Genomic DNA, 113581 nt, shown 5'->3' on the forward strand with positions numbered 1-113581 from the left:
TGTTCATGTGATGCTTCCTCCCTTGGTTGATCCTTGAAGTCATCCCCTGCGCGGGCGCGGTCGCCGCCGCGGGCCCTCCAGGGGCGCTTCCCGTCACATCGGCCGATGGTGCCCCGGAGTTGAGCGCCGCGCTACGCCAGTCGCCCTGCCCTGTGGCCCGGCCGGCCGCGGATCCTGTCGCTCATTGCGGGGTCAAGCCGCCACCGCCCATTCGGAATGGCCCTGGCCGGCGAGCCGGATCTGGCCCTTGCCGCTGCGCTTGACGGCGTACATCGCCTCGTCGGCGGCGTGCAGCAGTTCGCGGCAGCCGTCCTCGCCGCCGCCCAGCACCGCGCCGATGCTGGCGCCGACCGAGACCTTCTCGCCGCTGTCCAGCGTGATGCGGCGCTGGATGGAGAACAGGCAGCGCTGCAGCGTCTGCTCCACGTCAGAGGGCCGCGTCACGTCGGAGAGCAGGATCGCGAACTCGTCGCCGCCCAGGCGCGCCACCACGTCGTTGCTGCGCACCAGGTCCTGCAGCCGCTGGGCGACCTCGGTCAGCACCTCGTCGCCGGCCTCGTGGCCATGCTGGTCGTTGATCGGCTTGAAGCCGTCCAGGTCCAGGTAGCAGACCGCGAAGCCGCGGCCGGTGCGGCGCGCCGCGTTGATCGCGTCGCCGACCTTCTCCTCGAACAGGCGGCGGTTGGGCAGGTTGGTCAGCACGTCGCGCAGGGCCAGGTGCTGGGCCTGTTCCTCGCTGCGCTTGAGGCCGTCGATGTCGACCAGCATCCACATCGATTCCGTCTCCGACAGCACGGTGCCGTGCAGGTCGACCCAGAACTCGCCGCCATCCTTGCGGCGCATGCGCAGCTGGGTGTGGAAGCGGCCGCCCGAGCGGATCGTGGCGCTGCCGGCATCGCGGACGCGGGCGTGCTCCTGCTGGCTCAGGAAGAGCAGATGCGAGGGCCGGCCGACCAGCTCGCCCGGGCCGTAGCCGAACATGCGCTCCAGCGCCGGGTTGCCCCAGACGGCCTGTTCATCGCGGATCCGGACCATGCCGATCAGGTCGTTCTGCAGCATCGCGTCCTGCTCGCGCGCCAGCTGCTGCAGCGCGTCGCGGGCGCGGCGCTCGCCGCGGTGGATGCGGTGGATCAGCGCCGACGCGGCCGCCACGGCCAGCGCCACCAGCGCCGCCAGCAGCGCCTGCTGCACGGCCTGCCCGCGCCAGCCGGCGAGGAAGTACTCGGTGCTCATGCCGGTGAACAGCGTCATGCCGTAGCCCGGCACCTTGCGGTAGGCGGTGATGCGCTCGACGCGGTCCAGCGCCGTCGGCGTGATGTAGACGCCGCGCTCCGGGTTCTGCGCGAGCGAGCGCAGCGCCTCGTCGGACAGCGCCTTCTTGCCGAAGCCCTTGGTGGAGCTGGGCTCATGGGCGGAGTAGCGCGCCACCAGGTTCATCCCCTCGGAGCGCAGCGAGACCGCGCCCGACGGGCCCAGCGCCACGCCGCTGAAGCGGTCGACGAAGTGCTGCGCGGTGACGACGGCGTAGACGATGCCGTCGAACTTGCCGTCGTGGTCGATCAGGCGGCGCGCCAGGATCACGCACCAGTGGCCCTGGGTGCGGCTGTTCAAGGGCTCGGAGACGACCATCGCGTCGGTCACCCGGGCCTGGGCGAAGTAGGCGCGGTCACCGATGTTGAAGGGGCGCTCGCCGGGCATCAGGCCGGTGACGACGGTGCCGTTGACGTCGGCGACGCGCAGCGCCGCGACCTGCGGCAGCAGGCCGCGCTGTTCCTCGACCAGGTGGGCCACCATCGCGGTCTGGTCGGGCGACGGCCGCGCGCTGCGGTAGCGCAGCGCGATCGTGGCCAGCGCGTTGTCGGTGTTGCGCATCTCGGCGCCGACCTCGACCGCGATGTTCTGCGCCAGGTTCTCGACCACGTCGCGGGCGCGATCGGTGTCGGTCAGGCGCAGGTTCCACAGGCTCAGTGCCGACATCGCGACCAGCGCCGCGACCATCAGCAGGTTGCCCAGCAGCAGCCACCGGGCCATGCGGCCGCGAGCGGACCAGGAGAGCGCCGGCAGCGCCGGCATCGACCACCGGCGCAGCCGGGGGAATTTCGGCAGCGAGGGCAGAGGGATGGCGAGCTTCATGGCGGGTCCTCCTGAGGTCCGGTCAGCCGTGGGCGGCGGCGCAAAGGTCGGCGCGCGGGCCGGCGTTCATGGGCACCAGCGCTGCGCCACGGCGGCACAGCTCGTGCAGATCGCTGAGCAGTTGCTCGAAATCGAAGGCCTTGTCGTAGAAGGCATCCGCGCCGCGGCGGCGGCACAGGGGGGCGCAGGTGCCGGCGTCATCGGCGCTCAGCACGAAGACGCGGCCCGTGTAGCGATGGCCGCGCAGGCGGCTGAGCACCGACAGGCCGGTGCCCTGCGCCAGGCGCAGGTCCAGCAGCACGACGTCGGGCGTGGTGGCCAGCACGGCGTCCACGGCCTCGTCCTCGCCGGACGCCTGCGCCACGACGGTGATGCCGTCGAGCTGCTCGGCGCGGCGCACCAGGAGCTGGCGCACCGGAACGTTATCTTCGATGACAGCGACTTTCATGGCTGCCATGGTCCGCTTCCCGGAGCGGGCACGCCATCCAGCGGCTCCATCTCCCGATGAGCGCCGGATGCGGGACGGCGTGTAGGGGCTTGACCTACAGCGCGGCCGCGGGCGCGGCACCCGACATCGGCAGGGGCCGCGCGCGTGACAGGCTGCACGGTCCGGCGCCCCGCGCGTCCGGGGAGGCGCCCCGCGCCAGGCTGGCCAGCGTGCGGATCAGCACCAGCGTCCACAGCCCGATCAGCGCGGTCCCCAGGACCTGGCCGATCACGGCGAACGCCGCGAAGCCGGTGACCTTGGCGAGTTGCAGCGTCGCCAGCGTGTAGACGCCCAGCGGGAAGGTGAAGCCCCACCAGCCCAGGTTGAACGGCAGGCCCCCGCGCCAGCCGGCGGACAGGTAATGGCGCGTGAACAGCAGCGCGCTGGCGAGCCACCACAGTCCGGCGCCCCAGAGCAGCAGCGCGCCGATCAGGCCGAGGTCGCGCGCGGCGGCCATCGTGGCGGCCAGGCCGGTGCCGGCGAAGGCGTGCGCGGCGGCTTCGCCCAGGGTCAGCAGGCCCAGCGCGCCGGTGCCGATCGGCCCGAGCGTCAGCCAGCTGGTGACGCCGAGCTCGCGCGCCGGCAGCTTGTGCAGGATCAGGCGGATCAGCACCAGCGTCAGGATGGAGAAGGCCAGCGGCACCGAGATCCCCCACAGCACATAGCCGGCGCCGGCGACCCATTGCGCGGTCGCGGCGGGCAGGTGCGGCGCCAGCACGGCGGCGCTGGCGGCGGCCACCTCGGGCGCGACGACCGGCAGCAGCAGCGCGGCGGTCACGCGCTCCAGGCGATGGTCGTGACGCGTGATCATCCAGTACGGCACCGCCACGGCGACGAGCACCGACAGCGCGGCGTCGGCGACCCACAGGCCCAATGTCCAGGACATCACGCCGGGCGAGCGGGCGCCTTCGAAGAGCACGAGCCCGTTGATCACCGGCGCCAGGCCCATCGCCAGCGCGCCGAAGAACAGCGACTGCTGAGGATGCGCGAGCAGCGCGGCGAGCGCGCCGCGTTCCAGCGCCAGGCGTGCCAGCAGCAGGGCCAGGAAGAGCGCATAGACGAGCGCGTCCAGCAGCCAGATCGCGTGCGCGGCGGCATGGGCCGGTTCGCCGGCGGCGCCCAGCGGCAACGCGGCCAGCACCAGCGCGGTGGCGCCGGTGCCCATGGTCAACGCGAACCAGTTGGGCGTGAAACCGCGGATCGCGCGGTGAATGAGGGAGGACGAGGTATCCATGCCCTGAACTCTAGAAACCGCCCATGGATATGAAAAATACATCTTTCTGATCAAATCCATGCCTTTCAGGCATCCCATGACGAGGGTCGCCCTTTCCCGATGAATTTCACCCACCTTGCCGCCTTCCAGGCCGTTGTCGAGACCGGCAGCGTCACCGCCGCCGCCGAGCATCTGCATGTCAGCCAGCCCGCGCTGACGCGCGAGATCCGCGCGCTGGAGGAGCGCCTGGGGGTGCCGCTGTTCGACCGCCTGCCGCGCGGCATGCAGCCGACCGAGGCGGGACGCCTGCTGGCCGGCTTCGGCGCGCAGATCTTCAAGCTGGCCGACGCGGCCGAGGCCGCGGTCGAGGAACTCGCCGGCCTGCGCCGCGGCCATCTCGCGATCGCGGCCAGCCGCACGACCGGCGCCTATGTGCTGCCGGCGATCCTGGACGAATTCCGGCGCCGCCATCCGGCGGTGTCGCTGGCGCTGTCGGTCTCCAACACCGGGCAGGTGCAGGACGAGGTGCGCGCGCTCGAGGCGCAGCTCGGCCTGATCGAGGGCCCGCATGACACCGCCGCCTTCGACGCGCTGCCGCTGGGCGAGGACGTGATCGTGGCCGTCGCCGGCGCGAAGCATCCGCTGGCGGAGCGGCGCGCGCTCACCGCCGCCGAGGTCGGCGAGGCCGAGCTCGTGATGCGCGAGCCAGGATCGGGCACCCGCGAGGTCGTCGCGCGCGCTTATGCGGCGCTCGGGCTGACGCTGGCGCCCAAGCTCTCGATCGGCAGCCCGGACGCGATCAAGCGGCTGCTGCGGCTGGGCCACGCGGTGTCGTGGGTGTCACGGCGCTCGGTGACCGAGGAACTGGCGGCGGGCGTGCTCGTCGAGCTGCCGGTGCGCGACGTCCGGATCGTGCGCGAGCTCGCGATGATCTGGCATCGCGGCCACGCGCCGAGTCCCAGCGCGCAGGCCTTCCGCGCGCTGGCGGCGGAGCTGGCTCGGCAAGCCGCATACCCATCGGACTCCTGATTTCCCTCATGCCCACGGGCGCGCCGGCCCGGTATGGTCGGCCGGCCCATCCCACAGAGCCGCCCGAGCGGCCATCCCATCCTTCGGGCCACGGAGACAAGACATGACCCTGGCCTCTTCCGACGCCCGGCGCCTCGCGCCGCGATCCATCGCCCGAGCGGCCGCGGCCGCACTGCTGGCGGGCGCGATGTCGGCGCCGATGCCCGGCGCCTTCGCCCAGACCACCACGCTGGGCACGCGCGCCGCCCTGAGCGCGCCGAATCCCGCGATCACCGCCAATGCCTCCGCGGCCTGGCCCGCCACCGCCTACACCCGCGCGCCGGACTACCCACGCGCGGTCACGCTGCCGCTGCAGTTCATCCGGCTGTCGTCGGGCCGGCAACTGGCGGTGCTGGTGTCGATGCCGGCGGACTTCCTCGGCTTTCCGAAGCCGGGGCGCTTCCCCGTCGTGCTGACGCAGACCGCCTACCGCATCGATGTCGGCCAGTTCCTCGGCGTGTTCACGCCCGCGGGCGGCAACACGCTGCTGATCGGCGGCCTGGACCAGTTCATGGTGCGACGCGGCTATGTCACCGTCGCCATCGACGCGCATGGCACCGGCATGAGCGGCGGCGTCACGCAGCTGATCGGCGCAGAGGAGCAACAGGCCTATCGCGAGGCTGTCGACTGGGTCACGCGGCAGTCCTTCTTCAACGGCCGCATCGGCGTGGCGGGCACCTCCTACCTGGGCATCAGCTCGCTGTTGACCGCGGGGCAGCAGCATCCGGCGGTGAAGGCCGCCTTCGCGCAGGTGCCGATGGGCGACGCATTCCGCGGCGTCGCGGCCACCGGCGGGATGTTCAACGCGCAGTTCCTCAGCACCTGGCTGCCGCTGACGCAGTCGCTCAGCGTCGCGAACGCGCCGGAGCTGCTGCTCAATCCCTGGTTCGCGAGCCAGATCAACGCGGCCACGGACGACCATGTCGCGGCGATCGGCGCCTGGTACGCGCCGACCTTCGACGGCTTCGTCGGCGGCGCCAGCGGCATCGCCACCGACGACGGCAGCTTCTGGGCCTCGCGCTCGCCGATCGAGAGCGCCGGGAAGATCCGCGTGCCGACCTTCGTCGTCGGCGCGTCGCTGGACATCTTCCAGCGCGACCAGCCGCTGCTGTACGAGCAGCTCAAGCGCAACGTGCCGGCCAAGCTCGCGATCCTGCCGGGCGCGCATCTGCAATCGGTGCAGGCGGGCATTGGCGGCTATGGCGGCGCGCCGTCGTTCGGGCCGCCGAGCACCACCTCGCTGCTGCTGCAGTGGTTCGACCAGTACCTGCAGGGGCGCGAGACCGGCGCGCAAGCGCTGCCGACGGTGACGCAGTTCGTCGACGGCTATGGCAGCGGCGGCGCGCCGCGCTTCGCGACGGCCAGCGATTGGCCGCACCCGCGCATGGCGCCGCAGCGCTGGTACCTGCAGCCCGATGGCAGCCTCGCGGCGCGCATGCCGGCGGCGGCGGCGGGCTGGACCGTGACCGAGCCGCCCGCGCCGACGGCCACGCGCGGCACGGCGCTGGGCACGCTGTTCACCGCGAGCGTGCAGGTGCGCGATCACAGCGACTGCTCGGCGAGCCAGGTGCAATGGACGCTGGGCCTGGCGGGGCTGCTGCCGCGGCCCTGCTACACGGACAGCGCGCGCGTCGAGTCGCTGCAGGGCGCGGCGATCTACGAGACCGCGCCGATGGCGCAGGACCTCTACCTGAACGGCCCGATCCAGGCGGACCTGTGGATCTCGTCGACGCGGACGCAGGCGGCGCTGTCGGTGCGCATCGACGACGTCGATCCGGCGACCGGCGCGGTCAAGCCGCTGACGCATGGGCTGATGTCGGCGGCGCACCGCGCGGTGGATCCGAGCCGCTCGCGCTTCGTCAACGGGACGATGATCCAGCCGTGGCATCCGTTCACCACGGCGGCCGTGCAGCCGGTGGTGGCGAACGAGCCGATGCTGGTGCCGGTGGAGGTCTTCCCGGTGGCGGCGCTGGTGCGCGCGGGGCACCGGCTGCGGATCGCGGTCAGCGCGAGCAACCAGGCGCAGGGCATCTGGCCGGGGCCGCAGCAGGCGCAGGCGGATGGCAACGTGACGACGATCCTGGCGGGACCGCAGCGGCCGTCGAGCATCGTGCTGCCGGTGGTGCCGACGGGCGAGCTGAACTGATCGTGCGGGTCAGGCAAGTCCTGACCCCGCGAACATCCATCCCCACTATCGATATGCGTTGGGGGACCGGCCTACTCGAACCGGTATCCCCCGGCGAAGCGCTCTTCGGAGGGAGTGAATCGAGACGCGCTCATCGTCAGACTGCAGGGCATTCGGGATGAATGTGCAGTCGAGAAAGGATGAGCGCGATGAGTGCAGTGTTGAAGGAAGTGGCGATGGCCGAGACGCACGAGGCGGCCGTGACTGGCGCGCCGGAGGGCAGCGGCTTGCCCATCGTCCCGCCCGGCGCGTGGGCGGATGGTGTGGATGCCCTGGTCCATCTGTTGAGGTATCCGGAAAAGGTGCATCGGTGGCCGCTATGCGACTTGCCGGTCAACAACAAGGAGGTGGTTGACTGGGGCGCCCTCGCGCAGCAGCTGACCGCGGTGTTTGAGGAGAAGGAGATGCGATGCATCGATGCCTACCTCATCTTGCGGTTGGCTCTGGCGGTGCTGAAGATGAAGGAGGTTCCGCTGTGCGCAGGGCCGGTGGGCGTCTGCTTCTGGCTGGACGAATGCGGCTTCCAGAATGTGCACCTTGAACTGTCCGTGGACACGGACAGCTATCGCGCCCTGAAGCTGAGCGAGGACTTGTGGCGGCTCAAGAGCGCCTGCCATGCCGGGCGCGCCGGATTCAGTGTGAGCTATGAGTCTGTCCATCCCTACGACCCCGCGCATTGGCCGCCAAGGCCAGCCTGGGAGGAGGGGGACGATGAAGATGGCGATGACGAGGAGTGAAAGGCCATGCAGATCACCGCCAAGCTGCTCCGGCGCGATGCCGAGGATCAAGCCCGGAATGCAAAGACGGAAGCCCGGCGCCGCTCAGCCGTCTCCCGGGCCTATTACGCGTCGTATCACCGCTGTCAGCGATGGGAGAGGCTCCTTCCCTACAAAAGCACCTGCCGGTCACGGGGCGGCACCCACGCGCAGTTGATCGATCGGTTGAGCGAGCCCAATCCGTTCTGCGGCAAGGCGCTCATGGATCGATCGGAGGCACTGGGTGAACTGCTCGCCAAATTGCGCCATCTCCGGGTGATCGCGGACTACCGGTTGGAGCACGAGATTGACCGTCAGGCGATGGAAAGCCAGATCGATCGCGTGAAGCAGGTGTTCGAGCAGTGCGCCGACCCGGACGCGTGAATTGCCGCCTTCGCCTATGCTTGCCCGGGCCGGCCGCCGCTTCGCGGCCGGATCGACTTGCACATGGACGGTCTTATGCGCCACAGCTTCTCCCGCTCTTCCCCCTTCCCTTCCCCCTTCCCTTCCCTCTTCTCCGTGATGGCCGCCGCGGCGGCGCTGGCGGGTTTCGCCGCCGCGCCGGCGCACGCCGACAGCATCGCCACCTCCGCCTCGAGCGCCGGCTCGGTCTCCTCGCGCCAGCTGTCCGACTCCATCGGCCAGTCCAGCGACAGCTCCAGCCGTGACCGCAAGGTCGCCGAGGGCGAGTACAAGGTCCTCGCCGTCGAGGACGCCGCCGGCCGCCCCGACACTACCCGCCTGCGCCTGGAACCGGTGCGCGCCGAAGGCGGCACCGAGTTCTTCCTCTACGTTCCCAAGCAGGCCGTCGCCGGCCAGCCGCTGCGCGTCGGCGACCGCGTGCTGGCGCGCCAGCGCGATTACGGCTACGAGTTCGCGCGCGCCGAGAACCAGCAGGCCTTCCTGCTGGCGCTGCGCGACGACTGGCATCGCGAACTCGAATCCCATCCGGTGACCCTGTGATCCGCTGGAAGGCGGCGGCGCTGATCGCGGCGCTCGCCGCCGCGCCGGCCGTCCACGCCGGACAGTTCTGCGACCGCCCCGTCGATCTCAGCGCCACCGACCAGGACCGGCAGCTGCAGGTCGTCGCGATGGCGCGCCGCGCGCTCGAGGCGAGCGGCGCCTCGGCGGCGCTGGTCTCGCGCTCGGGCACGGACCTGAGCCGCTTCCAGCTGCTGTACTCGCATGCCGGCCTCGCGCTGAAGGACAGCCGCAACGGTCCCTGGTCAGTGAGGCAGCTCTATTACGCCTGCAACGAGTCTCGCGCCAGGCTCTACGACCAAGGCCTCGCCGGCTTCCTGCTGAGCGCCGGCAACACCGCGCCGATCCGGCTTTCGATCGTCACGCTGCCGGATGAGGACGGCGCCCGGCTCGCGGATCGCGCGCTGGACAACCGGCTCGCGCTCGCGCTGCTGTCGCCGCGCTACAGCGCGAGCGCCTTCGCCTTCAGCACGCGCTATCAGAATTGCAACCAATGGGTCGCGGAGTTGATGGGCTTCGCCTGGGCGCCGCCCCCCGAGGACCGCGGCCTCGAGGCTCCCTCGCGCGCGCGGGCCCAGCACTCGCTGAGCGAGCTCGGCTACGACCCGGCGCCCGTGGTCGTGCGCTCCCACGCGGTCATGTTCGCGGCCCAGTTCGTGCCGCTGATCCATACCGACGACCACCCGCTCGACGACCTGTATGCGATGCGGCTGCGTGTCTCCACACCGCCAGCGCTCGAGGCCTTCGCCCACCGGCTCGCGCCGCGCGCGCAGCGCATCGAGTTCTGCGCGTCCGGCCGCGAGGTCGTCGTGCGCCGCGGCTGGACGCCGCTGGGCGCCGACTGCCGGCCCGCCGATGGCGACGAGGTGCTCCCGCTGGCTTCTTGATCGCGGGATGTAAGACCTGTTTCAGGGGACGTCTCCGCCGGCGCCCATCATCAAAGCTTCATCCCTGGCCCCCTACCCTTCGGACGCCTCACGGCCTCACGTTTTTACGACGCGATCGTCACGCCGCTCCCACGCGCTGGCGATCGCCCTGAACGTTTTCACTCGTCCGATGGAGAGTCCCGCATGAAGCTGCTTCGCACCGCCGTCCTCGCCACCGTCGCCGCCTGCGCCCTGGCGGCGGGCGCCTCCGCCCACGACGGGCAACACCCGCCGCGCGCCAAGGAGCCGCTGCTGATCGCGCACCGCGGCGCCAGCGGCTACGTGCCGGAGCACACGCTGGCCGCGTACTGGCTGGCGATCGAACAGGGCGCCGACTACGTCGAGCCCGACCTGGTGCTGACGAAGGATGGCGTGCTGGTCGCGCGCCACGAGAACGCGATCGCGATCCTGAATCCCGACGGCTCGGTCCGCGAGGCGACGACCGACGTGGCGGACCGCCCCGAGTTCGCGTCCCGCAAGGCGACGAAGACGATCGATGGCGTCGCGATCACCGGCTGGTTCACCGAGGACTTCACGCTCGCCGAGCTGAAGACGCTGCGCGCCCGCGAGCGCATCCCGCAGATCCGTCCGGCCAACGCGCGCTTCAACGACATGTTCGAGATCCCGACTTTCGAGGAAGTGCTGCAGCTGGTCCAACAGGCCAACGCGCGCCGGGAGCGGGAGGCGCTGGAGACCAGGGAGGGCAACGAGCGCCGCTGGGGCCACGGCCATGGCCGCAAGGTCAAGCGCATCGGCGTGTATCCGGAGACCAAGCACCCGAGCTACTTCGCCGGCATCGGCAAGCCGCTGGAGGAGCCGCTGGTGCGGCTGCTCAACAAGTACGAGTACCGCGGCGCGGACGCGCCGGTGTTCATCCAGTCCTTCGAGGTGGGCAACCTGCGCAAGCTCAACCGCATGACGCGCGTGCCGCTGGTGCAGCTGCTCAATGGCTCGGGCCAGCCCTACGACTTCACGCTGAGCGGCGACCGGCGCACCTATGCCGACCTGGCCAAGCCGGCGGGGCTGGCCGAGATCGCCAGCTACGCGCAAGGCATCGGCGCCAACACGAGCCTGATGATCCCGCTGGTGGCGGGCCGCCTGGGCACGCCGACGACGCTGGTGAAGGACGCGCACGCGGCGGGCCTGGTCGTGCATGGCTGGACCTTCCGCGCGGAGAACAACTTCCTGCCCGACGAGTTCGACAGCAGCGCCGACCCGGCCGCGATCGGCAATCTGGCGGGCCAGATCGACGCGTTCCTGAAGATCGGCATGGACGGCCTGTTCAGCGACCAGTCCTTCCTGGCGCGCAAGGCCATCGATGCGTATGTGAAACGCTGATCCGGCGCGCCGGATTCCGGCGATGGGGACGGCTGGCCGCTTCGCTAGACTCCTCCCCATTCGTCTGGAGCCTTCCGCATGACCGCTTCCGCGCCGCTGCTGCTGCCCCCGCCCGAACTCAAGGGCGTCGACCGCGTGGTCGCCGACCCGCTGCGCTTCAAGGCCAAGCTCGCCATCGGCGAGGCCGCCTACGCCTCGCTGCGCATGATCAACCGAGGCCGCGAGGTCTGGGACGTCCTTGGCGCCGCGGGCGCCGGCGCGGCCGTCGCCAAGACCGGCATGGTCGCGTCGCTGCTCGGCGCGTCCGCCACGCCGATCGGCTGGGTCGCGCTCGCCGCCCTCGCCTCGGGCGGCGCCTGCTACGGCATGTACCGGCTGCTCAGCGCCACCAAGGGCGATCGCGTCATCGAGATCCCCAAGTACCTCAACACCCCGCTGGACACCCTGGGCCTGGCGCTGTTCGACCTGATCGCGCCGCTGTCGCTGCGCCTGGCGGCCGTCGACGGCGCCGTCGAGCCCGCCGAGCGCCAATACCTGATCGACCACCTGATCGCCGACTGGGGCCTGGACCGCGGCTTCGTCGAGCAGTCGGTCGCCGCCGTCGAGGCGCGGCTCGGCGGCAGCGAACTCGAGGCGATGGCCGCCGAGGGCGCCGGGTTCCTGCACCTGAATCCCGATTGCAACCACGCCACCATCGCCAAGGAGCTGGGCGTCTTCATGCGCGGCATGCTCGAGGCCGGCGGCCCGCTGACCCCCGCCGAGACCGAGGCGCTCGACACCGTCGTGCGCCTGCTCGCGACGGCGCCGGCGGGCGAGCTGTCCAAGCGCTGGAACCAGACCGTCACGATGGCGGGCGGCGCGGCCGGGCAGGTGAAGACGGCGCTGGCCGACGCGGCGGACTGGACGCAGCAGCGGCTGCCATCGATCGACCAGGTGCGCGCGCAGGCCGGCGAGGCCGCCGTCCAGGCCGCCGACGCCGCGAAGAAGGCCGCCACCTGGACGCAGGAGCGCCTGCCCAGCGCGGACCAGGTCCGCAGCACCACCGCCGACGCGGCCACGCAGGCGATGGGCGCGGCGAAGAAGGGCTTCGCCTGGGCCAAGGACCTCACCACCCGCGCCACCGATGCCACCGGCGTCGACCGGCTGCTGCGCCGCGACGATCCTCCGTCGAAGCCCTGATCAGGCCCTGATCACGGCATCGCGTAATCGCGCTGCGTGACCAGGTCGATGCCGCAGCTCAGCGTGCCGACCCAGTCGATGAACTGCCCCACCGCGCCGCCCACCAGCGGCGCGCCGTGCTGCGGCACGATCATCCGGATGGGCAGCGGGCGGACCATCTCGGCCCACAGCTTCAGCACCCGGCCGCTGACCATGTAGCGCCGGTGGAAGGCCGCCATCGACGCGATGTGCGGGCCCAGCTCCGCGATCGGCTGGCCCGGGTCGACGCCGATCGACACCCCCAGGTCGCCCGAGAACAGGATCCCGCTCGTCGCATCCCAGAACTGGAAGTTGCCCTCCGAGTGCATGAAGTGCGCCGGCAGCGCCACCAGCTCGCTGGCGCCGACGGCGATGCGCATGCCCCGGTCCGGGATGCCGATGACCCGGCCCGCGGTCTTGCCCGGCTTGCAGAAGTGCGGGACGAAGCGCTCCCAGATCGTCGAGATGTAGACCGGCGCCGCCGTCGCGGTCATCCACCGGTCCAGCGACGCGATGATGTCCGGATCCGCATGCGAGGCCAGGATCGCCGACAGCCGGTGCGGCGGGAAGCAGCCCGTCATGCCGATGTAGAGGTCGTTGTAGGCCAGGTTGCCGCCCGGGTCGATGACGGCGCCGGTGTTGCCGTCCACGATCAGGAACTGGTTGGCCTGCACGCCGTCGTCATGGCCGAAGTCGCTGAACATCAGGCAGCGATGCCCGCCCGCGTTGAAGAGTTCCATCGGCATCGCCGCTCCCTTGATCACGCTGGATCCTTGTGAAAAGCGGGCGACGATAGGCCGCGGCCAGGCCGCTTCGCGCGCGGGCTGCACCGGCGCGGGCCCGGCCTTGACGAATCGCAAGGCGAGGTGCGAGGTGCGAGGCGCGCGGTCGCGCCTCGCGCGCGTCAATCGATGTCGGACAGCTGGCGCTTGCGGATCAGCGTCAGCCCGATCAGCCGCGACACGACGGCGGCCAGGTACATGACGCCGACGAACATCTCGATCGTGGTCATCGCCCGCGCGAGCGGCCGCACCGGGATCACGTCGCCGATGCCGGTGCTCGACAGCAGCGCGAAGCTCAGGAACATCAGCTCGGTCCAGGTGCGCGGCGACTGCGGATCGACCGCCGCGGCGAAGCTGCCGGGCTGGACCGTCTGCACGACGACGAACGCGTGCGCGAAACCCCAGGCCAGCAGCGTGAAGGTCGCGCCGGCGGCGAAGAGCTCGTCGGTGGTGGCGTGCCAGTCGCTCATCATGTAGGCGATCAGGCTGGCGGCGGCGTAGAAGTAGAACAGCGCCTCCAGCGCCGAGGACCAGGGCAGCAGCTCGTGCATGCCCAGGAAGGCCTGCAGCAGGAGCAGCAGGACCGCCGGCAGCGCGATGGTGACGCTGATCCAGGTCAGGCCCGGCGTGCTGCGCACCATGCGCGTGGTGAAGACCAGCACGGCGATGCCGAAGGCCCCCAGCGCCAGCGGCGCCCAGCGGCTGGTCTCCAGCAGCGGGTAGAGCACCAGCCCCAGCAGCTGCACCACCAGCAGGATCGCGGAAGGATGACGGCGCGTCAGCGCGAGGACTCGGAGCGGATGCATCGGCGCATTCTCTCCGCGCGGCGGCGCCCGACGCGCGCATGCGGCGCCGTCCTACGTGCGCCAGCCCACACAGGCGCTCCAATGGGCGACCACAACAGTTGACTCCGGAGGGCGCCATGGGTGGCATTCGACTCTTCGCCGTGATCCTGATCGTCGCCGGCGTGCTGGGCCTGATCTATGGCGGCTTCTCGTACACGAAGGAGAACACGGCCGCCAAGATCGGTCCGATCGAACTCAAGGTCGAGGAGACCAAGCGCGTCAACGTCCCGCTCTGGGCGGGCGTGGCGGCGATCGCGGTGGGCGGCGTGGTGCTGCTGGGCTCGGCCCGCAAGTGAACGCCGGAGCTTGAACGCCGGCCGCTGGACGCGGCGCCGGGCGGCGAAGCGCTCAGCGCCGGCCGAGGTTCATCAGCGCCGTGCCCGCGATGGCCATGGTGCCGCCCACCAGCAGCGAGGCGTCGACGACCTCGCCCAGCCACATCGCCGAGAACACGACGCCGAACACCGGCACCAGCGTGATGTAGCCGGCGGCGGCGCCGGCGCCCAGCGCCTTCACGCCGTCGAAGTACCAGGCATAGGCCAGCGCCGTCGAGCCCACGGTGATGCCGGCCATGCACAGCCAGGCATTGCGCGGTGCGGCCAGCACGCCGGCGACGCCGGCCGGACCCTCGACCGCCAGCGTCAGCGCCAGCAGCATCAACGCGCCGATCACGGCGGTGACGGCGGTCGTGGCCAAGGCGTCGACGCCGGCCATCACCTTGCGGCCGATCAGCGTGTAGGCGGCCCAGCATCCGACGCCGCCCAGCAGCAGCAGCTCGCCGATGCCGACGCGGCCGTCGAGCACATGCCAGGGCTCGCCCTTGGTGATCACGACCACGGCGCCGACGGCCGCCAGCGCCATGCCCAGGCCGATGCGCTTGTTCAGGCGCTCATGGAAGATCCACGCCGCGAGCAGCAGCGTGATGACCGGATTCAGCGTGATCACCAGCGCGCCCTTGCCGGCGGGCACATGCTTGAGCCCGCTCATGAAGAAGGTCGCGTAGCCGAAGACGCCGAAGCTGGCCGCCAGCGCCATGCCGGCCCAGCGGCGGGCGGTCCAGTGGCGCAGCGCCGCCAGGCGGCCGGTGCTGGCCAGCCAGAGCATCAGGATCGCGCCGGCGATCAGGAAGCGGCAAGCCGCGGCCGCCAGCGGCGGCATGGATTGCGCCAGCACCCGTCCCCAGGGCCAGGACGCGCCCCACAGCACCGCCATGCCGACCAGGCGCAGATGCATGGAGAGATGCGAGGGGGTGTGGGTCATCGGGGCGGCGCTCATGGGCAGGGACTATCGCGGCTCCAGGCGGACCGGCGGGCGATGCCCGCCCGCGCCTGACGGGGCCCGCCGCTCAATGCGGGTAGGCCAGCCGCTTCTCCATCCACTTCTGCACCTGCTCGAAGGCGAAGCTCAGCACCCAGTAGATCGCCGCGGCGGCCATGTAGAGCGGAAAGGGCTGGAAGGTGGTGGAAATCACCTCCTTGGTGGCGAGCATCAGCTCGGTCACCGCGATCACCGACACCAGCGAGGTGTCCTTGATCAGCGAGATCAGGCTGTTGGAGAGGCTGGGCACGGCGGCCCGCAGCGCCTGCGGGCCGATCACGTAGCGCAGCGTCTGATGCCGGTTCAGGCCCAGCGAGGTGCCCGCCAGCCACTGGCCCTGCTCGATCGCGCCGATCGCGCCGCGCAGGGTCTCGCTCATGTAGGCGGCGACGTTCAGCGTCAGGGTCAGCACGCCGGCGGCCAGCGGGGAGAACTCGATGCCGATGCTCGGCAGGCCGTAGTAGACGATGAAGACCTGCACCAGCAGCGGCGTGCCGCGCATCGCGCTCACGTAGACCGCCGTCAGCTTGTCCAGCACCGGCAGGCGAAGGACGCGCACCAGCGTGATCAGCCCGGCCAGCGGCAGCCCGAAGATCATCGCCATCACCGCGAAGAGCAGGGTGTAGCCGGTGCCCTTGAGCAGCACCGGCCAGGCCAACTCGGCCAGGGAAAGCAACGACGGGATGTCCATGGAATTCTTTGGGAGAGACGCGCCTCGCGGCGGAAGTGGCGATGTTGCCATCTTCTCCTCTCGCGGTCGCTGACCCGAGGAGCGCCGTCAGTAGGCCAATGCCGTCGCCTTTCCCTTGAAGACCCGGTATGAGAACAGGCTGTACGCCAGGATCACCGGCATCGTCAGCACCGCGCCGACCAGCATGAAGCGCAGCGACTCGTCCGCCGCGGCCGCCTGCCACAGCGTGATGCGGTCGATGACGACGAACGGATAGAGGCTGTACGAGAGCCCGAAGAAGCTCAGCGCGAGCACGACCACCGTCAGCGCGAACGGCGCCCAGCACAGCTTGCCCAGCACGCGATGCGAGCTCAGCAGCCCGCGCAGCGCCGCCAGCGACAGCACCGCCATCAGCGGCAGCGGCGCCAGCGCGATGATCCCTGGCATGTCGAACCAGCGCGCCCTCACCGTGCCGCTCAGCCACGGCGACGCGATCGACACCACCACCAGCCCGGCGATGACCGCCGGCCACGCGCGCTTGGCCCATGCGACGGCGCGCCGCTGCAGCCCGCCCTCGGTCTTGATCAGCAGCCAGCCCGCGCCCAGCAGTGCATAGCAGGCCGTCAGCGCCAGCGCGATGCCGGCCGCGAAGACCAGCGGCCCCGCGCCGTCATCGAAACCGGTGACGTACCGGCCCAGCATCCAGCCCTGCGTGAGCGAGGCCAGCGCCGATCCGGCCGCGAAGGCGCGATCCCATCCGCGCTTGTGCGCGGGATTGCCCTTGGCGCGGAAGTCGAAGGCCGCGCCGCGCAGGATCAGTCCCAGCAGCATCAGCGCCACCGGCGCGTAGAGCGCCGTCAGCACCACGCCCTGCGCCTTCGGGAAGGCGATCAGCAGCAGGCCCACGGCCAGCACCAGCCAGGTCTCGTTGGCGTCCCAGAACGGACCCATCGACGCGATCATGCGATCGCGCTCGTCCTCGCGCGCCGCCGCGGACAGCATCCCGACGCCGAGGTCGTAGCCATCCAGCACGACGTAGATCAGCAAGGCGAGCCCCATCAGGGCCATGAAGATCACGGGCAGCACGCCGCCCTCCGCGGCATTCAGGGTGGGGAGCGCGTTCATGCGAAGGTCCTCGAGATCACGGGCGCCAGGTCCGGCGTGGGCGCGGCCGCAGATGCGGGCGCGGCGCCCTTCTCCGCCATCCGCTTGATGGCGGCGATGTAGGCGATGAGCAGCGCGAGGTAGACGGTGGCATAGCCCGCCAGCGAGGCGGCGACCATCGAGCCCGGGTTGCGCGCCGCGACCTCGCTGGTGCGCAGCAGCCCGTAGACGATGAAGGGCTGCCGGCCGATCTCGGTGACATACCAGCCGGCGACGGTCGCGATCCAGCCGGAGAAGTTCATCAGCGCCAGGCCCCACAACCAGCCGCGCGGCAGGCGCTGCCAGCCGGAGCGGCGATACAGCCACCAGCCGCCCCAGGCGAAGACCAGCATCAGCACGCCGGTGCCCACCATCACGCGGAAGCCGAAGAACAGCGGCCTGACCGGCGGATGCGCGCCTTCGAACTCATTCAGGCCGCGGATCCCGCCGTCGGCATCGTGCGTGAGGATGAGGCTGGCCAGGCGCGGAATGCCGATGGCCAGGCGGTTCTCCCGCGCCTGCTCGTCCGGCAGCGCGAACAGCAGCAGCGGCGCGCCGCGCTCGGTGGTCCAGACGCCTTCCATCGCGGCGATCTTGGCCGGCTGGTGCTTGAGCGTGTTCAGGCCATGCAGGTCGCCGGCGACGATCTGCATCGGGATCAGCACCGCGCCGATCGTGAGCCCCAGCCGCATGACGCGGCGGGTCTCCGGCCGCGCGACGCCCTTGAGCATCTGCCAGGCGCTGACGCCGCTGAGCAGGAAGGCCACCGTCAGCCCCGAGGCGAGCAGCTTGTGGGCCAGGCGGTAGGGGAACGAGGGGTTGAAGATCACCGCCCACCAGTCGGCGGCATGCATGACGCCGTCGCGGATCTCGTGGCCGGCCGGCGTCTGCATCCAGGAGTTGAGGCTGAGGATCCAGAACGCGCTCAGCGTCGTGCCGAAGGCGACCGTGGCCGTGGCGATGAAGTGCACGCGCGGGCTGACCCGCTCGCGGCCGAACAGCATGATCCCGAGGAAGCCCGCTTCGAGGAAGAAGGCGGTGAGGACCTCGTAGCCGAGCAGCGGTCCGGCGATGTTGCCGGCGCGCTCCATGAAGCCGGGCCAGTTCGTGCCGAACTGGAAGCTCATCGTCACGCCGCTCACGACGCCGAGCGCGAAGCTCAGCGCGAAGACTTTGGTCCAGAACTGGTAGGCCGCGAGCCAGGGGGACTCGCCGGTGCGCCGCCAGCGCCAGAGCATGAAGAGCACCACCCAGCCCAATGCGATCGTGATCGTCGGGAACAGGATGTGGAAGGTGATGTTGAGCGCGAACTGCATGCGCGCGAGGATCAGGGCGTCCATGGGGTCGAAGTGTTCTCAACTTCGAACGCGCGCGGAAGGGACAGATCGTCCTAGGACAGAACGCCCTAGGACAAATTGCCCTCCTGCGAAGGCCGCTGGCCCTCACCCCTGCCCTCTCCCGCAAGCGGGCGAGGGTGCAAGAAGGAGCGCTGCCCGCACTTGCCTTGCGCAAGAACTCCCTCGCCCCGTTGGGGCGAGGGAGTAGGAACGAGCGAGCGCTGCCGGCAAGAACTCCCTCGCCCCCCGCGAGGGGGGAGAGGGCAGGGGAGAGGGGGTGCTTCGAAGGGCAGCAGCGCTGTGGCAAGAGCCCCCTCTCCCCTCCCTCTCCCCATTGGGGCGAGGGGGTAATACCGGCCGGCGCGCTTCTTACACCCTCTCCCGCTTGCGGGAGAGCTCGAATCTCAGTCGCTCGCCAGCGCGCGGTACGCCGCGCCGCCGATGAGCCCGCCGACGATCGGCGCGACCCAGAACGCCCAGAGCTGCTGCAGCGCCCACGGTTCGGCGAACAGCGCCACGCCGGTGCTGCGCGCCGGATTCACCGAGGTATTGGTGACCGGGATGCTGATCAGATGGATCAACGTCAGCGCCAGCCCGATGGCGATCGGCGCGAAGCCCTGCGGCGCGCGCTTGTCCGTGGCGCCCATGATGATGAACAGGAACATCGCCGTCATGACCACCTCGCACAGCAGCGCCGCGCCCATCGCGTAGCCCCCCGGCGAATGCTCTCCAAAGCCGTTCGACGCGAACCCGCCCACCGTGAACCCCGGCTTGCCGCTCGCGATCAGATAGAGCACGCCGCCCGCCAGCGCCCCGCCGATGACCTGCGCCACGATGTAGGGCAGCAGCCGCTTCCCGTCGAATCGCCCGCCGGCCCACAGGCCGACGGACACCGCCGGGTTCAGGTGGCAGCCGCTGAGGTGCCCGATGGCGAAGGCCATCGTCAGCACCGTCAGGCCGAAGGCGAGCGACACCCCCAGCAGCCCGATGCCCAGTTGCGGAAAGGCCGCCGCGAGCACCGCGCTGCCGCAGCCGCCCAGCACGAGCCAGAACGTGCCGATGAGTTCGGCCAGATATGCCTTCATGGTGATCCTCCCTGCGTGGGCCGATGGCCCGTGTCCCTGTGGTGCCGCCGATTCTGCGCAGTTCGTCAAGCAGAGGCGAGTCCCCTGACGCTGGGGCGTGCCGTCACCATCCGCCGTCGCCGCCCTCCTCGCGATGCGGCTCGAAGCGCTCCAGCAGGAAGTCCACCAGCGCGCGCGTCTTCGCGGCGAGCTGCGCGCGAGGCGGATACACGAGGTGGATGTCCGCCGGCGGCAGCGCCCACTCCGCCAGCACCGGCCGCAGCCTCCCCGAGCGCAGCATCGGCGCCGCCTCCCACAGCGAGCGCATCAGCACGCCGTGTCCATCCAGGCCCCATGCGAGCACGCTCTCGCCGTCATTCGCCGCCAGCGGCCCCCGCACCTTGACCGTCTCCTTGCGCGCCCCTTGCCGCAAGTGCCAGGTGCCGAAGGTCTCGTCGCTCTCGCGGATGAACAGGCAGGCATGGCGCGCCAGCTCGCGCGGCGACGCCGGCTCGCCCGCGCGCTTGAGATAGGCGGGCGAGGCGCACAGCACCCGCCGGTTGCGCGCGAGCAGCCGCGCGGTCAAGCGCGCGTCGGGCGGCTCGCCCACATGCACCTCCAGGTCTATCCCCTGCTCGATCAGGTTGACCGGCCGGTCGGTGAGCTCCAGCTGCACCTCCACGTCGGGAAAGCGGCGCGCGAACTTCGACAGCGCCGGCGCGACGTGCTTGCGCCCGAAGCCGAAGCTGGCCGCGATCCGCAGCAGGCCCTTGGGCGCCGCGCGGCTGCCCGCCACGGTGCGCTCGAGCGCCTCCAGCTCCTCCAGCACGCGCGCGCCGTCGACGAGGTAGGTCTCGCCCTCCGGCGTGAGCCCGATGCGCCGGGTCGTGCGCTGCAGCAGCCGCACGCCGAGCCGGCGCTCGATCGCCGCCAGCCGCTTGCTGACCGCCGGCGGCGTGACACCCAGCTGCTGCGCCGCCGCCGCCAGGCTGCCCTGCTTCACCAGCAACGCGAAGAAGGCCAGATCCGAGAAGCCGTCCATTGATGAACTCCAGGAACGAAAGAACTGCCGAGACGGAAATTATGTGCTGCCGATTCACTTCCAGAATGTGGCCGACGAGGCCTTGGCCGTCGATGCCGAGCCCGCCCAGGAGACCGCATGCCCCCTTCCCCCGCCATGAACGCCCCGGCCGCCTTCACCGGACTGCCCGAGGCGATCGCCGGCCGCGGCGCGCTCGACGCGCTGTTCCCCGGCTTCCGCCACTTCCGCGTCGCCACCGCCGACGGCGTGCGCATCGAGGCGACCGTCGGCGGCTCGGGGCCGCCGCTGCTCCTGCTGCACGGCCATCCGCAGACGCGCGCGATCTGGCACAAGGTCGCGCCCGCGCTGGCCGCGCATTTCACCGTGGTCGCGGCGGACCTGCGCGGCTATGGCGATTCGTCCAAGCCCGAGAGCGGCAGCGATCACGCGGCCTACAGCAAGCGCGCGATGGCGGCCGACATGCTCGCCGTGATGCGGGCGCTGGGACACACGCGCTTCGACGTGCTCGCGCATGACCGCGGCGCGCGCGTCGCGCACCGGCTCGCGATGGACGCGCCCCGCGCCGTGCGCCGTCTCGCGCTGCTGGACATCGCGCCGACGCTGGCCATGTACGAAGGCGCCGACGACGCCTTCGCGCGCGCCTACTGGCACTGGTTCTTCCTGATCCAGCCGGCGCCGCTGCCCGAGCGGCTGATCGAGGCCGATCCGGCCGCCTATGTCCGCGACGTGATGGGCCGCCGCAGCGCCGGCCTGGCGCCCTTCGATCCGATGGCGCTGGCCGAGTACCAGCGCTGCCTGGCGCTGCCGGGCACCGCGCGCGGCCTGTGCGGCGACTACCGCGCGAGCGCCGGCATCGACCTCGATCACGACCGCGAGGACCGCGCCGCCGGCCGCGCGCTGACGATGCCGCTGCTGGCGCTGTGGGGCGCGCAGGGCGTCGTGCACCGCTGCTTCGACCCGCTCGCGCTGTGGCGCCGCGTCGCCGCCGACGTGCGCGGCGAGGCCCTGCCCTGCGGCCACTACCTCCCCGAGGAAGCCCCCGCGCTGGTGCTCGAGCGCGTGCTGCCCTTCCTCACCGCCCCCCACCTCCAGGAAGGCCAGCCATGACCGCCCCGCCTCCGCATGGCGCGCGCCCGGACACCGCGCCGCGCACGCTCTACCGCAAGCTCGTCGACAGCCACACGGTGGCCGCGCTCGATGCGCAGAACGTGCTGCTGTTCTGCGACCTGCACCTGATGAACGAGTACACCAGCCCGCAGGCCTTCACCGGCCTGCATGAGCAAGGCCGCGGCGTCGCGATGCCGGGCCAGAACGTGGCGGTGGTCAGTCACATCATCCCGACCCATCCGGTCGCGCCTAGGCTGCGCGTGATCGCCGATCCGCCGTCGGCGCTGCAGGCCACCAACCTCAAGGCCAACTGCGAGCGGCACGGCATCCGCCTGTTCGACACGACCGACGCGCTGCAGGGCATCGAGCACGTGGTCGCGCCGGAGCACGGGATGATCCGGCCCGGCATGGTCGTGATCTGCGGCGACAGCCACACGACCACCTATGGCGCGCTGGGCGCGCTGGGTTTCGGCATCGGCACGACCGAGGTCGAGCACGTGCTGGCGACGCAGACGCTGGTCTACCGCGTGGCCAAGGACATGCGCATCCACGTCGACGGCACGCTGCCGGCCGGCACGACGGCCAAGGACCTGGTGCTCGCGATCATCGGCCGCATCGGCGCGCAGGGCGCGCGCGGCTACGTCGTCGAGTTCCGCGGCGAAGCGATCGATGCGCTGTCGGTCGAGGCGCGCTTCACGCTGTGCAACATGGCGGTCGAAGCCGGGGCGCGCGGCGCGCTGATCGCGCCGGACGCGACGGCGATCGAGTACGTGCTCGCGCGCTGCCCCGACCTCGCCGGCGTCTGGCGCGAGCCCGCCCTCGCCCACTGGCGGACGCTGCGCAGCGACGACGGCGCGGTCTTCGATGCCGAGCACCGCTTCGATGCCGCCGATGTCGCGCCGCAGGTCACCTGGGGCACCAGCCCCGACCAGGTCGCGCCCATCGACGCGCGCGTGCCCGATCCCGAGCTCATGGAGCAAGGTCCGGTCCGCGCGAGCGCCGAGCGCGCGCTCCGCTACGCGCGGCTGAATGCCGGCGCGGCGCTGGAAGGCACGCCGGTCCAGCATGTGTTCATCGGCTCCTGCACCAACGGCCGCATCGAGGACCTGCGCGCCGCCGCCGCCGTGCTGCGCGGCCGCCGCGTCGCGCCGGGCGTGCGCGCGATGGTGGTGCCGGGCTCAGGCGCGGTGCGCGCGATGGCCGAGGCGGAAGGCCTGGACCGCGTGTTCCTGGACGCGGGCCTCGAATGGCGTCAGCCGGGCTGCTCGATGTGCCTGGCGATGAACGACGACGTGCTCGCCGACGGCATCCGCTGCGCCTCGACGACCAACCGCAACTTCGAAGGCCGCCAGGGCCGCGGCGCGATCACGCACCTGATGAGCCCCGCGATGGCCGCCGCCGCGGCGGTGACCGGCCGCCTCACCGACGTCCGCCGCCTGGCGCCGCAGCCGACCCCGGAGAACACGCAGGAAAACACGCAGGAAAAGACGCAGGAGAACGCGCGATGAATCCCGTCCGCCACGTGGAAGGCCGCAGCGCGGCGCTGAGGCTGGAGAACCTGGACACCGACCAGATCATGCCCAAGCAGTTCCTGCGCGGCATCGACAAGCGCGGCCTGCGCGACGGACTGCTGTACGACCTGCGCTTCGACGCGGACGGCCGCGAGCGGCCCGACTTCGTGCTCAACAAGCCGGCGTACGCCGGCGCCTCGGTGCTGATCGGCGGCAGCAACTTCGGCTGCGGCTCCAGCCGCGAGCACGCGGTCTGGGGCCTGCAGCAGGCCGGCATCCGCGGGGTGGTCGCGCCGGGCTTCGGCGAGATCTTCTATTCGAATGCGATGGGCAACGGGCTGCTGCTCGTCACGCTGCCGGAGGCGGAGGTCCGCCGCCTGATGGACGAGGCCGACGCGATGCCCGGCAGCAGCGTCAGCATCGACGTCGCCGCGCTCACGCTGCGCAGCGCGGGCGGCGTCCAGGCGCGCTTCGAGATGCTCCCGCGCCATCAACAGATGCTGCTCGAAGGGCTCGATGCGATCGGTCTGTCGATGACCCACCGGGATCGCATCGAGGCCTTCGCGCGCGCGCATTGGGCCGCGCAGCCGTGGCTGAGGAACGTGGCGCGCGCCTGAGCACGCCACGAGCATCACACCGGGAACGTCACGCCGGGAACTTCACGCGGGGAAGGGCAGGCTCCGCAGCCGCTTGCCGGTCAGCGCGGCGACCGCGTTCGCGATCGCCGGCGCGATCGGCGGCACGCCGCATTCGCCCATGCCGGTCGGCGGATCGGCCGAAGGCACGATGAAGACGGCCACCTGCGGCGCGTCCAGATGGATGGGCACGCGGTAGTCGTTCCAGTTGCCCTGCTCGACCTCGCCGTTCTTCAAGGTGATCGCCGCGCCCGGCAGCGTCATGCCCAGGCCCATCACCAGCGCGCCCTGCACCTGCGCCTCGATCGTGCGCGGGTTGATGGCGAGGTTGCAATGCACGCCCGCCGTCACCTGATGCAGCACCGGGCGCCCGTCCTTCATCGACACCTCGGCCACGTAGGCCACCACGGTGTTGAAGGACTCATGCACGGCCACGCCCCAGGCGCGCCCCTTGGCCAGCTTCCTCTTGCCATAGCCCGACTTGTCGACCGCCAGGTCGAGCGCCGCGACGTGCCGCTCATGCTTGGCGAGCAGCTTGCGGCGATACGCCACCGGATCCTGCCGGCCGGCGCGCGCGAGCTCGTCGACCAGCGTCTCCATCACGAAGGCCGTGTGCGTGTGCCCCACCGATCGCCACCACAGCACCGGCACGTTGACCTTCGGGTGATGGACCTCCAGCGCGATGGGGAACGGATAGGCGCTCTCGGCGACGCCTTCGGTCATCGTCGAGTCGGCGCCGTTCTTCACCGTGAAGCCCTCGAAGGGCGTGCCCATCGTGATCGACTGGCCGACGATCACATGCTTCCACGCGACGACGTTGCCCTGCCGGTCATGCGCGATCTCGACGCGGTGCAGATGCGACGGCCGGTAGTAGCCGCCGCGCACGTCGTCCTCGCGCGACCAGATCATCTTGATCGGCCCGCTCTTGCCCGCCGCGTGCCGCGCCTTGGCGACCTGCGCGGCCTCGACGAGGTAGTCCGACGTCGGCGTCGCGCGCCGGCCGAAGCCGCCGCCGGCCGTCATCGTGTTCAGCGTCACCTGCTCCGGCTTGAGCCCGAGCACGCCCGCCACCTGCGCCTGATCCACGGTCTGGAACTGCGAGCCCACCCACACCGTGCAGCGGTCGCCGCGGAAGTCGATGCTGCAGTTCAGCGGCTCCATCGGCGTGTGGGCGAGGTAGGGGAAGGTGTACTCCGCCGAGATCCGGCCCAGGCCGGGCTTGCCCGCGTCGAGCGCGGAGGTGTCCGCCTTCTCGACCACCGTGCCCGGCGTGCGGGCGAGCGCTCGGTACTGCTCGAGCTGCGCGGCGCTGTCGACGCGCTCCAGGCCACCGAGGTCCCACTCGACCCGGACCAGCTCGCGCGCCTTGCGCGCCGGCCAGAAGCCGCTGGCCACGATGGCCAGGCCCACCGCGCCGCCGCTGAGCGGCACCTGGATCACTTCCTCGACACCGGGGACGGCGAGCGCGGGCGCCGGGTCGAAGCGCGCGACGCGGCCGCCGAAGACCGGCGGATGGACCATGACGACGGTGCGCAGGCCCGGCAGCTTGAGGTCGATGCCGAAGTCCTGCCGGCCGCTGGACTTGGCGCGCGCATCGAGCCGGTTCATCGGCTTGCCGATCAGCTTGAACTGCGCCGGCGTCTTCAGGACGACGCCAGCGGGCACCGGCTCGGCGAACGCGGCCTGCGCCAGCACGCCGTAACCCAGGCGCCGGCCGTCCGGCGCGACCACGCTGCCCGACTCGGTGCGCAGCTGCGCGACCGGCACGTTGAGCTGCTTCGCGGCGGCGGCCAGCAGCATCGCGCGCATGCGGGCGCCGATCTCGCGGTACTGCTGCCACGAGGCCTTCATGCTGGTGGAGCCGCCCACCATCTGGATGTGGAAGAACGGATCCTTGTAGGCCTCGCCGGCCGGCGCGAGCTCGCAGCGCACCTTGCTCCAGTCGGCGTCCATCTCCTCGGCCACCAGCATGGGCAGCGCGGTCTGCACGCCCTGGCCGAAATCGATCTTGCCGATGGTGACGGTGACGATGCCCTCGGCATCGATGGCGACGAAGGCCGAGGGCTGCTGGAAGGGCTTGAGCGCCTCGGGCGCGCCGGGCCCGCTGCCGCCCTGCGTCGCGCCCTGCGTCGCGTTCTGCGCGCTGCCGCCGGCGGCGTACAGCGCGAAGCCCGACGACAGGCTCATCTTCAGGAACACGCGGCGGCCGAGGCCGCCCGGCAGCGCCGCGGCGGGCGCGTCGAGCGCCTCGGGCAGCCCGCCGTTCAGGTACTGGAACATGGGTCGCATGGCGGGCTCCTTCAGGCGAGCGCCAGCGCGGCGTCCTTGACGGCGGCATGGATCCGCACGTAGGTGCCGCAGCGGCAGAGGTTGGCGCTCATCGCGGCGTCGATGTCGGCGTCGCTGGGCTTGGGATTGGTCGAGAGCAGCGCGACGGCGGCCATGATCTGGCCGCTCTGGCAGTAGCCGCACTGCACGACGTCGTGCTTGACCCAGGCCTCCTGCACCGCCTGGCCGACGCGGCCGGCGCCCACCGCCTCGATGGTGGTGATCTGCTGGCCGGCGACGGACTCGATCGGCGTGACGCAGGCGCGGCGCTGCTGGCCGTCGATGTGCACGGTGCAGGCGCCGCAGACCGCGATGCCGCAGCCGAACTTGGTGCCGGTCATGCCCAGCGTGTCCCGCAGGACCCACAGCACTGGCGTGTCGCCCGGCACGTCGACCTGCTGCGGTTGGCCATTCAGGCGGAACGAGATCATGGCTGGCTCCTCGAAGCGTTGTTGTCGTTGCTCGCGGCGAGCGCGCGCAGATGGTCGACGACCTCGCGCGCCGCGTCCGCCCTGGTCGTGCCGATGGACTTGCGCAGCGGCTCGGTGGCGTCGCAGGGCGCGCCGTTGCGGATCCAGGTGCGGACCTGCTCGTCGAAACCCGTCTTGTCCAGCGGCGGCAGCGTGCGCCCCGGCCCGGGCTGCCAGCCCCAGGCGACGAGGTGGTCGGTGACCATGTGCTGCTCGAGCATCGCCAGCGAGCGGTTGCCATTGGTCCGGGGCTCGCGGAAGACCTTGCACAGCGCCGCGCCCTTGAGCCCGATCCACGACATCTTCATGTGCTCGGGCGGCATGTGCCAGCCGGGGCGGCCGTCGGTGTCCAGGCCCGGCGGCGCGTGCGGCAGCGGGCTGTTGGCGGTCGAGTGGCAGGTCGCGCACTGCAGCGGCGCGACGCCCTTGCCATCGGCGCCGCGCTGCACCGGCGGGTAGTGCACGCGGCTGAAGTCGCCCTGCAGCGGCGCGCTGGGCACGTGGCAGTTCAGACATCGCGGATGGAGCAGCACGCGCTCCATCTGCGCGAAGGCGGCCAGGCCCGCCTGCCGGTCCGGTGTCGCCGAAACCGGGGTCGGCTGGAAGCCGCCGCTGTCGCCACTGCCGGCGGCCTGGGCCGGCGGCAGCGCGGCCAGCAGGCCCATCACCGCCGTGCAGGCCATCGCGCACGGCGATGGCCACGAGGATTCCCTTGCGAAACGCGCAACCATGTCGACCTCCTGTCCGCTGCGTCGGGACGCTCCGCAGTCTAGGAAGGCGGGCGGCGGCGCGGCTTGCCTGATCCGACGGGAGGCTTGCACGATGCTGCGCGCCGCGAGCGGGCGCGCCATCGGGTGATGGCCTCCGTCCGGGCCGCGCGCCGGCGGCGTCAGCGGGGCCGCGAGAAGCGCCGGGCCCCGGCGACGCAGCCGATCACGGCGACGGTGACCGCGAGCATCGCCGGACTCACCGATTCCCGCAACAGGCCCGCCGCGAGCGCGAGCCCGAACAGCGGCTGCAGCAGTTGCAATTGGCCGACCGCTGCGATACCGCCCTGCGCGAGGCCGCGATACCAGAACACGAAGCCGATGAGCATGCTGAACAGCGAGACGTAGCCAAGCCCGGCCCAGGCCGCCGCGCCGACGCCCGCGACGCTGGCCGGCAGCCGCCACAGCGCCAGCCCCAGCATGAAGGGCAGCGACAGCGCCAGCGCCCAGCAGATCACCTGCCAGCCGCCGAGCACGCGCGAGAGCTTCGCGCCTTCCGCGTAGCCGAGCCCGCACACGACGATGGCCGCGAGCATCAGCAGGTCGCCGGCGGGCGCCGCGCTCAGGCCCTGCGCGGCGGCGAAGGCGACGACGAGCAGGCTGCCCAGCAGCGAGAAGGCCCAGAACGCGGGGCGCGGGCGCTCGCCGCCGCGCAGCACGCCGAAGGCGGCGGTGGACAGCGGCAGCAGGCCGATGAAGACGATGGAATGCGCCGAGGTGACATGCCGCAGCGCGAGCGCCGTCAGCAGCGGGAAGCCGATGACGACGCCGATCGCGACGATGACCAGCGGCCAGGCCTGCGCGCGCGCCGGGCGCGGCGCGCGCAGCACGGCCAGCGCCAGCAGCGCGAGCGCGCCGGCGATGGACGCGCGCGCGGCGGTGAGGAAGACGGGATCGAAGTCCGCTACCGCGACGCGCGTCGCCGGCAGCGAGCCACTGAAGATCAGCACGCCGATGAATCCGTTCAGCCAGCCTCGCGATGCGGTGTCCATGGGCGCCCTGCCTCGATGCGATGAAAGCGGCCAGCCTATCCGTCTCGATCAATACAATCAAAAAATTGTCATGGGTACAGGGAGGGTGCGATGGCGGAGCCCAGGTACAAGGCCGTGGTGGACCGGCTGGCGCGGGACATCCGCGCCGGCGCGATCGCGGCCGGCACGCGGCTGCCGACGCACCGCGAGCTGGCCCGGCGCGAGGGCATCGCGCTGGTGACCGCCACGCGGGTGTACGCGGAGCTGCGGGTCATGGGCCTGATCAGCGGCGAGACCGGGCGCGGCACCTTCGTCAAGGAGACCGCGCTGGCGCCGGGCCAGGGCGTGGACCTGGACGCGGTGGCGGCGGACATGGTCGACCTCAGCTTCAACTACCCGTCGCTGCCGGGTCAGGCGGAGTTGCTGCGCGGCGCCTTGCGGCAGCTCGCGGGTGCCGGCGATCTGGAGGCGCTGCTGCGCTACCAGCCGCATGGCGGCCGCCTCGCGGACCGCGCCGCGATCGCGCGCCACCTGGCGCGGCGCGGCCTGCCGGTCGAGGCGGAGCGGGTGCTGATCGTCGACGGCGCGCAGCATGGGCTGGCCGTGACGCTGATGGCGCTGCTGGAGCCGGGCGACGTGGTCGCCGTGGACGCGCTGACCTATCCGGGCTTCCGGCTCGTGGCCGAGATGCAGCGGCTGGAGCTGGTGGCGGTCCCGGCGGCCGGCGCGGGGCCTGACCTCGACGCGCTGGAGACGCTGTGCCGGCGCCGGCGGGTCAAGGCGATCTACACGATGCCGACGCTGAACAACCCGCTCGGCTGGGTGATGGCGGCGACGCGGCGGCGCGAGCTGGTGGCAATCGCGCGCCGGCACGGCCTGCTGATCGTCGAGGACGGCGCCTATGCCTACCTCGCCGAGGATCCGCCCCCGCCGCTGGCGATGCTGGCGCCGGAGCGCACCGTGTACGTGTCGGGCTTCTCGAAGAGCGTCGCGGCGGGGCTGCGGGTCGGCTTCGCGGTGGCGCCGGCGGACCGGGTCCGCGCGATGGAGCGCGCGATCCGCGCCACGACCTGGAACACGCCCGGCGTGATGACCGCGATCACCGCGGGCTGGCTGGAGGACGGCACGGTCGCGCGCCTGGAGGCCGAGAAGCGCGCCGACGCGACACGGCGGCAGCGGCTGGTGGCGGAGCGGCTCGGGCCGCTCAAGCGGATCGGGCATCCGTCCTCGTACTTCGTGTGGCTGCCGCTGGGCGAGGCCGTGCGCGCCGACCAGGTCGCGATGGCGCTGCAGCGCGAGCGCGTGTCGGTGTCGACGGCCGAGCCCTTCGCGACGGGGCGGCACGTGCCGCATGCGATCCGGCTCGCGCTGGGCTCGGTGGAGATCGGCCGGCTGCGCGCCGCGCTGGATCGCGTCCGCGCGGCCATCGAGGAGCGGACCTTCTGAAGCGGCGCGGCCGGCGGGCGCCTCAGCCGATGGTCAGCAGCGCGCCGCGGCCGCTGGCGGCGGTGGCGCGGTAGAAGCCGACCAGCACCGGGAAGTAATGCAGCAGGTAGTCGAGCGCTTCCTCGCCGTCGCGCACCCAGATGTCGGGATAGATGTCGGCGGCGGCCATCGCCTCGGGGTCGAAGGCCTCGCGGAGCTGGTCCTCGGTGATGGGCTCGAGCGCGCCGGCGATCTCGCGGACCTCGGCGGCGTCGAGCACGCGCACGTCCTCGTCCTCGCTGACCGGCTCGCCGCCGAGCAGGGCCTGCGCCAGCGGCGCCTCCTCGCCCGCGCCGGAGGCCGCGGCGATCACGCCCAGCAGGAAGTGCAGGCCATGCCAGGCCTTGTCCACGTCGACGATGCCGAGATCGGCGGGATCCTCGATCTCCACGTCCTCGTCGAAGAGGCGCTCGATCGCCTCGGGGTCCTCCCGCAGCGACTGCGCGGTGTCTTCGTCGATCGGTCGGAAGCTGGCGTACAGGCCCATGAGGCTCTCCCTGATGGCGGTGGATAGGCGGAAAGACGGCGGAGGAAAGACGGCGGATGGTAGCCGCCGCGTGCGTCAGATGGGCGACGCCGGTTGGCGATACACGAGCACCTTGAGCGCGCGTTCATCGGAGACGTCGGCGAAGCTCGCCGGATTGGGGAGGCGCTCGATGAACTCGAGCCCGGGCGCCTCGGCGGCGAGGAGCTCGCTCAGGAATGGCGTGCCGAGCTTGGGCGTGTTCAGGCACACGAGCGCATGGCCGCCGGGCGCGAGCAGCTCGGGCAGCCTGCGCGCGAGGCGGGCGTAGTCCTTGGTCGCGACGAAGCTGCCCTTCTGATAGCTGGGCGGGTCCAGCACGACGAGGTCGTAGGGACCGCCGCGGCGGATCTTTCCCCAGGAGTTGAAGATGTCGTGCGCGTGGAACGCGGCGCGGTCCTGCACGCCATTGAGCTGGTGGTTGCGGCGGCCGGTGGCGAGCGGGCCGCGCGCCATGTCGTAGTTGTCCGCCCAGGCCGCGCCGGCGTGCAGCGCGGCGACGGAGAACGCGCAGGTGTAGGCGAACAGGTTGAGCACGCGTCCGCCGGGATGGGCCCGCGCCCAGCGGCGCACCCAGCGCCGGCCCTCGGCCATGTCGAGGAAGAAGCCGTGGTTCTGCCCGTGCGGCAGGTTGACGAGGAAGCGCAGGCCGTCTTCCTCGACGACATGCTCATCGGGAATGGCGCCGGCCATCAGGCGGTTGACGGGGCGGTTCTCGTCGCGGAGCTGGAAGAGCCAGTGCAGCGGCTCGCCCGGGGCGATCACGGCCCAGCGCGCGGCGAGCGCGTCGCCGATGCGGGCGAGCTCGTCCTCCTGCACCGGCGCGAAGCTGGTGAGCAGCCAGACGGGGGGATAGAAGTCGAGCGCCCATTGCTCGCAACCCGGATGCAGGCCGCCGCGGCCGTGGAACAGGCGGCAGGCCTCGGTCGGCCGTGACAGGGTGGCGATGGCGTCGAGAAGCGGCTGCATGAGGGGCTCGAGGGAAGGGGCGACAGTGTAGTCAGGTGGACTGACCGACGCTGGGCCGGACAGATTGTCGCGACGCTGTCGCGACAATCCGGCACTTGGCAAGGCCCTTCGACGATCCCCCCGGTTCACGAAGCTTTACCGCCGCCTCATCAACCGAGCGCCTGGCGATGCGACGCTGCGGGCTCCACTTCAGCGGAGTTCCCATGAAAGCAGTGTTGACCGCCATGGCCGGCGCCCTGATCGCCGCCCTTGCCCTGACCACCTTGCCGGCGCACGCGCAGGACGCCAAGCCGGGCCAGAAGCTCGAGGAACGCTTCGCCGCCGCGGACACGGACCACGACGGCAAGCTGACCAAGGCCGAGGCACAGGCCGGCATGCCGCGCCTGGCCAAGCACTTCGACGAGATCGACACCCAGAAGACCGGCTCGGTCACGCTCGATCAGGTCAGGCAGTACGCGGCCGCCCACATGAAGGACCGCAAGAAGTAAGCGTTCCTCCTCGCCGAGCCCGCTCGACCGGGCCGCGTGCTGCGGATGTCGCGGCGCCCTCGCCCACCCCGGCGTGGGCGCCGCGCCACATTCCGCCCTCGAATGACGCCGCCCTCCGCCGCCGCCGCTGACCGATTTCCGTCAGTTCACTTGTGACGGCCTGTTCTCAGGCCCGACCGCAACCCCACTCCCACTCACCACTCCTGCTTGCGGCCTGACCGATATCGGGAAGCCGCCCAACGAAGTCAGGTCAGCGGCACGCCGGATTGCTCGAAGAGGCACGATTCCGGAGACGGATCAATCCTCCTTAGGAGCCACCCACCCGGCTTCCTTGCAACCCATCGAAACGCCCGAAGAATGTGCTTCCTTCGCCGCAGGAGCGGCATCGAGGACGGAAGCGCGGCCTATGTTTCGAGCGGCAGTCATGGAATCGCAGCGAGCCTCCTGGCTGGGCACCATCCGGGTGGCGCGCCGGCCTGGATTCGGCCTGGTCGCGGGCATCGCGCTGGCGCTCGCGGCCGCGTTGATCGCCTTCGCCGTCATCGGCGAGGTGGCGCGCAAGGCGCGCGTGCCCGGCCTGCTGATGCCGGCCGGCGGTCTGCTGCATGTGGCCTCGCCGCTCGCCGGGCAGGTGCATGAACTGCTCGTGCGCGAGGGCGAGCCGGTCCGGCAGGGCCAGCCGCTGGTGCGCGTGCGCAGCGAGCGCCTGCTCGACGGCGGCGACATGGGCGCGCTCAACCTGCGCGCGATCCAGGCGCGGCGGGCCAGCCTCGACCTGGAACGCCTGCTGCAGAAGCGGCAGGCCGACGAGCGCCGCCAGACCATCGGCGATCGCCTGCGGAGCCTGCACACCGAAGCCGCGCAGGCGCGCGAGGAGCTGGACATGGTCCGGCAGCGGGTCGAGCTCGGACATCGGAACCGCAAGCGCTACGCGGAGCTCGCGGCCAGCGGCTTCGTGCCGCAGACGCAGGCACAGGAGAAGGACGAGGCGCTGCTGGACCTCCGCGCCCGCGAACGCAGCGGACAGCGGGTCATCGAGACCCTGATGCGCGAGGCCAAGGGGCTGCAGGCGGACCTGGCGTCCATTCCGACGGCGCTCGAGACCTCGCTGGCGCAGCTGGATCGCAGCGTCGCGCAACTGGAGCAGGAACGCGCCGAACTGGAGGCACGCGCCGGCGTCGCGGTGACGGCGCCGCGCGATGGCCTGGTGAGCGCCCTGCCCCTGCATGCGGGCCAGTCCGTGCAGGCCGGCCAGACCCTGGTGACCTTGACCGCCGGCTCGCGGCCGGGGAAGGACGAGACGGAGACGCCCGCGGCGCGGCTGGTCGCGCAGCTCTACGCGCCCAGCCGCATGGTGGGTTTCGTGCAGCCGGGACAGGCCGTGTGGCTGCGCTACGCGGCCTACCCGTACCAGAAGTTCGGCATGGCCCGCGGCGAGGTGGCCCACGTGAGCCCGACGCCAATCGCGCCCCAGGATCTGCCGGCGGGGCAGGCGCAGGCGCTGGTCAGCGCCGCGCAGGCCAACGAGCCGCTGTATCGCATCGACGTGCGGCTGGACCGCCAGGACATCGCCGCCTACGGCCGCGAGCTGCCGCTGCGCGCGGGCATGGCGCTGGAGGCCGACGTCAGCCTGGAGCACCGGCGCATCTGGGAATGGCTGCTGGAGCCGCTGCTGGCCACCGCGAAACGGGTCTGAGCCCATGTCCCGCCCCACCCCCATCCTCCAGGCCGAGATCGCCGAATGCGGCCTGGCCTGCCTGGCGATGATCGCGTCGGCGCATGGCCGGCCCGTCACGCTGCCCGAGCTGCGCCGCCGGTTCCCCTCGGCGCTGAAGGGCCTGTCCCTGCGCGACCTGCTCGACATCGCGGCCGGGCTGGGCTTCTCGGGCCGGCCGCTGAAGCTCGAGCTGACGCAGCTGCGCCAGCTCGCGCTGCCCTGCGTGCTGCACTGGGACATGAACCACTTCGTCGTGATGACGAAGCTGCGCGGCGACACCGTCACGCTGCTCGATCCCGCCGTGGGCGAGCGCCGCATGCGCCTGGACGAGGTCTCGCCGCATTTCACCGGCGTCGCCGTCGAACTCACGCCCAATGCCGAGTTCAGTTCGGCGGCACGGCCGCCGCGCGTGTCGCTGCGCGCGCTGACCGGGCAGGTGCTGGGCCTGGGCCGCTCGCTGACGCAGATCCTGCTGGTGGCGCTGGTGCTGGAGCTGTTCGCGATCGTCGCGCCGCTGTTCAACCAGTTGATCGTCGACGACGTGCTGACCTCCGGCGACCGCGACCTGCTGAAGCTCCTCGTCGCCGGTTTCGGCCTGCTGCTGGTGACGCAGACGGCGCTGGGCCTGGCGCGCTCGTGGATGCTGATCCTGCTGACGCAGACGCTGTCGCTGCAATGGCGCGGCAACGCCTTCGCGCATCTGCTGCGGCTGCCGGTCGCCTTCTTCGAGAAGCGCCATCTCGGCGACATCACCTCGCGCTTCGGCGCGGTCGACGCGATCCAGAAGACGCTGACCACGGCGGCCATCGAGGCGGTGCTGGACGGCCTGATGGGTGTCGCGGCGCTGGTCATGATGCTGGTCTACGCGTGGCCGCTGGCGCTGGTCGTGATGACGGCGGTGGTGCTCTATGGCCTGCTGCGATGGGCGGGCTACGGTCCGCTGCGCAATGCCTCGTCGGAGCGCCTGGTCGTCGCGGCCCGGGAGAGCACGCATTTCCTGGAGACGCTGCGGGCGATGATGCCGCTCAAGCTGTTCGGCCGCGACCAGGAGCGGCGCGCGCAATGGCAGAACCTGATCGTCGAGGTCCAGAACCGCGACGTGCGCACCGCCAAGCTGTCGATGGCGATGAGCACCGCCAACGCCTTCATCTTCGGCATCGAGAACCTGCTGGTGCTCTACCTCGGCGCGACGCTGATCCTGGACGTCCAGCAAGGCGGCGCCGCCGGGGCATCGGCGGCTTCGGCGATGACGGTGGGCATGCTGTTCGCGTTCCTCAGCTACAAGACGCAGTTCACGGGGCGGGTGTCGGCGTTGATCGACTACGCGGTGGAGCTGCGCATGCTGGGGCTGCATGCGGAGCGGCTTGCCGACATCGCGCTGGAGCCGCCGGAGGCGGACGAGGTGCCGGCGAGCGACCTCGCGCACCTGGACGCGAGCCTGGAGCTGCGCGACGTCAGCTTCCGTCATGGCGATCGCGAGCCCTGGATCCTGCGGCATGCCAATCTGGTGGTGCCGGCGGGCCAGAGCGTGGCGATCACGGGGCCGAGCGGCGCGGGCAAGACGACGCTGATGAAGCTGCTGCTGGGGCTGCTGGAGCCGGTCGAGGGCGAGGTGCGCTACGGCGGCATGCCGATGCGGCAGCTGGGGTTGAAGAACGTGCGCGCGCAGATCGGGACGGTGATGCAGGAGGACGCGCTGCTGACCGGCTCGCTGGCGGACAACATCGCCTTCTTCGATGCGCGGCCGGATCTGGCGCGGGTGCAGGCCTGCGCGGCGCTGGCGCTGGTGCACGAGGACATCTGCCGGATGCCGATGGGCTACCAGACGCTGGTGGGGGATCTGGGGAGCGGGCTGTCGGGCGGACAGAAGCAGCGGCTGCTGCTGGCGCGGGCGCTGTACCGCGGGCCGAGGATCCTGGCGCTGGACGAGGCGACCAGCCACCTCGATGTGGAGCGCGAGCGGGCGGTGGCAGCGAACCTCGCGCAGTTGCCGGTCACGCGGCTGCTGATCGCGCACCGGCCGGACACGATCGCCGGCGCGCAGCGCGTGGTGGTGCTGGAGGGCGGCCGGCTCGACGAGAGACCGCGCGCGGCGGTCTGAGGCCGGGCGGCGGCCGCCGGGGGGTCACTTGTTGTCGATGGGCTTGCTGACGTCGCGCTCGAACCACTTGGTGGAGATCTTGGCGTAGGTGCCGTCGGCCTGGAGGTCGGCGATCGCCTTGTCGATGGCGGCCTGGAACTTCGGGCTGCCCTTGCGGAAGGGGATCGCGTTGGTGGCGGGGGTGCCGATGGCGGCGCCGGCCTTCACGGGGAGCTTGGTCTTCTCCTTGAGGTAGGGGATGAGCAGGCTGTCGTTGAGGGCGGCGTCGATGCGGCCGGTGGCCAGGTCCTGGAGGTACTCGGTGGCGCCGGGATAGGTGCGCACCTCGACGCCGTCCCAGCTCTTGGCGAGGTCGGCGAAGTTGCTGCCCTGGCCGACGCCGACCTTCTTGCCCTTGAGGTCCGCGGGCGACTGGAGCTTGCGGGACTCGTTGGCGCGGACGATGAGCTGCGGGTAGGAGGTGACGTAGGGGGCGGAGAAGTCGAAGGTCTTGCGGCGCTCGTCGGTGGCGGCGACCTGGTTGACGATGACGTCGTACTTGCCGGCCTGCAGGCCGGCGAGGATGCCGCTCCACTCGGTGGTGGTGAATTCGGGCTTGACGCCGAGCTTGGCGGCGATGGCCTTGGCGATGTCGACGTCGAAGCCGTCGAGCTGGCCCTTGGCGTCCTTGAAGTTGAAGGGGGGATAGGTGCCCTCGACGGCGACGCGCAGCGTGCCGCGTGCCTTGACGTCGTCGAGCAGGTCGGCGGCGTGGGCCGCCAGGGAAGCGCCGGCGAGCAGCGCGGCTGCGATCAGGGAAGTGCGGAGAGCTTTCATGAGGCCCCTCATTGTTCGTAGGAAGGGCCGATGTTGCCACCAGTCGTCCCGGGACGAGGTCATATCGATATGACGAGGGGATCTGTGGGGAGACGGTCCGATGGGGATGGCGCACTGCGGCGGCCGCTGGCCCTCACCCCGCCCTCTCCCGCGAGCGGGCGAGGGGGCAGGAAGAGCCGGGCGGCGCAGTAAACCCCCTCGCCCCCGGCAGGGGGAGAGGGAGTTCTTGCCGGCAGCGCTCGCTCGTTCCTACACCCTCGCCCCAGCGGGGAGAGGGAGGGGAGAGGGGCCTCGTGCCACAGCGCTGCTGCCCTTCGAAGCACCCCCTCTCCCCTGCCCTCTCCCCCCTCGCGGGGGGCGAGGGAGTTCTTGCCGGCAGCGCTCGCTCGTTCCTACACCCTCGCCCCAGCGGGGAGAGGGAGGGGAGAGGGGCTCTTGCCACAGCGCTGCTGCCCTTCGAAGCACCCCCTCTCCCCTGCCCTCTCCCCCTCGCGGGGGGCGAGGGAGTTCTTGCCGGCAGCGCTCGCTCGTTCCTACACCCTCGCCCCAGCGGGGAGAGGGAGGGGAGAGGGGGCTCGTGCCACAGCGCCGCTGCCCTTCGAAGCGCCCCCTCTCCCCTGCCCTCTCCCCCTCGCGGGGGGCGAGGGAGTTCTTGCCGGCAGCGCTCGCTCGTTCCTACACCCTCGCCCCAGCGGGGAGAGGGAGGGGAGAGGGGGCTCGTGCCACAGCGCTGCTGCCCTTCGAAGCACCCCCTCTCCCCTGCCCTCTCCCCCCTCGCGGGGGGCGAGGGAGTTGGTCAGAAGCTGTGCCTCGCCCCCACCGCCACGACCGTCGGCTTCTCCCCGTCCCCGATGCCCAGCGGATTGATCGCGAAGTCGTAGGCGGCGCGGGCCTGGTTGTCGATGCGCGAGACATACGCGTAAAGCCCTGTGCGCTTCGAGAGCGCGTAGTCCGCGCCGAGCGTCCATTGCCGCGACCCGGTGTCGCCGCCCGCCGAGACGAAGCCCACGCGCGCTCCGGCGGGGCCCTTGCCATCGCCGGCGTGGGTGAAGCTCGCGCGCAGGTTGAGCGCCGCGGCGACCTGCCAGTTCGCGGTGACGAAGAACGCATCGCGCCTGAGCGCGCCGATCGGTGTCTCGTAGCGCAGCCGTTCGGCGGCGGCGGCGAGGCGCCACGCGCCGACGCGGTACGCGGCGCCGATCTTGGTCGCCGAGTCGGTGAGGCCCGGCCCTTGATAGCCGCGATGCCGCTCGTGCGCGAGCGCGAGATTCCAGGGACCGCTGTCCCACGCGATCGACGCCGACCACAGGTCCGGGCGCGATCCGCGGGGGCCGGTGTCGCCATCGTTGAACGCATGGGCGACACGGCCGGTGAGGCCGTTCCATGCGGGCGTCCAGTACTGCACGATGTTCTGCTGGCGCCGGTCGAAGGAGGCGGTGTTGGCGGTGTGGTTGGTCGTCGGCGCGGAGCCGTTGGCCATCAGCGCCATGTAGCCGGCGGTGGTCGGATACCAGGGATCGAAGCCGCTCGTCGCGAGCAGGTAGGGCGTGCCCCAATGTCCGGCGAACAGCAGGCCATAGGGTGTCTGCAGCCCGACGCGCGTATCGCGATTGGCGAGCGACGGTCCCGCGCCGGTGTCCACCGCGAGCGAGCCTTCGATCTGGAACAGCGCCTGCACGCCCTCGCCCAGGTCTTCGGCGCCGCGGAAGCCGATCACGGAGCGGTTGTTGGACTCGCGATCGACGGCGCGATCGCGCGGCGAGTGGCCGGCATCGGCGTGCTCGAGCGAGACATTGAGGCGGCCGTAGACGGTGACAGTCGATTCGGCGTGGGCCGCGGGGGCGGCAAGGGCGAGCGCGGCCAGCGCCAGCCGGGAAACGGAGCGGTACTGCATCGGAGTGACGAGGGTGGAGTCACGGCGATAGTGACGCGGGATCGAAGCCGGGGATTCTCTCGTTCGGGGGAGGCGCGAGGCGCCCCGTGCGTGCGCGCTCCGAGCGGCGCCACCACCATTCGAAGGCGATGGTGAGCGCGAGCAGCATGCCGCCGAAGAGCGGGTTGGCCGCGTTGAACGTCTCGTAGGGAATGAACGGTGATCGCGTGAAATTGGTGAGGCAGACCAGTCCATAGGAGGCGTTGATCGTCGTGTGCAGGACCGACGTACAGAAGATGGACCCGGTCCGCATGAACACGATCACGAGCAGCAGCGCCGCGGGCAGGACGAGCGCCATCCGTCCGGGCGGATGCGACATGGCGAAGCCCCATCCGCTGACGAGCGCCCCCGCCCACTTGCTGAAGAAGAGCTTGCTGAGCTGCGACTGCATGAAGGCACGATCGGACACTTCTTCGCAGCTCGATCCGGCGATGACCTGAAGAATCGGCCGGAGCAGTTGATCGAGGGGGAGCGGGTCGAACTGCGCAATGCGGAAGGCTTCCGGCATGGCGATCGCCGCGGTCAGGGGCGGCATCACGGCCACGGCCAGCGCCAGGCTCAAGGTCACGCGGGGATGGATGGCCAGGAGCGTCCGCCAGGAGGGTCCCCAGCGCAGACAGGCCAGGACGGTCACGGTGATCCCGCTAGAGACCATCCACGACAGGGCCTCCCTAATGTGAGGCGACAGCCATTCATGGTGCTTCGCGAATTCGATCCACAGCGGACGGGACAGTTTGCTTGTCAATGCGAGCAGGCCGAAGGCGAACATGAAGACCAGCAGATGCTTCGTGAAGGTCTTGACCGGATGGGGTCCGCGCGTCGAGCGCCGGTACCAGAGCTCGATGCCAAGGGCCAGCAGCAGCGGGCCCAGGGAGATGGCCGCCCTCATGGCCCGGAACTGGTCCGGGTCCAGCAGCGCCGCGGCCATGAAGGGGCCTCCCTGCAGAACGCCCACCGCGAGGTCCAGGACCGCATGAATGACGGTGGTGCAGACGATCGATCGAGTGCGGATGAAGACGACGCCCAGAAGCCCAGCGGCAAAGAAGGCGTCCAGGCGGCGGCCGGGCTGATCAGCCGCCAGCAGCAGCGCGGCGAGCGCGAGCGCGATCCACCTGTTGCCAAACATCCGCTGCAGCGTGGACTGCAAAAGCGCGCGGCCCCAGATCTCCTGCTGCAACGCTCCGAGCAGCAGCGTCGCCATGGCGACCAGCCAGGCTTGCGGCTGCTCAAGCGGATTGATGGGGCGGAATTCGTTGTGGAGGACTTCGGGATTGACGGCGAATGCCGTCCCGAAGGTGATCAACAGGATTGCCATCGACACGGGGAGGCCGATGGCCACGGCCGGGCGGAGAAGCGACAGCCATCGCGGGCCGATGTGCCACCAGGTCAATGCGCCCAGCAGCGCCAGTCCCATGAGGGTCATCTCGAGATTCAGGAACAGCCGGAGGTCTCCGTCGAATCTGGACTCGGATATTGACCATCCGCCAGTCCCGCCAAGGAACGCGGGCCATTTCCCCAAGAGCACGATGAGAATCAGCAGCGGGGCCCATTTCAATATTCTGACCAGCTTTCCATACGTGGATGGAATGATTTTCAGGCGGTCGATATACCGAGGCATAGGTCAAGGCGAAAACAATCGGGAGCCGCATCCTAGTCATGCGGAAACTCGACACCGCGAGGAGTTTCCCGATTACCCATGTATGCGACCAACCAGATTAACTAGCCTCCATTTGCCATCTCGCCGAATCCGTCGATACACAAAAATTTGCCGGCTTTCATGAGGAATATGCAGAGGACCATCAGGCTGATAGCTTTCGATTCGTGGACGTTTCTCGTCCGCTCGCTCCGAGCGAATCTCGGAAACTTCGAAAGCGAATATGCAAGTCTTGACCGACAACGAGATCGATATGGTTTTCGGCGGAGATAGCTGGGCAGGTACGCCTGAAGGGCGGGCGCCAGTCCCGGTGCCGGAAGGGTATGACCCGTCCGGGCCCTTCGATCCCGTTAAGTGCTATTACGAAACGGCTGCACTGCCCGGGGTGAGCGAAGGCGGCGCCATCATGTACTGCATGGTGAAGTGGGCGGGCCGAGTGTTCAACGACCAACACTAGCGGCTGATTCCCTGAGCCAATGAGGGCGCCGCGGCGTCCTCTTTTCATTTCCCTTCCCCGTTAGGATGGCCGCCGTTTCTCCCCCTCCCTCCTTCTGGTGACCGCCTCCCTCGACATCGATCTGCTCCGAAGCCTGATGGCCGTGGCCGAGACCGGCGCGCTCAGCAAGGCCGCCGCGCGCGTGGGGCGGACGCAGTCGGCGCTGAGCATGCAGATGCAGCGGCTGGAGGACGTCGCCGGCCAGCCGCTGCTGCATCGCACCGGGCGGGGCGTGACGCTCACCGCCGCCGGCGAACGGCTGCTCGTGCATGCGGGCGAGCTGCTGCGCAAGCACGACGAGGCGCTCGCCGAGCTGCGCGGCGTCCGCATGGCCGGCCTGCTGCGCTTCTGCTGCCCGGAGGACTACGCGGTCTCGCTGCTGCCGCATCTGCTGCAGGGCTTCGCGAGCCTGCATCCCCAGGTGCAGATGGAAGTCGTGTGCGCGCCCACGCCGCGCCTGCTGGAGCTGCTCGCGCGCCATGCGGCCGACCTGGCGCTGGTGTCGGTCGCGGCGGGCACCGATGCGGGCGTCATCCGCGAGGAACCGCTCGTCTGGGTCGCGCGGCGCGGCACGCCGGTCACCGGCATGACGCCGCTGCCGCTCGCGCTGGGCGCGCCCGATGCGCTCGATCATGTGCTGGCCCGGCAGGCGCTCGAGGCGCAGGGGCGCGCGTTCCGCATCGCCTACGCGAGCAGCAGCCTGGCGGGATTGCTCGGGATGGCGCGCTCGGGACAGGCGGTGACGGTGCTCACGCGCGCCGCGGTGCCGGAGGATCTGGAGATCCTCGGCGAGGACCGCGGCCTGCCGCCGCTGCCGGCGGTCGCGCTGACGCTGGCCTTCGACCGGGAGCGGCCGACGCCGCTCACCGCGGCGTTCGCGGCCCACGTCCGCAAGTTCCTGCCGATGGCCTGAAGCCGCGACGGCAAGGCGATCGGGAGCGCGACCGGGAGCGCGATCGGGAGCGACAGCGCCGCTGATGGCAGCCATCAAAACTATTGGCTACCGCGGCGGCGGTGATCTCCCTACGCTCCAGGTCCTCGATGGTTGATGGAGGACCTCATGTCGCGCAATGCCGATCCGCTTTTCTGGGAACGTTCCCGCCAGCACCTGATCCGCTACGGCGGCAGCTTCGAGCCGCTGATCATCGAGCGCGCGCGCGGCAGCTTCGTCTACGACGCCGATGGCCGCGCGATCCTGGACTTCACCTCGGGGCAGATGAGCTCGCTGCTGGGGCATGGCCACGTCGAGGTCGCGACCGTGATCGCGGAGCACGCGAGCCATCTGGACCATCTGTTCAGCGGCATGCTGAGCCGGCCCGTCGTCGAGCTGGCGACGCGGCTGGCGGGCATCGCGCCGGCGGGGCTGGAGCGCGCGATGCTGCTGAGCACCGGCGCCGAAGCGAACGAAGCGGCGATCAAGCTCGCCAAGCTCTACACGGGCCGCTACGAGGTGGTGAGCTTCGCGCAGTCGTGGCACGGCATGACAGGCGTGGCGGCGTCGGCGACCTACTGCGCGGGGCGCAAGGGCTACGGGCCGGCGGCGGTGGGCTCGTTCGCGATTCCGGCGCCCAATCCCTATCGGCCGCGGTTCGAGCGCCATGGCGCCTATGACTGGCAGGCGGAGCTGGACTATGCGTTCGATCTGATCGACCGGCAGTCGAGCGGCAATCTCGCGGCCTTCATCGCGGAGCCGATCCTGAGTTCGGGCGGGTTGATCGACCTGCCGGTGGGCTATCTGGGCGCGCTGCACGCGAAGTGCCGCGAGCGCGGCATGCTGCTGATCGTCGACGAGGCGCAGACCGGCATCGGGCGCACGGGCGCGATGTTCGCGTGCGAGCGCGACGGCGTGACGCCGGACATCCTGACGCTGTCCAAGACGCTGGGCGCGGGCATCCCGCTGTCGGCGGTGCTGACGACGGCGGAGATCGAGGAGCGCTGCCATGAGCGCGGGTTCCTGTTCTACACGACGCATGTCTCGGACCCGCTGCCGGCGGCGGTGGGGCTGAAGGTGCTGGAGATCGTCGAGCGGGATGGGCTGGTCGAGCGGGCGCGCACGGCCGGGGCGCGGCTGGAGGCGGGACTGCGGCGGCTGCAGCGCGAGTTCGATTGCATCGGGGACGTGCGCGGACGCGGGCTGCTGCTGGGGGTGGAGATCGTCAAGAGCCAGGCGGGCAAGGAGGCCGCACCGGAGCTCGGCGCGGCGATCACGCGGGCGTGCATGTCGCTCGGGTTGAGCATGAACATCGTGCAGCTGCCGATGATGGGCGGCGTGTTCCGCATCGCGCCGCCGCTCACGGTCAGCGACGAGGAGATCGACCTGGGGTTGTCGCTGCTCAAGCAGGCGATTGAGCAGGTGGTGTAGCTGACTTTCTCGCGCGTAGAAGAACTCCCTCGCGCCTCGAACTCCCTCGCGTAGCTCCCCTGGCGCGTAGAAAGAACTCCCTCGCCCCGCTTGCGGGGAGAGGGCAGGGGAGAGGGGGCGTCGAAGTACGCGAGTGCAGGTACTGCGAAGACCCCTCTCCCCTGCCCTCTCCCCCTGCCGGGGGCGAGGGAGTTCGAGGCGCGAGGAGGCTCGAGGCGCGAGGGAGTTCGAGGCGCGAGGGGGCTCGAGGCGCGAGGGAGTTCCAGGCGCGAGGGAGTTCGCGGCGCGATGGCGTTCAAGCCAGCAGCGTCTCGACCTCCTCCGGCGGCACCGGCTTGCAGAACCCGAAGCCTTGCATCAGGTCGCAGCCCATCGCGATCAGCGCCGTCTCGTCGGCCTCGAGCTCGACGCCTTCCGCCACCACCGTCATCCGCATCGCATGCGCGACGCGCACCATCGACTCCACCAGCATCCGCGAGTCGTCGTTGCTCGTCATCCCGTGCACGAAGAACCGGTCGATCTTGATCTTGCGGCAGCGCAGCCTCCGCAGGTACGCCAGCGAGCTGTACCCCGTCCCGAAGTCGTCGATCGCCAGCCCGTAACCCAGCCCCTGCAGCGTGAAGACGAACGAGTCCGGCTTGTCGATGTCCTCGAAGTTCAGGCTCTCGGTCAGCTCGAACTCCACCTCCCGCGGGCTGAGCTGCAGCACCTTGAGCTGCTGCAGGAAGCGCTCGCGGTGCTGCGGCTTCCTGCATTGCTCCCACGAGAGATTGATCGCCACCGGCGGGCACGCCAGCCCGCGCGCCTTCCATCGATCCAGGTCCAGCCGCAGCTGCGCCAGCAGCGCCAGCCCCAGCTCCACGATCAGGCCCGAGGACTCCGCCACCGGGATGAACTCCACCGGCGAGACCCAGCCGCGTTCCGGGTGATGCCAGCGCGCGAGCGCCTCCAGGCCGCGGATGCGGCGGCTCGCGTCGTACTGCGGCTGGTAGGCGAGCCGCAGCTGCCCCAGCGCCAGGCCCTCGCGCAGATCGTTCTCCAGCGCCAGCCGCGACTGCAGCATCTGCCCCAGCTGCGGCGTGAAGAGCTGGAAGCTGTCCTTGCCCATCTGCTTGGCCTGCCGCATCGCCGCGTCGGCGCAGCGCATCGCGTCGCTGGCGGTGGCGGCCTGATCGGGCAGCAGCACCGCGCCGGTGCTTGCGCGCAGGTGCAGCCAATGGCCATCGAAGAACAGCGGCTGCGCCAGACCGCTCTGCAGCCGCGCCGCGTAGGCCTGCAGCGAGGCCGCGTCCGGCCGCGGCGACAGCAGCACCGCGAACTCGTCCGCCGACAGCCGCGCCGCCATGTCGCCCGGCCGGCAGAGCTGGCGCAGCCGCTGCCCCGCCGCCTGCAGCGCCGCGTCGCCCGCCGCGTGGCCGAACTGGTCGTTGATCTGCTTGAAGTTGTCCAGGTCCAGCAGCAGCAGCGCCGCCTTGCTGTCGTGGCTCAGCACCTTGTCCAGCAGCTGGCGCAGATGCTCGCGGTTGGGCAGGTCGGTGAGCGCGTCGAAGCGCGCCAGATAGCGCGTGCGGCGCTGCGCTTCCTGCATCTGGGCGCGCAGGCGCTTGGACAGCAGCCAGGCCAGCGCGCCGGTCGCGGCCAGCGTGCCCAGCGTCGCGCCGATGAACTGCAGCAGGTCCCACCACATCGGCGCCCGGCTCGCCTCCAGCAACAGCGTGCCCACCACGCGCTCGTTGGCGAGCACCGGCACCTCGAGCGCCACCTGCCCCGCCCAGTCCTCGAAGCGCGAGCGCTGCGCCGGCGGCCGCTGGTAGACGCTGAACAGGCTGCCATCGCGCTTGAGCAGCCGCGCGCGCAGCGTGGCCGGGTTCTGCTTGAGCGCCTGCAGGATTTCGCCGGCATCCTCGCGGCTGTCGAAGACCAGCGCCGCGGAGGCGGTCTGCGCGACGATGCCGGCCTGGGTGCGCAGGTCCTCGAGCTCGCGATCCTGCAGCCGCCAGTACTGCATCGCGCTGAGCAGCAGCGCGAAGGTCAGCAGCGCGGCCAGCGACACGGCCAGCTCGCGCCAGCGCTCCAGGGCATCGAGGATCTTGGCGTTCATGGCGGGGTCGATTGATGGCGCACGAAGCGGGCCAGGCGCAGCAGCTTGGCGCTGATGGTGAGGCCGGCGCGGCGGGCGGCGTCGAGGTCGATGTCGAAGACGATGCGTCCGTCCTCGACCTGCAGGTTGAGCTGCGCGCCCTGGTCCAGCATGCCGGCGGCGTCGGACAGCACGAGCAGCGGCGCGCGATCGGCCACGGCGCGCCAGGCGGGACGCGGCTCGGCGAGGTAGAGCACATGGCAGCCGCCGAGCTGCTCGGGCCGCGTGACGCGGCGCACCTCGATCGCGAGGTGCCGGATCGGCCGGCCGGCGAGCGACTGCATCGAGGCCTCGAGCGCGCTGTCGGCGGCGGTGCAGAGCTGCAGCGAGCGGCCGGTCTCGCGTTCGGCGGGCCAGGTCACGAACATCAGGGCGCGGTAGGTCACCTCGGCCTTCAACGCGTCGGGGCCGGCGGGCTGGGCGATCGCCTGCCGCAGCGGGAGCGCGGCGCCGCACGCGAGCAGCCCCAGCAAGGCCGGCGCCGCGAGCCGCCGGAGGCGGTCGCGGAGGCGGCATGCGGGGTTGGCGCGGCGCATCGGCATCGTCGGTGCGGTCAGAAGGCGATCCGCCAATCCAGGCGCCAGGCGCGGCGCGGCTGCGGGATGACGTCGAGCTGGGCGTCGGGCGAGGAGGGATCGAAGTTGGCGCGGTCCAGCAGGTTGTCGACGTGCAGCGCGAGGGTCTGGCGCGCATCGAGCCGGTAGCGCAGGTGCGCGTTGAGGAAGGCCTCGGACGGCACGCGCGCGCGGCCTTGGCGCGCGCCGAGCGCGGTGCCTTCGATGCCGAGCTGCCACTGGTGCCATTGCGGCGTGATGAGATGGCCCTTGACCATCCAGCCGGGGGCGTTGCTCAGGCGCTCGCCCTGGTCGTCGCGCGCGTGCATCCACGAGGCGCTGGCGCGCCAGAGCCAGCCGCCGCCGCTGCGCTGCTCGACCGACAGGTCCATGCCGCGCAGGCTGACGCGGCCGCGGTTGACGAACTGCACGGGCGCGTCGAGCGCGTCGCTGAGCGGCTGCTGCTCGATGAGGCGGTTCATGCGGGTGTCGTAGAGGTTCAGGCCCAGGGCCTGGCCGGTGGGCAGGAGGTATTCCCAGGCGAACTCGGTGGAGCTGAGCCGCTCGGGCCGCAGCGCGGCGTTGGCGAGCTGGGACACGCCGCCGTCGTCGTAGAAGCGCTCGTACAGGTTGGGGGTGCGGAAGGAGCGGGCCCAGATGAGCTTGAGGGTCTGGCGCTCGTCGGGGCGGTGGACCAGCACGGCGCGGGGTGACAGCGCGGGGGAGAAGCCGCGCGCGTGGTCCAGGCGCAGGCCGGTGGTGAGCTGCCAGGCCTGCGAGATGCGCCACTGGTCCTGCGCGAAGAGCGCGGCGGAGTCCTGGGTGACGTGGGACTCGAGCGTGGACTCGTAGGGGTCGACCTGGTAGTAGCGCTGCACGCCGTAGGGGGAGGTGCGGAGCTCGGCGCCGGCCATCAGCTCGTGGTTGAGCAGGCCGCGCCAGAGCACGCGCGCGTCGAGGGTGAGCCACTGGGCGTAGGCCTCGTCCTTCTGGATGAGGTCGGGGGAGAGGCCGTAGACGTAGCGGCCGCGGAAGTCGTACTGGGAGAGGTTCAGGCGGAGGCTGCGGCGCAGGTCGTCCTGCCAGCCGGCGTCGTAGGCGGCGTCGAGCATCAGCTGGCGGTCGGTGTAGCGGGTGCCGGAGACGCCGGGGAGGGTGCCGTAGGGGGCGGTGGGCACGTCCTTGTCGCGCTGGACGGCGGACATCGACAGGCGCCAGGGGCCGAGGCGGTACTTGGCGAGCACGGCGGTCTGGCGTTCGCCGTCCAGGCCGCGGATCCAGCCGCCGGGGGTGCCGAGGGAGGGGAGGAAGAGGTCCTCGCCGGCGCTGCGCTGCAGGTTGACGCCGAGGAAGAGGTCGCCGCCGGCGGCGTTGGCGGCGCCGTAGTGGAGCTCGGCGCGGCGCTGGCCGTTGGCGCCGGCGCTGGCGAGGGCGGAGAGGCCGGGGGCATCGGCGCCGTCGAGCGTGACGACGTTCACGACGCCCAGGAGCGCGTTGCTGCCGTAGATGGAGGAGCCGGGGCCCTGGACGAGTTCGACGCGCTTGACCCAGTCGGCGACGATGGGGAATTCGAGCTGGGGGAGGCCCTGGTCGTAGATGGCGTCGTTGACGCGCTGGCCGTCGATGGCCATGAGGACGCGGGAGGAGTAGTCGCCGGGGCGGCTGAAGCCGCGCACGCCGAGGGTGCTGTAGCTGCGGGTGTTGCCGAGGTAGATGCCGGGGAGGCGGCCGAGCATGTCGCCGACGGTCTGGTGGCCGAGGGCGAGGGATTCCTGGCGGGAGAGGACGCTGACGGAGGCGGGGGCGTCCATGAGGCTCTGGGCGTAGCGGGAGGGGCCTTGGACCTCGCGCTTGAGGAGGGCCTCGAGCTGGTCTTCGTCGTCGGGGGTGGAGGCGCTGGCGGCGGTGCCGCTGGCGGTGCCGCTGGCGGTGGCGCTGGCGGTGCCGGTGCCGGTGCCGGTGCGGGTGCCGGTGCCGATGCCGGTGGCGGTGCCGGTGCCGGTGCCGGTGGCGGTGGCGGTGGCGGTGGCGGGGACGGCGGTGGCGGCGAGGAGGAGACCGAGGAGTTTCCAGGCGGTCCGGGCGATCGAGTACTTCACGGTCGAGGCCCCGCGCGGACGCGACGGAGAAGAAGAGGAGGAGGAGGCCGGGAGCTTATCGGCGTGGCGGGGAAGCGGCGTTGTCAGAGTTCACGGAAACGGCGAGCGAGCCGGGCGCGCGTTTTGCCCACGGGCGCTGAACGCGGCGGAGAGCACTCGACTGCTCGCCCCTCTTGCGGACAGAGCCTGCCTTTCAACTCCCTCGCCCCGCGAAGCGGGGAGAGGGCGGGGGAGAGGGGTCTGCGCAGTGCTCGGACTCGCGCGGCAAGCCACACCCCTCTCCCCTCCCCTCTCCCCGCGCGCGGGGCGAGGGAGTTCGTGCGGCGAGACCGCGCAAGGCGAGAGGCTCTTCCTCGCGCGGGAACGGCCGCATTCAACTCCCTCGCCCCGCGAAGCGGGGAGAGGGTGGGGGAGAGGGGTCTGCGCAGTGCTCGGACCCGCGCGGCAAGCCACACCCCTCTCCCCTCCCCTCTCCCCGCTCGCGGGGCGAGGGAGTTCGTGCGGCGAGACCGCGCAAGGCGAGAGGCTCTTCCTCGCGCGGGAACGGCCGCATTCAACTCCCTCGCCCCGCGAAGCGGGGAGAGGGTGGGGGAGAGGGGTCTGCGCAGTGCTCAGACTCGCGCGGCAAGCCACACCCCTCTCCCCTCCCCTCTCCCCGCGCGCGGGGCGAGGGAGTTCGTGTGGAGCGACCGCGCGGCTTTGCGGGGCGAGGGAGTTCTTGGCGAAGCCCCGGGCCTCAGGCGAATCGCAGCAGGAATTCCGCCGTCTGCTCCGGCGCTTCCCCCATCAGGTTGTGCCCGGACGCCATCGCCTGCACGTCCCACTCCGGGTCCTTGCGCAGCCGCTCATAGGTCTCGGTGAACGGGCTGTGCTCATGCCGCGAGGCCCACGCCATGCCCCGCCTGGCGACCGCCTCCACCCCTCCCCGCCGCAGCCTCAACGGCTGGGTGAGCGTCGCCAGCGGCTGCGCGACGAATCGGGCATCGCGCTCCTTGAGGAAGGACGGCGGCTGCGCCGACCTCCCATCCGCGCCGATGTTCTTGATGAACAGCTGCCGATAGAACTCCCCCGCGAGCGACCAGCACGAGTCGCCGTCCTTGGGCACGTAGGCGTCGAGGAACACGAGCGCCTTGAGCCTGTCCGCGCAGCGGTCCGCCACGCCGGCGACGACCATGCCGCCATACGAGTGGCCGCACAGCACGACGTCCTTCAGGTCCTCGCACTGCAGGACCTGGACGATGTCCTCGATGTGGGTGTCGAGGTTCACGGGCGCGATGGCGAGGTGCTGCCGCTCGCCGAGTCCCGTGAGCGTGGGACGCCAGACGGTGTGCCCGCGAGCGCCCAGTCGCTGCGCCTGATCGGCGAATCCCCAGCCGCCATGCCAGGCGCCGTGGACGAAGAGGAAGTGGGTCATGTCGCGCCTCTTGAGCTGCGGTTCCGATGGCCGGTGCAGCAATCGGCGAGCCTGGTTTCGCCGCGACGCCTCTCCTCCGTCAAGGGAGCCGTCGACCGTCGTCGTCGCCTGACGCGCGACCGGGAGCGGCCGTACCACGAGCATCGGTTGACGGCATGAGGCGCGCGTCGGGAGACGCACGCCGCGTGGCAATTCGAGAACTCGATAACGACATCGGGGACCGGGCTCGGCGGGGCGGGCCTGAGGGGGCGTGGTGCTCGCGATACTCGGCGCTCGTCTTCAGGGAGAGAGCCGAATGGCCAGAAGGAAGAAGAGCGACGCGCGGGAGGTCATCGATCTCTTCGCGTTGATGCCGTGGTGGGCCTGCGTGGCCTTGGCGGCGGTGGCGTACGTGGCGCTGCATGCGTGGGCGTCGCAGGCGCCGCCGGCGGCGGACCCGGCGCAAGGCATTCATCAGATCGACAAGCTCTACCTCGGCATGGCGCTGCGGGCGTTCGCGCTGGTGGGGCAGTACGCGGTGCCGGGGGTGTTGCTGATGGCGGCGGCGGTGTCGGCGGCCAGGCGCTACCGGCGCGGGAAGCTGCTGGAGGACGCGGCGCGAGCGCAGGACGCGGCGGCGGTGGACGGCATGACCTGGCACGAGTTCGAGGTGCTGATCGGCGAGGCGTTCCGGCGCAAGGGGTATGTGGTGGTGGAGACGGGCGGCGGCGGGCCGGACGGCGGCATCGACCTGGTGCTGCGCAAGCCGGTCACGAACGGCAACGAGACCTACGTGGTGCAGTGCAAGCACTGGAAGGCCTACAAGGTCGGCGTCGACGTGGTGCGGGAGCTCTACGGCGTGATGGCGGCCAGAGGCGCGGCGAGCGGGTTCGTGGTGACGTCGGGGAGGTTCACCAACGAGGCGATGGCGTTCGCGCAGGGGCGCAATGTCAGGCTGGTGGATGGGGGAAGGTTGAAGGAGCTGCTGGACGTCGCGAGGACGGGTGGGCCTGGGAAGGCTGCGACGGTGCGCGACGAGCGGGACAGCGCGGAGATGACGATGGTCGTCTGCCCGCTGTGCTCAAGCCCGATGGTCAGGCGCACCGCTAAACGTGGACCCAACGCTGGGGAGCAGTTTTATGGGTGCTCGACATACCCGGTTTGTAGGGGGACGAGGGCGGCGTGAAAGTCGACCGGGGGGACGTCCTGGAATCGCGTGGCCTGATCGCCCCAGCGCGCTCTCAAGTGAGATGCGCGCATGCCCACGAACTACTGCAGCGTGCGCCCCCGTCAAAGCCATTCATCGGCGAAATTGCGGCGCCCGCCATCTTTTTAGGGCTCTTTCGTTCACCCCGTATTTTCCATCCCCGCAATTGGGTGGTTCCTTCCCCGGTCGCAGTAACTAGCATCCTCACGCAAAGAAGTGCGCCGGATCGAAAGCATCCGAAGCGCAATGGTCTGGGGAGAGCCTGAAATGCATCCGTTTGTATTAGGCGCAGAGTACCGTCGCGACCTCTTGCAGTCATTCGTTGGCAGCAAGCAACTGCGATCCGGAGTCCTATGGGGAGAACTATCACCTGGCACTCTCATCTGTACCTCCGGAGGCCGACACGGAAAAATTGCTGGTTACGCCGATGAAATGCTCTCCAACGGATGCTGGCATTATTTTGGCCAGGGCGTTTCCGGCGATCACACACTCAAAAATCCTGCCAATCGCCTTCTTGCCACGGGCCTAAGAAGCATCTTGCTCTTCTGCCCAAGAGAACCGCGGCGCGCTGAAGTGTCTCAGACGGGGAAGTATGGAAAGCTTTTTCGTTTCGCTGGAGCCTTCAATGCTGCAGGGTTCGAAACCGTTGAACCGGCCTCCGGAATACGGCGCGGAGATCGGCTATTTAGGTTTTATCTGATTCCTTGCGACACGTCAGCTTCAGATTCAACCGCCGCTGTCGAAGAAGATCTAAGACAAGAGGAACCGTCTAACGAGCGACAACTACGTGAATACCTTCACGACACGGCTCGAAGCGACAGATCTCCCGCCTTGTCCATTTCGCTTTATCGAGCCAGATGCCAGGCCGTCAAGCGCTTAGCCCACCTCCGCGCTAAGGGCATATGCGAAGCCTGTGGCGATCCAGCGCCCTTTTACGACCCATTTGGCCGCCCCTTCTTAGAAGTTCATCACATTACAAGATTGGCGGACGATGGCGACGATGCCATAGCAAATGTCGCTGCAATCTGTCCAAACTGCCATCGAAGGGCACATATTGGACAAGACAGCATACGCTTCAACTCGAACCTACTCTTACGGATCCAACAAAAGGAATCCAGCATTCAACTACACGAGTGCAGATAGCGGTTTCAGTCACAAACTCAATCAAGGGGAGGAAGATATGGGATTCTATTCAATTCTTCGGGAAGCACGCGAGCACGACGAGGCTCTTCAGCGCTGCGTGGAGCGAGTAGTGGATCAACTAGCAAACGCGCGGGATCCCAAAAAGCCCGGCATGCTATTAGGCAAGATTCAGTCGGGCAAGACTCGCGGTTTCCTAGGCGTGATCGCTCGTGCGTTTGACCGCGATTACGACATTGCAATCGTCCTGACAAAGGGAACTCGCACCCTTGCACAACAGACGGTAAAGAGAATATCGAGCGATTTCGAACCCTTCATCGAAAACGATGAGGTAATGGTTTTCGACATCATGTCTGCACCACCTACTCTGCGGCGCTCCGAACTTAGAAGAAAATTGATAATAGTCGCAAAGAAGCAAATTCAGAATCTCCGCCGAATCAGAAGATTCTTCGAAGAAGATTATCCAGACTTGAGTAAGCGGCGCGTGCTATTGGTCGACGACGAGGCTGATCTGGCCAGCGTCAGATTCGCAAAGAAAAAGGATTCCGAGGAATTTGATCAGGGAGCGATTGCGAGTGAAATGGATTCCCTAAGGGCAAAGATTCCAGGAATCTCCTTTCTTCAAGTAACCGCAACTCCATATGCCCTCTACCTCCAACCGGAAGGTTACGAGCATTCGGACGCGAATTCAGAAGTATTCTATCCGAAACGTCCAAGTTTCACGGAGTTGCTACCCATTCATTCTGCATACGTAGGGGGCGATGATTACTTTGGAGGACACGGCCCGGATGACCCAAGATACTATCTTTTCACTCCGGTGCCTGTGAAGGAGCAAGATGCTCTTAGGTCGAAAGATGGGCGCACGATTCGCGTGGACAGAATTTGGTCAAGCGAAAACATCAAGGTTCTTCGCCTGAGCATAATGACATTCCTTCTCTCCGTAGCAGTTCGTCGCGCTCAGCAGAAAGCATTAGACGCTCGGCAGCTAAAGTACTCGATGATAATGCACAACGATACTCAGCGTGACGCTCACAAATGGCAGCACGAGACGGTGGAAAGGATTGTTGAGGCGTTCGAACGGGCAGCAGTCGAAGACGACGACCCCAATTTACGAGAAGTTTTCAAGACCGCCTACGACGACATATCGCGATCGGTTAATGCAGACCACGGGCACATGCCGTCAGAAGACGAGTGCTTTCGATATGTCAAAGAACTAATCCTCGACGGCGAACTAAACATCCAACTCGTAAACTCCGACGTCGAGCTCGAACCATTGCTAGACGCAAAGACTGCTGAGTTGAGACTCCGAACCAAGGCAAATCTCTTCATTGGAGGTAGCATTCTGGACAGGGGTATAACGATTCCAAATCTATTGGCCTTCTATTACGGCAGAAGTCCCAAACGAATGCAAGCGGATACGGTCCTTCAGCATTCCAGAATGTACGGTGCGCGCCCACCGGCGGACCTAGCAGTAACTCGCTTCTACACCTCAGCGGAAGTATTTCAGAGGCTGGCCTTAATAAATGATCTCGAGGCCACTTTGCGGCAGGCATTTGACACTGGGGCACACGCGCAAGGAGTAGTCTTTATTCAGAATGATGCCAAGAATGGAATCGTCCCATGTGCGCCAAATAAGATCTCAATGAGCAATGTGGTTGCGATCAAGCCTAATGATATTCTTACACCGACCAATTTCAATACCGCCGCACAGACAGACCTCCGCAGACACACAAAAGCCGTCGAATCGCTCATCCCAACAGGCAATGAAGGGACTTTTAAGGAAATCAGCATTAGCGATGCCCTGAGCATTCTCGAACATTGCGAGCAGAGTCTGGTATCCGATCCGGGAACCTTCTTCGATTGGAACGCAATGCGGGGACTCCTTGAGTATTATGCGAGAGACTCCCAGGGTCGCGTTCTCATATTATTTGAAGATGGGCGAGCTCTTTCAAAGTCAAAATCAGGGGACCGATCAGGGCTGTCAATCTTGGGCACCGCTGAATTGCGTACCCAAATAAAGGAAGCTGGCCGGGGCGCACCTGCTCTTATCCTCTTGAAACAGGCCGGCGGAAAAGATCTCGAATGGACCGCAGGGCCGTTTATATGGCCTCTGCTGGCCAGTCCGACGCTCGCAAAGGCTTGTGTCTTCGCCACAAAAGTGCCCAAGTAGGGCCGACGCCCCCCCATGCTGGCTTCCCCACCCGAAGAACCACCTCTCGGAGTCGACAGAGCTATGGCCTAGGGAGGCACATTGGCGCCACGAATGGCATGACTAGCGACGGCTACCAGCCAGCACTCTTCCTAGCAAGAGAGCACTGGCTTAGACCGCTGTATTAATGTACAGTGCGACTCGCAATACCTCTCTCAACCGGTGACACAGGGGCTGCGCACTGCGCAGCCTCACTTCATATTGGCATTTATAAAGCCAAAGGGCAGTCCGGTGGTGAGCACGAAGTTCATGCTGGTCCATAAAGATATGGCTAATTCGCCGAAACACATAGCCGTCCACAGTCTCGAATCACTGGAGCTTTTCGCCGGGGCGGGCGGCTTAGCGCTAGGGATGACAAAAGCCAATATTCAGCACCGAGGGGTGGTGGAATGGAATTCGGACGCTTGCGCCACAATTCGAAGAAATATTGAGCTGAATCACAGCCTTGTGGATCACTGGCCACTGCCGATCGAAGCAGACGTCAGGCAACTCGATTTTCGGAAGTTTAGTGGTGTAGACATTGTAAGTGGTGGCCCTCCATGCCAACCCTTCTCAATGGGCGGAAAGCACCAAGCTTTCCTAGACGCTCGCGACATGTTTCCGCAGGCTGTACGGGCAATTCGCGAAATACAGCCAAAGGTGTTTATTTTTGAGAATGTGAGAGGCCTGACGCGGCCGAGCTTCTCAAATTACTTCTCCTATATTTTGCTACAGATGGAATTCCCTTCCGTGGTAGCAAAAAAAGGGGAGGAGTGGATCGATCATCTTGAACGGCTGGCGCGACAAAAGTCAAGAGGCGCCAAATCAGAATATCGTGTCACCTATAAGGTTCTCGATGCCGCCGATTATGGAGTACCCCAGCGCCGCCATCGCGTGGTCTTTGTCGGCATTCGATCTGATATCGACAAAGAATATTCATTCCCTTCGCCGACACATACCCTAGATCGCCTGGTTCATGACCAATATGTCACTGGGATCTATTGGGACCGTCATAAGGTTCACAAAAAGCAGCGGCCGGAAGCAGGCGCTCTGCTGGTTAAGAGAATTGAGCGTCTAAAGAATGGCGGCCCTGTGCACGGAGCTCCCTGGGCCACGGTCCGGGACGCAATCGCCGACCTCCCCGATCCGGAGCGGTATCCGAACAACAGGGTACAAGCCCATCGATTCCAGCCGGGGGCGCGTATCTACCCTGGTCATACCGGGAGCCCATTGGACGAGCCGAGCAAAGCCCTTAAGGCAGGTGATCATGGTGTCCCCGGCGGAGAGAATATGTTGAGGCGGCTGGATGGAACTGTGCGCTACTTCACGATTCGGGAAAGCGCGCGGATTCAGACATTTCCGGATGACTATCACTTCTCGGGCTCGTGGGGGGAGGTCATGCGGCAGCTAGGAAATGCCGTACCTGTAGATTTAGGCCGGGCTGTAGCCAAAAGCCTGGTCGCACTACTGGCTTAACCGGATGCATAGCATCTTTGAGTAGTGCGAGAATGTGGTGAAGGGAGTCACCACAATGTCTGAAGAATTCGAACTCACGCCATCTCCTGCCGGCAGGACTGCTCGTAGCTCCAAATCTGCGAGACTCGCGCGCGACGCCCAAGAAGCGGTGGCTCGCCTGAAGGAGTCAATTGATAGCCTGCAAACGACTCTTGACGGCGCCTCGGCCAATCTAATCCGATCGCTCGAATCGGAGATTCATGTGCTCGAGTCCAAGCTAAGAGTGCTCGGGCGGGTCACTGGTCAGAAGCCCGCTAGGGCGGTCGACCTCCTACTGGACGACCTGCAGCGCGTCCATGACGAGCTTCCCGCAGCTGTCGCGTTAATCGCCGAGCGGAGCCGTGATAGGAAGTCCCTTGACGCGAAATTTGCTCGGCTAAGGGCTCTACTAGAGCAGGACGCCTGGCTCATTGATCAGATTAGACGGCCAGAGGCAATCTTCGACCCAACAGACCCGAATCTTGTGGGAAGAATGATTGCGCTGGCGCTGACCGCGCAGGCACCGTGCCCCTTTTCGAAGATTGAAGCCGACCGCTTTTATGGCGCCGGCGTCTACGCTCTCTACTATAATGGAGACTTCCCAAAATATGCCCCTCTGAAGGGTCTTCCTCATCCGATATATGTGGGAAAAGCGGACCCGGACAATCCCTCTTCAAATGACGTCGTCAAGCAAGGGGAGAGACTTTATGTTCGCTTGAGAGATCATGCCAGATCCATTCGCCAGGCCGAAAATTTGAAGCTGGATGACTTTGAGGTTAGATATTTAGTCGTGGCGGGGAGTTGGCAACGAGCTGCGGAAAACTTTCTGATTCGGTTGATGAATCCGATATGGAATCTCGAAGCAAGTATTCTTTTTGGTTTCGGAAAGCACGGCGATAGCGCGGATACTCGAGCAAATGGACGATCCCCGTGGGATACCCTTCATCCAGGAAGAGGCTTTGCGAAGGATATAAAAACCGATCAGATCCCGTTGAGCGTCATTGAGACTAGCATTGACCAACATTTTGTGCAGCACAGAATCTTCAAAAATGCGGGCGACATTTTTGAAGAGTTCATGCTAGAAATGGGGAAACTACCCGAGGTACTCCAGGACGACTTGGCGACAGCCGAATCGGCCGATGATAAGGCGGAGCGAGAGGGACATCCCGGCGAACCTACCAAGGAGCTCCCACCCCTCAGCTAAGGAGAAATTCTAGTAGTTTTGGAAAGAGAAGGCTCGCATCGCCAATCTCACATTCCCAAATGACGAGCACTGACCAACCCATTGCCTCGAGATCCGAGATTTGTTGCTCATCTCGCGCCTTATTGGCTTGAAATTTTGGAATCCAAAATTCTTGGCGTGTTTTAGGAATGCGTGATCTCGAGCACGTTCCGTGCTGATGCCAAAAGCAGCCGTGGACGAAGATCACTTTCCGTTGTGAGCTCAGGACCAAGTCCGGCCTTCCCGGCAAATCATTCACGTTGAGACGATATGTATAACCAAGGTCACGGACTAATCGTCTTACCAACAGTTCTGGCTTGGTGTTCTTCGCCCGAATTAGTGACATTCGGGCAGACCTTTGGGATGGGGAAAGCGTATCCATCGGGGCATCCGCATTGAGATGGAGATCTCAGGCAAATGGTAGGCCGTACAGGACTTGAACCTGTGACCAAAGGATTATGAGTCCTCTGCTCTAACCAACTGAGCTAACGGCCCCCTGGGGGTAATGCGCATATACGAACCCTGGCGGGTTCGCGTCTCCGGCGTTGCGCCGAAGGGGCGGATTGTAAGCACGCTCTCGCGCCCCACCACCCGCTTACTTCTGCGAAAGCGCGTTGCTCACCATCCTCGACGTGATGTCCACGATCTCGATCATCCGGTCGTACGCCATCCGCGTCGGCCCGATCACCCCGAGCGTCCCCACCACCTCGCCATCCACCTCATACGGCGCCGAAACGATCGAGAGCTCCTCCACCGGCACCACCTGGCTCTCGCCGCCGATGTAGATCCGCACCCCATCCGCCCGGCTCGAGACATCCAGCAGCCGCATCAGCTGCGTCTTCTGCTCGAACAGGTCGAACATCCGTCTCAGGCTGCCCATGTCGTGGCTGAAGTCCTGCACCGTCAGCAGGTTCCGCTCGCCGGAGATCACCATCGGCTCGTGTTCCTTCAGCCCCTGCTGCCCCACGTCCACCGCCGCGCTCATCAGCTTCGCGATCTCCCCGCGCAACTGGTCCACCTCCGACCTCAGCCGGTCCCGCACCACGTCCAGGCTCAGCCCCGTGTAGTGCGCGTTCAGCCGGTTGCTCGCCTCCGTCAGGTCCCCCTGCGTCAGGTCCTGCGCCGTGAACACCAGCCGGTTCTGCACGTCCCCGTCCGGCGACACCATGATCACCAGCACCCGCCGCTCGCCCAGCCTCAGGAATTCAATGTGATGGAACACCGCCGTCTTCCGCGGCGACGTCACCACCCCCACGAAGCTCGACAGGCTGCTCAGCAGCTGCGCCGCGTTCGCGATCACCCGCTGCGGCTGGTCCGGCAACAACTGGCTCTCGAAGCTGCCGTGCGGCATCCCCGGCTTGGCCGTCAGCAGCGTGTCCACGAACAGCCGGTACCCCCGCGCCGTCGGAATCCGCCCCGCGCTCGTGTGCGGGCTCGCGATCAGACCCAGCTCCTCCAGGTCCGCCATCACGTTGCGGATCGTCGCCGGACTCAGCTCCAGCCCCGACGCCTTCGACAGCGTCCTCGAGCCCACCGGCTGGCCATCGGCGATATACCGCTCCACCAGAGCCTTCAGCAGTGTTTTCGCGCGGTCGTCGAGCATGTTTTTCATTCTAGTGAACCCGGCAGCGCCGCCCCCGCACGCCCCCGGTCCGTACACATCCCTGTGGTGTAATTCCCCGCTATGTCCAAGCGCTTCCGTCACGTGGCCATCGTCGGAAAACCCCAGTCGCGGGGCATCCGCCCCATCCTGGAAGAGATTGCCGATTTTGTCGCCTCCCAGGGATTGGATGTTTCCCTTGAACAGGAAACCGCCGACTCCACCGGAATCACCGCCCTCCCCGCCCTGACCCACGCCGAACTCGGCACCCAGTGCGACCTGGCCATCGTCGTCGGCGGCGACGGCACCATGCTCGGCTTCGGACGCCAGGTCGCCCGCTACGGCCTCCCCCTCGTCGGCATCAACCAGGGGCGCCTCGGTTTCATCACCGACATCTCCGCCGACCAGTTCAAGGACGCCCTCGCCCCCATCCTCAACGGCGACTTCGAGATCGAACACCGCTCCCTCCTCGAAGGCGCCGTCATCCGCGACGGCGAGCAGATCTTCTCCGGCGTCGCCCTCAACGACGTCGTCGTCTCCCGCGGCGCCACCGCCGCCATGGTCGAGCTGCGCGTCGACGTCGGCGACGAGTTCGTCGCCAACATGCGCGCCGACGGCGTCATCGTCGGCACCCCCACCGGCTCCACCGCCTACGCCCTCTCCGCCGGTGGACCCATCCTCCACCCCGGCATCGCCGGCTGGGTCCTGCTGCCCATCGCCTCCCACGCGCTGTCCAACCGCCCCATCGTCCTGCCCGACTCCGGCGAGGTCCGCCTCACCATCGTCGCCGGCCGCGATGCCTCGGTGAACTTCGACATGCAAGCCCTCGCCTCCCTCCTGCACGGCGACTGCATCACCGTGCGCCGCTCCCAGCACCGCGCCCCCTTCCTCCACCCGCGCGGCTGGAGCTACTACGCCACCCTCCGCCGCAAACTCCGCTGGAACGAAGGAAACACCTGATGCTTCGCCGCCTCAGCCTGAAAGACTTCGTCATCGTCCCGGCCCTCGAGCTCGATTTCTCCGCCGGCTTCTCCGCCCTCACCGGTGAAACCGGCGCCGGCAAGTCCATCCTCATCGACGCCCTCCAGCTCGCCCTGGGCTCCCGCGGCGACGCCGCCGTCGTGCGCGAAGGCGCCGCCCGCGCCGAGATCGCCGCCGAGTTCGACCGCCCCGCCGCCCTCGCCCCCTGGCTCGAGGACGCCGGCTTCGAAGCCTCCAGCGACGGCGCCAGCGACACCCTGCTCCTGCGCCGCGTCATCGACGCCCAGGGCAAGAGCCGCGCATGGATCAACGGCGGCACCGCCACCGTCGCCCAGCTGCGCGAACTCGCCGAACACCTGCTCGACATCCACGGCCAGCACGCCTGGCAAGGCCTGACCCGCCCCGCCAGCGTGCGCGAGCTGCTCGACAGCTACGCCAGCGTCGACACCCGGCCGATGGCCGCCGCCTTCACCGAGTGGCGCCAGGCCACCGAGGCCCTCGCCGCCGCGCAATCGAAGCAGGCCGACCTGGCCCGTGAACACGAGCGCCTGAGCTGGCAGGTCACCGAGGTCGGCCGCCTCGCCCCCCACAGCGACGAGTGGGAGGAGCTCAACGCCGAACACCAGCGCCTGTCGCACGCGCAATCGCTGATGGACGCCGCCCGCGGCGCGCTCGAGCGCATCGCCGAGGCCGAGATCAACGCCGAATCGCTCACCGACGAAGCGCTGTCCGCGCTGCAGGACGTGCTCGAGTACGACGCCGGCCTGCAGGACACCGTCAACGCGCTGCTCGGCGCGCAGGCCCAGTTGCAGGACGCCGCGCACAGCCTCGGCTCCTATCTGAACGCCGCCGACCTGGACCCCGACCGGCTGCAGCAGCTCGACGAACGCGTCTCGGCCTGGGTCACGCTCGCGCGCCGCTACCGCCGCCAGCCGGCCGAACTGCCGGCGCTGCTCGAGGAATGGAAGACCGAGCTCGCGCAGCTCGACGCCGCCTCGGATCTCGACGCGCTGCAGGCCAGGCAGGCCGCCGCGCTCAAGCGCTTCCAGAAGGAAGCCAAGACCGTCGGCGCCGCGCGCGCCAAGGCGGCGCCGGCGCTGTCCAGCGCGGTGTCGCAGGCGATGCAGCAGCTCGGCATGGCCGGCGGCCGCTTCGAGGTCGCGCTGCTGCCGCAGGACGAGCCGCAGAGCTTCGGGCTGGAGTCGGCCGAGTTCCTCGTCGCCGGCCACGCCGGCAGCACGCCGCGCCCGCTCGCCAAGGTCGCCTCCGGCGGCGAGCTCTCGCGCATCGCGCTGGCCATCGCCGTCACCACCAGCCAGCAGAACAGCGGCGCCGGCACGCTGATCTTCGATGAGATCGACGCCGGCGTCGGCGGCGCCGTCGCCGAGACCGTCGGCCGCCTGATGAAGCAGCTCGGCCAGCGCGTGCAGGTCCTCGCAGTGACGCACCTGCCGCAGGTCGCCGCCTGCGCCGATCAGCACTTCCTCGTCGCCAAGGCGCTCAAGGACGGCAAGACCAACTCCGACGTCCGCCCCATCGCCGGCGAGGCCCGCACCGCCGAGATCGCCCGCATGCTCGGCGGCGAACGGCTGTCGTCGACCTCGCTCGCGCATGCGCAGGAGATGCTCGAGCTCTCCGCCCGCGCCGAGCCGGCCCAGGCCGCGAGCCCCGCCGGCGCCGCCAACAACAGCAGGAAGGTGAAACCGTGAGCGCGCCCAACACCGCCCCGGTGCCCGCGCCGCAGGCCACGCCCACCGCCACCTCGCCGCGCGGCGAGGTCGTGCTCGTCACCGGCATGTCCGGCGGCGGCAAGTCCATCGCGATGCATGCGCTCGAGGACGCCGGCTTCTTCTGCGTCGACAACCTGCCGCCGGAACTGCTGCCGCAGTTCCTGGACCTCGAACGCCAGCGCGGCTGGCGCCGCGTCGCCATCGCGGTCGACGTGCGCAGCGCCGGCTCGCTGCCGCAACTGCTGCAGCACATCAAGACCATGCGCCAGGAAGGCGTCACGCTGCGCTCGATCTTCCTGGACGCCGACGACGACACGCTGCTGCGCCGCTTCTCCGAGACCCGCCGCCCGCACCCGCTGCGCGCGCGCCAGGACGAGCCCCACGACGGCGACCTGCATCGCGCGCTGCAGGAGGCGATCGCGCTCGAGCGCGAGCTGATGACGCCGCTGCGGATGGAGTCCACCGTCATCGACAGCAGCCAGCTCCGGCCGGCGCAGTTGCGCGGTTGGCTGCGGGACCTGGTGAGGGTCAGCGGTTCATCGCTGACGCTGGTGTTCGAGTCCTTCGCGTTCAAGCACGGCGTGCCGAACGACGCGGATTTCGTCTTCGACGTGCGGGTGCTGCCGAATCCGTATTACGACCGCGAACTGCGTCCGCTCAGCGGGCGCGACGAGCCGGTGGCGGCGTATCTCGAAGGCCAGCCCGAGGTGCGGCTGATGCTCAGCCAGATCGGCGCCTTCATCGCGCAATGGCTGCCGAACTTCGCGCAGGACCAGCGCAGCTATCTCACCGTGGCCATCGGCTGCACCGGCGGGCAGCACCGCTCGGTGTATCTCGTCGAGACGCTCGCCAAGCAGTTCGCCTTCCACGGGCAGGTGCTCAAGCGCCATCGGGAACTCGACGCCCGCTGAGCGGGCCTCCTCGGACAGAAGGTTTTCCATTGGGCGCGATGGCGTCTGGCAACCACAGAGCGGTTTTCATCCGACCCGGTTGCCATGAGCCTCTTCCGTTCCCTCGTCTGTTGCTTCTCGTCCGTCGCCGCGCCGTCCCGCGAAGCGGATGCCCCGGCCATCGCGGCCCGTGACGCCCTGGCCGCCGAGATCGAAGCGGTCTTGCAGGAGGTCCTCGACCGCCTGGGCAACGGGCGCGGCACCCGTGCCGGGCGAACACTCCGGGACACCGTGGCGCAGGCGCTGACCGTCATGCGGGGACACGGCGCGCGGTCGCGGCGCGGGGAGCAGCCTCGGCCGCCATCGATGGAGCAGGCGCGCCAGTGGCTGGAAGAAGCACGCTTCGACCAGCGCATCAATCCCGAGGCCACCATGCAGTTGCTCGCAAGCCTGCGGGCCTTGGAGAAGCAGTGGCGAGGGCAGGAGCGAGAGCGAAAGCCCGAGCATTGGAGCATGCCCACTAGCGGGAAGCTCTACGAGGACCGCGTCAAGCTCGGGAAGGAGATCGAGCGGGTGGTCGCCCGTCCGGATGGCAAGGCGACGTTCAAGGAACTGCGCGCACTGGACGCTGAGCTGCAGAGCCTCAGCATCGGCTTCAAGCAGCGGCGCGCGGAGCGCGATGCGCTCATCCAATTGCGCGTGGCCGCGCAGGCCCGCGCGAATCCCTTCCGGTTCCAGACCGGCGACCGCGTGCCGCCGGACATCGCGGCGCAGGCTCGCCGGGTCCATGCTGAATTCACCGCATGGGCAACGGCTGAGCGCTTGACGCCTTATGGAGCACCATCGGGCTTGCGCACTTCCACCGCCGCTGGCCCTCACCCCGCAAGCGGGCAAGGGGGCAAGAAGAGCCGGGCGGCGCAGTAAACCCCCTCAAGCCGCGCTCGCGCCGCCTTCTTCCTGCGCCTGGTGTTCCATCTCCTGCGCCTGGTTGAACAGCAGGATCCCCAGCACCACCGACGAGAACGGCACCAGGCACACCAGCGCGATCATCCACAGCACCACGCCGCGTCCCGCGCGCCTGAGCGCCAGCCCCATGTAGACCCAGTGCGCCACCAGCGCCGCGAACAGCCCGATGCCGAACATCGCCGCCCGCGCCGGATCCACGTCATCCATCTGCGAATCGCTGATCAGGAACCACAGGCACACGCCGCTGGCCAGCAGCGCGATGAAGGCGGATTCGAGCGCGCTCTTCAGCGCGGCGGAGGGCCTGGGCAAGGCGTTCGACATGATGTCCCTGACTGTCGTGTTTGGCCGCTGCGCGGCGATCGCGCGAGCATACCGGAGCAGCCCCTCCACGAGACCGGCGGAACCCCTGAGGCAGGCGGGGCCGCTCAGTCCAGCAGCTTCTTCAGCGGCGCCGGCAAGGCGTACTCGGACAGCCGCTCCCGCGCCACCCACACGCCCTCGCCCGCCGGCCGCGTCTCGCGCGGCAGCAGCGCCCGCCGCGGATGCAGCAGCCAGTCGAAATGCGTCAGCACATGCTTGACCCGCGGCAGCATCTCCGGCGCCGCCACGCCCAGCGCCGCGCTCTGCGCCGTCAGCGCCGCCTCGTCGTCGAACAGCGGCAGCGTCCACAACCCGCCCCACACGCCCTCCGGCGGCCGCTGCTGCAGCCACACGCGCCCTTCGTGCTCCAGCCACAGCCACCAGCTCTCGCGCTGCCCGCGCTTGAGCTTCTTCGTCTTGATCGGATAGCGCGCCGGCTCGCCCTCCGCCAGCCCCTCGCACAGCGAACTCACCGGGCACAGCAGGCATTGCGGACTGCGCGTCGCGCACAGGCTCGCGCCCAGATCCATCATGCCCTGCGTGTAGGCCGGCATGTCTTCCGGCGAAGCCGGCAGCAGCGCCTGCGCCTCGCGCCACAGGCGCTTCTCCTGCGCCGACGAGGCCAGGTCCCCATCGAAGGCCAGCAGCCGCCCCAGCACGCGCTTGACGTTGCCGTCCAGGATCGCCACCCGCTCGCCGAAGCAGAACGACGCGATCGCCGCCGCCGTCGAGCGGCCGATGCCGGGCAGCTCCGCCAGCTCGGCCGCGCTGCGCGGAAAGGCGCCGCCATGCCGCTCGACCACCGCCCGAGCGCACTTGTGCAGGTTGCGCGCGCGGCTGTAGTAGCCCAGCCCGGCCCACGCGGCCATGACCTCGTCGCCGGGCGCCGCGGCCAGCGCGGCCACGTCCGGGAAGCGCTCCAGGAAGCGCCGGTAGTAGCCCAGCACCGTCGTCACCTGCGTCTGCTGCAGCATGATTTCCGACAGCCACACGCGATAGGGATCGCGCGTGTTCTGCCACGGCAGGTCGTGCCGCCCCTCGCGGCGTTGCCACGCCAGCAGCCGCGGCGCGAAATCGCCACGCACCGCGTCCACGCGGGCTCTCAGGTCGTCGTCGGTCATCGGAGTCGTTCGTTCAAGCTGGCTGGCGGATGGACGGCCGGCCGCGCGCCGCCGGGCTTTCCCCGTCTCATCGCTTCTGGCACACGGGGCAGAAGAAGGTCGAGCGCTGCCCCTGCACGATGCGCCGGATCTTGGTGCCGCACTGGCGGCAGGGCTCGCCCTCGCGGCCGTACACCCGCGCCTGCATCTGGAAGCTGCCCGCCACGCCGTGCGCGTCCTTGAAGTCGCGCAGCGTGCTGCCGCCGGCCTCCAGCGCCTCGCCCAGCACCTGCCGCAGCGCCGCCGCCAGCGTCGCCGCGCGCGGCCGGCTGAGCTTGCCCGCGGCCACGCGCGGATCGACGCCCGCCAGGAACAGCGCCTCGCATGCATAGATGTTGCCCGCGCCGACCACCACGTCGCCGGCCAGGATCGCCTGCTTCACCGCCACGCGCCGGCCGCGGAAGCCCTCATGCAGATAGGGGCCGTGGAATTCGATGTCGAAGGGCTCCAGCCCGATGCGCGCCAGCAGCTTGGCCGCCGGCTCCACGTCCAGGCCGTCCGACCACACCACCGCGCCGAAGCGGCGCGGATCGGTCAGCCGCAGCACGCCGCGGTCGGTGACCAGGTCGAAGTGATCGTGCGGGCCGGCCGCGGGCGGCTGCTCGCGGAACGCCAGCGAGCCCGACATGCCCAGGTGCATCAGCAGCCCGCCGCCCTCCTCGTCCGGATGGCCGGGCTGCTCCCCGGTGGGCTCCAGCGGCAGCCACAGGTACTTGCCGCGCCGCTGCGCCTGGCCGACCCGCCGTCCGATCAGCCGCTGCGCCGCCACGCCGAGCGGCCAGCGCAGCGGTTTCCCCAGCCGCACGTCGAGCACGCGCGCCCCCGCGATGGCCGGGGCAAAACTTCGTCGTGTAACTTCAACTTCCGGTAACTCGGGCATCCCCGGATCATAGGCGCGGCCTTGCGCTGCCCCTCCTAGAATGGTCCACGGCCTGCCCGCCAGGCCCCCCAGGACAGTTCAGGAGTCTCCTCATGCCCGCCCTCGTGCGCCACCCCCGGTGGCTCTTCGCCGCCCTCGCCCTGAGCTGCGCCGCCCACGCCCGCACCGCCCCGCCCAGCGAGGCCGCGCCTCCCTCGGCGGCACCCTCGGCGCCCGCCGCTGCGGACGCGCCCGCCTCCGCCGCCTCCGAGCCGGTCGTCAACTCCGACCTCGACGCGCCGATGTTCTATCAGCTGCTGGTCGGCGAGCTCGAACTGCAGGGCGGCCAGCCCGGCGTCGCCTACCAGGTGCTGCTGGACGCCGCCCGCCGCGGCAGCGACGAGGACCTGTTCCGCCGCGTCGTCCAGATCGCGCTGCAGGCCCGCGCCGGCGACCAGGCGGTGATCGCCGCGCGCGCCTGGCGCGACTCGGTGCCGACCTCGCTGGAGGCGCACCGCACGCTGGTCCAGTTGCTCGCGCTGCTGAACCGCCCGGCCGAGGTGCCGCCGGTGCTGCGCTCGCTGCTGGTGCTGACGCCGGCCGACAGCCGCGGCTCGGTGGTCGCGTCGCTGCCCGGGCTGTTCCAGCGCAACCCCGAACCGGCGCGCGTGCAGGAGGCCTTCGAGCCGATGCTGCGCGAGGCCGCCGCCAAGCCCGAGACCCGCTTCGCCGCGCTGCTGGTGCTGGCGCAGTTCGCCAAGAACGCCGACAACTACGAGACCGCGCTGGTCCACGTGCGCGCCGCGGCCAAGGACTTCCCCGATCGCGAGGAGCCGCTGCTGATGGCGCTGGAGCTGCTGCCGCGCCGCCCCGAGGCCGAGGCCCTGATCACCGCCGAGCTGCAGGCCCATCCCGACAAGCAGTCGCTGCGCCTGGCCTACGCGCGCGCGCTGGCCCGCGCCCAGCGGCCCGGCGACTCGGCGCGGGAGTTCCGGCTGCTGACGCAGGAATCGCCCGACGAGCCCGGCCACTGGCTGGCGCTGGGCTCGCTGGAGCTGGACCTGCAGCATCCCGACGCCGCCGAGGACGCGCTGCAGCGCTACTTGAAGCTGGTCGACAAGCCGGCCGCGTCGACGCTGGCCGAGCGCGCCATCGCCGCCGCCGGCCTGGACCGCGCCGACAAGGAAGCCAGGCTGCAGGGGCAGCTGCTGCTCGCGCAGGCGGCGGAGATGCGCGGTGACTTCAAGACCGCCGAGAAGCGCCTGGCCGGCCTCGAGGCCGCGCCGGGCAACCTCGACATCGCCTACCGCCGCGCCTCGCTGCTGGCGCGCCAGGGCAAGCTCGACGAGGGCCGCAAACTGCTCCAGCAACTGCCCTCCGAGCGCGATCAGGACCGCCGCGCCCGCGTGCTCGCCGAGTCCCAGCTGCTGCGCGAGAACAAGCAATGGCAGGCCGCCTACGACCTGCTCGGCCAGGCCATCGAGAAGGCGCCCGAGGACGCCGACCTGCTCTACGAGCAATCGATGATGGCCGAGAAGCTGGGCCGCGCGCAGGAGATGGAGGCGCTGCTGCAGAAGGTGATCCAGCTCAAGCCGCAGCACTACCACGCGTACAACGCGCTGGGCTACTCGCTGGCCGATCGCAACGAGCGGCTGCAGGAGGCGCGCGACCTGATCTCCAAGGCGCTGAGCTTCGCGCCGGGCGAGCCCTTCATCGTCGACAGCATGGGCTGGGTGGAGTTCCGCCTGGGCCGCCTCGGCGAGGCCGAGCGCCTGCTGCGCCAGGCCTACGGCTCGCGGCCCGACGCGGAGATCGCCGCCCACCTCGGCGAGGTGCTCTGGAACGCCGGCAAGCAGGACGAGGCGCGCAGACTCCTGGCCGACGCCGCCCGCCGCGATCCGCGCAACGAGGCGCTCCAGTCCGCGATGCAGCGCCTGCAGGTCCGCCCCTGATGCGGCGGCGGCAGTTCAACGGCGGCGCGCTCGCCGCGCTCGCCGGCCCGGCGGTGCTCGCGGCGGCGGCGCTCGGCGGCTGCAGCTCGGTGACCAAGGCCTCGGACGCCGAGGCCGCCGCGCTCGCCAACGCGCCGCGGCTGACCGGCAAGTTCGGACTGATCGTGCCGCCGTCCGCCGGTCAGCGCGGACAGAACGTCAATGCCAGCTTCGAGCTGCTCGGCGATCCGCGCCGCGGCCAGCTCGAGATGAGCAGCCCGATGGGCAGCCTGGTCGCGCGCGTGAGCTGGCAGCCGGGCTCGGCCTGGCTCAAGACGCCCGACGGCGACCGCGCCTACGACGACATCGACGCGCTCACGCAGGAGCTGCTCGGCGAGCCGCTGCCGGTGCAGGCGCTGTTCGACTGGCTGCGCGGCCGCCCCTGGCCGCAGGCGCCGTCGCGCGCCGCCGGCGAGCAGGGCTTCCAGCAGCTCGGCTGGCAGGTCGACCTGCGGCGCTTCGCGGACCAGTTGATCTCCGCCCAGCGGCTCAATCCGAACGGACCGGAGCCGCTGGCGACGCTGCGGCTGAAACTCGACGCGGCCGCCACGCCCTGATCCTTTCAGCGCCTCGCCGCCAATATCCACAAAATATCGCGGGGCATTTTTCGAGCAGTTTTCACGGGGGAATCACGGGCAGTTTGTCAATCGCACGCGCGCCGCCCTCGAAACTCCCGCGAACCCGGCGGCATACTCCCCCGCCATGTCGACGTCCATGACCTCTTCCGCTCCCGCGGCGCCGCTGAAGGCGCTCTACGACGTGCCGGCGCCGGCCAAGCTCAACCTGTTCCTGCACGTGGTCGGGAAGCGGCCGGACGGCTACCACTTGCTGCAGTCGCTGTTCGTGCTGATCGACTGGGCCGACACGCTGCACTTCGAGCGCCGCGCCGACGGCGCGCTGCATCGTCATGACCAGGGTGACGCGCTGCCGCCGGACGACCTCTGCCTGCGCGCCGCGCGGGCGCTGCAGCAGGCCAGCGGCTGCGCCTTCGGCGCCGACATCCACATCGAGAAGCGGCTGCCCTCGGGCGCGGGCATGGGCGGGGGCTCTTCCGACGCGGCCAGCACGCTGCTGGCGCTGAACCGGCTCTGGGGGCTGAACTGGCCGCGCGAGCGGCTGCTGCCGATCGCGCTGAAGCTGGGCGCGGACGTGCCCTTCTTCGTCGGCGGGCGCAATGCCTTCGTCGAGGGCATCGGCGAGCTTCTGACGCCCATCGAGGTGCCGGAACTGCGCCTGGCGGTCGTCAAACCGGCGGTCAGCATCGGCACCAAGGAAATTTTTTCGAGCCCCCTGTTGCAAAGGTCAAAAAGCGTGGCTATAGTAGCGGGCTTTCCTGCAGCGAACGGCAAACGCAGCGAAGAACTCCCGGAAACTGGATTTACGGGTTTTCACAGCAACGAAGCCAATAGCTCGGGTGAACGCAAGGACAGTATGTCTGGCGATCACCAAACGCCGGAAATACTCGTGCAGCAGCTGTACGAAGGATGGGGCAGAAATGATCTGCAACCGCCCGCCGAAGCTGCCAGCCGCGAAGTATCGACAGCGCTTGAATGGTTGCAAACCCGCTACGAAAATTCTCGGATGACGGGTTCAGGCAGTGCAGTTTTTGCTATAGTTCAGCCCTCGCCGAACGCGACACAAAGCGCGGAGCGGCACGCAAAGCAAATCGCGATGCGGGAAATTGACAAGGTCACCGGCCTGGAGAGCAATCTCAAGGCGACACCGGAAGGCGAGTTCTCGGAACTGCCGGACGGTTGGGTCGGAAGGATGTGTCGCAGTCTGACGGTTCATCCCCTGCGGGGTTGGGCGGCGGATTGAAGGTTGTAGGGTGTTGTTCCACGAACAATGTCCTGTGTAGGGGAGTCGCCAAGTTGGTTAAGGCATCGGATTTTGATTCCGACATGCGAGGGTTCGAGTCCTTCCTCCCCTGCCAAATTCTCAGTTAGTTCAATCCGGGACCCGCTGGGTTGGCCACCGGGCCATAAATCTAAGGATGGCCCGCTGTGCTGCTCAATACCGTCCTCTTCACGGGTAACGCAAACCCGTCCCTCTCCAAAGAAATCGCCACGCATCTGGGCCTTGAGCTCGGCAAGGCCGTGGTCGGTCGGTTTTCCGACGGTGAGGTGGCTGTCGAGATCCAACAGAACGTCCGCGCCCGCGACGTCTTCGTGGTCCAGCCCACCTGCGCGCCGACCAACGAAAACCTGATGGAGCTGCTCATCATGGTCGATGCGTTGAAGCGCGCCAGCGCGCGCCGCATCACGGCCGTGATCCCCTACTTCGGTTATGCGCGCCAGGACCGCCGTCCGCGTTCGACGCGCGTGCCCATCTCGGCCAAGGTCGTGGCCAACCTGCTGGAGACCGTCGGCGTCGAGCGCGTCCTGACGATGGACCTGCACGCGGACCAGATCCAGGGCTTCTTCGACATCCCGGTCGACAACATCTACGCCTCGCCGGTGCTGCTGTCGGACCTGAAGGCCCGCAACTACAGCGACCTGGTGGTCGTGAGCCCCGACGTCGGCGGCGTGGTGCGCGCCCGGGCGCTGGCCAAGCAGCTGGGCTGCGACCTGGCCATCATCGACAAGCGCCGCCCGGCCGCCAACGTCTCGGAAGTGATGCATGTCATCGGCGAGATCGACGGCCGCAACTGCGTGATCATGGACGACATGATCGACACCGCCGGCACGCTGGTGAAGGCGGCGGAGGTCCTGAAGGACCGCGGCGCCAAGAGCGTCTTCGCGTACTGCACGCACCCCATCCTGTCGGGCCCGGCGATCGAGCGCATCGCGGGCTCGCATCTCGACGAAGTCGTCATCAGCAACACGATCCCGCTGTCGGAGGCCGCCAAGGCCTGCGGCAAGATCCGTCAGCTGTCGGTCGCCTTCCTGTTCGCCGAGACCATCCGCCGCATTTCGGACGGCGAATCGGTGACCTCGTTGTTCTCGGAGCAGAACAACAACTTCTGATCACAAGCGTTCAGGCCGCGGTCCGCGAGGACGGCGGCCTTTTCACGAAGGCACCTGGTCGCGGGGCCTTCATCCGCGGCGTCAATGGTGGCGCCGCGTCCATCTGGAGATTGATATGAAATTCGTCGCTTTCGAGCGCAAGCTGCAGGGGACCGGAGCGAGCCGCCGCCTGCGTCACGCCGGCAAGGTTCCGGGCATCGTCTACGGTGCCGGCGAGCCGGCCCTGGTCGAGCTGGACCACAACGCGCTGTACCACGCCATGAAGAAGGAAGCCTTCCACAGCTCCATCCTCGACATGGAAGTGGACGGCAAGGCCACGCAAGTGCTGCTGCGCGACTATCAGATGCACCCGTACAAGCAGCAGGTGCTGCACGTGGACTTCCAGCGCGTCGACGCCACGACCCGCATCACCAAGAAGGTGCCGCTGCACTTCGTGGGCGAAGCCGAATCGCCGGCCGTCAAGACCGACAAGGGCACCGTCAACCACGTGCTGACCCAGCTGGAAATCACCTGCCTGGCGCAGCAGCTGCCTGAGTTCATCGAAGTCGACCTGAGCGGTCTGACGATGGGTCACTCGATCCACGTGAACGACCTGAAGCTGGCCGATCACATCAAGATCGTCACGCACGGCAAGCCGAACCCGGTCGTCGCGACCCCGGTGCCGCCGGTGGTGGAAGAGATCGTCGTCGCCGCCGCTCCGGCGCCGGAAGCCGGCAAGAAGAAGGGCAAGAAGTAATTTCTTGCCCAGCGGACGCGGACCTGACGAGGACCGCGATCCGCGCGGGAGTTCCCGTTGGAACCCCCTCCAAGGAAGGCCCCGCTCGCGGGGCCTTCTGCTTTTGGGCTGGCCACTGATAATTCCGCTCCATGATTCGTCTCTTTGTCGGCCTGGGCAATCCCGGCCCTGAATACGAGGACACCCGCCACAACGCCGGGTTCTGGTGGATAGCCGCGCTGGCGCGCGGCCTGAAGGTCACGCCGCAGCTGAACACGAAGTACCACGGCCTGGTGGCGCGGGTGAACGACGCGCCGGGCGCGTCCGGCCCGATCTGGCTGCTGCAGCCGATGACCTACATGAATCTGTCGGGCAAGTCGGTGGCGGCGCTGGCGCGCTTCTTCAAGATCGAGCCGGAGGAGATCCTCGCGATCCATGACGAGCTCGAGATTCCGCCGGGCGAGTTCAAGCTCAAGCAGGGTGGCGGCAATGCCGGCCACAACGGCCTGAAGGACATGCAGGCCCAGCTGGGCAGCGGCAACTTCTGGCGCCTGCGGCTGGGCATCGGTCATCCGGGCCACAAGGGCGAGGTGGCGGGCTATGTGCTGCGCAAGCCGCCGGTGGCGGAGCGCCAGGCCGTCGAGGACTGCATCGGCAAGTCCCTCGAGGCCTTCAAGCTGATGACCGCCGGCGACATGGCCAAGGCCGTGGCGCTGCTGCATGCGAAGCCGCCGCGGCCCAAGCCGCCCAGACCGGCCACCCTGCCCCCGAAGCCCGGCGCAGTTGCCGCCGACGCTGCTCCCGCCACGTCCTCGACCGCGAGCGCCAGTTCGCCGTCGACCTCACCCTCGAATTCGACCGCGCCTCCCCCGGCGCCCCCGACCTCCGGAGACTGACATGCCGCCTCGCGCCGCCCCGATCCTGACGACTGTGTTCCTGGTCCTCATGTTCGGCGCGGCGCACGCGCAGCGGACGCCGCCCGGCCCGCCGGCGCAGGATGCGCCGCGCACCTATCACCGCTGCGGCCCGCAGGGTCAGGACTTGCGCGATGGCCCCTGCCCCGACGGCCAGGGCCGCGCGCTCGAGCTGCCGAAGGACGAGGTCGATCCGAAGGCCGCGGCCGACGCCCGCCGGCGCGCCGCCGCCGAGTCCCGCGAGCTCGCCGCGCGCCAGCGCGAGCGCGAGCGGCTCGCCGCGGCGGCGCCGCCGCCCGCCGCGGGCATCGACGGCCGATTGGCGGCCCAGCAGGCGGCGACGCGCCCGTCCAAGCCAGCCGATCCGAAGAAGCCCAAGCCCAAGGATCCGAAGCAGCCGCCGAAGAAGAAGCCCAAGGTGCCGAAGTCGCCGGAGCCCTCGCTGCCGCCGACGCCGACCACGAAGACCACCAAGGTCGCCAAGCCGTCGAAGGCGCCCAGGTCTCCCAAACCGCCAAAGTCAGCCCAGGAGCCCAAGGCGGGCAAGGCGCGGACAGGCGGCGAGGCCAGGTCTCGCTAGAATGCGCGCCGTTGGTGCTCGCGCGGACATTGCGTCCGTGCAGTTAAACGGGAATCAGGAAGCCGGCGCGTCCCCGAGGCGCTCGCCAACCTGAGCTGTCCCCGCAACGGTAAGTGGCCGCCGGCCGCGCGACCGGGATCCTGATGCAGGAGGCCCGGTTCGCCGCCGGCACTGCCTGTCCCCGTGTCCACTGGCGCGCGAGCGCTGGGAAGGATGCAGGCAGCGGCCACCAGCCCGGATACCGGCCAACAGGTGGTGCCTTCCGGCCGATCCCGATGAATCGGGACGCCGCCGGCGGTGCCGTTTCCTCAGGCGTCCTGCGGGTGAGCAGGATCCTGAACCGTCGTTGGTCCGCTCCTCATGCTTCCGTTCGTCTCGCGCGCGCGCCTGGCTGCCCGCTCGCTGCTCGTCCTCACGCCGATCGCCTTCGCCTCGGCCGTCTCGGCGCAATCCGCGCCCTCCTCCACCGCCCGTCTCGACGACGTCACCGTCACCGGCTCGCGCAGCCCGATGAAGCTGTCGGACATCGCCGCGGACCTGACCGTCATCGACCGCGACACCATCGAGCGCCAGGGCTTCGGCAATGTCGCCGCGCTGCTGCGCAACGTCGCCGGCCTGCAGATGACCAGCAACGGCGGTCCGGGCAACACCACCTCGGTCTTCGTGCGCGGGGCCGAGACGCGCCACACCGTCGTCCTCATCGACGGCGTGCGCATCGACGGCCAGTCCACCGGCGGCGCGCGCTGGGAGAACCTCCCGCTGTCGCTGATCGAGCGCGTCGAGGTCCTGAAGGGGCCGGCCAGCGCGCTCTATGGCTCCGACGCCATCGGCGGCGTCGTGCAGATCTTCACCCGTCAGGGCAGCGGCCCGGCGCGTTGGGAATTCGGCGTGGGCGGCGGCAACCTGGGCCAGGCCAAGGCGGATGTGGTCGTCAGCGGCGGCAGCGCGGTCTTCGACTACGCGGCCTCGCTCGCGGTCGACCGCGGCACCGGCTTCAATGCCTACACGCGCACCGACAACAAGAGCTACAACCCCGACCGCGACGGCTGGCGCAACTACAACGGCAGCCTGCGCCTGGGCGGCCGCGTGGCCGACGGCCAGCGCCTCGAGTTCCTCGGCCTGAAGAGCCGCAGCGACGTCGGCTACGACGCCGGCAAGAACGCCGACGACCGCGGCATCACCGAAACGCTGGCCGCCAGGCTCAGCCTCAAGTCGACCTGGTCCGAGGCGCTGTCCTCGCAGCTGTCCGCCGGCCAGTCCGAGGAGAACTACGAGACCCGGCCCAGCGCGCCCTACCTCTCGAAGACGCGCATCCGCAGCGTCTCGCTGCTGGGCTTCTACCGGTTCAACGACCAGCACCAGCTCAACGGCGTGCTGGAGCGCCGCGAGGACCGCCTCGTCAACGCCGACCTGCTGGCCGGCGGCAAGGACACGCGCAGCCAGAACGCGATCGGCCTGAGCTACCTCGCCACGCTGGGCGCCTTCAGCCTGCAGGCGCACGGCCGGCATGACGACGACAGCGAGTTCGGCGGCATCGACACCGGCAGCCTCGCGGCCGGCTACAAGCTCGGCGGCGGCTGGCGGGTCACGGCCTCGGCGGGCAATGCCTTCCGCGCGCCGACGCTCTACCAGCGCGGCAGCATCTACGGCCCCGACACGTCCAAGCCGGGCGTCGAGGCGCTGCGGCCCGAGCGCGCCCACAACCGCGAGGCGGGCCTGGCCTGGGGCCAGGGCGGCTTCGACTTCGCGGTCACCACCTTCCACAACCGCGTCACCGACCTGATCGCCTTCGGCGCGGCGGGCAGCTGCCACGCGACGCTGGGCTGCTACACCAACGTCGCGCGGGCGCTGCTCAAGGGCACCAGCCTCAAGGGCGGCGCGCCGCTGGGTCCGGTGCGGCTCAGTGCCACGGTTGACTTCCTCGATCCCACCGACGCCCGCACCGGCCTGGTCCTGCAGCGCCGCGCCCGGCGCTTCGGCACCTTGCGCGCGGAGACCGCGCTCGGTGCCTGGACGCTGGGGGCGAACGTCGTCGGCTCGGACCAGCGCTTCGACGATGCGGCCAACAAGACGCGCCTGGCTGGCTACGGCCTGCTCAATCTCGACGCGCAGTTCGCGGTCGCGAAGGACTGGCGCGTGCAGCTCAACGTCGACAACGCCTTCAACCGCGCGTATCAGACGGCGAACTACTACCAGCAGGCGCCGCGGACCTGGTTCGTCTCGCTGCGCTACACGCCGTCGCTGTAAGGTCGCGGCATCGCCCACCGGCACCCCACCGCCACGGAGACCCGCATGCCCGCTCATCACCTGATCGTCGGCGGCCAACGCAGCGGCAAGTCGCGCCACGCGGAGCGCCTCGCGCTGCGCTGGGCGCGCTCGCCGGGCCACCAGGTCGCCGTCATCGCCACGGCCCAGGCGCATGACGACGAGATGCGCGATCGCATCGCCCGCCACCGCGCCGACCGCCCGGCCGGCTTCGACACCGTCGAGACGCCGCTGCGGCTGTGCGACGCGCTGCGGGCGCAGTCCTCGCCGCGCCGGCTGCTGGTCGTCGACTGCCTGACCCTCTGGCTCACCAACTGGCTGATGCCGATGGACGGCGCGCCGCGTCTGGACGACTGGCGCGCCGAATGCGCGGGCCTGCAGCGCCTGCTGCCGCAGCTCGCCTCGCCGGTGGTCTTCGTCTCCAACGAGGTCGGCTGGGGCGTCATGCCGATGGGACGCGACGTGCGCGCCTATGTCGACGAGCTCGGCCGGCTCAACCAGCTCGTCGCGCGCCAGTGCGGCGGGCTGACCCTGATGGTGGCCGGCCAGCCGTGGACGCGGCCGGTGGTCGACGCGGAGAACCTGCAGAACCTGGAGTGCGACGAATGAATCCGATGGACCTCCTGCCACGCGCGCCGCGCGTCTTCGGCGTCCTGGGCGTGGCGGGCGTCGCGGGCGCGCTGGCCATGGCGCTCGCCGCCACGACCGCGACCGCCGCGCCGATCGCGCTGAAGGACGATCGCGGCCATGCCGTCACGCTGCCCGCCGTGCCGCAGCGCATCGTCAGCCTGCTGCCCTCGCTCACCGAGACCCTCTGCGAGCTCGGCGACTGCGCCAAGGTCGTCGGTGTCGACCGCTTCTCCAACTATCCGGCGTCGGTGCAGAAGCTTCCGCGGCTTGGCGGCCTGGACGACACCAGCATCGAGGCGCTGGTCGCGCTCAAGCCGGACGTCGTCCTGCTGGGCGTCTCGGCGCGGGTCATCGACCGGCTCGAAGGGCTGGGGCTCAAGGTCGTCGCGCTCGAGCCCAGGAGCATGGCCGACGTCCAGCGCGTGCTGGGCAAGGTCGGCCAGATCCTGGGCAAGGAGGACGACGCGCGGCGCCTGTGGAACCGCATCGACGGCCACATCGCGCAGAGCGCCGCCACCCTGCCGCCGGGCGCGCGCGGTCTCAGCGTCTATTACGAGGTCGACGCCGGTCCCTACGGCGCGGGCACGGCCTCCTTCATGGGCGAGATCCTCACGCGGCTGGGCGCGAAGAACATCATCCCGGCCGAACTTGGCCCCTTCCCCAAGCTCAATCCGGAATTCATCGTCCGCGCCGACCCGCAGGTCATCATGGTCGGCCAGCGCAATGCGCCGGGCCTGCCGCAGCGGCCGGGCTGGCAGGCCATCCGCGCGGTCAAGAACCAGCGCCTGTGCGTCTGGATCCCGGCCGAGTCCGATGTCCTCGTGCGTCCCGGCCCGCGCATGTCCGAAGCGGCCGCGCTGATGGCGCGCTGCCTGCGCGACGCCGCCATCGGCCCGGTGCCGCTGCCCACCGTCCCCTTCAACGCCCCGCCCGGAGGCATGCGCTGATGCACGCCATGACCGGCCGCACGCTCGCGCAACTCGTCGCGCTGCTCGCGCTCGGCGCGGTGCTGCTCGCGCTGGGCCTGGCCATCGGCAGCATGGGCTGGAGTCCCTGGACCGATGGCGGCGACACCATGCGCCTCATCCTCTGGGACATCCGCGCGCCGCGCTCGATCGGCGCCTGGCTCGCGGGCGCGCTGCTCGCGCTCGCCGGCGCCATCGCGCAGGGCCTGTTCCGCAACCCGCTCGCCGATCCCTACCTGCTCGGCTGCTCCGCGGGCGCCTCGCTCGGCGTCGCCGCGCTGCTCTTCGTCATGGGCGTCTCACCGGCCGCGGCCGCGCTCGCGCTGCGCGTGGGCATGACGGGCGCCGCCTTCGTGGGCGCCATCGGCGCCGTGCTGCTCACGCTGGTCCTCGCGCGTGGCGTCACGCAGAGCCTGCGCCTGCTGCTCGCGGGCGTCGTCGTCGGCGTCGTGCTCGGTTCGGGATCGGCGCTGCTCACTCTCATGAACCCTGACATCCTGCGCGCCATGCAGGCCTTCATGCTCGGCAGCACCGGCTACGTCGGCTGGAGCGCGGTCCAGGTCATGGCCGCCTCGCTCGCGCTGTGCCTGCTGGTCGCGCTGGGCAGCAGCCGCGCGCTGGACGCGCTCACGCTTGGCGAGGACACCGCGCGCTCGCTCGGCCAGCGGCTCACCCTCATCCGCCTGCTGCTCATCGCGGCGCTCTCGCTGGCCACCGGCGCGGCCGTCGCGCAATGCGGCCTCATCGCCTTCGTCGGCCTGGTCGCGCCGCACCTCGTGCGCAGCTGGGGCCCCACCACGCATGGCGCGCTGCTGCTGCTCTCGCCGCTCACCGGCGGCGCGCTGCTGCTCGCGGCCGACATCGCCGCGCGCTGGGTCATCGCGCCGCAGGAGCTGCCGGTGGGCATCATCACCGCGCTGCTCGGCGGCAGCTACCTGCTGTGGCTCATGCACCGGCGCAAGGCCCACTTCGGCGGCCCCGGAGGCGCGCGATGAACGACGCCGCCCGCTTCACCGCCGGGCGCGATGCCACCGGCACGGCGCCGGCCATCGATCTCGGCCACGTGCCCGCGCTGCGCATCGAATTGCGCTCGCTCTCGCTGGGCCCGCGCGAGGTCCTGCGGCCGCTGACGCTCGCGCCGGCTCCCGCCGCCTGGACCGCCGTCGTCGGTCCGAATGGGGCCGGCAAGTCGACGCTGCTGCGCGCCATTGCCGGGCTGCTGCCTTTCGACGGCGCGCTCACGCTCGACGGCAGGCCGTGGTCCACGTGGCCGGCCAAGGAGCGCGCGCGCCATGTCGCGTGGCTCGGCCAGAACGAAACGGCCTCCGACGACCTCACCGCCTACGACGTCGCCATGCTGGGCCGGCTGCCGCATCAACCGTGGCTCGCGCCGGCGAGCGCCGCGGACCATGCGGCCGTCGAGCACGCCATGCGCCAGACCCAGAGCTGGGATTGGCGCGAGCGCGCGCTCGGCAGCCTCTCCGGCGGCGAGCGCCAGCGCGTGCTGCTGGCGCGGGCGCTGGCGGTGCGCTCCGGCGTGTTGCTGATGGATGAGCCGCTGGCTCACCTGGACCCACCGCACCAGAGCGACTGGGCGCGGCTCGTGCGCGAGCGGGTCGCGAGTGGTGGCGCGGTCGTCAGCGTCCTGCATGAACTCAATGTCGCGCTGCAGGCCGACATGCTCGTCGTGATGGATGACGGCCGCATCGTCCACCAGGGACCGCCTGACGATCCGGCCACGCATGACGCGCTGCAGCGCGTCTTCCACCACCGCTTGTTGATCCTGCAGGTGCAGGGCCGGTGGGTGGCGCTCAATGCTTGAAGGAACGATGTCATGACGGGCTGTCCTGCCTTCCTCATCAGCGCGCCGGCCTCGGGCCAGGGCAAGACCAGCGTCACCGCGGCGATCGCGCGATCCGCGCGCCGGCGCGGCTTGCGTGTGCGCGTCTTCAAGACGGGCCCGGACTATCTGGATCCGATGGTCCTGGCGCGCGCGAGCGGGCACACCGTCTATCAGCTGGATCTCTTCATGGGTGGCGAGGCGCATTGCAGGCAACTGCTCGACGACGCGTCAAAGGCGGCTGACCTGATCCTCGTCGAGGGTGTGATGGGTCTCTTCGATGGCAAGCCGAGCAGTGCGGATCTGGCTGCGGCTTTCGGTCTGCCGGTGATTGTGGTGTTGGATGCTTCGGCGATGGCGCAGACCTTCGCGGCCTTGGCGACGGGCCTCGCTCGATTCCGTGATGACATCGACGTTGCGGGTGTCGTCGCGAACCGCGTGGGCAGCGACGCGCACGCCCGCATGGTCGCCGAGGGTCTGCCCGAGGATCTTCCGTTGATTGCAGCGCTCAAGCGCGACAACGATCTCTCCTTGCCCGAGCGCCACCTCGGTCTCGTCCAGGCGCTGGAGCTCCCCGCGCTCGACACCCAGCTGGATGCCTGGGCTGATGCCTGGGATCTCGGCGCGCGGCTGGGTGTATCGGAGACCGGCGACCGGGTCCCCCTTTTTGGAACTCAAGGAGGGAATTTGCTTGCCGGCAGGCAAGCAAAGGAGGGAGATGGAAAAAAGGGGGGCCCGGTTGACGGTCTCGTGCTCGGTCGCCGATTGGCGGACTGCCGCATCGCCGTCGCCAGCGATGCCTGTTTCTCCTTCATCTACCCGGCCAACCTCGATCTCCTGCGCGATCTTGGTGCCGAGGTGCGGGAGTTCAGTCCGATCGCGGGCGAGGATCTTCCCGAGTGTGATGCGCTGTGGTTACCTGGCGGCTACCCCGAGTTGCATGCGCAGGCGCTGCGATCGCATCCGCGTTTCTTCGCGGACCTGAAGGCGCACCTGGCGGCCGACAGGCCTTTGCTGGCCGAATGTGGCGGCATGCTGGTGCTGCTTGACGAGTTGAGCGACAGCGAAGGCGCTGCTCATCCGATGGCTGCCTTGATGCCAGGCCGAGCCGCGTTGCAGAAGCGTCTGGCCGCGCTTGGCCTGCAGGCCGTTGCCTGGCCCGAGGGCGAGCTGCGCGGCCACACTTTCCATTACTCCACGATGGACACGCCGCTCGTGCCCATCGCCACCGCGCGCAATCCCAATGCCGGCCGCGCGGCCGAGGCGCTCTATGCCTGCGGCCCGCTGCGCGCGAGCTATGTCCATCACTACTTCCCGTCGAACCCGGCCGCCATCGCCGCGTTCTTCGGCGGTGAGTCCGTGTCCGAATCCCATTCCAGGAACTGAGTCCCGATCATGCTGCTCGAATCCGGCTTCTCCCACATCGCTCAGGCCCTGCTGTGGCCCGTGTTGATTCTTGTCGCCCTGGGCTTTGTCTACGCGCTGTGGACTGCTGGCGCCACGCTGATGGAGGCGGTGCAGCGCCGCCGTCCTGGCTTCCGTCTGCTGACCGTGGGTGACGACAGCAACCTCGAGGCGCTCGAACTCCAGATCGTGCGCCGCCTCGAGGCCCCGCGCCTGCTCGGCCGCGTCGCGCCGCTGCTGGGCCTGATCGCGACGATGGTCCCGCTGGGCCCGGCGCTGCAGAGCGTCGCCGCCGGTCAGGGTCAGCAGGCGCTGGCGGTGTTCAGTTCGGCGTTCTCGGGTGTCGTCCTGGCGCTGGCGGCCGCGGCGATCGCGCTGGTCGTCTACTCGATCCGCCGCCGCTGGCTGCTGGCCGAGCTGCTGGCCGTCAAGGCCGAGAAGGGCTGGGCATGAGCGCCGGCCGCCGGCTGTCCATCCTCGCCGAGGAGGACGACGATCCGATGCTGTCCGCCGTCAACCTGGTGGACGTGTTCCTGGTGCTGGTCGTGGCGCTGCTCACCGCGGTCGCGCTGCAGCAGCAGTCGCAGGCTGACGAGACCATCATCCGCAACCCGGGCCAGCCCGGCATGGAGATCGTCGTGCGCAAGGACGGCCAGGAGATCAAGTACCGCGGCAACGGCGGCAGCGCCGAGGGCCAGGGCGAGCGCGCCGGCGTGGCCTACAAGATGAAGGACGGCTCCATCATCTACGTGCCCGAGGGCGGCTCCGCCGCCGAGGCCAAGGACGCGACGCCGCGATGAAACCCGCGATCCTGTTCGCGCGCGGCGTCGCGGCGGCCGCGCTGTGCGTGCCGCTGCTCGCGGGCGCCGCATCGCGGCTGCTGTTCCTCAGCGTCGACATCACGCCCGCGGCCAAGCACGCGCTGGTCGAGCGCGAGGGCCGCGCCGCCGGCTTCGAGGTGCGCCAGATCGAGTACCCGCTGCGCGGCGCGCCGCTGGACAGGGATCCCGCGCTCGAGCGCGCGCTGAAGGATGCGGACCTCGTCTGGATCGATGCGCCGCATGCGACGGCGGAGGCGCGCCTGCATCAGATCGTCGACGCGGCGCTGCAGCGCGCCGCGCTGCCCGCCTCGCGCGTGCTGTGGATCCCGGCCGGCGAGCCTGCCGGGACCGAGCGCGGCCCGCGTGCCTATCTGCAGGCCGGCGGTCCCGCCAACACCCGTGCGGCGTTCGCGCTGGCGCGCGCGATGCTCGATGGCAAGCCGCTGCCCGACCTCGGCCCGCCGCAGCTGGTGCCGCAGCGCGGCGTCCACTTTCCCGGCGCGCCCAGGCTCTTCGCCGATGCCGCCGAGTTTCGCGCCTGGGCCGCCTCGCAGGGCCTGAAGGGCGAGCCGGTCGCGATCCTGCTCCACCGCTATCACTTCGTGCAGGGCAACACCGCGTGGCTGGATCGCTGGCTCGCGATGTTCCGACAGCAAGGGCTGCTCGCCTATGCGGCCTTCAGCGGCCAGTTCAGCGACAAGCCGCTGTCCGAGCTCCTGGAGCGCGACGGCCAGGTCCAGGCCCGCGTCATCGTCAACCACAGCCTGCTGCCGCAAGGCGCGAGCCTGCAGCCCACCTTCGAGCGCTGGGGCATGCCCGTGCTGCAGACGCAGCCCTATCGCCAGGATGCCGCGGCCGCGTGGGAAGGCAGCGAGACCGGTCTCGCGCAGTCCGACATCCCGTTCTACTTCGCCCAGCCCGAAGCGGCGGGGCTGATCGATCCCGTCGTCGTCGTCGCGCATCCGAAGCAGGGCGAGCCCGAGCTCATCGATCGCCAGGCCGCCAGCGTCGCCGGCAAGGCCGCGCGCTGGGTCGCGCTGCAGACCAAGGCCAATGCGGACAAGCGCCTCGTCGCCTTCGTCTACAACTATCCGCCCGGCGGCAGCAACTTCGGCGCGTCCTTCCTCAACGTGCCGCGCAGTCTGGAGCGCGTCAGCCATGGCCTGCAGGACGCCGGCTACACCGTCACGCCGCTGGCCGAGGCGGACTGGATCTCCGGCCTGAAGCCGCTGCTCTCGGCCTACTACCCGGGCACCGATCCGCTCGCGCTGCTCGAGGCCGGCCAGGCCGAGGCGCTGCCGCTGGCCCGCTACACCGCGTGGTTCGACGCGCTGCCCCAGGCGGTGCGCGAGCCCATCGTCGCGCGCTGGGGCGCGCCGTCGGCCAGCCGCTATGTCGTGCGCTTCCATGGCGAGCCGGTGTTCGTCATTCCGCGCTTGAAGCTAGGCGCGCTCAGCGTCCTGCCTCAGCCGCCGCGCGAGGAAACGCTGCGCAACGGCCAGGACCCGTTCATGCATCGCAGCAGGACGCCGCTGTCGCACCACTACCTCGCCACCTACCTGTGGGCGCGGCAGGCCGACGCGGTGATCCACTTCGGCACGCATGGCACGCAGGAATGGGCGCCCGGCAAGATCCGCGGCCCCGACGTGCGCGATCCGGTCTGGCTGCCGCTGGGCGACGTGCCGGTGATCTATCCCTACATCGTCGACAACCTCGGCGAGGCGCTCACCGCCAAGCGCCGCGGCCGCGCGCTGATGGTGAGCCACCGCACGCCCAGCTTCGCGCCGGCCGGCTTCAACGCCAAGATGGCCCACATGCATGAGCTGATGCATGAGTGGGAGACCGTCGACCCGGGCCCCACGCGGCAGGGGCTGGAGCGGCAGATGATCCAGCAGTTCGTCGAGCACAACCTGCATCACGACCTGGGCTGGACCGCCGAGCAGATCGCGGCCAACTTCAGCGGCTACCTCGAGCTGCTGCATCCCTACCTGGACCGTCTCGCGCAGAGCTCACAGCCCAAGGGGCTCGCGGTCTTCGGCGTCGTGCCCGACGAGGCGCAGCGCCGCGGCTCTATCCTGCAGCTGCTGCGCGTGCCCTTGATCGAGGCGCTCGGCGAGGACATCGACGAGGCCTTCCTCATTGACCATGAAGGCGTCGCCAAGGCACGGCCGGCGCGCTGGCTCGACCTGGCGCTGAAGGATCCGCAGGCCGCCAGCCAGCTGGACCTGCGGCCCTCCACGCCGGCGTCCGGCAATGAAGCCTTCGTCCCCAATCGCGCGGCGCGCAAACCGATCGATCAGGCCGCGCTGTACCAGCTCGCGCTGCGGGCACAGGAGATGTCGGCGCGGCTCTCGACCGAGGGCGAGATGCCCGGCCTGCTGCGCGCGCTCGACGGGCGCTTCATTCCGGCGGCCTATGGCGGCGATCTGCTGCGCAATCCCGAGAGCCTGCCGACCGGGCGCAACCTCACCGGCCTCGATCCCAACCGGCTGCCGACCAGGCAGGCCTTCGAGGCCGCGCAGGCGCTGTTCAAGCGCTGGTACGAGGAGCAGCGCCGGACGGGCACCGCGCCGACGCGGCTGGCGCTGTCGCTGTGGGCCGGCGAGACGCTGCGGCATCAGGGCGTGATGGAGGCGCAGGCGCTGGTGGCGCTCGGCGCCGTGCCGGTGTGGGACGCGACCGGCCGGCCGTCGTCGATCAAGCTGCTGAGCCCGGCCGAACTCGGCCGGCCGCGCGTCGACGTGCTGCTCTCGATCACCGGCTCCTACCGCGACCAGTTCCCCGCGCTGATGAAGTTGCTCGACCAGGCGGTCGCCGCGGCCGGCGAGGCCGAGCCCGACAACGCCATCGCCAGCAACAACCGCCAGGTCGCGGCCGAGCTGCGCAAGGTCGGCCTCAAGCCCGCGCAGGCGCAGGCCCTGGCCCAGGCGCGCGTGTTCGGCAATCCGGCCGGCGACTACGGCACCGGCATCGCCGACGCGGTGCAGGACAACGGCCTCAAGAGCCAGGACGGGCAGACCGATCCGCGGCTCGGCCAGCTGTTCCTGTCGACGATGAGCCAGCCCTATGTCGATGGCGAGCCGCTGAGCGTGCCGCCGGCGCAGGCGCGCGAGGCGCTCGGCGCGCACCTGCGCCACACCGACGCGGCGCTGATGTCGCGCAGCAGCCATCTCTACGCGATGGTCAGCAGCGATGACCCGTTCCAGTATCTCGGCGGGCTGGCGGCGGCGGCCAAGGTCGCGGGCAACACCCGCGGTGTCGCACTGCACGTGAGCCAGCTGCAGGACGCCGCGGAGCAGCACACCGAGACTGCCGCGCAGGCGATCGCGCTCGAGATGCAGAGCCGCTATCTGCATCCCGGCTGGCTGCAGGCGCAGAAGGCCGAGGGTTGGGCCGGCGCGCTGCAGGTGCTCAAGGCGGTGCAGTACAGCTTCGGCTGGCAGCACGTCGCGCCGGGCACGGTGCGCGCGGACCACTGGCAGAGCTTCTTCGACGTGCTGGTCAAGGACAAGCACCGGCTGGGCGTGCCCGAGTGGCTCAAGCAGAACCCGCAGGCCTATGCGCAGGCGCTGGAGCGGCTGGTGCAGGCCGATCGCATGGGCTATTGGAAGCCGGACGCGCAGACGCGGCAGGAGCTCGCGTCGCTGTACCGCGACCTGACGCAGGCCGCGCCGCTCAGCAACGAGCTGGCCGCGGTGCGGCGCTGGACGGCGGATCAGCTGCCTCAGGTCGTGCCCTCGATGCGCCAAACCGCGCCCGCCGCCGCGGCCCGTCCGGCCGCGAAGGCGCCGGCGCGCGCCACGCCTGCCGTGCCACCGGTGCCAGCCGTGCGCGGCCTCGCGCTGCAGCGCGTGCCCGACGCGCCGAAACCCTCTCCGCGTGTGAACACGCAGCGCTCGCTTGAGCAGGCGCTCGCCTGGATCGCGATGGCGCTGCTGATGTGCGGCGGCGCGATGTGGCAATCGCGGCGCGCGCCGGGCGCGCGGCACGGCAGTGGCGGCAACGGCCTCCACGACGACGACAACAACGACCTCCGCCTCGCTCAGGGCCTCGCATGAATCCGAACAAGAACCACGCCCTCACGATCACCGCGATCGCCGGCGTGATGGCCGGCCTCGCCTGCGCGGCGCAGGCCCAGGACGCGGCTGAGCCGCGCACGCTGGACACCGTCCGCGTCAGCAGCCGCGCCCAGCTCGGCGAGGCCGACACCGCCTCCGAGGGCGAGGTCGGCGTCGAGCGTCTCGCGCTGCGGCCGCTGCTGCGTCCGGCCGAGCTGCTCGAGGCGATGCCCGGCATGACCGTCACGCAGCACAGCGGCGACGGCAAGGCCAACCAGTATTTCCTGCGCGGCTACAACCTCGACCACGGCAGCGACTTCGCGACCTTCGTGCTCGGCATGCCGGTCAACATGGCCAGCCACGCGCATGGCCAGGGCTACATGGACCTGAACTTCCTGATCCCGGAGCTGGTCGAGAGCCTGCGCTATCGCAAGGGCGCCTTCGCGGCCGAGGACGGCGACTTCGCGACCACCGGCGCCGCGCGCTTCGGCTATGCGAGCGAGATCGAGCGCCCCTTCGCGCAACTGACGGCGGGGCCCTACGGCTATCAGCGCGCGCTGGCGGCGGGCAGCGCCAAGGCCGGTGGCGGCTGGACGCTGCTGGGCGCGGTGGAAGGCAGCCGCTACGACGGTCCGTGGGACCAGCCCGAGGATCTGCATCGCCGCAACGCGGCGCTGCGGCTGACGCGCGGCGATGAGCGCAATGGCGCGCACGTCGACCTGCTGAGCTACAGCGCCGGCTGGCGCGCCAGCGAGCATGTGCCGCAGCGCGCCATCGACAGCGGCGAGATCGGCCGCTATGGCACGTTGTCGCCGAATGACGGCGGACGCACGCACCGTCACAGCCTGAGCGGCGGCTTCGTCTACAACCAGGGCACCGGCCAGTGGACCGCGGATGCCTGGCTGATCGACTACGCGCTCAACCTGTTCTCGGCGCCGTCGGGCTTCATCAACGGGCCGGACGGCGACCAGCATGAACAGGCCGATCACCGCAAGCTCTGGGGCGGCTCGCTGAAGCATCAGCTGCCGGCGGCCTGGCTGCCGGCCGGTCAGCAGCTCACCTGGGGCCTGCAGTGGCGGCATGACCGCATCGGCACGCTCGGGCTCTACGACACGGTGGACCGCGTGCGCACGCACACGGTCCGCGAGGACCGCGTCAGCCAGGACAGCGCCGGCGTCTTCGTCGAGCTCGGGAGCCGATGGACCGACTGGCTGCGCAGTACCGTTGGCGGACGCTGGGACACGATGCGCGCGACGATCACGCCCACTGGTGGCGAGTTCAACATGGACAACGGCGGCAAGGCGCGCCAGTCGCAGTTCAGCCCGAAGCTGGGCCTGATCGCGCGCGTCGCGGCGGATACCGAGGTCTATCTGCACTGGGCGCGGGCGTTCCGCTCGAACGATGCGCGCGGCGCGACGACGAAGGTCAATCCGGCCGACGGCTCGGCGACGGACCCGCTGCCGCTGCTGGCGCGCACCAAGAGCTCGGAGCTGGGACTGCGCACCAAGCCTGCCGCGAACTGGACGACGAGCCTGGCGCTGTGGCAGGCCAACCTGGCGTCGGAGCTGGTCTTCGTCGGCGATGAGGGCGTGACCGAGGCGCGCGGGGCGTCGCGGCGTGTGGGGCTGGAGTGGTCCAACGATGTGCAGGCGGGCCGCGACTGGCTCATCGACGCGGACGTCGCCTGGTCCCGCGCGCGCTTCGCCGAGGCGACGGAGAACGCGTTCGGGAGTGGCCGACGGGTGCCCAACGCGGTGCCGCTGTCGGCGTCGCTGTCCGCCAACTGGGCACCGGCCGGGCGCTGGTCCAGCGGCATCAAGCTGCGCTACATGGGCGCCTACGCGCTGGAGGAGACCGGCACCCAGCAGTCGCGCGCCGTGTTCACCGCCAATTGGCGGCTGGGGTATCAGGTCAGCGATCGCTGGCAGGTGGGGCTGGACGTGCTGAACGTCTTCGACACCAAGGCCAATGACATCGAGTACTGGGGCGCGGCCTGCACGCGCGCCGAGGGCGCGGGCTGCAATGGGGGCGCGGGCATCGATGGGCGGCTCGTCCATCCGATGGAGCCACGGACCTTCCGGCTCAGCTTGCGCGCGCGGATCTGACTATCACGAGGAGTTCTCAGCACTTCCACCGCCGCTGATGCAAGAAGCGCGCCGCCCGGTATTACCCCCTCGCCCCAGCGGGGAGAGGGAGGGGAGAGGGGGCTCGTGCCACAGCGCTGCTGCCCTTCGAAGCACCCCCTCTCCCCTACCCTCTCCCCCTCGCGGGGGGCGAGGGAGTTCTTGCGCAAGGCAGGTGCGGGCAGCCCTGCCCCCTCGCCCCCGGCAGGGGGCGAGGGAGTTCATGCGGAGGATGAGGGAACCCATCAGCCACCGAGACGGTCCCCGACAGGTCTCTACTTACGGAACACCGATATGGAAATCGAACAACCGCCCGTCGACCGCGAGCGCATCATCCCCAGCGGCGAGCGCCGCGGGCTCGTCCTCGTGCATACCGGCAACGGCAAGGGCAAGAGCACCGCCGCCTTCGGGCTGGCGCTGCGGGCGCATGGCCGCGGCAAGAAGGTCCACATCTACCAGTTCATGAAGGTGCCCAGCGCGCGCTTCGGCGAGCACCGGCTGTTCGAGCAGATCGGCGTGCCCATCGAGGGCCTGGGCGACGGCTTCTCCTGGAAGAGCAAGGACCTGGACCATTCGGCGCAGCTCGCGCGCGACGGCTGGGAACGGGCGAAGGCGACCATCCTGGGCGGCGAGCACTTCCTCGTCGTGCTCGACGAGATCATGTATCCGCTGCGCTACGGCTGGCTGCCGCTGGAGCCGGTGCTGGAGACGCTGCGCGCGCGGCCGTCCCACGTGCACGTCTGCCTGACCGGGCGCGGCGCGCCGCAGGAGCTGATCGACCTCGCGGATACCGTCACCGAGATGACCATGATCAAGCACCACTTCAAGGCCGGCGTGCCCGCGCAGCGCGGCATCGAGGATTGACCGCTAAGCTGCGCGCCTGATTCCGGCCACGCCGCTCGCCACGCTGCTCGCCATACGGCCCGCCTCACCGCCCGACGCCCTCATGACTTCGATGCCCTGGCTACCCGCCCTCGCCATCCCGGTGGCGCTGCTGCTCGACCGATGCTTCGGCGAGCCGCCCGCGCGCGTGCATCCGGTCGTGTGGATGGGGCGCTTCCTGGCGCTCTTCGGCGAGCGGCTGTGCGCACTGTCGGCGCAAGCGGCCTTCCTGGGCGGCGCCTTCGCCTGGACGCTGGGCGTGGCGGCCGTCGCCGTGCTCGCCTGGGCGATCGAAGCCGCGGTGATCGCCGGTGTCGAGCCCTGGCTCGGCGCCTGGCACCTGGCGGCGGCGGCCTTGCTGCTGGGCATCGCGCTCAAGCCGATGCTCGCGTGGCGCATGCTGCGCGACGAGGTCGGCGCGGTCGAGACCGCGCTCGCGCGTTCGCTCGACGAGGGACGCGCGCAGCTGTCGCGCCTGGTCAGCCGCGACACGCGGCCGCTCACGCCGGCCCAAGTCCGCGAGACCGCCATCGAGACGCTCGCCGAGAACCTCAACGATTCGGTCGTGGCGCCGCTGTTCTGGTTCATGGTGGCCGGACTGCCAGGCGCCGCGGTCTACCGCTTCGCCAACACCGCCGATGCGATGTGGGGCTACCGCGGCCGCTGGGAATGGGCCGGCAAATGGGCGGCGCGCGCGGACGACGCGCTGTCGTGGATTCCGGCGCGGCTGACGGGCCTGGCGCTGGTCGCGGCGCGGCCGGCGCTGATCGCGCCGCTGTGGCGCGAGGCGGCGCGCACGCCGTCGCCCAATGGCGGCTGGCCGATGGGCGCGATGGCGCTGCGGCTCGGGCGCGCGCTCAGCAAGCCGGGCGTCTATCGCCTGAACCCCGGCGGCGGCGAAGTCGTCAGCGACGACCTCCACCGCGCGCAGCGCCTTGCCGGCTCGGCGTTGCTCGGCCTGGCGGCGCTCATGATGCTCGGCACGACGGCGTTGCGCGGCGGCTTCGCGCTCGCGCTCGTCTCCGGCCTGGGATTGGGAGGCGCGCGATGAGCCGCGTCATGCCCCGCAATCACGGCGGCACCCATGGCGGCACCGACGCGGGCCCGCCGGTGCGCCACGACTTCTCGACCAACGCCCATCCGCTCGGCCCGCCGCCGGCCGCGCTCGACGCGGTGCTGCGCGCCGACCGGCTGCGCTATCCCGATCCGGCCTACGCGGCGCTGCGCGCGCGCCTGGGCGCCTGGCATGGCGTCGACCACGACCGCGTGCTGCCGGCCTCCGGCGGCTCTGAGGCGATCCGCCGGCTCACGCTGGCGGCGATGCTGTCCGGCGTGACGCGCGTGTGCGTGCCGCAGCCCGGCTTCGGCGACTACGCCGCGGCGGCGCATGCGCTCGGAATGCAGGTCTCGGGCTACGAGGACGCCTTCCAGCTGGCCGACTCGCTGACGCTGCCATCGCTGGTCTGGGTCTGCGATCCCAACAATCCGACCGGCGAGAGCTTCGGCGCCGCCGAGTGGACGGCGGTGGCGCTCGCGCTCGGGCAGAGCGGCTCGCAGCTGGTCGTCGACCAGGCCTATGGCGCGCTGCGCCTGGGCAGCGGCTGCGCGCTGCCGCAGGCCATCGCCGATGGCGCCTGGCGGCTGGTCTGCCCCAACAAGGCGCTCGGGCTGACCGGCGTGCGCGGCGCCTATCTGATCGGACCGCGCGACGGACTCTGGATTGATCGCGTCGCGGAGCTCGCGCCCAGCTGGGTGCTGTCCGCCGAGGGCCAGGCCTTGCTCGAGGCCTGGACCACGCCGTCGGTGCGCGATGAGCTCGAGGCTTCGCTGCCGCTGCTGCGCGACTGGCGCGCCGAGCAATGGGCGCGGATGGCGGCGATGGGTTTCGACCAGATCGGCGGCGGCGTGGCCAACTTCTGGCTCGCGGCGATGCCCGCGCCGTGGCAGACCGAGCCGGAGACACTGCTGCGCGGGCTGCGCGCGCTCGGCATCAAGCTGCGCGACGCGACCTCGTTCGGCCTGCCGGGCCTGGTGCGCGTGTCGGTGCAGGCGCCCGGCGCGGTCGACGCGCTCGAAGCCGCGATGCGCGGCTTCGGCGGCCATGCGCCGACACCTCCGGAGCCGTCGCTGCACGGCGCCTTCGACACGACGCATCCGCAAGGAGACACCCGATGAGCAGCGCCCCCCGCGGCCGGGCCGTAATGGTGCTGGGCACGACCAGCGGCGCCGGCAAGAGCTTCCTGACCACGGCGCTGTGCCGCTGGTACGCGCGCCAGGGGCTGCGCGTCGCGCCGTTCAAGGCGCAGAACATGAGCAACAACGCGCGGGTCGTGCCGGGTCTGGCCGGCCGTCAGGGCGAGATCGGATCGGCGCAGTACTTCCAGGCGCTGGCCGCGCGCGCGCGGCCGGAGGTGCGCATGAATCCGGTGCTGCTCAAGCCGGAGAAGGACACCGCCTCGCAGGTGGTGGTGCTGGGCGAGGTCGACGAGGCGCTGAGCCGCGCGCCCTGGCGCGCGCGCAGCGAGGCGCTGTGGGCGCAGGCGCGCGGCGCGCTCCATGCGCTGCTGGCGGAGAACGATGTCGTCGTCATCGAGGGCGCGGGCTCCCCGGCCGAGATCAACCTGCACAGCAGCGACTACGTGAACATGCGCACCGCGCGCGAGGCCGGCGCGGCCTGCCTGCTGGTCACCGACATCGACCGCGGCGGCGCCTTCGCGCATCTGTTCGGCACGCACCAGCTGCTGCCGGCGGACGAGCGCGCGCTGATCCGCGGCTTCGTGCTGAACCGCTTCCGCGGCGATGCGTCGCTGCTGTCGCCCGGGCCGGAGATGCTGGAACGGATGACCGGCGTGCCGACGATCGCGACGCTGCCGATGTGGCGCGGCCACGGACTGCCCGAGGAGGACGGCGTCTTCGACGACCGCGCGACCGGCGGCGGCGCAGGCCCGGGCGGCCTCGTGCGCGTGGCCGTGGTCGCTTATCCGCGGCTCTCCAACCTCGATGAATTCCAGCCGCTGCGCAACCTGCCCGGCGTGCGCCTGAGCTGGGCGCGCGAGCCGGCCGAGCTCGACGGCGCCGACTGGATCGTGCTGCCGGGCTCCAAGGCGGTGGCGTCCGATCTGGCCTGGCTGCGCGCGCAGCGGCTGGACCTCGTCATCGCGGCGCACGCGGCCGCGGGCCGGCCGGTGCTGGGCATCTGCGGCGGCCTGCAGATGCTGGGCGAGGCGCTGGTCGATCCGCATGGCCTGGACGGCAACGCGCCGGGGCTGGGGCTGCTGCCGCTGGTCACGCTGTTCGAGCGCGAGAAGCTGCTGCGCGAGACCGAATGCCACTTCGCGCCCTCGCTCGACGCGCCGTGGACGGCGCTGAGCAGCCTGCCGGCGCGCGGCTACGAGATCCACCACGGCCGGACGGCGCAGCATCCCGGATTGCCCGCCGCGCGGCCGGTGCTGTTCGATGGCCTGGGCGAGCCGCTGGGCTGGCAGCACGGGCCGGTGCTCGGCCACTACCTGCACGGGCTGTTCGAGGACGAGCGGGTGCTGTCCGCGCTGTTCGCGCGCCCGGTGCGCCCGCTCGACCAGGTCTTCGATGAACTGGCCGACTACATCGACCGCCATTTCGCGCCCGGCGCGCTGATGGGATTGCTGTCGCCGGCCCCGGTTCCCGCGGCGCCCGTCGCTCCCTCTTCCTCCTGAAGTCCGAGACGTCCACCATGACCACCCAAGACCTGATCCCCGAGATCCCCTCGCTGCACGATGACGCGCTCGCGGCGGCGCTGCGCCATCGCATCGACCGCAAGACCAAGCCGCTGGGCGCGCTGGGCCGGCTCGAGGGCCTGATGCTGCGCCTGGGGATGATCCTGGGCACGGAGCGGCCGCGCCTGGCCGATCCGCAGATGATGGTCTTCGCGGCTGATCACGGGCTGGCGGCGCATGGCGTGTCGGCCTATCCGTCCGACGTGACCTGGCAGATGGTCGAGAACTTCCTGGCCGGCGGCGCGGCGGTGTCGGTGCTGGCGCGCCAGCATGGCCTGACGCTGAGCGTCGTGGACGCGGGCGTGCGGCATGTCTTCGAGCCGCGGCCGGGGCTGCTGATCGCCAAGATCGCGATGGGCAGCCGCGACATGCTGGAGGGTCCGGCGATGACGGCGGACGAATGCGCGACGGCGGTGGCGGCGGGCAAGACGCTGCTGCAGAAGCGGCCCGGCAACGCGCTGCTGCTGGGCGAGATGGGCATCGGCAACACCTCGTCGGCGGCGCTGCTGCTGGCGCGGCTGGGCGGTCATGCGCTGAAGGACTGCGTGGGCCGCGGCACGGGGCTGGACGACGCGCAGCTGGGGCACAAGCTGGCGGTGCTGACGCGCGCGCTGGAGCGGCATCCGCGCGCGACGGAGCCGCTGTCGGCGCTGGCCGCGCTGGGCGGTTTGGAGATCGCGATGATGGTCGGGGCGGTGCTGCAGGCGGCGCTCGAGCGCCGGGTGATCGTCGTCGACGGCTTCATCACGGGCGCGGCGGTGCTGGTGGCCTCGCGGCTGCAGCCGGCGGTGCTGGAGCGCTGCGTCTTCGCGCACCGCTCCAACGAGCATGGCCACCGGCTGATGCTGGACGCGCTGCAGGCAGAGCCTCTGCTGGACCTGGGGCTGCGCCTGGGCGAAGGCTCCGGCGCGGCGCTGGCCTGGCCGCTGCTGGAATCGGCCTGCCGCGTGCTCGACGAGATGGCGAGCTTCGATTCGGCCGGCGTCAGCGACAGGGCGTGAGCGGGCGGGCCGTCAGGCGGGCTGGGTGATGATCTCCTCGATGGACACGCCCGACGCGCGCGCCGGCGAGGCGCTGGGCGACTGGGCGGCGGCCTGCTCGATGGCCCGGCGGATGCTCTCGCCGGCGAGCTGCTCGTACGCCGGCCGCTGCTCCTCCGGCAGGCTGGCCACATAGGCGCCGATCCGGGCCACCTGCGCCTGCAGCTCCTCCGGCGAGCGCGGCGTCATGGTGGCCAGCGCCTGTCCATCGGGCCCCTTGAACAGGTTGACCACCTGGCCGCCGAGGGCGGCGAGCTGCCCGCCGCCCCAGTTCATCGCCAGTTCCGCGCCGCGCGCGACGGGGCCGGGCATCGTCATCGCCATGGCGGTCATGACCAGGCTCGCGTAGTACGGCGCGGAGGCGCTGGATTCGATCATGCCCTTGGGCGTGAACTGCTTGGACAGCTTGTCGGCGGTGAGCGCGATGGCCATCACCATGCTGGTCGCGGCCATGCCCTTGAAGCGCTCCATCGCATCCTGGCGCGTGGTCTGCCGGTTCCAGGCGCTTTGCGCCATGACCGCGGTGACCACCACGCTGTCGGCCGCGAGATCCACCGTGCCGATCGGGTCGGGCTGGATCAGGTAGACGGTGGTGCCGGTCACGCCGGCGGCGAACAGCGTGAGCGCGAGCTTGGACGCGAAGTCGGGGTGGGCCTGCGGCTCGCGCGGGATCGAGGCACCGGTGGGCTCCTGCGCCGCGCCGAGATGGAAGGCCTGGTCCAGGCGCTTGGTGCATTGCGCGATCGAGGCCAGCAGATGCGTGCATTGCGAGTTGAGCGTGCGCGTCAGCTCCAGGCCGGACTCCGGATCGGTGAAATCGCGGCGCGCCTGCTGCAGCGCCTGGCGTCCATCCTCCAGCCCCTGCCAGAGCTGGGACAGCTCGGCGTGCACGGCCTCCCCGACCTGGCCCGGCGTGAACTGGCGGCGCAGCGTGCCGGCCTGGCCGGAGAAGCCCGCCTTGTCCATGCCGGCCGCCACGGCGTTCGCGCCGAGCGCGACGGCCTTGGCCGCGCCGTTCCTGATGCTGCCCCAGACGAAGGGAGCGATCAGGATGGTGCCGGCGGCGGCGGCGAAACCGGCATGCGCCACCTTGCTGTGGTCGACGGCCTCGGCGTGGTGGCGGACCGACTCGGAGCCGTAGCGCTTGGACATCTCGACGGACAGGAAGATCGCGTTGAGCAGAGCCGGATAGAAGTGGACCTCGTCGGACTGACGGCCGAGCTCGCCGCCCCCCAGCGGGAAGGGCAGCCCGTCGGCGGTGGGACGCAGCGTGGTGCCCGCCACGCCGACGACGGCCTTGGCCGCGGCGGCCACGGTGTAGGCGAAGGTCTTGGCCTGGTTGGCCAGCAGCGGGCTGGGCACGATCACGGGCCACAGGTTGACCAGGTTGAGCAGCGCCTTGGCCGCGCGGCCCGACGCGGAGGTGCCGTGCTCCAGCGGATCGATGGCGCGCTCGATCGCTTCGATGTCCTTCATCAGCGTCTTCTTGAAACGGGGCTCGATGCCCGGTTCGCCCTCGACCATCCCGCGCAGGGCGGTCAGTTGCTCGCGACAGCGGGCGAAGGTGAAGGCCTGGTCGGGTCCCGGCTCGGCGCCGCGCAGCACCGCCAGGAAGGACCGGTCGTCGGCATGGGGTTGCAGCATGGTCCGGAGGTCGCTGAGGGACCACAGCGCCTTCGCGGCGGAGACGACGGCGTCCTGGGTGCTCGACAAGCCTTGAAGGGCCGCGCCGCCCGCGGTGCCGAGCGCACCGGTCACGCCACCGACGACGCTGGCGAGAAGGGAGCTGGACGCGTCGGCATGCGGGGCGGCGTGGGTATCGGCCGCGGGCGACTGCGGGGAGGCCACGCGAGGCGGCAAGGCTGCCGAGCCGTCAGGGGATGGCATCCCGGCGGCGTCGACGGAGCGGCGGCTGGTGATCGGCGATTCCTGTGCGGCGGAGGGCGCGGGGGAGGACGCCGTCGCGGCGGGCGCGGCGAGCGCCGTGTCGGAGACCCGCAGCTCGACGTGGCGCGAGGGCGAGGCGGAGGCGGAAGAGATGGGAGACGGCATCAGGCGGTCCTCATGCGGCCGGGAGGCGTGAGGCGCCGCGGCGGCGCCGTCTTCCGGCCGCTCTGGGTTGAACGGGGAAGTGGCGCTGTGTTGCCCGTACTGCAATGGGCGCCAACTCGTGCGAACGCCCATGATGGCGAGCGCGCGGGCGAACACCGCGGCGCGGCGCGAAGCCGGGCGAGACTGGGCGAAGAAGGCTTGCGGATTCGGGACAGCGCGGATGAGCCGATCGAGCCAACCGGCTCCTCCGAGGCGCGGTGAACAGCCCTTTGGGGCGTTGGCCCGGAGCCGCTCGATAGAATCCCGCCCCGTGACCCGCTGGCTTCGCATCCTCGTCCTGACGATCCTCGTTCCCGCCTACGGCATCGCCGCCGCCGGGGTGACGATGTTCGCCGCGGGCGTCGCGCATGCGCAGCACCTGCTGATCGACGGTCAGCCCGCCGATCCCGCGATCGCCTCGCCCGCCTCCGCGGCGACGGGCGACGACCACGCCGCCGACATCGCCTCATTGCTCTTCGAGCTCGGCGACACCTCGGACGACATGCCCGACCACTGCAAGCCGGACGCCGCGCCCATGCGGCTCGCCGCGCCCGTCTGGGCGCCGCTGCCGGCGCCTCGCTGCCACGAGCCCCAGCGCTCGCCTCAGCCCCTGCTGCGGCCACCTCGCGGCTGATGCGCCTCTAGGCCGCCAGGCCTCCTGGCCCCTTCGCGCCACGCGCCACGCGGCGCGAGTCCCCTCCCCCTTTCATCGCCGCACGCCGTGCCATCGCGCCCGCGTGCCTCCGCGCCGTCCCTCGCCGGGCCGGTGCTCCTGACGTCGTCATCATGGAAATCGCCCTACTCTTCGCCCTCATCCTGCTCAACGGCCTGTTCGCCATGTCCGAGATCGGACTGGTGACCGCGCGCCGCGCGCGCCTGCAGAAGCTCATCGACGACGGCGACAGCGCCGCCGCCGCGGCCGTCAAGCTGGGCGAGGACCCGACCCGCTTCCTCTCCACCATCCAGATCGGCATCACCTCGATCGGCGTGCTCAACGGCATCGTCGGCGAGGCGGCGCTCGCCGGGCCGCTGGCCGCCTGGCTCACCGCCAACGGCGTGCCCGCCGAGTACGCCAGCGGCGGCGCCACCGGCCTGGTGGTGGTGCTGATCACCTACTTCTCGATCGTGCTCGGCGAGCTGGTGCCCAAGCGCCTGGGCCAGTCCAACCCCGAGGCCGTCGCGCGCCTGGTCGCGCGCCCGATCGCGGCGCTCGCGGTGGCGACCAAGCCGTTCGTGCGGCTGCTGTCGGGCTCGACGAACGCGCTCCTGCGCCTGCTCGGCGTCAAGCAGTCGGCCGCGTTCAACGTGACCGAGGAGGAGATCCACGCCGTGCTCGCCGAGGGCACCAGCGCCGGCGTCATCGAGTCGCACGAGCACGCGATGGTGCGCAACGTGTTCCGGCTGGACGACCGGCAGATCGGCTCGCTGATGGTGCCGCGCGGCGACGTGGTGTGGCTGGACCTGGACGATCCGATGGAGACGACGCTCGCGCGCATCGAGGCGTCGGATCACGCGCTGTTCCCGGTGGTGCGCGGCGGGCTGCACGACATCGCCGGCGTGGTGAATGCGCGGCAGCTGCTGTCGGAGATGCTGCGCGATCGCGCGCCGCGACTGGATCAGCGGCTGGCGCCGCCGCTGTACGTGCCGGAGACGATCACCGGCATGGAGCTGCTGGCCAACTTCCGCTCGTCGGCGGTGCACATGGCGTTCGTGATCGATGAGTACGGCGAGGTGCAGGGCCTGGTGACGCTGCATGACCTGGTCGAGGCCATCACGGGTGAGTTCCAGCCGCGCGATCCGGCGTCGGCATGGGCGGTGAAGCGCGAGGACGGCTCGTGGCTGCTCGACGGGCACATCCCGGTGCCGGAACTCAAGGACAGCCTGGGGCTGGACGAGGTACCCGAGGAGGCGCGCGGCCGGTATCACACGCTCAGCGGGATGATGATGCTGCTCACCGGCCGGCTGCCGCGGGAGGCGGACACGGTCGACTGGGAAGGCTGGCGCTTCGAGATCGTCGACATGGACGGCAAGACGATCGACAAGGTGCTGGTGACGCGCATCCGGGAGCTCAGCGATGCGGCGGCTTGAGGCCGCGGCGCTGCTGATGGCGGCGGCGATGCTGGGCGCGTGCTCGGAGGGCTATCCCGGCGAAGACCGGCCGATCGTGAGCCCTTTCGACATGAACAACGCGGAGCGCGTGGCGGAGCTGAACGTCGTCGGCAAGGACGCGCCGGGCGAGCGCTGGCGCTATGCGCTGAGGGAGGGATGCTCGCTGGAGGTTGAGCAAGGCAGCGGCAGGGAGAGGCGCCGGATGGCGGTGACGCTGACGAGGTCGATGGACGCGGAGGTGGTCTTCGACAACGCGACAAGGACGTATGACGTCGCGCTGATCGACCACGCCGGCGGGAAGGCGACGCCGGTGGCGACGCTGCTCAAGAGCGATGAGTGGACGTATGCGACGCAGGCGGGATTGCTGCTGGATCTGGTGATCAGGGATTGCGAGAGAGAGGCGAAGGCCGGCGGAATGCGCCAGCAAAGATAAGTGCGGCGAATTGACCACTCCGAGAATGCAGACGCAACCACGCGCTTACGAGAGTGTGTGATTAAGAAACCGAGATGAAAGCCAGCCGCCGCCGAATGCGTCGCAAGAATCAATTACCGGCCGTCCTGGAAGGACAGGATACGCCCGTCCTCAACGACTGCTCGAAATGGCTCTGACACGGCACACATACCGCGCCTTGAGAGTCGAAAGATTGCTCGCGCCCGTCCGTGAAAATTCAAGAAGAGATCATTCGGCGGCAATGGCACATGAATCACCTCCGTCGTTCCAGGTCGAATGGCAAGAGGTGTCCCTCCGGAGAATGTACCGGGGACGGAAAGCAGCGTTACCCATTGCCCGTTCACGTCGGGAAATTGATAGCTGATTTGGGATTCACTGATGAAGCGTTTCCCGCCTTCTTCGATGACATCGACATGAACTGTTGCTTTTCCCTTGTTGTCAATTTTGAACTCAGCTTCAAATTCTTTCGAAGAAATTGGCACAGCCTTTGAGAGCGTGATCCACAGAAATTCCTGGCGCTCGGCGGATAAAAGACAACGATCCGCCGCGTGAGCGACAAGAGCCGGCCCAAGCAGAAAAACAGCGAGAAGATACTTTTTCATTTTTATTGCCCCCGGTATTCGTGCAATTTTGAATCATCCCATTTATTGATGGTCGCCTTGACTGCCGGAATTGCGCTGCGGGTGAGTTCCGCTGACATCCGTTCAGCGGCCAGCCGCTGACATTCCTCGACGCTATTGAACTTGTAACCCTTCATCCGCGCCTCCAAACTCTCTGCGGAGGAACGACCTGAGCCTCCTGCCCACGCCTCGTAGTCCCGGACATGATCCAGTTCGCCATTAGTGGCGAAAGCGGTAGCGGGCTTCGAAAGTCCTCCTCGAACTCGTGCGATGGTACTGAACTGAACCTTGAACTCCTTCAGCTTGGCGCCGCCCGCCTCGCATTCGCACTGAGCCGAAACCGTCCAGTCCATTGATGTATTTCCGCCGGTTCTGGGGCCGGCCGGTCTCGAAGGCATTCCCGGCATGGAGGTGTAGGGTTGGCCCGGAACCAAAGGTTCGGTCCGTCGATTTGTTGTCCATTCCAAGAGTCCAAATGGATCTACTGACATCGCGGAATGGCCGCCAACATAAGCGTACGTATTGATTCCACCCTCAAAACCGATCGGGTCAGACTGGATATATCGCCCGGTCGTCCCGTCATAGTCCCGGAAGTAGTTGTAGTTCAGCCCGGACTCGCTGTCGTAATACTGCCCCGGAAAGCGCAGGTTGAACGTGATCGGCGAAAGCCCCGCTGGCGCCTGCTCCGGCTGCGTCGTGCCGAAGGGCTCGCTGATCCAGCGCCAGCGCGCGGCACCGGTCTTGTCGATGAGCACGCGCGGTGCGTCCAGGTGATCCGCGTACGCGAGCAGGGGCAGCGGCGACGCCACCGATCCAACGATCACCACCACCGGCGTGTCGCCCAGCCAGACGAACTCCTGCACGACACCTGCGGTGTTGTACTCGCCCAGCAGATGCCCTTGCTGGTCGTACGCGAAGTCCCTCAGCCCTGCGCTGTGTTCCTTGTGCACCCGCTGCCCGCCCGCGTCGTACTGGTAGGTCGTCGTCAGGCTGTTCTTGGTGAGCGTGCCCAGCCGGTTGTCCAGCCGGATCGTCGTCGTGTACGCCAGACCCGTGTCGCTCAGCGTGTTGCCCGCCGCGTCGTAGCCGAAGCTGCGCGTAGGGTTGGCGATGCTCGTGAGCCGGTTGCTGTTGCTGGCCGTGGTGTAGGTCCGCGTCGTGGCGTTGAGCTTGACGCTGGTCCGGTTGCCGTTGGCGTCGTAGCCGATGGTCCAGGAGTTGGCCGGCGTGACGATGCCGGTGAGCCGGCCCATCTCGTCGTAGCTGAAGCTCTGGTTCATCGCCTGAGCTTCGGCGGTCACCTGGCCGGTGGTGGCATCCAGGTGGGTGTAGCTGACGATGCGGTCGGCTGCGTCGTAGGTGATGTCGCGCACCACCGAGCCGAGCGGGTAACGGACCAGGCGTCCGTATTGGTCATAGACCCGCTCCTGCAGCTTGGCGCCGGAGTTCAGCTGCATCTGCCAGCTCTGCAGAGCGCCAAAAGCCGTCAGCTGGATCTGGCTGATCAGCGGACTGGCTGTGCTGCTGGCGTCCTTGGCCAGGCTCATGCTGACCGGCTGGCCGTTGGCATAGGCGATGGTCAGCACGCGTCCCGAGGGATAGGTGATGCTGGTGATATGTCCGGCCAAGTCGTAGCCGTAGCGGGTGGTGAGCACCACTGAGCCAACGGTCTGGATCACGCTGACGACTCGGCCGAAGCCGTCGTAGCCGTACTTGGTGTTCCCGGCCGGGCTGGTGGCCGTCGTGAGACGGCCGACCCCGAAACCGAAGACGCCGTCCTTTTGGTCATAGGTCCACGAGTAGCTCAGCGTCGGCTGACCACTCTTCGTGTAGACCGCCGAGGTCATCCGATCCGCGTCGTCATATGCATAGGTGCCCAGCACGCCTCGACTGTCGGTCCTCGTGAGCAGGTTGCCGTTCGCGTCGAAGGTGCTGTTGGCGGTGCCGGTGTCGGGGCTGGTGAGCTGATTCAGATCGCCCAGACCGTTGCGCTGGTACGAGGTGACCAGTTGCCTCGGGTCCGTGACCTGCTTGAGCTGATCGAGGCCGTCGTAGCCCAGCGTCGTCACGCCGTTGCGAGCATCCGTGTTGGTCTTCACACGATCGAGCGCGTCATACGCGTTTGACGTCGCGAAGCCAAAGCCGGAGACGCCCTTGGCCTTGATGACCTTGGTCGGATTGCCCTTGGCGTCGTACTCGTAGTCCGTCACGGGCGCGGGCGAGACCGGTGGTGGTGGCAGCGTCGCCGCGTGAGCGATCGATGCGATCGCGGTGAAGGCCATTGCGATCGCAGACGCGATCACGCTCCGGCACTTGGAGTGCCTGTCTTGTCGATTCATTGCTTACTCCCTGCCCGTCGTCTGTTGCGCGCGCCCGAGCGCGTCGTACACGCGGCTCATCGTCCGCTGCAGCGTCCCCTGAGGGTCCTTCGCGGCATCCTGCGTGCTCTTGCCGTTCTGATCGAGCGCGTACTCGATGCGATTCCCCGCGGAGTCAGCGACTGCGACCAGGCGGTGGGCATCGTCGTATTCATAGGTGGCGAAGCTGCCATCCGGCTGCGTCGCCTTCTTCAGCAAGCCCGTGGGGAAATACTCGTAGCGGGTGATCGCGCCTTGCGTCGTCGTCGACAGCAGGCGCTGGCGCGCGTCGTACGCATAGGTCGTCGAGATGCCGTTCGTGTCGATCATCTCCAGCGGCTGGCCGTACGCGTTGTAGCGTGGGAACTGCGTCAGATGGCCGAGCACGTTGCCCGTCGACTGCAGGTCACCCTGCGTGTGATCGGCCGTCGTGTCGGCGTAGTACACGTTGGTCACGACCACCTTGCTCAGCGGGTTTGTCTCCGTGAGCATCTGCCCCGTGGCGTTGTAGGTCCAACTCGTGGCGCGTGCGGCCACGCCGCTTTGCGGCGTCGCGTTGAAGCCTTGCGCGCCGGTCTCATCGGTCGTCGCCTGCTCGACGCGCTTGCACAGCACGACGATGGGTTTGCCGTCCGGCAGCGTGGCCGTGGCCGGTGCGCAGCTCGCGATTGCATTGCCATTGAACGGATCCGGCTGGCCGTTGTAGACCAGCGTCGTGATGCGGCGCGGCTCCGCGGTCCTCGTCGACAGGCGCCAATCCGGATGCCACTGCGAGCTGATCATCCGGGCGCCCGCCGGCAGCGAGGCCGCCGTCACCGATTCACACGTCTTCGCCGTCGAGATGCCCTCGAAGCGCGTCACCTCCAAGTTGCGCGAGTCATAGGCCATGCAGGTGCGGCCTTCATTGAAGTCGTCGCGCTGCGTGACATTGGCTGACGGGTCGAACGAGGCGCCCGCGGTCGAGGCCGAGCATCCGGCGCCAGCCGGCTGGCTCTGCGCAGCCAGCAACTGCAGGTTCCCCACCACCGTGCCGTTCCACAGGGATTGCCGACCATCCGGCGCGGTGACCTGCGCGTCCACCGGCTTCGCATCCGTGTGCACGTGCACCCGCACGAAAGCGTCGAGCTGAGCGTCGTAGTACTCCGTCGGCTCTGCAAGCTTGGGCGGGGCCGTCCACGTGATCGTCCAGGGGTTCAGCGATCCGGACTGGGAGTAGATGGCCCGGCCCTGATCGTCATAGCGATAGGTGCCGATGCGCCCGCCGCTCTCATCCAGTCTCCCCGTCAGCAAATGGCGGAACGCGGTGTTCTCGTACAGGAACTGCTTCGTCGTCTGGTCCGCGTAGGTGATCGACGTGAGGTTCCCCGCGTCGTCATACGTCAGCGGCAGCACAGCGCCCGCTGGGTCCGTGATGCTCTTGATTGCGGCGTACTTCAGATCAACCGCCTTGTACTGGAAGGCGATCTGCCGGCCGGTCTCGTCGCGGATTGCGCTGACGAGATTCCGGCTCTCCGAGTAGTCCCCGCCCGCCGGGGTCGCGACGATGGTGTAGTCGAGCCGGCGACCGTCGATGTAGGCGATGGTCGCCAGCGTGCCATCGGCGCGGAACACCTCGATCGCGCGGGCGCTCTGGTCGAAGTACAGCATCTGCGCGCCATTGGCTCGCGGCCAGGTGTCCCGCTCCGTCGGGTCCGCCTGATCCCCGAATGACTTCCAGTTCCCCATCCCGCGTTGGAACAGCTCGATCGCCTTGGGATTGCGCTGGCTCACCCATTGCTTGTGCAGGTTGCTGAACCAGTACCGGCCGAACGAATTGGAGCCGCCTTCATGGATCGTGCCGCTTTCCGGCATCGGCACGCTCACGTAGGTCATCTTCAGCGAGTGACCGCGTCCCCAGGAAAACAGGTTCTCGGGTTGCCGCTTCACGCCGGTGAGCGGATTGATGGGGTTTCCAACCTCCGGATCCACCTCCGGTTGACGCTGGCAGCTGTCATGGATGAAGAGATCCCGGTCGATGATCGGCTTGCAGCTGCTGGCCAAGTTGTTCAGAGGCCTGGTGCGGAATTTCTCTCCGCAGGTCATCTGCAACTGGAACCACGACTCGCCGTCGAGGATGCTTGGCTCGTTCGGCTTGTAATCAAAGACCGTGGTCGACCGATACTTGTAAGTGCAAGTGGCTACGGGGAACGCGTTGGGCCTGTATTCGGGTTCTGGCTTGCAACTGGCAGGAAAGATCTCAGTCGTTTGAGTGAAATCGGAATATCTGACAGGCTTCTGCGCCTCGGCGTTCGTCGCCGACGTTGCCGCCGCACTGACCGCGTCGAAGGTGTCCCGGCAGTCCCTGGATAAGCTTCGGGTCGCATCCGAATCAACTCGGCTATAGAACCCGAGAGGTCCGTTTGGCGTCCAGAGTGTCCAGCAATCGCGCGAGGCCATTGCGGGTAAGGCGGTCAAGCCGAGGCCGGAAGCGATCAGAAGGCTGCGCAGCGGCCGTCCGGCGGGAATGAATCGATGCGTTGGGTCGCTCACGCGAGTACTCCCTGATGTGGTTTGGCAAGCCATCAGGAAGCCGCGCGCGCCACCGCGGGTGGTCGTCGCATCGTGGTCCGCCCGGGCGAGCGTCTATCGCGCTCGGCCTCGAGTCAGCCTCTCTCCCTGATTGAACGGGCGCGATTCTGCCAAAGGGAAATGACGCTGGCGGGAGATTCCCAGACCCTTACGGATATCACGGCGACGTCACGGCGTCAGGTCTTGCCTCTACCGACTCCGCATTCCGTGCCCCAAACGCAAAGCGGGCCCGCAGGCCCGCTTTCACTTTTCCGTCGCGATTTCCGCGAGGCATCCGATCAGATCGAATACCCCAGCAGCATCGCCACGCCCGGTTCCTTGTTCGGGCGCTTGAAGCCGTCGCGCGTCAGGCGGTTCATCGGGATCGCCAGCGACGCCGTCTGGAACCACTTCGCGTAGAGCTGCTCGATCTCGCCGCTCGAGTACACGTGGCTCAGCGCCCGGTCCACCGCCGACGCCAGCCGCGCATCCCCCTTGCGCATCATGATCCCGTAGGGCTCCACCGAGAACGCCAGCTGGCCCAGGCCCAGCTGGTCCAGCGCCTTCTCCTTCGACGCCAGCCCCAGCAGCAGCGCATCGTCCTGCGCGAACGCCCGCGCCTTGCCCTCGCGCAGCGCCTTGAAAGCCTCGTTGTTGTTGGCGTACTGCACCAGCTTCATCTTGGCTTCGCCCGAGTTGTTCAGCTGGTTGAACAGCTTCTCCGACGTCGTGCCCTTGCTCAGCGCGATCGTCATGCCGTCCATGTCCTTGACCGTCTCCACCTTCGAGCCATTCGGCACCAGCACCCGCATGCCGGCCACGAAGATCGTGTAGCTGAAGTCCACCTGCTCCTGCCGCGCCTTGGTGTTGGTCGTGGAGCCGCACTCCAGGTCGATCTCACCCTTCTGCAGCTTGGGAATGCGGTCCGCACCCGTCACGACCACGTAGTTCACCTTGACGTCGGGCAGCTTCAAGTCCCGCTTGATCTCGTCCACCGCCGCCAGGCACAGGTCCACCGAGTAGCCCTGCCCCTGCTTCTGCTCATTGACGAACGAGAACGGCCTTGCCGCCTCCCTCACGCCCAGCGTGATCGTGTGCGTGTCCTTGATCCGCGCCATCGTGTCGATGACGGGACCGGCTGCCAGCGCCGGCTGCGACGCAAGCGCCGCGAGGGATAAAAGGGCGGACAGGGCAGCCGCGCCGCTCAGGCGCCGGATCTCGGTGGGCATGGTGTGTGAATTTCGGCCGGTGGAAACCCTTAATTCTAGGGAGGCAGGCATGCCGACCTCGTAACGAAAGGCTCTCCGGTCCCCCACCGAGCGTGCGATAGTCACGCCGCCTCCGTTTCCGCGTCCCCCAACCGGACGCCTGCTTCATGGTGAATCCCACCACCGGGCCCGCGCCCTCCTCCGTTCCGCCGTCCGGGGAGTCCCCGCATCACGGCCCGCGCCACGGACTCGCCGCCCTCACCCTGGGCGCCCTCGGCGTCGTCTTCGGCGACATCGGCACCAGCCCGCTCTACACCATGCGCGAGGTGCTCAACCCCGCCAACGGCGTGACGCTGCAGCCCGACACCATCATCGGCGCCGTCTCCGCCATCTTCTGGGCGCTGATGCTGGTGGTGACGCTCAAGTACGTCGTCCTGATCCTGCGCGCCGACAACCGCGGCGAGGGCGGCATCATGGCGCTCACCGCCCTGGCCGTGCGCGCCGCCGGCTCGACGCCCCAGCGCCGCCGCGTGCTGCTGCTGGTCGGCGTCTGCGGCGCCGCGCTGTTCTACGGCGACAGCGTCATCACCCCCGCCATCTCGGTCATGGGCGCCGTCGAGGGACTGGAGATCGTCACCCCGTCCTTCAAGCCCTTCGTGCTGCCGATCTCGCTCGTCGTGCTCACCGGCCTGTTCCTGATCCAGCGCCATGGCTCCGCCGCCGTCGGCGTGCTGTTCGGGCCGGTCATGCTGGTCTGGTTCGCCGTCCTCGGCCTGGCCGGCGTCCACCAGATCGCCCAGACCCCCGAGATCCTGCAGGCGCTCAACCCGCTGCGCGGCCTGGAATTCCTGCGCGAGCGCGGCCCCGCCCTCTTCCTGGTCGTCGGCGCGCTGGTGCTGGCCCTGACCGGCGCCGAGGCGCTCTATGCCGACATGGGCCACTTCGGCAAGCGGCCGATCCGCCTGGCCTGGACCGCGCTGGTGCTGCCCACGCTGGCGCTCAACTACGCCGGCCAGGGCGCGCTGCTGATGCGCGATCCCGCCGCCCTGGACAACCCCTTCTTCCGCCTCTTCCCCGCCGCGGCCCTGCTGCCGGTGGTGATCCTGGCGACGCTGGCCTCGGTGATCGCATCGCAGGCAGTGATCTCCGGCGCGTTCTCGCTGACCAAGGAAGCCATCCAGCTCGGCCTGCTGCCCCGCATGCGCGTGCTCTACACCTCCAGCCACGCGATGGGCCAGGTCTACCTGCCCGCCATCAATTGGACCCTGCTGGTGGCCGTGCTGCTCGCGGTGCTGGGCTTCGAGAGCTCCTCCGCGCTGGCTTCCGCCTACGGCATCGCCGTGACGATCACCATGCTGATCACCACCGCGCTGACCTACTTCGTGGTCCGCCACGCCTGGCGTTATCCCGCGCCGCTGGCCTGGGCCGCCACCGCCGGCTTCCTGCTCGTGGACGCGGTGCTGGTGATGTCCTGCTCGCTGAAGGTGATGCAGGGCGGCTGGTTCCCGCTGGCGATGGGCCTCGTGCTGTTCGCCGTGATGGCCACCTGGCGCCGCGGCCGCGAGCTGCTGCACGCCCAGGCGGCCGGCGACGACCTGCCGCTGCGGCCCTTCCTCCAATCGCTGGAGCAGGACATCTCCGGCAACCGGCCCGAGCGCATCGCGGTCTATCCGGTCGGCGATCCGGAAGTCGTGCCGCCGGCGCTGCTGCACAACCTCAAGCATTACCAGACGCTGCACGCGCGCAACGTGCTCGTCACCGTGCGCTTCGACGAGGTGCCCTATGTCCCCGAGGACCAGCAGCTGACCGTCGAGCCGCTGCCCGCCGGGTTCTGGCGCGTGGAAGTCCGCTACGGCTTCAAGGACGAGCCCAACATCCCCGCCGCGCTGGGCCGCTGCGCGCGCCACGACCTGCAGTTCGACCCCTTCCTGGCTTCGTACTTCCTGAGCCGCGAGGTCGTGGTGCCGGCCGCCAAGGGCCAGGCCTCGGAGATGGCGCGCTGGCGCCGCCAGTTGTTCGCCACCATGGCGCGCAACGGCGGCAGCGCCGCCGACTACTTCCGGCTGCCCGACAACGTCGTCATCGAGCTGGGTTCGCGGGTGCAGCTGTAGCGCCCGCGGCCGGCGCGCCGCGCACCAGCTGGCGCATCAGCAGCGCCGCGACGGCCGTCGAGACGATGACGACGTAGCCGACATGGTCGAAGTCGTTGACATGGCCGTCCGGGCCGATGAACACGATGTGGCCCGCCACCAGCGAGGCCAGCCCGCCCGCGAGCTGCTGCAGCGCCGAGTTGATCGCGTTGAACGAGCCGCGCTGCTCCGGCGAGGGCACGCCCGCGAGCGTCGCCTGCGCCGGGATCATGCGCGAGAAGATGCCCACGAACATCACCACGTTCACCAGGATCAGCACCCATAGCGGCGACACGCCGAGCCGGGTGTAGAAGGCCACCATCGCGATCGTGATCACGCAGCCCGTATAGAACACCGGCATCGCGCCGAGCCGGTCGGCCAGGCGGCCGATCAGCGGCGAGAACACCAGCGTGCAGATGCCGGTGATCAGATAGATGATGGGCAGCTGGTCCAGCGGGATGCCGACGTTGTGCACCACGAAGGCGCTGGCGAAGGGCATCAGCATGAAGCCGCCGGTCGTCAGCAGCGCGGTCAGCGCGAAGGCCAGCTGCTGGCGCGGGATGCGGACCGTCTGCAGCAGATGGCGCGAGGCGCTGTGCTGGCCCGTGCCCGCCGCCCCGAGGTGCGCGTTCACCGGCTGCAGCTTGAGCGCGATCACCAGCAGCGCGATCAGCCCGAACAGCACGATCGCCAGGAAAGGCGCGTGCCAGTCGTACCGGGCCAGGTAGATCGAGAACGGCAGCCCCAGCACCTGGCTGGCCGCGAAACCGCCTTGCAGCAGGCCCATCACCCGGCCGCGCTGCGCGGGCGGGAACAGGTCGGCGGTGATCGCCATGATGATCGAGCCGATGACGCCGCCGAACAGCCCGGTGACGATGCGCGCCGCCAGCAGCGAGACGAAGCTCGTCGCCAGCCCGCACCACAGCGTGCCCAGCAGGAAGCCGCCGAAGAAGAACAGCAACAGCCGCTTGCGGTCGAAGCGGTCGGCGAAGCCGGCCGTCAGCAGGCCCGCGACGCCGGCGCTGAACGCGTAGGCCGAGACGGCCGTGCCGAACTCGCCCGAGCTCATCTTCAGCGCCGGCATGATCATCACGCCCAGCGGCGACATGATCATGAAGTCCAGCACCACGGAGAACTGCAGCAGCGCCATCAGCGCGGCGGCAAGCTTCTGATAGGGCGTGAACGCCTGCATCGCGGCGGGCGTTCCGGGCTGAGCCCCGGCGGGCACGGTGGACGGGGCCGGCCCGGAAGAAGTGGATTTGCTTTCTGGCATGGGGCGCGATTCTGCGCATGCCCGGTATCCACTGCGTAAAGACATGCCTGCGATGCGGGAAACCCCGAGGCGCCAATCCCACGTCACCGGAAACAGGGGGTGAAGCGCGGAGGCGCCAGGTCTAGACTGACGGCACGCCGGCAGGCAGTCCCGCGCATCGACGCACGCGAGTGCGCGCGCGAAAGGACGCCGGCGCGGATCAGGGAGTCGATCTGATCGGTCGGGGCGGTTGATGCCGAGCCGTGAAGCGCTACTCCGGATCATCGAGATCCACAGCCAGGTCGCCCAGCTGGGCCTGGACCTCGCGGGCGTGATGTCCCTGTCGGTCCATGGCACGCTGGACCTGGTCGACGCCGACGGCGCCGCCATCGAGCTCGCCGAGGGCGAGGACCTCGTCTACCGCGCCGTCGCGGGCGCGGCCTCGCATCAGCTCGGCGTGCGCGTGCGGCGCGAGGGCAGCCTCTCGGGCACCTGCCTGCGCCAGGGCATCCCGCTGATCTGCGAGGACATCGAGTCCGACAGCCGCGTCGACCTGGAGGCCTGCCGCCGCGTCGGCCTGCGTTCCATGGTCGTGTTGCCGCTGGTGCATCAAGGCACGCCGGTGGGCGTGCTCAAGGCGTTCTCATCACGCACGCATTGCTTCGGCAGCAGCCAGGTGGACGTGCTCTCGCTGATGTCCAAGGTGCTCGGCGCTGCGATGTACTGGGCCACCCGTTACGGGCGCGATGACCTCTTCCATCGCGCCACCCACGACGACATGACCGGCCTGGCGAATCGCTCGCTCTTCATGGACCGTTTGCGCCATGCGACCGCCGAAGTCGAACGCGGCGATCCGCCGATCGCCGTCGTGCTGCTGGACATGGACGGGCTCAAGCGCATCAATGACACGCTGGGCCACGCCGCCGGCGATGCCGCGCTGATCGAGTTCAGCCGCCGCCTGGCGACCGCGACGCGCGAGTCCGACACCGTTGCCCGCCTGGGCGGCGACGAGTTCGCCATCCTGCTGACGCACGCCGGATCGGCGGCGGTGCTGGAGTCGACGCTGGAGCGGATCCATTCGGCGGTCGAGGGCCCCTTCCCGTACATCGAACGCGTGCTGCGACTGCGCGCGAGCATGGGCGCGTCACGCTGTCCCGAGGACTGGCGCGACGCCACGGCGCTGATGGAGTGCGCCGACATGCGCATGTACGAGGCCAAGCGCGCGCGCCAGGGCGTGGACCGGACCGGCCCGATACCGCTCGAGCCCAGCTTCTGACGGACGGCCTCCGCCACGTCTGCGCCGCGGGCCGCCGCATCCCTGCGCGCGATGGCGTGCGATGGCGTGCGAAGCGCACATCCGGCGCGGGAAGCCGCGCATGTCCGGATTCCCTTGTCATGGCCGCTGCTGATAATGGCCCGGACAGCAGGAGCCAGCGAGGGAGGAGCCGATGACCGACATGGTGTTCGCCGACGAGCTGCCGGAACCGGGGGAGGACACCCGGACGCGCGTGCTCGATCCGTGGGTGGTGATGATCGTCGACGACGATCCCGCGGTGCATCAGGTGACGCAGCTGGTGATGGCGGACTTCGAGTTCGCGGGCCGCCGGCTGCAGTTCCTCAATGCCTACAACGGCTCCGAGGCGCGCGACCTGCTGCGCGACCGCCATGACATCGCGCTGATCCTGCTGGACGTGGTGATGGAGTCGGAGCACGCCGGGCTGGACGTGGCGCGCTTCATCCGCGAGGAACTGCGCAACACGCAGGTGCGCATCGTGCTGCGCACCGGGCAGCCCGGGCAGGCGCCCGAGGAACACGTCATCAAGACCTACGACATCAACGACTACAAGGAGAAGACGGAGCTGACCAAGCGCAAGCTGATCACCGTCTTCTACTCGGCGCTGCGCTCGTACCGGGACATCGTCATCCTGTCGCAATCGCGCGCGGCGCTGCGGCGCTCGATCGACGCGATCACCCAGTTGCATGACTCCAGCAGCCTGCGCCACTTCGCGTCGGCGCTGCTGGAGCAGGTGGGGCACATGCTGGGCTACGAAGCGAAGGGGCTGTGCGCGAGCCGCATGTACGCCGCCTCGCACGCCGAAGGCCGGCTGCGCGTGCTGGCGGCCACCTCCGAATACCACGGGCTGCTGGCCGACGCGCAGGTCTCCGACCTGCCCGGCGACGTGCGCGAGGCGCTGGACCGCGCGCTGCTCACGCGCCGCAGCAGCTTCGAGGACGGGCGCTTCATCGGCTACTACCGGACCTATTCGGGCAACGAGAGCCTGCTCTACATGGTGTTGTCGGATCCGCTCGACGACGAGGGCCGCGAGCTGCTGGACATCTTCTGCGCCAACGTCGCGATCGCGTACGAAGGGCTGCTGGAGCGCGAGCGCTCGCGCTGAGCCCGCCCGTATGATCGCGGCCGTTTCGTCGGTCCCGGTCATGCATCAATTCCGCCTGTTCTTCGTCGCCCTGCAGTTCTTCACCCGCGTGCCGGTGCCGCGCTGGGTCGGCTTCGAGCCGGCCTGGCTGCAGCAATGCGCGCGCTACTTCCCGCTGGTCGGCCTGGTGGTGGGCGGGTTCTCGGCGCTGGTGCTGTGGGCGGCGCAGCTGGTGTTCCCGGCGACCGTCGCGGTCGGGCTCGCGATGGCCGCGAGCGTCTGGCTCACCGGCGGCTTCCACGAGGACGGCCTGGCCGACAGCTGCGACGCGCTGGGCGGCGCGGTGTCGCGGGAGAAGGCGCTGGCGATCATGAAGGACTCGCGCATCGGCAGCTACGGCGCGCTGGGGCTGATCCTGGTGCTGGGCCTGAAGGCGACCGTGCTGCTGGGACTGGTCGATACCGACCCGGCGCTGGCCTTGCTGGCGGTGGTGTGGGCGCACGTGGCATCGCGCGCGGCACCGGTCTGGCTGCTGCATGCGCTGCCCTACGCCGGCGATGCCGAGCACGCGAAGGCCAAGCCGCTGGCGACGCAGATCAGCGGCCCGGGCCTGACGATCGCGCTGGGCCTGGTGGTGCTGGCGAGCCTGGCCGGCGCCTGGCTGATGCCCGAGAACGTGCCGCTGATGCTGGGCGCGGTGGTGGTGTCGGCGGGGCTGACCTTCTACATGCAGTCGATGCTGGATCGCCGCCTGCGCGGCTACACCGGCGACACGCTGGGCGCGACGCAGCAGATCGTGGAGCTGGGCGCGCTGATGGCCTTCCTGGCGCTGGCGCCGCTGTTCCCGGCGGAGTGACGCGATGACGTCGGGCGCGTCGAGCGAGCCGGGATCGCCAGGATCGCCGCAATTGCCGGAGGCGCCCATCCTCGTGTGGCGCCATCCGCGCCCCGAAGGCGCGAAAGGCCTGTGCGTCGGCGCACGCTGCGACCTGCCGGTGGACCGGCGCCGCGCGAAGCGGCTCGCCCGGCGCATTCAATCCCATGCGCGCCGGCACCGGCTGGCGCATGAGGTCTGGACGTCGCCACTGCGGCGCTGCGCCGAGGTCGGACGCTGGTTGAGGCGCTGGGGCTGGCGGCATCGCATCGACGCGGCGCTCGCGGAGATCGACTTCGGCGCCTGGGATGGCCGGCCGTGGGCGAAGATTCCGAAGGCGGAGATCGATGCGTGGGTCGCCGACTTCGCGCGCCACGCGCCGGAAGGCGGCGAACCGCTGGCAGCGCTGCTGGAGCGCGTGTCAGTCTGGTCCAAGGGCGCGCTGGTGGTCAGCCATGGCGGATGGATGCTGGCGCGCCGATGGCGGCAGACGCATCCGCACGAGTCCCCGCAGGCGGATCGCTGGCCGGCTCCGCCGGCCTACGGCGAGCGCTGGACGCTTTGATCCTCAGCTATCGAGTCACTTGTTCAAGCGCCCATCCAGGCAGGCCGATGACTCAAGCCGTGTGCTGCGTCAGCCGCACGTACTTCTGCATCAAGGTCTCGCGCGATTCGACGTGCGCCGGATTCACCGGAATGCAGGCCACCGGGCACAACATCGCGCATTGCGGCTCGTCGAAGTGACCGACGCACTCGGTGCACTTGCCCGGGTCGATCCGATAGAACTCCTCGCCCATCGAGATCGCCTGGTTCGGGCACTCCGGCTCGCACACGTCGCAGTTGATGCATTCATCCGTGATCATCAAGGCCATGGCTTACTGCTCCACGCGGTTCCTGGCGACGCGCTCTTCCAGCCGCTCCCGCACCAGCGGCGAGACGAACTTGGACACCTCGCCGCCCAGCGTCGCGATCTCGCGCACGAAGGTCGACGAAATGAACTGGTAATGGTCCGACGGCGCCAGGAACACCGTCTCGACCTCCGGCATCAGCTGCCGGTTCATGCCGGCCATCTGGAATTCATATTCGAAGTCGGACACCGCCCGCAGCCCGCGCACCACGACCTTGCCGTCGTTCTGCAGCACGAAGTCGCGCAGCAGCCCCTTGAAGGCCAGCACCTCGACATTGGGATAGGGCGCCACCAGCTCGCGCGCCATCTCGAGCCGCTCGTCGACGCCGAACATCGTCTTCTTGTGATGCCCCGCCGCGACCGCCAGCACCAGCCGCTCGAACAGCCGGCTGGCGCGGCGCACCAGATCCTCGTGGCCGAGGGTCATCGGGTCGAAGGTGCCGGGGTAGACGGCGGTCAGCAGGGTCTGCGAGGTCATGGGCGCGGATTATCCGCCGCGGCGCAGCAGACGGTAGTGCACCGCCCCGGCCCGCCCTTCCTTCCACACGGACAAGCCCAGCGCCTCGGGCGCGGCCACCGGCTCCGGCGACTCCAGGTAGATCAACCCATGCTCGGCCAGCAGCGGCGCCGCGGCCGTCAGCGCCTGGGCGAACAGGTCCTGCGCGAACGGCGGATCCAGGAACACCAGGTCGAAGCTCCCAGGCGCCGCGCGCCGCATCCACGCCAGCGCATCGGCGTTCTCTATCGTCATCGGGACCGAGCCGTCCTTGTCGAGCCGCTTCAGAGTCGTCTTCAGCGCGGCAGCCAGCCTGCCGTCGCGCTCCAGCAGCACGACCTTGGCCGCGCCGCGCGAGGCGGCCTCGAAGCCCAGCGCGCCGCTGCCCGCGAAGGCATCCAGCACGCGCCAGCCGTCCAGGTCCTGGCCGAGCCAGTTGAAGACGGTTTCCCGCACGCGGTCCGGCGTGGGCCGCAGGCCCTCGCTGACCGGCACCGGCAGCTTCGAGCGCTTCCAGAGGCCGCCGACGATGCGCACCTCGCCGGGCCCGCCGCGCGCCTTGGCGCGCGCTTCCTGGGCGCCGCTCATTGACGGACCGGAATGCCCTGCGACGCCATCAGCGCCTTGGCCTCGCCCACCGTGTGGTCGCCGTAATGGAAGATGCTCGCCGCCAGCACCGCGTCGGCGCCGCCCTGGGTGATGCCGTCGGCCAGGTCCTGCAGCGAGCCCACGCCGCCGGAGGCGATCACCGGCACGCCCACCGCGTCCGAGACCGCGCGCGTCAGCGCCAGGTCGAAGCCGCTCCTGGTGCCGTCGCGGTCCATGCTGGTCAGCAGGATCTCGCCCGCGCCGAGTTCAGCCATCCTCGTGGCCCACTCGATCGCGTCCAGGCCCGTGTTCTTGCGGCCGCCATGCGTGTACACGTCCCAGCCGGCGCTGCCGTCGGCGTTCACGCGCCGCTTCGCGTCGATGGCCACGACGATGCACTGCGCGCCGTATTTCTCCGACGCCGCGCGGATCAGTTCCGGATCCGCCACCGCCGCCGAGTTGAAGCTGACCTTGTCCGCGCCGGCATTCAGCAGGCGCCGCACGTCCGCGACCGCGCGCACGCCGCCGCCGACCGTCAGCGGAATGAACACCTGCGACGCGACCCGCTCGATGATCGGCAGGATCAGGTCGCGGCCGTCGCTGGTCGCGGTGATGTCGAGGAAGGTCAGCTCGTCCGCGCCCTGCTCGTTGTAGCGGGCGGCGATCTCGACCGGATCGCCGGCATCGCGCAGCTCGACGAAGTTGACGCCCTTCACGACGCGACCGCCGGTCACGTCCAGGCACGGGATGATCCGCTTGGCCAGCACCGCTCAGGCCCCGTTCAGCTCGTCGGCGCGCTGCTGCGCGGCGGCGAAGTCGAGGTCGCCGGTGTAGATCGCGCGGCCGCAGATCACGCCGCCGACGCCCTCGGACTCGACCGCGCACAGCGCCTCGATGTCCCTCAGGTTCGACAGCCCGCCCGAGGCGATCACCGGAATCGACAGCGCCCGCGCCAGCGTCACCGTCGCGTCGATGTTGATGCCGGTCAGCATGCCGTCGCGGCCGATGTCGGTGTAGATCACGCCCTCGACGCCGTAGTCCTCGAACTTCTTGGCCAGGTCCACGACCTCATGGCCGGTCAGCTTGCTCCAGCCATCGGTGGCGACCTTGCCGTCCTTGGCGTCCAGGCCCACGATGATGTGGCCGCCGAAGGCCGACGCCGCGTCCTTCAGGAAGCCGGGGTTCTTCACCGCCGCGGTGCCGATGATCACGTACGACAGGCCGTCGTCCAGGTAGCGCTCGATCGTGTCCAGGTCGCGGATGCCGCCGCCCAGCTGCACCGGGATGTCGTCGCCGACCTCGCGCAGGATGGCCTTGATGGCGGCCTCGTTGACCGGCTTGCCGGCGAAGGCGCCGTTCAGGTCCACCAGGTGCAGACGCCGGGCACCGGCGTCCACCCATCGGCGGGCCATCTCGGCCGGGTCCTCGCCGAAGGTGGTGGAGTCGTTCATGTCGCCTTGCTTGAGGCGGACGCACTTGCCGTCTTTCAGGTCGATCGCGGGAATCAGCAGCATGGCCGAGTGGGCTGAGGGTGGGGAAAGGAGGACGCGGAAACCCGGGAATGGCGCTTCCAACGCGCGGCGGGAAGCCGCGGGTCAGGGCTTCCAGTGCAGGAAATTGCGGTACAGGGCAAGCCCGGACGCGGCACTTTTCTCGGGGTGGAATTGGGTGGCAAAAATGTTATCCCTCGCCACCGCGCAGGTAAAGCTCAGGCCGTACTCGCTCTCCCCGGCGCTGTCGCGCGGGTCCGACGTCTCGGCATAAAAACTGTGGACGAAATAGAACCAGCTCTCGTCCGGCACCTGGCCCCAGACCGGGTGGGCCTG

General features: G+C 69.4%; 98 protein-coding genes, 2 tRNA genes, 2 pseudogenes and 1 riboswitch (2 of these 103 running past the window's edge). Of the genes and pseudogenes, 59 read left to right on the plus strand and 43 right to left on the minus strand.

Annotation, left to right across the window (positions count from 1 at the left end):
- The 4 genes from ACEN96_RS23310 to ACEN96_RS23325 all read right to left on the minus strand — a co-directional run.
- Positions 1-7: the 5' portion of a methyl-accepting chemotaxis protein gene (locus ACEN96_RS23310; RefSeq protein ID WP_495585410.1), read on the minus strand. Its footprint begins 1550 nt before the window's first position; the window shows 7 of its 1557 coding nt (coding positions 1-7); the start codon lies at positions 5-7; its stop codon lies off the left edge, out of view.
- Positions 8-192: 185 nt separating this feature from the next.
- Positions 193-2133 (minus strand): sensor domain-containing diguanylate cyclase, encoded by a 1941-nt coding sequence (locus tag ACEN96_RS23315; RefSeq protein ID WP_495585411.1) that lies wholly within the window; start codon positions 2131-2133, stop codon positions 193-195.
- 22 nt (positions 2134-2155) lie between these two features.
- Entirely contained in the window at positions 2156-2581 is a 426-nt protein-coding gene (locus ACEN96_RS23320) for a response regulator (RefSeq protein ID WP_495585412.1), read from the minus strand.
- 94 nt (positions 2582-2675) lie between these two features.
- Complete coding sequence (locus ACEN96_RS23325; RefSeq protein WP_495585413.1) at positions 2676-3854, minus strand: SLAC1 family transporter; 1179 nt, start codon at positions 3852-3854, stop codon at positions 2676-2678.
- Positions 3855-3953: 99 nt separating this feature from the next.
- Between ACEN96_RS23325 and ACEN96_RS23330 the strand changes: the two genes are divergently transcribed.
- The 8 genes from ACEN96_RS23330 (at position 3954) to ACEN96_RS23365 (ending at position 12265) form a co-directional block, all read left to right on the plus strand.
- A complete protein-coding gene (locus ACEN96_RS23330) occupies positions 3954-4862 on the plus strand; it encodes a LysR family transcriptional regulator (protein ID WP_495585414.1) in 909 nt (302 codons plus the stop codon).
- A gap of 103 nt (positions 4863-4965) precedes the next feature.
- Positions 4966-7047: a CocE/NonD family hydrolase gene (locus ACEN96_RS23335; protein WP_495585415.1), complete on the plus strand. Its 2082-nt coding sequence runs from the start codon at positions 4966-4968 to the stop codon at positions 7045-7047.
- 188 nt (positions 7048-7235) lie between these two features.
- Complete coding sequence (locus ACEN96_RS23340) at positions 7236-7823, plus strand: hypothetical protein (protein ID WP_495585416.1); 588 nt, start codon at positions 7236-7238, stop codon at positions 7821-7823.
- Positions 7824-7829: 6 nt separating this feature from the next.
- Positions 7830-8225 (plus strand): hypothetical protein, encoded by a 396-nt coding sequence (locus tag ACEN96_RS23345; protein ID WP_495585417.1) that lies wholly within the window; start codon positions 7830-7832, stop codon positions 8223-8225.
- 63 nt (positions 8226-8288) lie between these two features.
- A complete protein-coding gene (locus tag ACEN96_RS23350) occupies positions 8289-8804 on the plus strand; it encodes a hypothetical protein (protein WP_495585418.1) in 516 nt (171 codons plus the stop codon).
- The gene (locus ACEN96_RS23355; RefSeq protein ID WP_495585419.1) at positions 8801-9709 is read left to right on the plus strand and encodes a DUF2145 domain-containing protein; all 909 of its coding nucleotides are present in this window, start codon (positions 8801-8803) and stop codon (positions 9707-9709) included. The genes ACEN96_RS23350 and ACEN96_RS23355 overlap by 4 nt, the downstream gene beginning before the upstream one ends.
- Positions 9710-9892: 183 nt before the next feature.
- The gene (locus tag ACEN96_RS23360; RefSeq protein WP_495585420.1) at positions 9893-11086 is read left to right on the plus strand and encodes a glycerophosphodiester phosphodiesterase; all 1194 of its coding nucleotides are present in this window, start codon (positions 9893-9895) and stop codon (positions 11084-11086) included.
- Positions 11087-11164: 78 nt separating this feature from the next.
- A complete protein-coding gene (locus ACEN96_RS23365; protein ID WP_495585421.1) occupies positions 11165-12265 on the plus strand; it encodes a hypothetical protein in 1101 nt (366 codons plus the stop codon).
- Positions 12266-12276: 11 nt separating this feature from the next.
- Here ACEN96_RS23365 and ACEN96_RS23370 read toward each other — a convergent pair whose 3' ends face one another.
- Both ACEN96_RS23370 and ACEN96_RS23375 read right to left on the minus strand, forming a co-directional pair.
- Complete coding sequence (locus ACEN96_RS23370) at positions 12277-13029, minus strand: oxygen-binding di-iron domain-containing protein (RefSeq protein ID WP_495588668.1); 753 nt, start codon at positions 13027-13029, stop codon at positions 12277-12279.
- A gap of 158 nt (positions 13030-13187) precedes the next feature.
- Positions 13188-13871, minus strand: coding sequence for an ion channel (locus ACEN96_RS23375; RefSeq protein ID WP_495585422.1), 684 nt, complete (start codon positions 13869-13871; stop codon positions 13188-13190).
- A gap of 116 nt (positions 13872-13987) precedes the next feature.
- On the opposite strand from ACEN96_RS23375, the gene ACEN96_RS23380 reads away from it, so the two are divergent.
- Positions 13988-14206, plus strand: coding sequence for a hypothetical protein (locus ACEN96_RS23380; RefSeq protein ID WP_495585423.1), 219 nt, complete (start codon positions 13988-13990; stop codon positions 14204-14206).
- 52 nt (positions 14207-14258) lie between these two features.
- Here the strand turns inward: ACEN96_RS23380 and ACEN96_RS23385 are convergent, their stop codons facing one another.
- The 6 genes from ACEN96_RS23385 to ACEN96_RS23410 all read right to left on the minus strand — a co-directional run bounded on the left by ACEN96_RS23385 (position 14259) and on the right by ACEN96_RS23410 (position 20483).
- Positions 14259-15170, minus strand: a complete 912-nt coding sequence (locus ACEN96_RS23385; RefSeq protein ID WP_495585424.1) for a DMT family transporter — start codon at positions 15168-15170, stop codon at positions 14259-14261.
- 85 nt (positions 15171-15255) lie between these two features.
- Positions 15256-15918, minus strand: a complete 663-nt coding sequence (locus tag ACEN96_RS23390; RefSeq protein ID WP_495585425.1) for an amino acid ABC transporter permease — start codon at positions 15916-15918, stop codon at positions 15256-15258.
- An 87-nt stretch (positions 15919-16005) separates the two neighbouring features.
- The gene (locus tag ACEN96_RS23395) at positions 16006-17022 is read right to left on the minus strand and encodes a cytochrome d ubiquinol oxidase subunit II (protein WP_495585426.1); all 1017 of its coding nucleotides are present in this window, start codon (positions 17020-17022) and stop codon (positions 16006-16008) included.
- Positions 17019-18380, minus strand: coding sequence for a cytochrome ubiquinol oxidase subunit I (locus tag ACEN96_RS23400; protein ID WP_495585427.1), 1362 nt, complete (start codon positions 18378-18380; stop codon positions 17019-17021). Before ACEN96_RS23400 ends, ACEN96_RS23395 begins: the two co-directional genes overlap by 4 nt.
- A gap of 401 nt (positions 18381-18781) precedes the next feature.
- Positions 18782-19462, minus strand: coding sequence for an aquaporin Z (gene aqpZ / locus ACEN96_RS23405; RefSeq protein ID WP_495585428.1), 681 nt, complete (start codon positions 19460-19462; stop codon positions 18782-18784).
- 103 nt (positions 19463-19565) lie between these two features.
- Positions 19566-20483, minus strand: coding sequence for a LysR family transcriptional regulator (locus ACEN96_RS23410; RefSeq protein ID WP_495585429.1), 918 nt, complete (start codon positions 20481-20483; stop codon positions 19566-19568).
- Positions 20484-20618: 135 nt separating this feature from the next.
- Here ACEN96_RS23410 and ACEN96_RS23415 point away from each other — a divergent pair, with 135 nt between their 5' ends.
- From ACEN96_RS23415 to leuD, 3 genes are read left to right on the plus strand one after another with little or no spacing between them, the layout of a single operon-like run.
- Positions 20619-21590 (plus strand): alpha/beta fold hydrolase, encoded by a 972-nt coding sequence (locus ACEN96_RS23415; RefSeq protein ID WP_495588669.1) that lies wholly within the window; start codon positions 20619-20621, stop codon positions 21588-21590.
- On the plus strand, positions 21587-23098 hold the full coding sequence (leuC, locus tag ACEN96_RS23420) for a 3-isopropylmalate dehydratase large subunit (RefSeq protein WP_495585430.1): 1512 nt from the start codon (positions 21587-21589) through the stop codon (positions 23096-23098). Before ACEN96_RS23415 ends, leuC begins: the two co-directional genes overlap by 4 nt.
- A complete protein-coding gene (gene leuD / locus ACEN96_RS23425; RefSeq protein WP_495585431.1) occupies positions 23095-23718 on the plus strand; it encodes a 3-isopropylmalate dehydratase small subunit in 624 nt (207 codons plus the stop codon). Before leuC ends, leuD begins: the two co-directional genes overlap by 4 nt.
- Before the next feature lie 42 nt (positions 23719-23760).
- Here the strand turns inward: leuD and ACEN96_RS23430 are convergent, their stop codons facing one another.
- The 4 genes from ACEN96_RS23430 to ACEN96_RS23445 all read right to left on the minus strand — a co-directional run bounded on the left by ACEN96_RS23430 (position 23761) and on the right by ACEN96_RS23445 (position 28293).
- Positions 23761-26025 carry a xanthine dehydrogenase family protein molybdopterin-binding subunit gene (locus tag ACEN96_RS23430; RefSeq protein WP_495585432.1) on the minus strand — a complete coding sequence of 755 codons (2265 nt, stop codon included), beginning with the start codon at positions 26023-26025 and terminating at the stop codon, positions 23761-23763.
- Positions 26026-26036: 11 nt separating this feature from the next.
- Positions 26037-26495, minus strand: a complete 459-nt coding sequence (locus tag ACEN96_RS23435; protein WP_495585433.1) for a (2Fe-2S)-binding protein — start codon at positions 26493-26495, stop codon at positions 26037-26039.
- Entirely contained in the window at positions 26492-27265 is a 774-nt protein-coding gene (locus ACEN96_RS23440; RefSeq protein WP_495585434.1) for a hypothetical protein, read from the minus strand. Before ACEN96_RS23440 ends, ACEN96_RS23435 begins: the two co-directional genes overlap by 4 nt.
- Before the next feature lie 158 nt (positions 27266-27423).
- Positions 27424-28293: a DMT family transporter gene (locus tag ACEN96_RS23445; protein ID WP_495585435.1), complete on the minus strand. Its 870-nt coding sequence runs from the start codon at positions 28291-28293 to the stop codon at positions 27424-27426.
- Positions 28294-28383: 90 nt separating this feature from the next.
- Between ACEN96_RS23445 and ACEN96_RS23450 the strand changes: the two genes are divergently transcribed.
- Entirely contained in the window at positions 28384-29718 is a 1335-nt protein-coding gene (locus tag ACEN96_RS23450) for an aminotransferase-like domain-containing protein (RefSeq protein ID WP_495585436.1), read from the plus strand.
- A 22-nt stretch (positions 29719-29740) separates the two neighbouring features.
- Here the strand turns inward: ACEN96_RS23450 and ACEN96_RS23455 are convergent, their stop codons facing one another.
- Together ACEN96_RS23455 and ACEN96_RS23460 are read right to left on the minus strand one after the other, a co-directional pair.
- Complete coding sequence (locus tag ACEN96_RS23455) at positions 29741-30244, minus strand: YfbM family protein (protein WP_495585437.1); 504 nt, start codon at positions 30242-30244, stop codon at positions 29741-29743.
- A gap of 75 nt (positions 30245-30319) precedes the next feature.
- Entirely contained in the window at positions 30320-31249 is a 930-nt protein-coding gene (locus ACEN96_RS23460; RefSeq protein ID WP_495585438.1) for a class I SAM-dependent methyltransferase, read from the minus strand.
- 203 nt (positions 31250-31452) lie between these two features.
- Here ACEN96_RS23460 and ACEN96_RS23465 point away from each other — a divergent pair, with 203 nt between their 5' ends.
- From ACEN96_RS23465 to ACEN96_RS23475, 3 genes are all read left to right on the plus strand, one after another.
- Positions 31453-31737, plus strand: coding sequence for an EF-hand domain-containing protein (locus ACEN96_RS23465; RefSeq protein WP_495585439.1), 285 nt, complete (start codon positions 31453-31455; stop codon positions 31735-31737).
- A gap of 424 nt (positions 31738-32161) precedes the next feature.
- Complete coding sequence (locus ACEN96_RS23470; RefSeq protein WP_495585440.1) at positions 32162-33433, plus strand: HlyD family secretion protein; 1272 nt, start codon at positions 32162-32164, stop codon at positions 33431-33433.
- Between the two features lie 4 nt (positions 33434-33437).
- On the plus strand, positions 33438-35555 hold the full coding sequence (locus tag ACEN96_RS23475) for a peptidase domain-containing ABC transporter (protein WP_495585441.1): 2118 nt from the start codon (positions 33438-33440) through the stop codon (positions 35553-35555).
- A gap of 24 nt (positions 35556-35579) precedes the next feature.
- On the opposite strand, the gene ACEN96_RS23480 is transcribed toward ACEN96_RS23475, so the two are convergent.
- The 3 genes from ACEN96_RS23480 to ACEN96_RS23490 all read right to left on the minus strand — a co-directional run bounded on the left by ACEN96_RS23480 (position 35580) and on the right by ACEN96_RS23490 (position 39727).
- Positions 35580-36371, minus strand: a complete 792-nt coding sequence (locus tag ACEN96_RS23480; RefSeq protein ID WP_343640567.1) for a transporter substrate-binding domain-containing protein — start codon at positions 36369-36371, stop codon at positions 35580-35582.
- Positions 36372-37167: 796 nt separating this feature from the next.
- Entirely contained in the window at positions 37168-38265 is a 1098-nt protein-coding gene (locus tag ACEN96_RS23485) for a porin (protein WP_495585442.1), read from the minus strand.
- A 19-nt stretch (positions 38266-38284) separates the two neighbouring features.
- A complete protein-coding gene (locus ACEN96_RS23490; protein WP_495585443.1) occupies positions 38285-39727 on the minus strand; it encodes a CPBP family glutamic-type intramembrane protease in 1443 nt (480 codons plus the stop codon).
- A gap of 785 nt (positions 39728-40512) precedes the next feature.
- Between ACEN96_RS23490 and ACEN96_RS23495 the strand changes: the two genes are divergently transcribed.
- Together ACEN96_RS23495 and ACEN96_RS23500 are read left to right on the plus strand one after the other, a co-directional pair.
- Positions 40513-41367: a LysR family transcriptional regulator gene (locus ACEN96_RS23495; protein ID WP_495585444.1), complete on the plus strand. Its 855-nt coding sequence runs from the start codon at positions 40513-40515 to the stop codon at positions 41365-41367.
- A 147-nt stretch (positions 41368-41514) separates the two neighbouring features.
- Entirely contained in the window at positions 41515-42816 is a 1302-nt protein-coding gene (locus ACEN96_RS23500; protein ID WP_495585445.1) for an aspartate aminotransferase family protein, read from the plus strand.
- Between the two features lie 295 nt (positions 42817-43111).
- Here ACEN96_RS23500 and ACEN96_RS23505 read toward each other — a convergent pair whose 3' ends face one another.
- From ACEN96_RS23505 to ACEN96_RS23520, 4 genes are all read right to left on the minus strand, one after another.
- Positions 43112-44917, minus strand: a complete 1806-nt coding sequence (locus tag ACEN96_RS23505) for a putative bifunctional diguanylate cyclase/phosphodiesterase (RefSeq protein ID WP_495585446.1) — start codon at positions 44915-44917, stop codon at positions 43112-43114.
- Positions 44914-45528: a YfiR family protein gene (locus tag ACEN96_RS23510; protein ID WP_495585447.1), complete on the minus strand. Its 615-nt coding sequence runs from the start codon at positions 45526-45528 to the stop codon at positions 44914-44916. Before ACEN96_RS23510 ends, ACEN96_RS23505 begins: the two co-directional genes overlap by 4 nt.
- Positions 45510-47609, minus strand: a complete 2100-nt coding sequence (locus tag ACEN96_RS23515) for a TonB-dependent receptor plug domain-containing protein (RefSeq protein WP_495585448.1) — start codon at positions 47607-47609, stop codon at positions 45510-45512. The genes ACEN96_RS23510 and ACEN96_RS23515 overlap by 19 nt, the downstream gene beginning before the upstream one ends.
- Before the next feature lie 736 nt (positions 47610-48345).
- The gene (locus ACEN96_RS23520; RefSeq protein ID WP_495585449.1) at positions 48346-49023 is read right to left on the minus strand and encodes an alpha/beta fold hydrolase; all 678 of its coding nucleotides are present in this window, start codon (positions 49021-49023) and stop codon (positions 48346-48348) included.
- A gap of 295 nt (positions 49024-49318) precedes the next feature.
- Between ACEN96_RS23520 and ACEN96_RS23525 the strand changes: the two genes are divergently transcribed.
- From ACEN96_RS23525 to ACEN96_RS23545, 5 genes and pseudogenes are all read left to right on the plus strand, one after another.
- Positions 49319-50188 carry a restriction endonuclease gene (locus tag ACEN96_RS23525; RefSeq protein WP_495585450.1) on the plus strand — a complete coding sequence of 290 codons (870 nt, stop codon included), beginning with the start codon at positions 49319-49321 and terminating at the stop codon, positions 50186-50188.
- A gap of 453 nt (positions 50189-50641) precedes the next feature.
- Positions 50642-51202 (plus strand): annotated as a pseudogene (locus ACEN96_RS23530) (HNH endonuclease signature motif containing protein); the annotation flags it as partial.
- A 19-nt stretch (positions 51203-51221) separates the two neighbouring features.
- On the plus strand, positions 51222-53519 hold the full coding sequence (locus ACEN96_RS23535; RefSeq protein ID WP_495585451.1) for a Z1 domain-containing protein: 2298 nt from the start codon (positions 51222-51224) through the stop codon (positions 53517-53519).
- Between the two features lie 273 nt (positions 53520-53792).
- Positions 53793-55013, plus strand: coding sequence for a DNA cytosine methyltransferase (locus ACEN96_RS23540; RefSeq protein ID WP_495585452.1), 1221 nt, complete (start codon positions 53793-53795; stop codon positions 55011-55013).
- Positions 55014-55068: 55 nt separating this feature from the next.
- Positions 55069-56235 carry an Eco29kI family restriction endonuclease gene (locus ACEN96_RS23545; protein ID WP_495585453.1) on the plus strand — a complete coding sequence of 389 codons (1167 nt, stop codon included), beginning with the start codon at positions 55069-55071 and terminating at the stop codon, positions 56233-56235.
- On the opposite strand, the gene ACEN96_RS23550 is transcribed toward ACEN96_RS23545, so the two are convergent.
- The 3 genes from ACEN96_RS23550 to hrcA form a co-directional block, all read right to left on the minus strand.
- A complete protein-coding gene (locus tag ACEN96_RS23550; RefSeq protein WP_495585454.1) occupies positions 56228-56635 on the minus strand; it encodes a very short patch repair endonuclease in 408 nt (135 codons plus the stop codon). The two genes, ACEN96_RS23545 and ACEN96_RS23550, sit on opposite strands and share 8 nt — an antisense overlap.
- Before the next feature lie 36 nt (positions 56636-56671).
- Positions 56672-56748: transfer RNA gene (locus ACEN96_RS23555), tRNA-Ile, on the minus strand.
- A gap of 100 nt (positions 56749-56848) precedes the next feature.
- A complete protein-coding gene (hrcA, locus tag ACEN96_RS23560) occupies positions 56849-57856 on the minus strand; it encodes a heat-inducible transcriptional repressor HrcA (RefSeq protein WP_495585455.1) in 1008 nt (335 codons plus the stop codon).
- Positions 57857-57937: 81 nt separating this feature from the next.
- On the opposite strand from hrcA, the gene ACEN96_RS23565 reads away from it, so the two are divergent.
- From ACEN96_RS23565 to ACEN96_RS23580, 4 genes are all read left to right on the plus strand, one after another.
- The gene (locus tag ACEN96_RS23565) at positions 57938-58813 is read left to right on the plus strand and encodes an NAD kinase (protein ID WP_495585456.1); all 876 of its coding nucleotides are present in this window, start codon (positions 57938-57940) and stop codon (positions 58811-58813) included.
- The gene (recN, locus tag ACEN96_RS23570) at positions 58813-60543 is read left to right on the plus strand and encodes a DNA repair protein RecN (protein WP_495585457.1); all 1731 of its coding nucleotides are present in this window, start codon (positions 58813-58815) and stop codon (positions 60541-60543) included. The genes ACEN96_RS23565 and recN overlap by 1 nt, the downstream gene beginning before the upstream one ends.
- A gap of 20 nt (positions 60544-60563) precedes the next feature.
- Positions 60564-61475, plus strand: coding sequence for an RNase adapter RapZ (gene rapZ / locus ACEN96_RS23575; protein ID WP_495588670.1), 912 nt, complete (start codon positions 60564-60566; stop codon positions 61473-61475).
- 84 nt (positions 61476-61559) lie between these two features.
- Positions 61560-62378 carry a hypothetical protein gene (locus ACEN96_RS23580; protein WP_495585458.1) on the plus strand — a complete coding sequence of 273 codons (819 nt, stop codon included), beginning with the start codon at positions 61560-61562 and terminating at the stop codon, positions 62376-62378.
- A gap of 6 nt (positions 62379-62384) precedes the next feature.
- Here the strand turns inward: ACEN96_RS23580 and ACEN96_RS23585 are convergent, their stop codons facing one another.
- The 3 genes from ACEN96_RS23585 to mutM form a co-directional block, all read right to left on the minus strand.
- Positions 62385-62741, minus strand: coding sequence for a hypothetical protein (locus ACEN96_RS23585; protein WP_495585459.1), 357 nt, complete (start codon positions 62739-62741; stop codon positions 62385-62387).
- 104 nt (positions 62742-62845) lie between these two features.
- On the minus strand, positions 62846-63901 hold the full coding sequence (gene mutY, locus ACEN96_RS23590) for an A/G-specific adenine glycosylase (RefSeq protein WP_495585460.1): 1056 nt from the start codon (positions 63899-63901) through the stop codon (positions 62846-62848).
- A gap of 67 nt (positions 63902-63968) precedes the next feature.
- Complete coding sequence (gene mutM / locus ACEN96_RS23595) at positions 63969-64820, minus strand: bifunctional DNA-formamidopyrimidine glycosylase/DNA-(apurinic or apyrimidinic site) lyase (RefSeq protein ID WP_495585461.1); 852 nt, start codon at positions 64818-64820, stop codon at positions 63969-63971.
- A gap of 92 nt (positions 64821-64912) precedes the next feature.
- Between mutM and ACEN96_RS23600 the strand changes: the two genes are divergently transcribed.
- The 24 genes and pseudogenes from ACEN96_RS23600 (at position 64913) to cobT (ending at position 91709) form a co-directional block, all read left to right on the plus strand.
- Complete coding sequence (locus ACEN96_RS23600; RefSeq protein ID WP_495585462.1) at positions 64913-66751, plus strand: tetratricopeptide repeat protein; 1839 nt, start codon at positions 64913-64915, stop codon at positions 66749-66751.
- Positions 66751-67347 (plus strand): outer membrane lipoprotein LolB, encoded by a 597-nt coding sequence (locus tag ACEN96_RS23605; protein ID WP_495585463.1) that lies wholly within the window; start codon positions 66751-66753, stop codon positions 67345-67347. Before ACEN96_RS23600 ends, ACEN96_RS23605 begins: the two co-directional genes overlap by 1 nt.
- A gap of 157 nt (positions 67348-67504) precedes the next feature.
- Positions 67505-68128: pseudogene (ispE, locus tag ACEN96_RS23610) on the plus strand (4-(cytidine 5'-diphospho)-2-C-methyl-D-erythritol kinase); the annotation flags it as partial.
- A 93-nt stretch (positions 68129-68221) separates the two neighbouring features.
- A complete protein-coding gene (locus ACEN96_RS23615) occupies positions 68222-68608 on the plus strand; it encodes a hypothetical protein (RefSeq protein ID WP_495588671.1) in 387 nt (128 codons plus the stop codon).
- A 38-nt stretch (positions 68609-68646) separates the two neighbouring features.
- Positions 68647-68723, plus strand: a tRNA-Gln gene (locus ACEN96_RS23620).
- 70 nt (positions 68724-68793) lie between these two features.
- Positions 68794-69756: a ribose-phosphate pyrophosphokinase gene (locus tag ACEN96_RS23625; RefSeq protein ID WP_495585464.1), complete on the plus strand. Its 963-nt coding sequence runs from the start codon at positions 68794-68796 to the stop codon at positions 69754-69756.
- Positions 69757-69871: 115 nt separating this feature from the next.
- Positions 69872-70492 carry a 50S ribosomal protein L25/general stress protein Ctc gene (locus ACEN96_RS23630; RefSeq protein ID WP_495585465.1) on the plus strand — a complete coding sequence of 207 codons (621 nt, stop codon included), beginning with the start codon at positions 69872-69874 and terminating at the stop codon, positions 70490-70492.
- Positions 70493-70623: 131 nt separating this feature from the next.
- Positions 70624-71367: an aminoacyl-tRNA hydrolase gene (gene pth / locus ACEN96_RS23635; RefSeq protein WP_495585466.1), complete on the plus strand. Its 744-nt coding sequence runs from the start codon at positions 70624-70626 to the stop codon at positions 71365-71367.
- Position 71368: 1 nt separating this feature from the next.
- Positions 71369-71965 carry a hypothetical protein gene (locus tag ACEN96_RS23640; RefSeq protein WP_495585467.1) on the plus strand — a complete coding sequence of 199 codons (597 nt, stop codon included), beginning with the start codon at positions 71369-71371 and terminating at the stop codon, positions 71963-71965.
- Positions 71961-72229, plus strand: a riboswitch (cobalamin riboswitch). (Overlaps the previous gene by 5 nt.)
- A 96-nt stretch (positions 72230-72325) precedes the next feature.
- Complete coding sequence (locus ACEN96_RS23645; protein WP_495585468.1) at positions 72326-74212, plus strand: TonB-dependent receptor plug domain-containing protein; 1887 nt, start codon at positions 72326-72328, stop codon at positions 74210-74212.
- Positions 74213-74257: 45 nt separating this feature from the next.
- Positions 74258-74839: a bifunctional adenosylcobinamide kinase/adenosylcobinamide-phosphate guanylyltransferase gene (gene cobU / locus ACEN96_RS23650; protein ID WP_495585469.1), complete on the plus strand. Its 582-nt coding sequence runs from the start codon at positions 74258-74260 to the stop codon at positions 74837-74839.
- A gap of 5 nt (positions 74840-74844) precedes the next feature.
- Positions 74845-75807: an ABC transporter substrate-binding protein gene (locus ACEN96_RS23655; RefSeq protein WP_495585470.1), complete on the plus strand. Its 963-nt coding sequence runs from the start codon at positions 74845-74847 to the stop codon at positions 75805-75807.
- Complete coding sequence (locus ACEN96_RS23660; protein ID WP_495585471.1) at positions 75807-76820, plus strand: FecCD family ABC transporter permease; 1014 nt, start codon at positions 75807-75809, stop codon at positions 76818-76820. Before ACEN96_RS23655 ends, ACEN96_RS23660 begins: the two co-directional genes overlap by 1 nt.
- Positions 76817-77647, plus strand: a complete 831-nt coding sequence (locus ACEN96_RS23665; RefSeq protein WP_495585472.1) for an ABC transporter ATP-binding protein — start codon at positions 76817-76819, stop codon at positions 77645-77647. The genes ACEN96_RS23660 and ACEN96_RS23665 overlap by 4 nt, the downstream gene beginning before the upstream one ends.
- 12 nt (positions 77648-77659) lie before the next feature.
- A complete protein-coding gene (locus ACEN96_RS23670; protein ID WP_495585473.1) occupies positions 77660-79051 on the plus strand; it encodes a cobyrinic acid a,c-diamide synthase CobB in 1392 nt (463 codons plus the stop codon).
- 9 nt (positions 79052-79060) lie between these two features.
- Positions 79061-79522 carry a hypothetical protein gene (locus tag ACEN96_RS23675; RefSeq protein WP_343638289.1) on the plus strand — a complete coding sequence of 154 codons (462 nt, stop codon included), beginning with the start codon at positions 79061-79063 and terminating at the stop codon, positions 79520-79522.
- Positions 79519-79869: a DUF2149 domain-containing protein gene (locus tag ACEN96_RS23680; RefSeq protein WP_495585474.1), complete on the plus strand. Its 351-nt coding sequence runs from the start codon at positions 79519-79521 to the stop codon at positions 79867-79869. Before ACEN96_RS23675 ends, ACEN96_RS23680 begins: the two co-directional genes overlap by 4 nt.
- On the plus strand, positions 79866-83948 hold the full coding sequence (gene cobN, locus ACEN96_RS23685; protein ID WP_495585475.1) for a cobaltochelatase subunit CobN: 4083 nt from the start codon (positions 79866-79868) through the stop codon (positions 83946-83948). The genes ACEN96_RS23680 and cobN overlap by 4 nt, the downstream gene beginning before the upstream one ends.
- Positions 83945-86053: a TonB-dependent receptor gene (locus ACEN96_RS23690; protein WP_495585476.1), complete on the plus strand. Its 2109-nt coding sequence runs from the start codon at positions 83945-83947 to the stop codon at positions 86051-86053. The genes cobN and ACEN96_RS23690 overlap by 4 nt, the downstream gene beginning before the upstream one ends.
- A gap of 312 nt (positions 86054-86365) precedes the next feature.
- Complete coding sequence (gene cobO, locus ACEN96_RS23695) at positions 86366-86935, plus strand: cob(I)yrinic acid a,c-diamide adenosyltransferase (RefSeq protein WP_495585477.1); 570 nt, start codon at positions 86366-86368, stop codon at positions 86933-86935.
- 82 nt (positions 86936-87017) lie between these two features.
- Positions 87018-88004, plus strand: coding sequence for an adenosylcobinamide-phosphate synthase CbiB (cbiB, locus tag ACEN96_RS23700; RefSeq protein WP_495585478.1), 987 nt, complete (start codon positions 87018-87020; stop codon positions 88002-88004).
- 8 nt (positions 88005-88012) lie between these two features.
- On the plus strand, positions 88013-89128 hold the full coding sequence (locus ACEN96_RS23705) for a pyridoxal phosphate-dependent aminotransferase (protein ID WP_495585479.1): 1116 nt from the start codon (positions 88013-88015) through the stop codon (positions 89126-89128).
- Entirely contained in the window at positions 89125-90648 is a 1524-nt protein-coding gene (locus ACEN96_RS23710) for a cobyric acid synthase (RefSeq protein ID WP_495585480.1), read from the plus strand. The genes ACEN96_RS23705 and ACEN96_RS23710 overlap by 4 nt, the downstream gene beginning before the upstream one ends.
- A gap of 17 nt (positions 90649-90665) precedes the next feature.
- Positions 90666-91709 (plus strand): nicotinate-nucleotide--dimethylbenzimidazole phosphoribosyltransferase, encoded by a 1044-nt coding sequence (cobT, locus tag ACEN96_RS23715; RefSeq protein WP_495585481.1) that lies wholly within the window; start codon positions 90666-90668, stop codon positions 91707-91709.
- Positions 91710-91721: 12 nt separating this feature from the next.
- Here the strand turns inward: cobT and xopX are convergent, their stop codons facing one another.
- Complete coding sequence (xopX, locus tag ACEN96_RS23720; RefSeq protein WP_495585482.1) at positions 91722-93800, minus strand: XopX family type III secretion system effector; 2079 nt, start codon at positions 93798-93800, stop codon at positions 91722-91724.
- A gap of 310 nt (positions 93801-94110) precedes the next feature.
- Between xopX and ACEN96_RS23725 the strand changes: the two genes are divergently transcribed.
- The 3 genes from ACEN96_RS23725 to ACEN96_RS23735 all read left to right on the plus strand — a co-directional run bounded on the left by ACEN96_RS23725 (position 94111) and on the right by ACEN96_RS23735 (position 96381).
- Positions 94111-94473, plus strand: coding sequence for a hypothetical protein (locus ACEN96_RS23725; protein WP_495585483.1), 363 nt, complete (start codon positions 94111-94113; stop codon positions 94471-94473).
- Between the two features lie 152 nt (positions 94474-94625).
- Positions 94626-95927, plus strand: a complete 1302-nt coding sequence (locus ACEN96_RS23730; RefSeq protein WP_495585484.1) for a hemolysin family protein — start codon at positions 94626-94628, stop codon at positions 95925-95927.
- Positions 95914-96381 carry a hypothetical protein gene (locus ACEN96_RS23735; protein WP_495585485.1) on the plus strand — a complete coding sequence of 156 codons (468 nt, stop codon included), beginning with the start codon at positions 95914-95916 and terminating at the stop codon, positions 96379-96381. The genes ACEN96_RS23730 and ACEN96_RS23735 overlap by 14 nt, the downstream gene beginning before the upstream one ends.
- Before the next feature lie 113 nt (positions 96382-96494).
- Here ACEN96_RS23735 and ACEN96_RS23740 read toward each other — a convergent pair whose 3' ends face one another.
- The 4 genes from ACEN96_RS23740 to ACEN96_RS23755 form a co-directional block, all read right to left on the minus strand.
- Positions 96495-97001 carry a hypothetical protein gene (locus ACEN96_RS23740; RefSeq protein ID WP_495585486.1) on the minus strand — a complete coding sequence of 169 codons (507 nt, stop codon included), beginning with the start codon at positions 96999-97001 and terminating at the stop codon, positions 96495-96497.
- A 2-nt stretch (positions 97002-97003) separates the two neighbouring features.
- Positions 97004-99358, minus strand: a complete 2355-nt coding sequence (locus ACEN96_RS23745; protein ID WP_495585487.1) for an RHS repeat domain-containing protein — start codon at positions 99356-99358, stop codon at positions 97004-97006.
- A gap of 3 nt (positions 99359-99361) precedes the next feature.
- A complete protein-coding gene (locus ACEN96_RS23750; RefSeq protein WP_495585488.1) occupies positions 99362-101905 on the minus strand; it encodes an RHS repeat domain-containing protein in 2544 nt (847 codons plus the stop codon).
- Positions 101906-102222: 317 nt separating this feature from the next.
- Complete coding sequence (locus ACEN96_RS23755; RefSeq protein ID WP_495585489.1) at positions 102223-103152, minus strand: amino acid ABC transporter substrate-binding protein; 930 nt, start codon at positions 103150-103152, stop codon at positions 102223-102225.
- Between the two features lie 146 nt (positions 103153-103298).
- Between ACEN96_RS23755 and ACEN96_RS23760 the strand changes: the two genes are divergently transcribed.
- Positions 103299-105242 (plus strand): potassium transporter Kup, encoded by a 1944-nt coding sequence (locus ACEN96_RS23760; RefSeq protein ID WP_495585490.1) that lies wholly within the window; start codon positions 103299-103301, stop codon positions 105240-105242.
- Here ACEN96_RS23760 and ACEN96_RS23765 read toward each other — a convergent pair.
- Positions 105211-106533 (minus strand): MFS transporter, encoded by a 1323-nt coding sequence (locus ACEN96_RS23765; RefSeq protein ID WP_495585491.1) that lies wholly within the window; start codon positions 106531-106533, stop codon positions 105211-105213. The two genes, ACEN96_RS23760 and ACEN96_RS23765, sit on opposite strands and share 32 nt — an antisense overlap.
- A gap of 232 nt (positions 106534-106765) precedes the next feature.
- Here ACEN96_RS23765 and ACEN96_RS23770 point away from each other — a divergent pair, with 232 nt between their 5' ends.
- The 4 genes from ACEN96_RS23770 (at position 106766) to ACEN96_RS23785 (ending at position 110329) form a co-directional block, all read left to right on the plus strand.
- Complete coding sequence (locus ACEN96_RS23770; RefSeq protein ID WP_495585492.1) at positions 106766-107788, plus strand: diguanylate cyclase domain-containing protein; 1023 nt, start codon at positions 106766-106768, stop codon at positions 107786-107788.
- Between the two features lie 172 nt (positions 107789-107960).
- Positions 107961-108911, plus strand: coding sequence for a DUF3369 domain-containing protein (locus tag ACEN96_RS23775; RefSeq protein WP_495585493.1), 951 nt, complete (start codon positions 107961-107963; stop codon positions 108909-108911).
- A 40-nt stretch (positions 108912-108951) separates the two neighbouring features.
- Positions 108952-109746: an adenosylcobinamide-GDP ribazoletransferase gene (locus tag ACEN96_RS23780; RefSeq protein ID WP_495585494.1), complete on the plus strand. Its 795-nt coding sequence runs from the start codon at positions 108952-108954 to the stop codon at positions 109744-109746.
- Between the two features lie 52 nt (positions 109747-109798).
- Complete coding sequence (locus ACEN96_RS23785) at positions 109799-110329, plus strand: histidine phosphatase family protein (RefSeq protein WP_495585495.1); 531 nt, start codon at positions 109799-109801, stop codon at positions 110327-110329.
- Between the two features lie 52 nt (positions 110330-110381).
- Here ACEN96_RS23785 and ACEN96_RS23790 read toward each other — a convergent pair whose 3' ends face one another.
- The 6 genes from ACEN96_RS23790 to hisH form a co-directional block, all read right to left on the minus strand.
- The gene (locus tag ACEN96_RS23790) at positions 110382-110636 is read right to left on the minus strand and encodes a YfhL family 4Fe-4S dicluster ferredoxin (protein WP_495585496.1); all 255 of its coding nucleotides are present in this window, start codon (positions 110634-110636) and stop codon (positions 110382-110384) included.
- Between the two features lie 3 nt (positions 110637-110639).
- Positions 110640-111149 carry a pantetheine-phosphate adenylyltransferase gene (gene coaD, locus ACEN96_RS23795; RefSeq protein ID WP_495585497.1) on the minus strand — a complete coding sequence of 170 codons (510 nt, stop codon included), beginning with the start codon at positions 111147-111149 and terminating at the stop codon, positions 110640-110642.
- Positions 111150-111158: 9 nt separating this feature from the next.
- Entirely contained in the window at positions 111159-111755 is a 597-nt protein-coding gene (gene rsmD / locus ACEN96_RS23800; protein ID WP_495585498.1) for a 16S rRNA (guanine(966)-N(2))-methyltransferase RsmD, read from the minus strand.
- Complete coding sequence (hisF, locus tag ACEN96_RS23805; RefSeq protein ID WP_495585499.1) at positions 111752-112522, minus strand: imidazole glycerol phosphate synthase subunit HisF; 771 nt, start codon at positions 112520-112522, stop codon at positions 111752-111754. Before hisF ends, rsmD begins: the two co-directional genes overlap by 4 nt.
- A 3-nt stretch (positions 112523-112525) precedes the next feature.
- Entirely contained in the window at positions 112526-113269 is a 744-nt protein-coding gene (gene hisA / locus ACEN96_RS23810; RefSeq protein ID WP_495585500.1) for a 1-(5-phosphoribosyl)-5-[(5-phosphoribosylamino)methylideneamino]imidazole-4-carboxamide isomerase, read from the minus strand.
- 81 nt (positions 113270-113350) lie between these two features.
- A protein-coding gene (gene hisH, locus ACEN96_RS23815; protein ID WP_495585501.1) for an imidazole glycerol phosphate synthase subunit HisH crosses the window boundary here: on the minus strand, positions 113351-113581 show its 3' end. The gene runs 426 nt beyond the window's last position; 231 of the gene's 657 nt are visible here — the last part of the coding sequence; the start codon falls outside the window, past its right edge; its stop codon occupies positions 113351-113353.

It is taken from the genome of Roseateles sp. Mitsp63, assembly GCF_059491535.1.

Coding starts and splice junctions, on each gene's coding strand:
- ACEN96_RS23445 (WP_495585435.1), bottom strand. CDS start 28,293: ATGGACACCGCATCGCGAGGCTGGCTGAACGGATTCATCGGCGTGCTG.
- ACEN96_RS23315 (WP_495585411.1), bottom strand. CDS start 2,133: ATGAAGCTCGCCATCCCTCTGCCCTCGCTGCCGAAATTCCCCCGGCTG.
- ACEN96_RS23535 (WP_495585451.1), top strand. CDS start 51,222: ATGTCGCTGCAATCTGTCCAAACTGCCATCGAAGGGCACATATTGGAC.
- ACEN96_RS23465 (WP_495585439.1), top strand. CDS start 31,453: ATGAAAGCAGTGTTGACCGCCATGGCCGGCGCCCTGATCGCCGCCCTT.
- aqpZ (WP_495585428.1), bottom strand. CDS start 19,462: ATGAAGGCATATCTGGCCGAACTCATCGGCACGTTCTGGCTCGTGCTG.
- ACEN96_RS23395 (WP_495585426.1), bottom strand. CDS start 17,022: ATGAACGCGCTCCCCACCCTGAATGCCGCGGAGGGCGGCGTGCTGCCC.
- ACEN96_RS23645 (WP_495585468.1), top strand. CDS start 72,326: ATGCTTCCGTTCGTCTCGCGCGCGCGCCTGGCTGCCCGCTCGCTGCTC.
- ACEN96_RS23580 (WP_495585458.1), top strand. CDS start 61,560: ATGAGCCTCTTCCGTTCCCTCGTCTGTTGCTTCTCGTCCGTCGCCGCG.
- ACEN96_RS23670 (WP_495585473.1), top strand. CDS start 77,660: ATGACGGGCTGTCCTGCCTTCCTCATCAGCGCGCCGGCCTCGGGCCAG.
- cobN (WP_495585475.1), top strand. CDS start 79,866: ATGAAACCCGCGATCCTGTTCGCGCGCGGCGTCGCGGCGGCCGCGCTG.
- mutM (WP_495585461.1), bottom strand. CDS start 64,820: ATGCCCGAGTTACCGGAAGTTGAAGTTACACGACGAAGTTTTGCCCCG.
- hisA (WP_495585500.1), bottom strand. CDS start 113,269: ATGCTGCTGATTCCCGCGATCGACCTGAAAGACGGCAAGTGCGTCCGC.
- ACEN96_RS23615 (WP_495588671.1), top strand. CDS start 68,222: ATGTCTGGCGATCACCAAACGCCGGAAATACTCGTGCAGCAGCTGTAC.
- ACEN96_RS23710 (WP_495585480.1), top strand. CDS start 89,125: ATGAGCAGCGCCCCCCGCGGCCGGGCCGTAATGGTGCTGGGCACGACC.
- ACEN96_RS23320 (WP_495585412.1), bottom strand. CDS start 2,581: ATGAAAGTCGCTGTCATCGAAGATAACGTTCCGGTGCGCCAGCTCCTG.
- ACEN96_RS23485 (WP_495585442.1), bottom strand. CDS start 38,265: ATGCAGTACCGCTCCGTTTCCCGGCTGGCGCTGGCCGCGCTCGCCCTT.
- cobU (WP_495585469.1), top strand. CDS start 74,258: ATGCCCGCTCATCACCTGATCGTCGGCGGCCAACGCAGCGGCAAGTCG.
- ACEN96_RS23605 (WP_495585463.1), top strand. CDS start 66,751: ATGCGGCGGCGGCAGTTCAACGGCGGCGCGCTCGCCGCGCTCGCCGGC.
- ACEN96_RS23450 (WP_495585436.1), top strand. CDS start 28,384: ATGGCGGAGCCCAGGTACAAGGCCGTGGTGGACCGGCTGGCGCGGGAC.
- cobO (WP_495585477.1), top strand. CDS start 86,366: ATGGAAATCGAACAACCGCCCGTCGACCGCGAGCGCATCATCCCCAGC.
- ACEN96_RS23455 (WP_495585437.1), bottom strand. CDS start 30,244: ATGGGCCTGTACGCCAGCTTCCGACCGATCGACGAAGACACCGCGCAG.
- ACEN96_RS23390 (WP_495585425.1), bottom strand. CDS start 15,918: ATGGACATCCCGTCGTTGCTTTCCCTGGCCGAGTTGGCCTGGCCGGTG.
- ACEN96_RS23345 (WP_495585417.1), top strand. CDS start 7,830: ATGCAGATCACCGCCAAGCTGCTCCGGCGCGATGCCGAGGATCAAGCC.
- ACEN96_RS23745 (WP_495585487.1), bottom strand. CDS start 99,358: ATGAATCGACAAGACAGGCACTCCAAGTGCCGGAGCGTGATCGCGTCT.
- ACEN96_RS23640 (WP_495585467.1), top strand. CDS start 71,369: ATGCCGCCTCGCGCCGCCCCGATCCTGACGACTGTGTTCCTGGTCCTC.
- ACEN96_RS23630 (WP_495585465.1), top strand. CDS start 69,872: ATGAAATTCGTCGCTTTCGAGCGCAAGCTGCAGGGGACCGGAGCGAGC.
- ACEN96_RS23400 (WP_495585427.1), bottom strand. CDS start 18,380: ATGGACGCCCTGATCCTCGCGCGCATGCAGTTCGCGCTCAACATCACC.
- ACEN96_RS23735 (WP_495585485.1), top strand. CDS start 95,914: ATGCGGCGGCTTGAGGCCGCGGCGCTGCTGATGGCGGCGGCGATGCTG.
- ACEN96_RS23470 (WP_495585440.1), top strand. CDS start 32,162: ATGGAATCGCAGCGAGCCTCCTGGCTGGGCACCATCCGGGTGGCGCGC.
- xopX (WP_495585482.1), bottom strand. CDS start 93,800: ATGCCGTCTCCCATCTCTTCCGCCTCCGCCTCGCCCTCGCGCCACGTC.
- ACEN96_RS23330 (WP_495585414.1), top strand. CDS start 3,954: ATGAATTTCACCCACCTTGCCGCCTTCCAGGCCGTTGTCGAGACCGGC.
- ACEN96_RS23325 (WP_495585413.1), bottom strand. CDS start 3,854: ATGGATACCTCGTCCTCCCTCATTCACCGCGCGATCCGCGGTTTCACG.
- cobT (WP_495585481.1), top strand. CDS start 90,666: ATGACCACCCAAGACCTGATCCCCGAGATCCCCTCGCTGCACGATGAC.
- ACEN96_RS23585 (WP_495585459.1), bottom strand. CDS start 62,741: ATGTCGAACGCCTTGCCCAGGCCCTCCGCCGCGCTGAAGAGCGCGCTC.
- ACEN96_RS23525 (WP_495585450.1), top strand. CDS start 49,319: ATGGCCAGAAGGAAGAAGAGCGACGCGCGGGAGGTCATCGATCTCTTC.
- ACEN96_RS23430 (WP_495585432.1), bottom strand. CDS start 26,025: ATGCGACCCATGTTCCAGTACCTGAACGGCGGGCTGCCCGAGGCGCTC.
- ACEN96_RS23490 (WP_495585443.1), bottom strand. CDS start 39,727: ATGACCCTCATGGGACTGGCGCTGCTGGGCGCATTGACCTGGTGGCAC.
- ACEN96_RS23680 (WP_495585474.1), top strand. CDS start 79,519: ATGAGCGCCGGCCGCCGGCTGTCCATCCTCGCCGAGGAGGACGACGAT.
- ACEN96_RS23790 (WP_495585496.1), bottom strand. CDS start 110,636: ATGGCCTTGATGATCACGGATGAATGCATCAACTGCGACGTGTGCGAG.
- ACEN96_RS23410 (WP_495585429.1), bottom strand. CDS start 20,483: ATGGACGGCTTCTCGGATCTGGCCTTCTTCGCGTTGCTGGTGAAGCAG.
- ACEN96_RS23380 (WP_495585423.1), top strand. CDS start 13,988: ATGGGTGGCATTCGACTCTTCGCCGTGATCCTGATCGTCGCCGGCGTG.
- ACEN96_RS23375 (WP_495585422.1), bottom strand. CDS start 13,871: ATGCATCCGCTCCGAGTCCTCGCGCTGACGCGCCGTCATCCTTCCGCG.
- ACEN96_RS23660 (WP_495585471.1), top strand. CDS start 75,807: ATGCACGCCATGACCGGCCGCACGCTCGCGCAACTCGTCGCGCTGCTC.
- ACEN96_RS23730 (WP_495585484.1), top strand. CDS start 94,626: ATGGAAATCGCCCTACTCTTCGCCCTCATCCTGCTCAACGGCCTGTTC.
- ACEN96_RS23505 (WP_495585446.1), bottom strand. CDS start 44,917: ATGAACGCCAAGATCCTCGATGCCCTGGAGCGCTGGCGCGAGCTGGCC.
- ACEN96_RS23550 (WP_495585454.1), bottom strand. CDS start 56,635: ATGGATACGCTTTCCCCATCCCAAAGGTCTGCCCGAATGTCACTAATT.
- pth (WP_495585466.1), top strand. CDS start 70,624: ATGATTCGTCTCTTTGTCGGCCTGGGCAATCCCGGCCCTGAATACGAG.
- ACEN96_RS23480 (WP_343640567.1), bottom strand. CDS start 36,371: ATGAAAGCTCTCCGCACTTCCCTGATCGCAGCCGCGCTGCTCGCCGGC.
- ACEN96_RS23350 (WP_495585418.1), top strand. CDS start 8,289: ATGGACGGTCTTATGCGCCACAGCTTCTCCCGCTCTTCCCCCTTCCCT.
- leuD (WP_495585431.1), top strand. CDS start 23,095: ATGAATCCCGTCCGCCACGTGGAAGGCCGCAGCGCGGCGCTGAGGCTG.
- ACEN96_RS23755 (WP_495585489.1), bottom strand. CDS start 103,152: ATGCCCACCGAGATCCGGCGCCTGAGCGGCGCGGCTGCCCTGTCCGCC.
- ACEN96_RS23435 (WP_495585433.1), bottom strand. CDS start 26,495: ATGATCTCGTTCCGCCTGAATGGCCAACCGCAGCAGGTCGACGTGCCG.
- ACEN96_RS23340 (WP_495585416.1), top strand. CDS start 7,236: ATGAGTGCAGTGTTGAAGGAAGTGGCGATGGCCGAGACGCACGAGGCG.
- ACEN96_RS23665 (WP_495585472.1), top strand. CDS start 76,817: ATGAACGACGCCGCCCGCTTCACCGCCGGGCGCGATGCCACCGGCACG.
- ACEN96_RS23770 (WP_495585492.1), top strand. CDS start 106,766: ATGCCGAGCCGTGAAGCGCTACTCCGGATCATCGAGATCCACAGCCAG.
- ACEN96_RS23460 (WP_495585438.1), bottom strand. CDS start 31,249: ATGCAGCCGCTTCTCGACGCCATCGCCACCCTGTCACGGCCGACCGAG.
- ACEN96_RS23500 (WP_495585445.1), top strand. CDS start 41,515: ATGTCGCGCAATGCCGATCCGCTTTTCTGGGAACGTTCCCGCCAGCAC.
- ACEN96_RS23475 (WP_495585441.1), top strand. CDS start 33,438: ATGTCCCGCCCCACCCCCATCCTCCAGGCCGAGATCGCCGAATGCGGC.
- ACEN96_RS23675 (WP_343638289.1), top strand. CDS start 79,061: ATGCTGCTCGAATCCGGCTTCTCCCACATCGCTCAGGCCCTGCTGTGG.
- recN (WP_495585457.1), top strand. CDS start 58,813: ATGCTTCGCCGCCTCAGCCTGAAAGACTTCGTCATCGTCCCGGCCCTC.
- ACEN96_RS23705 (WP_495585479.1), top strand. CDS start 88,013: ATGCCCCGCAATCACGGCGGCACCCATGGCGGCACCGACGCGGGCCCG.
- mutY (WP_495585460.1), bottom strand. CDS start 63,901: ATGACCGACGACGACCTGAGAGCCCGCGTGGACGCGGTGCGTGGCGAT.
- ACEN96_RS23565 (WP_495585456.1), top strand. CDS start 57,938: ATGTCCAAGCGCTTCCGTCACGTGGCCATCGTCGGAAAACCCCAGTCG.
- ACEN96_RS23385 (WP_495585424.1), bottom strand. CDS start 15,170: ATGACCCACACCCCCTCGCATCTCTCCATGCATCTGCGCCTGGTCGGC.
- ACEN96_RS23520 (WP_495585449.1), bottom strand. CDS start 49,023: ATGACCCACTTCCTCTTCGTCCACGGCGCCTGGCATGGCGGCTGGGGA.
- ACEN96_RS23415 (WP_495588669.1), top strand. CDS start 20,619: ATGAACGCCCCGGCCGCCTTCACCGGACTGCCCGAGGCGATCGCCGGC.
- leuC (WP_495585430.1), top strand. CDS start 21,587: ATGACCGCCCCGCCTCCGCATGGCGCGCGCCCGGACACCGCGCCGCGC.
- coaD (WP_495585497.1), bottom strand. CDS start 111,149: ATGACCTCGCAGACCCTGCTGACCGCCGTCTACCCCGGCACCTTCGAC.
- hrcA (WP_495585455.1), bottom strand. CDS start 57,856: ATGCTCGACGACCGCGCGAAAACACTGCTGAAGGCTCTGGTGGAGCGG.
- ACEN96_RS23545 (WP_495585453.1), top strand. CDS start 55,069: ATGTCTGAAGAATTCGAACTCACGCCATCTCCTGCCGGCAGGACTGCT.
- ACEN96_RS23335 (WP_495585415.1), top strand. CDS start 4,966: ATGACCCTGGCCTCTTCCGACGCCCGGCGCCTCGCGCCGCGATCCATC.
- ACEN96_RS23600 (WP_495585462.1), top strand. CDS start 64,913: ATGCCCGCCCTCGTGCGCCACCCCCGGTGGCTCTTCGCCGCCCTCGCC.
- ACEN96_RS23690 (WP_495585476.1), top strand. CDS start 83,945: ATGAATCCGAACAAGAACCACGCCCTCACGATCACCGCGATCGCCGGC.
- ACEN96_RS23440 (WP_495585434.1), bottom strand. CDS start 27,265: ATGGTTGCGCGTTTCGCAAGGGAATCCTCGTGGCCATCGCCGTGCGCG.
- cbiB (WP_495585478.1), top strand. CDS start 87,018: ATGACTTCGATGCCCTGGCTACCCGCCCTCGCCATCCCGGTGGCGCTG.
- rsmD (WP_495585498.1), bottom strand. CDS start 111,755: ATGAGCGGCGCCCAGGAAGCGCGCGCCAAGGCGCGCGGCGGGCCCGGC.
- ACEN96_RS23365 (WP_495585421.1), top strand. CDS start 11,165: ATGACCGCTTCCGCGCCGCTGCTGCTGCCCCCGCCCGAACTCAAGGGC.
- ACEN96_RS23765 (WP_495585491.1), bottom strand. CDS start 106,533: ATGCCAGAAAGCAAATCCACTTCTTCCGGGCCGGCCCCGTCCACCGTG.
- ACEN96_RS23760 (WP_495585490.1), top strand. CDS start 103,299: ATGGTGAATCCCACCACCGGGCCCGCGCCCTCCTCCGTTCCGCCGTCC.
- ACEN96_RS23780 (WP_495585494.1), top strand. CDS start 108,952: ATGCATCAATTCCGCCTGTTCTTCGTCGCCCTGCAGTTCTTCACCCGC.
- ACEN96_RS23370 (WP_495588668.1), bottom strand. CDS start 13,029: ATGCCGATGGAACTCTTCAACGCGGGCGGGCATCGCTGCCTGATGTTC.
- ACEN96_RS23360 (WP_495585420.1), top strand. CDS start 9,893: ATGAAGCTGCTTCGCACCGCCGTCCTCGCCACCGTCGCCGCCTGCGCC.
- ACEN96_RS23740 (WP_495585486.1), bottom strand. CDS start 97,001: ATGAAAAAGTATCTTCTCGCTGTTTTTCTGCTTGGGCCGGCTCTTGTC.
- ACEN96_RS23655 (WP_495585470.1), top strand. CDS start 74,845: ATGGACCTCCTGCCACGCGCGCCGCGCGTCTTCGGCGTCCTGGGCGTG.
- ACEN96_RS23775 (WP_495585493.1), top strand. CDS start 107,961: ATGACCGACATGGTGTTCGCCGACGAGCTGCCGGAACCGGGGGAGGAC.